The 112,217-nt window shown below is 60.9% G+C and carries 105 protein-coding genes and 7 pseudogenes (1 of these 112 cut by a window edge); 52 read left to right on the forward strand and 60 right to left on the reverse strand.

What is annotated here, in order from left to right:
* A protein-coding gene (locus I5961_RS10925) for an FAD binding domain-containing protein (protein ID WP_227235212.1) crosses the window boundary here: on the reverse strand, positions 1-193 show its start. The gene continues 764 nt to the left of window position 1, outside the view; 193 of the gene's 957 nt are visible here — the first part of the coding sequence; the start codon lies at positions 191-193; the stop codon falls past the left edge of the window.
* Positions 190-831 carry an aldehyde dehydrogenase iron-sulfur subunit PaoA gene (gene paoA, locus I5961_RS10930; protein WP_227235213.1) on the reverse strand — a complete coding sequence of 214 codons (642 nt, stop codon included), beginning with the start codon at positions 829-831 and terminating at the stop codon, positions 190-192. Before paoA ends, I5961_RS10925 begins: the two co-directional genes overlap by 4 nt.
* A 319-nt stretch (positions 832-1,150) precedes the next feature.
* Here paoA and I5961_RS10935 point away from each other — a divergent pair, with 319 nt between their 5' ends.
* Positions 1,151-1,357 carry a hypothetical protein gene (locus I5961_RS10935; RefSeq protein ID WP_064382340.1) on the forward strand — a complete coding sequence of 69 codons (207 nt, stop codon included), beginning with the start codon at positions 1,151-1,153 and terminating at the stop codon, positions 1,355-1,357.
* Positions 1,358-1,400: 43 nt separating this feature from the next.
* Here the strand turns inward: I5961_RS10935 and I5961_RS10940 are convergent, their stop codons facing one another.
* On the reverse strand, positions 1,401-1,673 hold the full coding sequence (locus I5961_RS10940; protein WP_085698720.1) for a hypothetical protein: 273 nt from the start codon (positions 1,671-1,673) through the stop codon (positions 1,401-1,403).
* Between the two features lie 222 nt (positions 1,674-1,895).
* Here I5961_RS10940 and I5961_RS10945 point away from each other — a divergent pair, with 222 nt between their 5' ends.
* Together I5961_RS10945 and I5961_RS10950 are read left to right on the forward strand one after the other, a co-directional pair.
* Positions 1,896-2,975, forward strand: a complete 1,080-nt coding sequence (locus tag I5961_RS10945; RefSeq protein ID WP_227235215.1) for a hypothetical protein — start codon at positions 1,896-1,898, stop codon at positions 2,973-2,975.
* 2 nt (positions 2,976-2,977) lie between these two features.
* Entirely contained in the window at positions 2,978-3,331 is a 354-nt protein-coding gene (locus tag I5961_RS10950) for a DUF1428 domain-containing protein (protein WP_085698724.1), read from the forward strand.
* A 15-nt stretch (positions 3,332-3,346) separates the two neighbouring features.
* Here the strand turns inward: I5961_RS10950 and I5961_RS10955 are convergent, their stop codons facing one another.
* The gene (locus I5961_RS10955; RefSeq protein WP_085698726.1) at positions 3,347-3,541 is read right to left on the reverse strand and encodes a hypothetical protein; all 195 of its coding nucleotides are present in this window, start codon (positions 3,539-3,541) and stop codon (positions 3,347-3,349) included.
* A 107-nt stretch (positions 3,542-3,648) separates the two neighbouring features.
* Here I5961_RS10955 and thpR point away from each other — a divergent pair, with 107 nt between their 5' ends.
* Positions 3,649-4,188, forward strand: a complete 540-nt coding sequence (gene thpR / locus I5961_RS10960; protein WP_227235216.1) for an RNA 2',3'-cyclic phosphodiesterase — start codon at positions 3,649-3,651, stop codon at positions 4,186-4,188.
* Between the two features lie 261 nt (positions 4,189-4,449).
* Here thpR and I5961_RS10965 read toward each other — a convergent pair whose 3' ends face one another.
* The 5 genes from I5961_RS10965 to I5961_RS10985 all read right to left on the reverse strand — a co-directional run bounded on the left by I5961_RS10965 (position 4,450) and on the right by I5961_RS10985 (position 9,716).
* A complete protein-coding gene (locus I5961_RS10965; protein ID WP_007957121.1) occupies positions 4,450-5,547 on the reverse strand; it encodes a polyamine ABC transporter substrate-binding protein in 1,098 nt (365 codons plus the stop codon).
* Positions 5,548-5,648: 101 nt separating this feature from the next.
* Complete coding sequence (locus I5961_RS10970; protein ID WP_011333555.1) at positions 5,649-6,533, reverse strand: ABC transporter permease subunit; 885 nt, start codon at positions 6,531-6,533, stop codon at positions 5,649-5,651.
* Entirely contained in the window at positions 6,530-7,411 is an 882-nt protein-coding gene (locus tag I5961_RS10975; protein ID WP_170929740.1) for an ABC transporter permease subunit, read from the reverse strand. The genes I5961_RS10970 and I5961_RS10975 overlap by 4 nt, the downstream gene beginning before the upstream one ends.
* A gap of 29 nt (positions 7,412-7,440) precedes the next feature.
* Positions 7,441-8,583 carry an ABC transporter ATP-binding protein gene (locus I5961_RS10980; protein ID WP_227235218.1) on the reverse strand — a complete coding sequence of 381 codons (1,143 nt, stop codon included), beginning with the start codon at positions 8,581-8,583 and terminating at the stop codon, positions 7,441-7,443.
* Positions 8,584-8,954: 371 nt separating this feature from the next.
* On the reverse strand, positions 8,955-9,716 hold the full coding sequence (locus I5961_RS10985) for a gamma-glutamyl-gamma-aminobutyrate hydrolase family protein (RefSeq protein WP_085704183.1): 762 nt from the start codon (positions 9,714-9,716) through the stop codon (positions 8,955-8,957).
* Between the two features lie 281 nt (positions 9,717-9,997).
* On the opposite strand from I5961_RS10985, the gene I5961_RS10990 reads away from it, so the two are divergent.
* The 4 genes from I5961_RS10990 to I5961_RS11005 all read left to right on the forward strand — a co-directional run bounded on the left by I5961_RS10990 (position 9,998) and on the right by I5961_RS11005 (position 15,273).
* Positions 9,998-11,374: a glutamine synthetase family protein gene (locus I5961_RS10990; RefSeq protein WP_227235220.1), complete on the forward strand. Its 1,377-nt coding sequence runs from the start codon at positions 9,998-10,000 to the stop codon at positions 11,372-11,374.
* A 164-nt stretch (positions 11,375-11,538) separates the two neighbouring features.
* Positions 11,539-13,029, forward strand: a complete 1,491-nt coding sequence (locus I5961_RS10995; RefSeq protein ID WP_227235221.1) for an aldehyde dehydrogenase — start codon at positions 11,539-11,541, stop codon at positions 13,027-13,029.
* Between the two features lie 52 nt (positions 13,030-13,081).
* Positions 13,082-14,365 (forward strand): NAD(P)/FAD-dependent oxidoreductase, encoded by a 1,284-nt coding sequence (locus I5961_RS11000; RefSeq protein ID WP_085698738.1) that lies wholly within the window; start codon positions 13,082-13,084, stop codon positions 14,363-14,365.
* 359 nt (positions 14,366-14,724) lie between these two features.
* Positions 14,725-15,273, forward strand: coding sequence for a cupin domain-containing protein (locus tag I5961_RS11005; protein ID WP_011333561.1), 549 nt, complete (start codon positions 14,725-14,727; stop codon positions 15,271-15,273).
* A gap of 73 nt (positions 15,274-15,346) precedes the next feature.
* On the opposite strand, the gene I5961_RS11010 is transcribed toward I5961_RS11005, so the two are convergent.
* A complete protein-coding gene (locus I5961_RS11010) occupies positions 15,347-16,057 on the reverse strand; it encodes a hypothetical protein (RefSeq protein ID WP_227235223.1) in 711 nt (236 codons plus the stop codon).
* A gap of 104 nt (positions 16,058-16,161) precedes the next feature.
* A complete protein-coding gene (locus tag I5961_RS11015) occupies positions 16,162-16,446 on the reverse strand; it encodes a fructose-bisphosphate aldolase (protein ID WP_227235224.1) in 285 nt (94 codons plus the stop codon).
* A 593-nt stretch (positions 16,447-17,039) separates the two neighbouring features.
* Here I5961_RS11015 and I5961_RS11020 point away from each other — a divergent pair.
* Positions 17,040-17,453 carry a hypothetical protein gene (locus tag I5961_RS11020; protein ID WP_227235225.1) on the forward strand — a complete coding sequence of 138 codons (414 nt, stop codon included), beginning with the start codon at positions 17,040-17,042 and terminating at the stop codon, positions 17,451-17,453.
* Positions 17,454-17,520: 67 nt separating this feature from the next.
* On the opposite strand, the gene I5961_RS11025 is transcribed toward I5961_RS11020, so the two are convergent.
* From I5961_RS11025 to I5961_RS11040, 4 genes and pseudogenes are all read right to left on the reverse strand, one after another.
* The gene (locus I5961_RS11025; protein WP_227235227.1) at positions 17,521-17,952 is read right to left on the reverse strand and encodes a hypothetical protein; all 432 of its coding nucleotides are present in this window, start codon (positions 17,950-17,952) and stop codon (positions 17,521-17,523) included.
* A gap of 125 nt (positions 17,953-18,077) precedes the next feature.
* On the reverse strand, positions 18,078-18,698 hold the full coding sequence (locus I5961_RS11030) for a hypothetical protein (protein ID WP_227235228.1): 621 nt from the start codon (positions 18,696-18,698) through the stop codon (positions 18,078-18,080).
* 7 nt (positions 18,699-18,705) lie between these two features.
* Positions 18,706-19,599 (reverse strand): glycine zipper family protein, encoded by an 894-nt coding sequence (locus tag I5961_RS11035; protein ID WP_227235229.1) that lies wholly within the window; start codon positions 19,597-19,599, stop codon positions 18,706-18,708.
* A pseudogene (locus I5961_RS11040) lies at positions 19,596-20,125 on the reverse strand (PAAR domain-containing protein). The gene I5961_RS11035 and the pseudogene I5961_RS11040 overlap by 4 nt, the downstream one beginning before the upstream one ends.
* Positions 20,126-20,291: 166 nt before the next feature.
* Between I5961_RS11040 and I5961_RS11045 the strand changes: the two are divergent.
* The 3 genes from I5961_RS11045 to I5961_RS11055 are packed head-to-tail and all read left to right on the forward strand — an operon-like array spanning position 20,292 to position 22,167.
* Positions 20,292-20,681, forward strand: a complete 390-nt coding sequence (locus I5961_RS11045; protein WP_227235231.1) for a hypothetical protein — start codon at positions 20,292-20,294, stop codon at positions 20,679-20,681.
* 15 nt (positions 20,682-20,696) lie between these two features.
* The gene (locus tag I5961_RS11050) at positions 20,697-21,119 is read left to right on the forward strand and encodes an HD domain-containing protein (protein WP_064382327.1); all 423 of its coding nucleotides are present in this window, start codon (positions 20,697-20,699) and stop codon (positions 21,117-21,119) included.
* A gap of 28 nt (positions 21,120-21,147) precedes the next feature.
* Entirely contained in the window at positions 21,148-22,167 is a 1,020-nt protein-coding gene (locus tag I5961_RS11055) for an AbrB family transcriptional regulator (protein ID WP_227235232.1), read from the forward strand.
* Positions 22,168-22,185: 18 nt separating this feature from the next.
* Here the strand turns inward: I5961_RS11055 and I5961_RS11060 are convergent, their stop codons facing one another.
* From I5961_RS11060 to I5961_RS11070, 3 genes are read right to left on the reverse strand one after another with little or no spacing between them, the layout of a single operon-like run.
* The gene (locus I5961_RS11060; protein ID WP_227235234.1) at positions 22,186-23,223 is read right to left on the reverse strand and encodes a DUF2955 domain-containing protein; all 1,038 of its coding nucleotides are present in this window, start codon (positions 23,221-23,223) and stop codon (positions 22,186-22,188) included.
* Positions 23,213-24,310 (reverse strand): HlyD family secretion protein, encoded by a 1,098-nt coding sequence (locus tag I5961_RS11065; protein WP_085704219.1) that lies wholly within the window; start codon positions 24,308-24,310, stop codon positions 23,213-23,215. The genes I5961_RS11060 and I5961_RS11065 overlap by 11 nt, the downstream gene beginning before the upstream one ends.
* A complete protein-coding gene (locus I5961_RS11070; RefSeq protein ID WP_227235236.1) occupies positions 24,303-25,856 on the reverse strand; it encodes an efflux transporter outer membrane subunit in 1,554 nt (517 codons plus the stop codon). Before I5961_RS11070 ends, I5961_RS11065 begins: the two co-directional genes overlap by 8 nt.
* A gap of 129 nt (positions 25,857-25,985) precedes the next feature.
* Here I5961_RS11070 and I5961_RS11075 point away from each other — a divergent pair, with 129 nt between their 5' ends.
* On the forward strand, positions 25,986-26,501 hold the full coding sequence (locus I5961_RS11075; RefSeq protein WP_085698766.1) for a transporter suffix domain-containing protein: 516 nt from the start codon (positions 25,986-25,988) through the stop codon (positions 26,499-26,501).
* 273 nt (positions 26,502-26,774) lie between these two features.
* Positions 26,775-27,560: a DeoR/GlpR family DNA-binding transcription regulator gene (locus I5961_RS11080; protein ID WP_227235238.1), complete on the forward strand. Its 786-nt coding sequence runs from the start codon at positions 26,775-26,777 to the stop codon at positions 27,558-27,560.
* 49 nt (positions 27,561-27,609) lie between these two features.
* On the opposite strand, the gene I5961_RS11085 is transcribed toward I5961_RS11080, so the two are convergent.
* The 8 genes and pseudogenes from I5961_RS11085 to I5961_RS11120 form a co-directional block, all read right to left on the reverse strand.
* Positions 27,610-28,893, reverse strand: coding sequence for an NAD(P)/FAD-dependent oxidoreductase (locus tag I5961_RS11085; protein WP_227235240.1), 1,284 nt, complete (start codon positions 28,891-28,893; stop codon positions 27,610-27,612).
* Positions 28,894-29,037: 144 nt separating this feature from the next.
* Complete coding sequence (locus I5961_RS11090; RefSeq protein WP_227235241.1) at positions 29,038-30,402, reverse strand: glutamine synthetase family protein; 1,365 nt, start codon at positions 30,400-30,402, stop codon at positions 29,038-29,040.
* 423 nt (positions 30,403-30,825) lie between these two features.
* Positions 30,826-32,172, reverse strand: a complete 1,347-nt coding sequence (gene chrA, locus I5961_RS11095) for a chromate efflux transporter (RefSeq protein ID WP_227235242.1) — start codon at positions 32,170-32,172, stop codon at positions 30,826-30,828.
* A gap of 71 nt (positions 32,173-32,243) precedes the next feature.
* Positions 32,244-32,387, reverse strand: a pseudogene (locus tag I5961_RS11100) (molybdenum cofactor biosynthesis protein MoaE); the annotation flags it as partial.
* Positions 32,386-32,637: a MoaD/ThiS family protein gene (locus I5961_RS11105; protein WP_085733112.1), complete on the reverse strand. Its 252-nt coding sequence runs from the start codon at positions 32,635-32,637 to the stop codon at positions 32,386-32,388. The gene I5961_RS11105 and the pseudogene I5961_RS11100, both read right to left, overlap by 2 nt.
* Positions 32,634-33,119 carry a cyclic pyranopterin monophosphate synthase MoaC gene (moaC, locus tag I5961_RS11110; protein ID WP_085698780.1) on the reverse strand — a complete coding sequence of 162 codons (486 nt, stop codon included), beginning with the start codon at positions 33,117-33,119 and terminating at the stop codon, positions 32,634-32,636. Before moaC ends, I5961_RS11105 begins: the two co-directional genes overlap by 4 nt.
* Positions 33,116-33,958 carry a formate dehydrogenase accessory sulfurtransferase FdhD gene (fdhD, locus tag I5961_RS11115; RefSeq protein WP_227235244.1) on the reverse strand — a complete coding sequence of 281 codons (843 nt, stop codon included), beginning with the start codon at positions 33,956-33,958 and terminating at the stop codon, positions 33,116-33,118. Before fdhD ends, moaC begins: the two co-directional genes overlap by 4 nt.
* Positions 33,959-34,067: 109 nt before the next feature.
* Complete coding sequence (locus tag I5961_RS11120) at positions 34,068-34,967, reverse strand: LysR family transcriptional regulator (protein WP_227235246.1); 900 nt, start codon at positions 34,965-34,967, stop codon at positions 34,068-34,070.
* A 298-nt stretch (positions 34,968-35,265) separates the two neighbouring features.
* On the opposite strand from I5961_RS11120, the gene moaB reads away from it, so the two are divergent.
* Complete coding sequence (moaB, locus tag I5961_RS11125) at positions 35,266-35,805, forward strand: molybdenum cofactor biosynthesis protein B (protein ID WP_085704240.1); 540 nt, start codon at positions 35,266-35,268, stop codon at positions 35,803-35,805.
* Positions 35,802-37,007 carry a gephyrin-like molybdotransferase Glp gene (glp, locus tag I5961_RS11130; protein ID WP_085704243.1) on the forward strand — a complete coding sequence of 402 codons (1,206 nt, stop codon included), beginning with the start codon at positions 35,802-35,804 and terminating at the stop codon, positions 37,005-37,007. The genes moaB and glp overlap by 4 nt, the downstream gene beginning before the upstream one ends.
* 33 nt (positions 37,008-37,040) lie before the next feature.
* Here glp and I5961_RS11135 read toward each other — a convergent pair whose 3' ends face one another.
* A complete protein-coding gene (locus I5961_RS11135; protein WP_085698790.1) occupies positions 37,041-37,529 on the reverse strand; it encodes a GFA family protein in 489 nt (162 codons plus the stop codon).
* Between the two features lie 162 nt (positions 37,530-37,691).
* Between I5961_RS11135 and I5961_RS11140 the strand changes: the two genes are divergently transcribed.
* From I5961_RS11140 to I5961_RS11155, 4 genes are all read left to right on the forward strand, one after another.
* A complete protein-coding gene (locus tag I5961_RS11140; RefSeq protein WP_085698792.1) occupies positions 37,692-38,576 on the forward strand; it encodes a LysR substrate-binding domain-containing protein in 885 nt (294 codons plus the stop codon).
* 99 nt (positions 38,577-38,675) lie between these two features.
* Positions 38,676-39,791 (forward strand): agmatine deiminase, encoded by a 1,116-nt coding sequence (gene aguA / locus I5961_RS11145; RefSeq protein ID WP_085698794.1) that lies wholly within the window; start codon positions 38,676-38,678, stop codon positions 39,789-39,791.
* A 2-nt stretch (positions 39,792-39,793) separates the two neighbouring features.
* Complete coding sequence (locus I5961_RS11150; RefSeq protein WP_227235248.1) at positions 39,794-40,891, forward strand: extracellular solute-binding protein; 1,098 nt, start codon at positions 39,794-39,796, stop codon at positions 40,889-40,891.
* Positions 40,892-41,048: 157 nt separating this feature from the next.
* On the forward strand, positions 41,049-42,443 hold the full coding sequence (locus I5961_RS11155) for a hypothetical protein (RefSeq protein WP_227235249.1): 1,395 nt from the start codon (positions 41,049-41,051) through the stop codon (positions 42,441-42,443).
* A 61-nt stretch (positions 42,444-42,504) separates the two neighbouring features.
* Here I5961_RS11155 and I5961_RS11160 read toward each other — a convergent pair whose 3' ends face one another.
* Positions 42,505-43,131 (reverse strand): DNA-3-methyladenine glycosylase family protein, encoded by a 627-nt coding sequence (locus I5961_RS11160; RefSeq protein WP_227235579.1) that lies wholly within the window; start codon positions 43,129-43,131, stop codon positions 42,505-42,507.
* A gap of 56 nt (positions 43,132-43,187) precedes the next feature.
* Positions 43,188-44,270: a bifunctional transcriptional activator/DNA repair enzyme AdaA gene (locus I5961_RS11165; protein WP_085704254.1), complete on the reverse strand. Its 1,083-nt coding sequence runs from the start codon at positions 44,268-44,270 to the stop codon at positions 43,188-43,190.
* 109 nt (positions 44,271-44,379) lie between these two features.
* Here I5961_RS11165 and I5961_RS11170 point away from each other — a divergent pair, with 109 nt between their 5' ends.
* Complete coding sequence (locus I5961_RS11170; RefSeq protein WP_085704255.1) at positions 44,380-44,793, forward strand: VOC family protein; 414 nt, start codon at positions 44,380-44,382, stop codon at positions 44,791-44,793.
* On the opposite strand, the gene I5961_RS11175 is transcribed toward I5961_RS11170, so the two are convergent.
* A complete protein-coding gene (locus I5961_RS11175; RefSeq protein WP_085704256.1) occupies positions 44,790-45,410 on the reverse strand; it encodes a LysE family translocator in 621 nt (206 codons plus the stop codon). The genes I5961_RS11170 and I5961_RS11175 overlap by 4 nt on opposite strands.
* Positions 45,411-45,684: 274 nt before the next feature.
* Here I5961_RS11175 and I5961_RS11180 point away from each other — a divergent pair, with 274 nt between their 5' ends.
* Positions 45,685-46,290, forward strand: coding sequence for a biliverdin-producing heme oxygenase (locus I5961_RS11180; protein ID WP_085704257.1), 606 nt, complete (start codon positions 45,685-45,687; stop codon positions 46,288-46,290).
* The gene (locus tag I5961_RS11185; protein WP_227235251.1) at positions 46,287-48,524 is read left to right on the forward strand and encodes an ATP-binding protein; all 2,238 of its coding nucleotides are present in this window, start codon (positions 46,287-46,289) and stop codon (positions 48,522-48,524) included. Before I5961_RS11180 ends, I5961_RS11185 begins: the two co-directional genes overlap by 4 nt.
* Here I5961_RS11185 and I5961_RS11190 read toward each other — a convergent pair whose 3' ends face one another.
* Entirely contained in the window at positions 48,525-49,289 is a 765-nt protein-coding gene (locus tag I5961_RS11190) for a type 1 glutamine amidotransferase domain-containing protein (RefSeq protein WP_227235253.1), read from the reverse strand.
* Positions 49,290-49,432: 143 nt separating this feature from the next.
* Here I5961_RS11190 and I5961_RS11195 point away from each other — a divergent pair, with 143 nt between their 5' ends.
* Complete coding sequence (locus I5961_RS11195; protein ID WP_085704261.1) at positions 49,433-50,020, forward strand: LysE family translocator; 588 nt, start codon at positions 49,433-49,435, stop codon at positions 50,018-50,020.
* A gap of 57 nt (positions 50,021-50,077) precedes the next feature.
* Here the strand turns inward: I5961_RS11195 and I5961_RS11200 are convergent, their stop codons facing one another.
* On the reverse strand, positions 50,078-53,734 hold the full coding sequence (locus tag I5961_RS11200; RefSeq protein WP_227235255.1) for a hypothetical protein: 3,657 nt from the start codon (positions 53,732-53,734) through the stop codon (positions 50,078-50,080).
* 727 nt (positions 53,735-54,461) lie between these two features.
* On the opposite strand from I5961_RS11200, the gene I5961_RS11205 reads away from it, so the two are divergent.
* Positions 54,462-54,833, forward strand: a complete 372-nt coding sequence (locus I5961_RS11205; RefSeq protein WP_085698812.1) for a DUF6124 family protein — start codon at positions 54,462-54,464, stop codon at positions 54,831-54,833.
* A 40-nt stretch (positions 54,834-54,873) separates the two neighbouring features.
* Here I5961_RS11205 and I5961_RS11210 read toward each other — a convergent pair whose 3' ends face one another.
* Both I5961_RS11210 and I5961_RS11215 read right to left on the reverse strand, forming a co-directional pair.
* The gene (locus tag I5961_RS11210) at positions 54,874-55,704 is read right to left on the reverse strand and encodes an AraC family transcriptional regulator (protein WP_227235256.1); all 831 of its coding nucleotides are present in this window, start codon (positions 55,702-55,704) and stop codon (positions 54,874-54,876) included.
* A 35-nt stretch (positions 55,705-55,739) separates the two neighbouring features.
* Complete coding sequence (locus tag I5961_RS11215; RefSeq protein WP_227235258.1) at positions 55,740-56,243, reverse strand: VOC family protein; 504 nt, start codon at positions 56,241-56,243, stop codon at positions 55,740-55,742.
* Positions 56,244-56,505: 262 nt separating this feature from the next.
* On the opposite strand from I5961_RS11215, the gene I5961_RS11220 reads away from it, so the two are divergent.
* The 3 genes and pseudogenes from I5961_RS11220 (at position 56,506) to I5961_RS11230 (ending at position 57,200) form a co-directional block, all read left to right on the forward strand.
* A complete protein-coding gene (locus I5961_RS11220; RefSeq protein WP_085698819.1) occupies positions 56,506-56,754 on the forward strand; it encodes a transmembrane sensor/regulator PpyR in 249 nt (82 codons plus the stop codon).
* A 1-nt stretch (position 56,755) separates the two neighbouring features.
* Positions 56,756-57,061, forward strand: a pseudogene (locus I5961_RS11225) (NnrS family protein); the annotation flags it as partial.
* Positions 57,051-57,200: a hypothetical protein gene (locus I5961_RS11230; RefSeq protein WP_170929737.1), complete on the forward strand. Its 150-nt coding sequence runs from the start codon at positions 57,051-57,053 to the stop codon at positions 57,198-57,200. The pseudogene I5961_RS11225 and the gene I5961_RS11230, both read left to right, overlap by 11 nt.
* Positions 57,201-57,216: 16 nt before the next feature.
* On the opposite strand, the gene I5961_RS11235 is transcribed toward I5961_RS11230, so the two are convergent.
* Positions 57,217-57,888, reverse strand: a complete 672-nt coding sequence (locus I5961_RS11235) for a class I SAM-dependent methyltransferase (RefSeq protein WP_227235259.1) — start codon at positions 57,886-57,888, stop codon at positions 57,217-57,219.
* 38 nt (positions 57,889-57,926) lie between these two features.
* On the reverse strand, positions 57,927-59,075 hold the full coding sequence (locus I5961_RS11240; RefSeq protein ID WP_227235261.1) for a GGDEF domain-containing protein: 1,149 nt from the start codon (positions 59,073-59,075) through the stop codon (positions 57,927-57,929).
* Between the two features lie 109 nt (positions 59,076-59,184).
* Between I5961_RS11240 and I5961_RS11245 the strand changes: the two genes are divergently transcribed.
* Positions 59,185-59,577 carry a GFA family protein gene (locus tag I5961_RS11245; protein WP_227235262.1) on the forward strand — a complete coding sequence of 131 codons (393 nt, stop codon included), beginning with the start codon at positions 59,185-59,187 and terminating at the stop codon, positions 59,575-59,577.
* 38 nt (positions 59,578-59,615) lie between these two features.
* On the opposite strand, the gene I5961_RS11250 is transcribed toward I5961_RS11245, so the two are convergent.
* Positions 59,616-60,446 (reverse strand): alpha/beta fold hydrolase, encoded by an 831-nt coding sequence (locus tag I5961_RS11250; protein WP_085698827.1) that lies wholly within the window; start codon positions 60,444-60,446, stop codon positions 59,616-59,618.
* A gap of 227 nt (positions 60,447-60,673) precedes the next feature.
* On the opposite strand from I5961_RS11250, the gene I5961_RS11255 reads away from it, so the two are divergent.
* From I5961_RS11255 to I5961_RS11280, 6 genes are all read left to right on the forward strand, one after another.
* The gene (locus tag I5961_RS11255; RefSeq protein WP_085698829.1) at positions 60,674-61,606 is read left to right on the forward strand and encodes an acetoacetate decarboxylase; all 933 of its coding nucleotides are present in this window, start codon (positions 60,674-60,676) and stop codon (positions 61,604-61,606) included.
* Positions 61,603-62,286 (forward strand): type 1 glutamine amidotransferase domain-containing protein, encoded by a 684-nt coding sequence (locus I5961_RS11260; RefSeq protein WP_085698831.1) that lies wholly within the window; start codon positions 61,603-61,605, stop codon positions 62,284-62,286. The genes I5961_RS11255 and I5961_RS11260 overlap by 4 nt, the downstream gene beginning before the upstream one ends.
* Positions 62,287-62,422: 136 nt before the next feature.
* Complete coding sequence (locus I5961_RS11265; RefSeq protein WP_007956954.1) at positions 62,423-62,878, forward strand: (2Fe-2S)-binding protein; 456 nt, start codon at positions 62,423-62,425, stop codon at positions 62,876-62,878.
* 17 nt (positions 62,879-62,895) lie between these two features.
* The gene (locus tag I5961_RS11270) at positions 62,896-65,058 is read left to right on the forward strand and encodes a xanthine dehydrogenase family protein molybdopterin-binding subunit (RefSeq protein ID WP_227235264.1); all 2,163 of its coding nucleotides are present in this window, start codon (positions 62,896-62,898) and stop codon (positions 65,056-65,058) included.
* A 1-nt stretch (position 65,059) separates the two neighbouring features.
* Positions 65,060-65,638: a hypothetical protein gene (locus I5961_RS11275; protein WP_227235265.1), complete on the forward strand. Its 579-nt coding sequence runs from the start codon at positions 65,060-65,062 to the stop codon at positions 65,636-65,638.
* A gap of 61 nt (positions 65,639-65,699) precedes the next feature.
* Entirely contained in the window at positions 65,700-66,665 is a 966-nt protein-coding gene (locus I5961_RS11280) for a sensor domain-containing diguanylate cyclase (RefSeq protein WP_085698839.1), read from the forward strand.
* Between the two features lie 81 nt (positions 66,666-66,746).
* On the opposite strand, the gene I5961_RS11285 is transcribed toward I5961_RS11280, so the two are convergent.
* Positions 66,747-67,172, reverse strand: a complete 426-nt coding sequence (locus I5961_RS11285) for a VOC family protein (RefSeq protein ID WP_227235267.1) — start codon at positions 67,170-67,172, stop codon at positions 66,747-66,749.
* 112 nt (positions 67,173-67,284) lie between these two features.
* Here I5961_RS11285 and I5961_RS11290 point away from each other — a divergent pair, with 112 nt between their 5' ends.
* Positions 67,285-68,148, forward strand: a complete 864-nt coding sequence (locus I5961_RS11290; protein ID WP_227235268.1) for a LysR family transcriptional regulator — start codon at positions 67,285-67,287, stop codon at positions 68,146-68,148.
* Positions 68,149-68,193: 45 nt separating this feature from the next.
* On the opposite strand, the gene fabI is transcribed toward I5961_RS11290, so the two are convergent.
* The 8 genes and pseudogenes from fabI to gloB all read right to left on the reverse strand — a co-directional run bounded on the left by fabI (position 68,194) and on the right by gloB (position 78,907).
* Positions 68,194-68,988 carry an enoyl-ACP reductase FabI gene (gene fabI, locus I5961_RS11295; protein ID WP_085698845.1) on the reverse strand — a complete coding sequence of 265 codons (795 nt, stop codon included), beginning with the start codon at positions 68,986-68,988 and terminating at the stop codon, positions 68,194-68,196.
* A 19-nt stretch (positions 68,989-69,007) separates the two neighbouring features.
* Positions 69,008-70,618 carry an ABC transporter ATP-binding protein gene (locus I5961_RS11300; RefSeq protein WP_085698847.1) on the reverse strand — a complete coding sequence of 537 codons (1,611 nt, stop codon included), beginning with the start codon at positions 70,616-70,618 and terminating at the stop codon, positions 69,008-69,010.
* Between the two features lies 1 nt (position 70,619).
* The gene (locus I5961_RS11305; protein ID WP_085698849.1) at positions 70,620-71,639 is read right to left on the reverse strand and encodes an ABC transporter permease; all 1,020 of its coding nucleotides are present in this window, start codon (positions 71,637-71,639) and stop codon (positions 70,620-70,622) included.
* A 1-nt stretch (position 71,640) separates the two neighbouring features.
* A complete protein-coding gene (locus tag I5961_RS11310; protein WP_085686478.1) occupies positions 71,641-72,714 on the reverse strand; it encodes a microcin C ABC transporter permease YejB in 1,074 nt (357 codons plus the stop codon).
* Positions 72,715-72,718: 4 nt separating this feature from the next.
* Entirely contained in the window at positions 72,719-74,560 is a 1,842-nt protein-coding gene (locus I5961_RS11315; RefSeq protein WP_085698851.1) for an extracellular solute-binding protein, read from the reverse strand.
* Positions 74,557-76,388 (reverse strand): annotated as a pseudogene (locus I5961_RS11320) (extracellular solute-binding protein). Before I5961_RS11320 ends, I5961_RS11315 begins: the two are co-directional and overlap by 4 nt.
* A gap of 176 nt (positions 76,389-76,564) precedes the next feature.
* Positions 76,565-78,040: a transglycosylase SLT domain-containing protein gene (locus I5961_RS11325; protein WP_227235270.1), complete on the reverse strand. Its 1,476-nt coding sequence runs from the start codon at positions 78,038-78,040 to the stop codon at positions 76,565-76,567.
* 99 nt (positions 78,041-78,139) lie between these two features.
* Positions 78,140-78,907, reverse strand: a complete 768-nt coding sequence (gene gloB / locus I5961_RS11330) for a hydroxyacylglutathione hydrolase (protein WP_085698857.1) — start codon at positions 78,905-78,907, stop codon at positions 78,140-78,142.
* 65 nt (positions 78,908-78,972) lie between these two features.
* Here gloB and I5961_RS11335 point away from each other — a divergent pair, with 65 nt between their 5' ends.
* The 5 genes from I5961_RS11335 to I5961_RS11355 all read left to right on the forward strand — a co-directional run bounded on the left by I5961_RS11335 (position 78,973) and on the right by I5961_RS11355 (position 84,164).
* Positions 78,973-79,731: a methyltransferase domain-containing protein gene (locus I5961_RS11335; protein ID WP_085698860.1), complete on the forward strand. Its 759-nt coding sequence runs from the start codon at positions 78,973-78,975 to the stop codon at positions 79,729-79,731.
* A gap of 92 nt (positions 79,732-79,823) precedes the next feature.
* The gene (rnhA, locus tag I5961_RS11340) at positions 79,824-80,285 is read left to right on the forward strand and encodes a ribonuclease HI (RefSeq protein ID WP_003224162.1); all 462 of its coding nucleotides are present in this window, start codon (positions 79,824-79,826) and stop codon (positions 80,283-80,285) included.
* An 81-nt stretch (positions 80,286-80,366) separates the two neighbouring features.
* Positions 80,367-81,125, forward strand: coding sequence for a DNA polymerase III subunit epsilon (gene dnaQ / locus I5961_RS11345; RefSeq protein WP_085698862.1), 759 nt, complete (start codon positions 80,367-80,369; stop codon positions 81,123-81,125).
* Positions 81,126-81,279: 154 nt separating this feature from the next.
* Positions 81,280-83,535, forward strand: coding sequence for an Orn/Lys/Arg decarboxylase N-terminal domain-containing protein (locus I5961_RS11350; RefSeq protein ID WP_085698864.1), 2,256 nt, complete (start codon positions 81,280-81,282; stop codon positions 83,533-83,535).
* A gap of 14 nt (positions 83,536-83,549) precedes the next feature.
* Positions 83,550-84,164, forward strand: a complete 615-nt coding sequence (locus tag I5961_RS11355) for a GNAT family N-acetyltransferase (RefSeq protein ID WP_085704304.1) — start codon at positions 83,550-83,552, stop codon at positions 84,162-84,164.
* Here the strand turns inward: I5961_RS11355 and I5961_RS11360 are convergent.
* Both I5961_RS11360 and I5961_RS11365 read right to left on the reverse strand, forming a co-directional pair.
* Complete coding sequence (locus I5961_RS11360) at positions 84,130-85,023, reverse strand: LysR family transcriptional regulator (RefSeq protein ID WP_085698868.1); 894 nt, start codon at positions 85,021-85,023, stop codon at positions 84,130-84,132. The two genes, I5961_RS11355 and I5961_RS11360, sit on opposite strands and share 35 nt — an antisense overlap.
* Positions 85,024-85,108: 85 nt before the next feature.
* Positions 85,109-85,345 (reverse strand): hypothetical protein, encoded by a 237-nt coding sequence (locus I5961_RS11365; protein WP_007956926.1) that lies wholly within the window; start codon positions 85,343-85,345, stop codon positions 85,109-85,111.
* A 185-nt stretch (positions 85,346-85,530) separates the two neighbouring features.
* Between I5961_RS11365 and I5961_RS11370 the strand changes: the two genes are divergently transcribed.
* The gene (locus tag I5961_RS11370) at positions 85,531-86,088 is read left to right on the forward strand and encodes an NADPH-dependent FMN reductase (protein ID WP_007956924.1); all 558 of its coding nucleotides are present in this window, start codon (positions 85,531-85,533) and stop codon (positions 86,086-86,088) included.
* 174 nt (positions 86,089-86,262) lie between these two features.
* Positions 86,263-87,546: an arsenic transporter gene (locus I5961_RS11375; RefSeq protein ID WP_085704308.1), complete on the forward strand. Its 1,284-nt coding sequence runs from the start codon at positions 86,263-86,265 to the stop codon at positions 87,544-87,546.
* Positions 87,547-87,657: 111 nt separating this feature from the next.
* Here I5961_RS11375 and I5961_RS11380 read toward each other — a convergent pair whose 3' ends face one another.
* Positions 87,658-88,608 (reverse strand): DUF1853 family protein, encoded by a 951-nt coding sequence (locus I5961_RS11380; protein ID WP_227235272.1) that lies wholly within the window; start codon positions 88,606-88,608, stop codon positions 87,658-87,660.
* Positions 88,609-88,723: 115 nt separating this feature from the next.
* On the opposite strand from I5961_RS11380, the gene I5961_RS11385 reads away from it, so the two are divergent.
* From I5961_RS11385 to pepN, 6 genes are read left to right on the forward strand one after another with little or no spacing between them, the layout of a single operon-like run.
* Positions 88,724-89,614, forward strand: a complete 891-nt coding sequence (locus I5961_RS11385; RefSeq protein ID WP_007956919.1) for an NAD(+) kinase — start codon at positions 88,724-88,726, stop codon at positions 89,612-89,614.
* The gene (locus tag I5961_RS11390) at positions 89,611-90,585 is read left to right on the forward strand and encodes a metallophosphoesterase (RefSeq protein WP_371918983.1); all 975 of its coding nucleotides are present in this window, start codon (positions 89,611-89,613) and stop codon (positions 90,583-90,585) included. Before I5961_RS11385 ends, I5961_RS11390 begins: the two co-directional genes overlap by 4 nt.
* Positions 90,582-91,451 carry a rhomboid family intramembrane serine protease gene (locus I5961_RS11395; protein ID WP_227235274.1) on the forward strand — a complete coding sequence of 290 codons (870 nt, stop codon included), beginning with the start codon at positions 90,582-90,584 and terminating at the stop codon, positions 91,449-91,451. Before I5961_RS11390 ends, I5961_RS11395 begins: the two co-directional genes overlap by 4 nt.
* Positions 91,452-91,481: 30 nt before the next feature.
* Positions 91,482-91,742 carry a YeaC family protein gene (locus I5961_RS11400; protein ID WP_085698878.1) on the forward strand — a complete coding sequence of 87 codons (261 nt, stop codon included), beginning with the start codon at positions 91,482-91,484 and terminating at the stop codon, positions 91,740-91,742.
* A complete protein-coding gene (locus tag I5961_RS11405) occupies positions 91,739-92,569 on the forward strand; it encodes a DUF2797 domain-containing protein (RefSeq protein WP_085698880.1) in 831 nt (276 codons plus the stop codon). The genes I5961_RS11400 and I5961_RS11405 overlap by 4 nt, the downstream gene beginning before the upstream one ends.
* 10 nt (positions 92,570-92,579) lie before the next feature.
* Complete coding sequence (gene pepN, locus I5961_RS11410) at positions 92,580-95,237, forward strand: aminopeptidase N (protein ID WP_227235276.1); 2,658 nt, start codon at positions 92,580-92,582, stop codon at positions 95,235-95,237.
* A gap of 147 nt (positions 95,238-95,384) precedes the next feature.
* Here the strand turns inward: pepN and katG are convergent, their stop codons facing one another.
* The gene (katG, locus tag I5961_RS11415) at positions 95,385-97,649 is read right to left on the reverse strand and encodes a catalase/peroxidase HPI (protein ID WP_085704318.1); all 2,265 of its coding nucleotides are present in this window, start codon (positions 97,647-97,649) and stop codon (positions 95,385-95,387) included.
* Between the two features lie 326 nt (positions 97,650-97,975).
* Between katG and I5961_RS11420 the strand changes: the two genes are divergently transcribed.
* Positions 97,976-100,012: a TonB-dependent receptor gene (locus I5961_RS11420; RefSeq protein WP_227235277.1), complete on the forward strand. Its 2,037-nt coding sequence runs from the start codon at positions 97,976-97,978 to the stop codon at positions 100,010-100,012.
* 49 nt (positions 100,013-100,061) lie between these two features.
* On the opposite strand, the gene I5961_RS11425 is transcribed toward I5961_RS11420, so the two are convergent.
* Positions 100,062-102,272: an LTA synthase family protein gene (locus I5961_RS11425; protein ID WP_227235278.1), complete on the reverse strand. Its 2,211-nt coding sequence runs from the start codon at positions 102,270-102,272 to the stop codon at positions 100,062-100,064.
* 272 nt (positions 102,273-102,544) lie between these two features.
* Between I5961_RS11425 and I5961_RS11430 the strand changes: the two genes are divergently transcribed.
* On the forward strand, positions 102,545-103,591 hold the full coding sequence (locus I5961_RS11430) for a sterol desaturase family protein (protein ID WP_413541592.1): 1,047 nt from the start codon (positions 102,545-102,547) through the stop codon (positions 103,589-103,591).
* A gap of 157 nt (positions 103,592-103,748) precedes the next feature.
* Positions 103,749-104,165, forward strand: coding sequence for an organic hydroperoxide resistance protein (locus I5961_RS11435; protein ID WP_007956881.1), 417 nt, complete (start codon positions 103,749-103,751; stop codon positions 104,163-104,165).
* An 81-nt stretch (positions 104,166-104,246) separates the two neighbouring features.
* On the opposite strand, the gene I5961_RS11440 is transcribed toward I5961_RS11435, so the two are convergent.
* The 9 genes and pseudogenes from I5961_RS11440 to I5961_RS11480 all read right to left on the reverse strand — a co-directional run bounded on the left by I5961_RS11440 (position 104,247) and on the right by I5961_RS11480 (position 112,138).
* Positions 104,247-104,723 (reverse strand): copper chaperone PCu(A)C, encoded by a 477-nt coding sequence (locus tag I5961_RS11440; protein ID WP_227235280.1) that lies wholly within the window; start codon positions 104,721-104,723, stop codon positions 104,247-104,249.
* Positions 104,723-105,328, reverse strand: a complete 606-nt coding sequence (locus I5961_RS11445) for an SCO family protein (RefSeq protein WP_039770777.1) — start codon at positions 105,326-105,328, stop codon at positions 104,723-104,725. Before I5961_RS11445 ends, I5961_RS11440 begins: the two co-directional genes overlap by 1 nt.
* A 327-nt stretch (positions 105,329-105,655) precedes the next feature.
* A pseudogene (locus tag I5961_RS11450) lies at positions 105,656-105,910 on the reverse strand (multidrug transporter); the annotation flags it as partial.
* 60 nt (positions 105,911-105,970) lie between these two features.
* Positions 105,971-106,174: pseudogene (locus I5961_RS11455) on the reverse strand (helix-turn-helix transcriptional regulator); the annotation flags it as partial.
* 75 nt (positions 106,175-106,249) lie between these two features.
* Complete coding sequence (gene glcF, locus I5961_RS11460) at positions 106,250-107,482, reverse strand: glycolate oxidase subunit GlcF (RefSeq protein WP_227235281.1); 1,233 nt, start codon at positions 107,480-107,482, stop codon at positions 106,250-106,252.
* A 3-nt stretch (positions 107,483-107,485) separates the two neighbouring features.
* Positions 107,486-108,550: pseudogene (gene glcE / locus I5961_RS11465) on the reverse strand (glycolate oxidase subunit GlcE).
* Positions 108,550-110,049: a glycolate oxidase subunit GlcD gene (gene glcD, locus I5961_RS11470; RefSeq protein WP_227235282.1), complete on the reverse strand. Its 1,500-nt coding sequence runs from the start codon at positions 110,047-110,049 to the stop codon at positions 108,550-108,552. Before glcD ends, glcE begins: the two are co-directional and overlap by 1 nt.
* A gap of 236 nt (positions 110,050-110,285) precedes the next feature.
* Positions 110,286-111,125: a glutathione-dependent disulfide-bond oxidoreductase gene (yghU, locus tag I5961_RS11475; protein WP_085704331.1), complete on the reverse strand. Its 840-nt coding sequence runs from the start codon at positions 111,123-111,125 to the stop codon at positions 110,286-110,288.
* A gap of 170 nt (positions 111,126-111,295) precedes the next feature.
* Positions 111,296-112,138, reverse strand: a complete 843-nt coding sequence (locus I5961_RS11480; protein WP_227235283.1) for a helix-turn-helix transcriptional regulator — start codon at positions 112,136-112,138, stop codon at positions 111,296-111,298.
* Positions 112,139-112,217 lie beyond the last annotated feature (79 nt).

Below are 112,217 nucleotides of genomic sequence, written 5' to 3' on the forward strand. Positions count from 1 at the left end.
CGTCGTCGGTCGCTTCGATCTGATCGAGGCCCAGGTGATTGACGTCAATCAGCTGCTGCGGTGTTTCGATGTCCAGTTTCATCAAGTCCAGCAGGTTGGTGCCGCCGGCGATGAAACGCGCACCTTCGATTTGCGCGGCCAGGGCTGCGGCTGCGGCGGGAGAGTCGGCGCGGCTGTAGTTGAACGCTCTCATGCTGGCACCTCCGCGACTTCGCTGATGGCTTCGATGATGTTCGAGTAGGCGCCGCAACGGCAGATGTTGCCGCTCATGCGTTCCTGCAATTCGCTGGCGATCAGTTGCGGTGCTTCGGTGAGGCTGGCGCTGGCGTGGCTGGGGATGCCGTTGCGGATTTCCTCAAGCACCGCCACCGCCGAACAGATCTGCCCCGGCGTGCAGTAGCCGCATTGGTAACCGTCATGCTTGATGAACGCCGCCTGCATCGGATGCAATTGGTCAGGCATCCCGAGGCCTTCGATAGTGGTGACTTTGGCGCCGTCCTGCATGACCGCCAGGCTCAGGCAGGAATTGATTCGCCGGCCATCGACGATCACCGTGCAGGCGCCGCACTGGCCGTGGTCGCAACCCTTTTTGCTGCCGGTCAGGTGCAGGTGTTCGCGCAGCGCATCGAGCAGGGTGGTGCGGGTGTCAATCTCCAGCGTCTGCGGCTTGCCGTTGACTTCAATTGTCACTTTGGCCATGGCCGGTTGCTCCAGAGTGGCCGCGTAGGCCTTGAGGCTGATGAAGGGCGGCATCGCAAACGCAGTCGCGGTCACGGCCCCGAGAATCAGGAAACGGCGTCGGGAAATCGCCGACGGCGGTTGGTCGTTCATGGCTCAGATTCCTCTTTTCAGGTCGGCAGGTTGCAAATGACCCGCTCGGGCATGCCGGCGTCGTCGCCAGTCTTGGTCTGTTCTAGGAGTGACCGCAGGGGGAGGAAAAGGTTTTGTCGGATTTCGTCTTGTGGTCGTGCCGGTCAGAGCCATCAATCGGCCACCGTGTGGAGGGGCCGTACACGGCGGGCAGGGCGATGAACGGTCGTTGATGGCCAGTGAATCTAAGCCGGTTTCCCCGGTCGTATCTGCGCCAGCGCGTACCCGCGCTGCGTTGACTGTTTCCGTCGTCAAGACCTTGGTTTTAGGGAAAATCTGAATGATGCGTGCAACAAGCCTGCTGCTGACTGTTTCCGCCGCCGTATTGCTGGGCGGCTGTGTGGCGGATTTCGATGATGACCATCGGCATGGCCGGCATTACGACCGCGATCATGGCCGTTACTACGATCATGACCGACGCTGGGACGACCGCGACGACGACCGCCGCGACGGGCGCCGTTATCACCGCGACCGGGATGATGACTGACTGAAACGAAGAGGGCGCTCCCCGACGGGAGCGCCCTCTGGCATTAAAAATGAGCGCTCGCCCGGACGCTGGATCGCGCAGGCACGGAGGCCTCGATGTCCAGCAAATGGGTGGCGAGAATGTCGCTCAGAAAACGGAACTGATCGTTGAAGCCGACCACTTCATTGCTGAAATGATTGCTGGCGGCGGGCATCAACAGATCTTCGAAGGCTTTGTCGAACACCAGCGCTTGTGTCTTGCGCGACACGGCGTGCTGATCGTAGTAGTTGCTGCCGAAGACCGGAAAACTCACGGCGAGGGTGACGGTACTGAACATGATGTGAACTCCTCGTGCTGTGTGTTTCGGATGGGTGCATCGTGCCTTCGGCGAGCGGTCGGCGGAAGGCGATCGTCGCAATGGTGAATATCGACGCCATTGATGGTTGGACTGCTCCAGTCTGGACCTGCGGATAATCGGCGCACCGCACGCACCTATACTCATTTCATCGCTCCCGGAATCTCAGGTCTTGCGACCGCAGAACAGATAAGGACCGCCACCGTGAACCTGCGCGCGCTGCTCGTCGCCGCACTGGTGTTGCTGGCCGGCTGCGCCACCACGGCGCGGGCCCCGGTGACCGCGCCTGCAGTGGTGGTCTCGCCGGCCACCTGGCAGCAGATCGATCGGGAAATCATCAGCGCCTCGAAGCAAGCCACCGAGCAGGTCAAGCTGTTCGCCCGTGGCTCGATGGAACATTGGCGCATTCGGGTCTATGAGCAAACTGAAGAAAATTTCATCCCGTGGTTCAGCAGTTACTGGACCCAGGAATGGCTGTCGATGAAGGTCAGCTGGTACACGATCAGTGCCAGCGGCGAGCAGGATGCTTCGGCCAGGCGTCTGGCGGCCTATCTGCTGGAGCAATATCAGGAACGGGTGCTGGCGCCGGTGGCGGTGGAGATTGATCCGGACGCGATTCTCGGCCAGTCCACGGCGTTCTACGCGCAACTGATGGCGCAGCAGATGCCGCTCATCGCCCAGCGCCACGGCGTGCCCATCGCCCAGCTCAACGGACGGTTGCAGAAAATCCCTGCCATCGCCCTTGGCCCGCCGCCGGCCCGCGATGCCTCGCTGTATCAGGTTGTCAGCGCTGAGCCGTTGAACACGCTGCCGGCCTACGCCGCGCTGATCGACAAGATCCACACCGACGGCGGCTCGAAAGGCGTGGCCTCGACCGATACGGCGATGGCGCCGGTGGCCAGGCGTGCCAGCCAGCGCATGGAGGCGGAAATGGCCCCGCGCGGCGCTGCCAGTGCGGTGGCGGCAGCGGCAGGCAAACTGGCCGGGGCGCTGATTTCAGTCGGGGTGGCGGGCATCCGCGCGATCATTCAGGCCAACGATCGTCCCGACAGCGAAGCGCTGATCCGCAGCAGCCTGGGTAACACCTTCGACAAGGCCTGGCTGAAACTGGTGCAAGACCCCAACACCGGCGTGATGGCCGGCACGCTGCACATGGCGGCGCAGGTCGAGGGCAATCTGCGCGGGCGGGACGAACCGTCGGTCGGGTTGGGCGTCCACCGTGTCGAATGGCGGCCGCCCGAGTCGACTACTCAGCAGATCGAACCCAACCTGCAAGGAGAATGATCATGGCTTACATCGATGTGTTCGTGGCGCCCGTGCCGAATGCCAACCGCGAACAGTACAAAAAACACTGCGAGATCGCCGCGAAGCTGTTCAAGGAGTACGGCGCCCTGGAGGTGATTCAGGGCTGGGGCGATGATGTGCCGGACGGCAAGGTCACCTCATTCCCGATGGCCGTGAAACTCAAGGAAGGTGAAACCGTATCGGCGGGCTGGCTGGTCTGGCCGGACAAGGCCACCCGCGACGCCGGCATGGGCAAAATGATGGAAGATCCGCGCATGCAGCCGGACGTCAATCCAATGCCGTTCGATGGGCAGCGGATGATTTTCGGCGGCTTCAAGGACATTCTCGAGTCCTGATGCTGCGTTGCCGGATCACTCCGCCGACGGGGTGATCCGGCAGCCTTTGCGGTTGCGGATCTGCTCGTCCGACGGCCGTTCGCGGACGAATTCGAAACGCGGCTCTCCTTCGCTGTAATGCACCAGCCAGCCCCATTCCAGTTCACTCTCATCCTGTCCGGGATCCGGCGGTCGGGCCCACCAGGGTTCTTTGCTGAGGATCTCGCGCATGACGTCCTCCGGTTGATGGCAATCGTTGAACTATAAACCTCATGCCGAGAGTCGCCAGAAACGGGCGTGTAGAATCCAGGGATTTCGACGAACGAAGGAGCGTGACCATGACGGACGAAACGCGCGGGGATCAACCCTTCAAGCGGCTGTTCTTCGCCCTGGACTGCCCGCCGGCGCAGCGCAAGGCGATTGCCCAGTGGCGCAGCGAACTGGGTTTGCGCACCGGCAAACCGGTGCCGCCGGACAATTTTCACCTGACGCTGCTGTTTCTCGGCGCGGTGCCATTGGCGCAGATCGGCGAAGTCTGCGAGGCGGTGGCGAAAGTGCGCACTCCGGGGGAAGCGCTGAGGATTTCATTGGATCGGTTGCAGGTCTGGCGACGTGCCGGAGTGTTGTCGCTGGCGCCGGAGCAGGCACCGCAGGGATTGCTGCGTCTGGTGTATGCGCTGGAGCAGGCGATGTTGCCGTTCGGGTTTGAAGAGGCGACGCGCGAGTATCGTCCGCACCTGACGCTGGCCCGGGACTATCGCGCGCCGGAACCGGAATCCGCCACGCCGCCGGAGTTCTTCCTGCGCGCCGAGCGCTTTGCGTTGTTCGAATCCCACAAGGGGCGTTATCGAATTGTTCAGGATTGGCCGCTGATCTGAGACCACAAAAAAAGGCGCCCGAGGGCGCCTGAATTCACCTGAACCGAGGAAAGCCAGGTGAGGCCGTTCAGAGCAGGGGGCAGCGGTGGTAAGGCGCTGCGTGAACGGAAACTTGTCACTCTGATCGCTGACTGGCTGATCGTTCCCACGCTCTGCGTCGGAATGCAGCCCGGGACGCTCCGCGTCCCAAAGCGGACGCAGAGCGTCCATTGAGGCATTCCCACGCAGAGCGTGGGAACGATCACCGCGAGTACTCCGGGTTTACTTGCCGAGTTTCACGCGGGTCCAGCCCCGGGTCATGATCCGTTGCGTGGCAATCGGTTGATCCGGCACCGCATACAGCGTGGCCATCACCGCTTGCGGCGGGTACGAGCCCGGGTCGTTGCGGATCGCTTCGTCCACCAGCGGCGTCGCGGCTTCGTTGGCGTTGCTGTAGCCAATGCTGTTGGTGACTTCGGCGATGATGTCCGGGCGCATCAGGAAGTTCATGAACAGGTAGGCGTTCTCGACGTTGGCGGCATCGCGAGGGATGGCGACCATGTCATAGAAACTGCCGGCGCCCTCCTTGGGAATGCTGTAGTCGATCTCGACCTTGTTGCCCGACTCCACCGCGCGGGCCTTGGCCTGCAACACGTCACCCGAATAGCCGACGGCCACGCAGATGTTGCCGTTGGCCAGGTCCGAGATGTACTTGGACGAATGGAAATAGGCCACCGACGGCCGGATCTTCATGAACAACGCTTCGGCTTCGGCGATGTGTTTCACGTCCTTGTCGTTCACCGGATAACCCAGGTAGTGCAGGGCGGCCGGGAGCATTTCGGTCGGCGAGTCGAGGAAGCTGATGCCACAAGCCTTCAGCTTCTCGGCATTCTCCGGTTTGAACAGCAGGTCCCAGGAATTGGTCGGCGCGTTCTTGCCGAGCACTTCGCGCACCTTGTCCGGGTTGAAACCGATGCCGATCGAGCCCCACATGTACGGGAACGCATGGGCGTTGTCCGGATCACTGGCGGAGGCGTTTTTCAACAGCACCGGGTTGAGGTTTTTCCAGTTCGGCAGCTTCGATTTGTCCAGGGTCTGATAGACCCCGGCCTTGATCTGCTTGGCCAGGAAACTGTTGGACGGCACCACGATGTCGTAGCCGGATTTCCCTGCGAGCAGACGTGCTTCGAGGGTTTCATTGCTGTCGAACACATCGTAGGTCACGCGGATGCCGGTCTCGTCCTCGAACTTCTTGACGGTGTCCGGGGCGATGTAATCCGACCAGTTGTAAACGCGCAGCACCTTGTCGTTGGCCTGGGCGCCCGTGGCGATTGCGCCCAATAAGGACAGTGTCAGCAGAGTCCTGCCAAACATTTTCATCGGTACAACTCCATTCTTTTTATTCAAAAGCTTTATTCAAAAACACAAAGCGGAATTTCAGTGAATCGGTGGCGGGGAGAGGCTCCCGCGCCACCCGGTACTCAGGCTGTCGCTGCCACTCGTTGAGGTTGCGGTTGCTGCCACGATTCGTTGGCGGTCTGATCCATCGCTTCCTGAATCGCACGCTTGCGGTTGGCTTCTGCCTTGCGGCCGAAGTACCAGACGAGGAAGGTCACCAGCGACACCGCCAGCAGAATAAGACTGGCCACGGCGTTGATCTCCGGTTTCACGCCCAGACGCACGGCCGAGAACACTTCCATCGGCAGGGTGGTGGAGCCCGGCCCCGATACGAAGCTCGCCAGTACCAGGTCATCCAGCGACAGGGCGAACGACATCATGCCGCCCGCCGCCAGCGACGGCGCGATCATCGGGATGGTGATCAGGAAAAACACCTTGAACGGTTTCGCGCCCAGATCCATCGCCGCTTCTTCGATCGACAGGTCCAGCTCGCGCAAGCGGGCGGAGACTACCACCGCCACATAAGCGGCACAAAACGTGGTGTGGGCGATCCAGATCGTGACGATGCCGCGCTCCTGCGGCCAGCCGATCAGTTGCGCCATCGCCACGAACAGCAGCAACAGCGACAGACCGGTAATCACCTCAGGCATCACCAGCGGCGCGGTCACCAGACCGCCGAACAGCGTACGACCCTTGAAGCGCGTCACGCGGGTCAGTACGAAAGCGGCGAGGGTGCCCAGCGCGACGGCGGCGATCGCGGTGTAGCAGGCGATTTCCAGCGAGCGCACCACCGAGCCCATCAGTTGAGTGTTGTCGAGCAAACCGACGTACCACTTCACCGACCAGCCGCCCCAGACCGTCACCAGTTTGGAGGCGTTGAACGAGTAGATCACCAGGATCAGCATCGGCAGATAAATGAACATCAGACCGAAGATCAGCATGAACTTTGAAAATCCGAAGCGTTTCATCCCCGTCCCTCCATCTCTTTGGCCTGGCTGCGGTTGAACAGCAGAATCGGCACAATCAGGATCAACAGCATCACCACTGCCAGCGCGGACGCCACCGGCCAGTCGCGGTTATTGAAGAACTCTTGCCACAGCACGCGACCGATCATCAGGGTCTCCGGGCCACCCAGCAGTTCCGGAATCACGAACTCGCCCACCACCGGGATGAACACCAGCATGCAGCCGGCGATGATGCCGTTCTTGGCCAGCGGCACGGTGATTTTCCAGAAGTTGTTGAAGTTGCTCGAACCCAGATCCTGCGCCGCTTCCAACAGGCTGCCGTCGTGCTTTACCAGGTTGGCGTAGAGCGGCAGCACCATGAAGGGCAAGTAGGCGTAGACCACGCCGATATACACGGCCGTGTTGGTGTTGAGGATCTCGATCGGGTGATCGGTGAGCCCGGTCCACATCAGGAACGCGTTGAGCAGACCGTTGTTGCTGAGGATGCCCATCCACGCGTAAACGCGGATCAGGATCGCGGTCCAGGTCGGCATCATGATCAACAGCAGCAGGACGTTTTGCGCTTCCTTGCTGGCCTTGGTGATCGCGTAAGCCATCGGGAAGCCGATCACCAGGCACATCATCGTGCTCAGCGCCGCGACCTTCAGCGAACCGAGGTACGCCGACAGATACAGCTCGTCTTCGCCGAGCATGGTGTAGTTGCCGATGTTCAGCAGCAGCTGGAATTTCTGTTCGGCGTAGGTGTAGATCTCCGAGTACGGCGGAATCGACAACGCGGCTTCCGAGAAGCTGATCTTCATCACCAGGAAGAACGGCAGCATGAAGAACAGGAACAGCCAGATGAACGGGATGCCGATGACGAACTTTCGCCCGCTGGGCACCAGGCGCAGGAATTGCTGATTGAAGGTTCTCATGAGCGCAGTACCACGCCGCTGTCGTCTTCCCACCAGACGTAGACCTTGTCATCCCAAGTCGGCCGCGCACCACGGCGTTCGGCGTTGGCCATGAACGACTGGACGATCTTGCCGCTCGGCAACTCGACGTAGAACACCGAGTGGCCGCCGAGGTAGGCGATGTCATGCACCTTGCCTTCGGACCAGTTGTAGCGGGTCTCCGGCTTGATCGTGCTGACCAGCATTTTTTCCGGGCGGATCGCGTAGATGATCGACTTGTCCTGCACCGAAGTGCTGACGCCATGACCGACGTAGATCCTTTGCTGCAAGTCCGGGCTGTGAATGATCGCGTGACCTTCAAGGTCCTCGACCACGGTGCCGTCGAAGGCGTTCACGTTGCCGATGAATTCGCAGACCATACGGTTGACCGGCGCCTCGTAAATGTCGACCGGGCTGCCGACCTGAGCGATCCAGCCCAGGTGCATGATCGCGATACGCTCGGCCATGGTCATGGCCTCTTCCTGATCGTGAGTCACCATCACGCAGGTCACGCCGACGCGTTCGATGATCTCCACCAGTTCCAACTGCATTTGCGAGCGCAGCTTTTTATCCAGTGCGCCCATTGGCTCGTCGAGCAGCAACAGCTTCGGACGCTTGGCCAGGGAGCGGGCGAGGGCCACGCGCTGACGCTGACCACCGGACAGTTGATGCGGGCGGCGCTTGGCGTATTGGGTCATGTGGACGAGACGCAGCATCTCTTCGACACGGGCGTCGATTTCGCTGGCCGGCAAACGGTCCTGCTTGAGGCCGAAGGCGATGTTCTGCGCAACCGTCATGTGCGGGAACAGGGCGTAGGACTGGAACATCATGTTGATCGGCCGCTCGTACGGCGGCATGTCGGTGATGTCGACACCGTCGAGCAGAATGCGTCCTTCAGTCGGCCGTTCGAAACCGGCGAGCATGCGCAGCAGGGTCGATTTGCCCGAGCCGGAGCCGCCGAGCAAGGCGAAGATTTCGCCCTGATGGATCTCCAGGGACACGTCGTCCACCGCAGTGGTTTCGTCGAACTTCTTGGTGACTCGATCGACTTTCACCAGAACCTTTTTCGGTTGCTGATGACCTTCAAGAGCCTTCCTGTAAGTGCTGGAGGCGTTTGCCATGTGAAACTCCCAACAGGTTTCAGTCGCCGGGCCAACGCGGCCTGGCTTAAGAGTGGATTGCAGACCCGCAAGAGCATTTCCTGTCGGACCACATCCCCTGGGGGAGCGGGCTTGCCCGCGATGGCGGCGGGTCAGTCACCTCTATGTCGAAAGTGACGGCCTCATCGCTGGCAAGCCAGCTCCCACAGGGTTTTGCATTGATCCGATTGGCACTGCTCTTGCCGATCCGTCTTGGTCGGCGCCGCCGTCCTGGCTGCCTGGGTAGTACTTGTTGTTATTACGGTTTGTTGTTTTCACGGATGACGGATGCGCAAGCGCGCAGCCGCCGTCCCCGTGGGGGCAGTAAATGGTTTTGCAATCGTTGGGTGGCGTCAGCGCTGGTTGCGTCGCGCCGCACGCTGGCGGCAAGCCTCGCCGAACGCCTGGAAAATCCGCAGATAGTTCGGGTTGTCCAGCACTTGCCATTCGGGGTGCCATTGCACGCCAAGGGCGAAGGTCGGGCTGTGCTCCACCGAGACCGCCTCGATCAGGCCGTCCGGCGCCACGGCCTCGGCGCGCAGGCCGGGAGCGAGGCGGTCGATGCCTTGGCTGTGAATCGAGTTGACCTGGAATTCGCCCGGCAGCTGCAGCGCTTCGAACACCCCGCCCGGCAGTACCGACACAGCGTGAGCCGGGGCGTACTGCACGGCGACATCCGGGCTGTCGGCTTCGCGGTGATCGAGCATGCCCGGCAGCTCATGCACTTTCTGGTGCAGGCTGCCGCCGAACGCCACGTTCATTTCCTGGAAACCCCGGCAAATGCCGAGTACCGGAACGCCCGCCGCGATGGCTGCACGCAATAGAGGAAGGGTGGTGGCATCGCGCGCCGGATCGTGATCCGTGCCGGGAGCGCTGTCCGGACCCTGATAGTGGAAAGGTTCCACGTTGGACGGCGAGCCGGTCAGCAGCAGACCGTCGAGCTGACCCAGCAGGTCGTCGATTTCAGTCAGTTTGCCAAGGGAAGGAATGACGACGGGCAACCCCAGCGCCGCAACGCTGACAGCGCGAACGTACTTGTCGCCGCTGATGTGATAGGGGTGCAGGCCAATCTGTTTGACGCACGCAGTAACGCCGATCAATGGCTTGAATGCCATTTTTATTCACCTCGAAGTTTGACACTTGAACGAGCTTTTCCGGAGCTTAGCCTCGTTGATTTTAATTAACAACTCCCATGTAAAAAATTCTAAACGCCGCTCATCAAATCTTCATGATTCCCGGGCCCCTGGTGCCTGATCTGGCACGTGAGTGTTAAAAAAGCCTGAAAAATAAACGCTGAACGGCCCTGTGTTCGCTATTGACTTCACTTTGCCGTTCGGGTTGACTGGCTCCGCGAAACAGCAGTGAACATAATAATTAACAGCTAAATAGGTGCATCATGTCGGTCCCTCTGCGTGCCGTTCAACTCAACGAAGCAAACGCATTCCTTAAGAAACATCCTGAGGTTTTGTACGTCGACCTTCTGATTGCAGACATGAACGGTGTGGTGCGCGGCAAGCGCATCGAGCGCACCAGTCTTCATAAGGTGTACGAAAAAGGCATTAATTTGCCGGCCTCGCTTTTCGCCCTCGACATCAATGGCTCAACGGTGGAAAGCACCGGCCTGGGCCTGGACATTGGCGACGCCGACCGCATCTGCTACCCGATCCCTGGCACCCTGAGCATCGAGCCCTGGCAGAAGCGTCCGACCGCACAACTGCTGATGACCATGCATGAACTGGAAGGCGAGCCGTTCTTCGCCGACCCGCGTGAAGTGCTGGCCAACGTGGTGCGCAAGTTCGACGCGCTGGGCCTGACCATCTGCGCCGCGTTTGAACTCGAGTTTTATCTGATCGACCAGGACAACGTGAACGGCCGTCCGCAATCGCCGCGTTCGCCGGTGTCGGGCAAGCGTCCGGTATCGACTCAGGTTTATCTGATCGATGATCTCGACGAGTACGTCGACTGCCTGCAAGACATCCTCGAAGGCGCAAAAGAGCAGGGCATTCCTGCCGACGCCATCGTCAAGGAAAGCGCCCCGGCGCAGTTCGAAGTCAACCTGCATCACGTGTCCGACCCGATCAAGGCGTGTGAATACGCAATCCTGCTCAAGCGTCTGGTGAAGAACATCGCCTACGATCACGAGATGGACACCACCTTCATGGCCAAGCCGTATCCAGGCCAGGCGGGTAACGGTCTGCACGTGCACATTTCGATCCTGGATAAAGAAGGCAACAACATCTTCGCCAGCGAGGATCCCGAGCAGAACGCCGCGCTACGCCACGCGATCGGCGGTGTGCTGGAGACCCTGCCTGCGCAAATGGCCTTCCTGTGCCCGAACGTCAACTCTTACCGCCGCTTCGGCGCACAGTTCTACGTGCCGAACTCGCCGAGCTGGGGCATCGACAACCGCACCGTGGCCGTCCGCGTACCGACCGGTTCGCCGGATGCCGTGCGCATCGAGCACCGTGTCGCGGGTGCCGACGCCAACCCGTACCTGCTGATGGCTTCCGTGCTGGCCGGTATCCACCACGGCCTGACCAACGAAATCGAGCCGGGCGCCCCGGTCGAAGGCAACAGCTACGAGCAGAACGAACAGAGCCTGCCGAATAACCTGCGCGACGCCTTGCGCGTGCTGGACGACAGCGAAGTTATGGCCCGCTACATCGACCCGATGTACATCGACGTGTTCGTCGCGTGCAAGGAAAGCGAGCTGGCCGAGTTCGAAAACTCGATCTCTGACCTTGAGTACAACTGGTATCTGCATACCGTCTGACGTTCAAGCGCGATCTCGCTAACACCGCAAAACCCTGTGGGAGCGGGCTTGCCCGCGAAGAGGCCATCACCTTCAACATTGAAGGTGACTGACCCACCGTATTCGCGAGCAAGCTCGCTCCCACAGGGATATCGGTCACTAATTTTCCTGTGTGAGTCACCCCCATGACCATGACCCGCAACGACTGGGAACAACGCTTCCAGTCCCTGACCCTCGAATCCCGTGCCTTCATCAACGGCGAATACCGCCCGGCCATCAGCGGCGACACCTTCGAATGTCTGAGCCCCGTCGACGGCCGTTTCCTGGCCTCCGTCGCCAGCACCGATGAAGCCGACGCCAACCTCGCCGTCGAAGTCGCGCGCCAATCCTTCAACTCCGGCGTGTGGGCCAACAAGGCCCCGGCCGAGCGCAAGCGCATCCTGATCCGCTTCGCCGATTTGATCCTGCAACACCAGGAAGAACTGGCGCTGCTCGAAACCCTCGACATGGGCAAACCGATCAGCGATTCGATGAGCATCGACATCCCGGCGACCGCCAACGCGATCCGCTGGAGCGCCGAGGCCATCGACAAGATCTACGACGAAGTTGCCGCTACCCCGCACGATCAACTGGGTCTGGTGACTCGCGAGCCGTCCGGCGTGGTCGCAGCCATCGTGCCGTGGAACTTCCCGCTGATCATGGCCAGCTGGAAATTCGCTCCGGCCCTGGCGGCAGGTAACTCGTTCATCCTCAAGCCTTCGGAAAAATCCCCGCTGACCGCGATCCGCATCGCGCAACTGGCGCTGGACGCCGGTATTCCGAAAGGCGTGTTCAACGTCCTGCCAGGCTTCGGCCACACCGTCGGCAAGGCGCTGGCGCTGCACATGGACGTCGACGTGCTGGCCTTCACCGGCTCCACGGCGATTGCCAAACAACTGATGATTTATGCCGGCCAAAGCAACATGAAACGCGTCTGGCTCGAAGCAGGGGGCAAGAGCCCGAACGTGGTGTTTGCCGACGCACCGGACTTGCGCGCGGCAGCACAAGCGGCGGCCGGCGCCATTGCGTTCAACCAGGGCGAGGTCTGCACCGCCGGCTCGCGCCTGCTGGTGGAGCGTTCGATCCGCGAGCAATTCATTCCGTTGCTGGTGGAAGCGCTGCAAGCGTGGAAACCGGGCCACGCCCTCGATCCGTCGACCAACGTCGGCGCCGTCGTCGATCAGCGTCAACTGGACAACGTGCTGCGCTACATCAGCATCGGCCGGGAGCAGGGCGCCGAGCTGATCGCCGGTGGCCGTCGCACCCTCGAAGAGACCGGCGGCACCTACGTCGAGCCGACGATTTTCGACGGTGTGACCAACGCCATGACCATCGCCAAGGAAGAAATCTTCGGCCCGGTGCTGTCGCTGATCACCTTCGACACCGTTGAAGAAGCGCTGCAGATTGCCAACGACAGCATCTTCGGCCTCGCCGCCGGGGTCTGGACCAACAACCTGAGCAAGGCCCACACCTTCGCCCGTGGCCTGCGCGCCGGCAGCGTATGGGTCAACCAGTACGACGGCGGCGACATGACCGCGCCGTTCGGTGGCTTCAAACAGTCGGGCAACGGTCGCGACAAATCGCTGCACGCGTTCGACAAGTACACCGAGCTGAAAGCGACCTGGATCAAGCTCTGACTCTTTTACAGCGGTGGTCGCCTGCAATCGGCGACCCTCGGAGAATAAAAAAATGAAACAGCAACACGTGAACAGCTACTACGCCGCCACCCGCAACGAAGTGATCGATTTTCCGACGCTTGAAGAGTCGGTGGACTGCGATGTGTGCATCATCGGCGCCGGCTACACCGGCCTGTCCTCGGCGCTGTTCCTGAGCGAAGCCGGCTATAAAGTGACGGTGCTGGAAGCGGCGAAAGTCGGCTACGGCGCCAGCGGTCGCAACGGCGGCCAACTGGTCAACTCCTACAGCCGCGACGTCGACGTGATTGAAGAGCGCTACGGCGACAAGACCGCGGAAATCCTCGGCAGCATGATCTTCGAAGGCGCCGACATCATCCGTTCGCGCATCAAGGAATACGACATCAAATGCGACTACCGCCCGGGCGGCATTTTCGCAGCGATGAACAACAAGCAACTCAAAGGCCTCGCCGAACAAAAACGCAGCTGGGAACGTTACGGCAATAAAAACCTGAAGATGCTCGACGCTGCGGACATTCGCCGCGAAGTCGGCTCCGACGCCTACGTTGGCGGTCTGCTGGACATGCAGGGCGGCCACATCCATCCGCTGAACCTGGCCCTCGGTGAAGCCGCCGCCATCGTGCGTCTGGGCGGCAAGATCTACGAGCAGTCCGCTGCGGTGGAAATCAAATACGGCGAGCCCAACGTCGTGCGCACCGCCAAAGGCCAGGTCCGCGCCAAGTACCTGCTGATCGCCGGCAACGCCTACCTGCCGCAAGGCCTCGACAACCGCGTGACCGCCAAGAGCATGCCGTGCGGCTCGCAGATCTGCGTCACCGAACCGCTGACCGAAAAACAGGCCCGCAGCCTGATCACCAACAACTACTGCGTCGAAGACTGCAACTACCTGCTCGACTACTACCGTCTCACTGCCGACAACCGTCTGCTCTACGGCGGCGGTGTGGTGTACGGCGCCCGTGAACCGGACGACATCGAAACCCTGATCCGCCCGAAAATGCTCAAGACCTTCCCGCAGCTCAAGGACGTGAAAATCGACTACCGCTGGACCGGCAACTTCCTGCTGACCATGTCACGCATGCCGCAATTCGGCCGCATCGAGAAAAACGCCTACTACATGCAGGGCTACAGCGGTCACGGCGTCACCTGCTCGCACCTGGCCGGCAAACTGATCTCGGAAATGATCCGCGGCGACGCCGAACGCTTCGACGCTTTCGCTTCGCTTCCGCACATGCCAATGATCGGCGGCCGCACTTTCTCCGCGCCGCTGACCGCCCTCGGCGCGGTGTACTACTCGCTGCGCGACCGTTTCGGCATCTGATTAACCTCCCCGGCGGTGGCCCCGCACAGGCGCCGCCGGTTTTTTACTTGGCAAGCAACACCACAAACCCTGTGGGAGCGAGCTTGCTCGCGAAAGCGGTCTATCAGCAAAAGGGATGTTGAATGTGCCGCCCAATCGCGAGCAAGCTCGCTCCCACAGGTCTTGTGCCTGACCCGCAATTACCATCAACAGGCTCTTTTCAGGTGCCGTCCATCGAACCTGCTGAGCAACACCGACAAACGTGATTTAATAGCCGCCTTTCACGGTTCCGGGACACGGGAGCAACGTGATCCGCGCGCCTTGCGCGGCACCCGCCACCCACCCCCATTACCCTTAAGTCGTTCTCACATAAGGCTGTCATGGATACGGGTTCTCGACTCAAACTAGTACGCGAAAGCTACAAACTCTCCCAGCGCGAGCTGGCCCGGCGTAGCGGCGTGACCAATGCCACCATCTCCCTGATCGAACAGAATCGTGTCAGTCCTTCCGTCAGCTCACTGAAAAAGCTGCTCGAAGGCATCCCGATGTCCCTGGCCGACTTCTTCACTTTCGACCAGCCTCCCCGCGAACACCAATACGTCTTCCGCGCCAACGAACAACCCGACCTCGGCCGCCACGGCCTGCGCCTGCTCCTGATCGGCGCCTCGGTCCCCAGCCGCCAGATGCGTTTGCTGCGCGAGCAATACGCACCGGGCGCCAGTTCCGGGGAAGAGCCGATTGTTCATGCTGAGGGTGAGGAGTGCGGATTGGTGACGCGCGGCACGGTCGAGTTGACGGTGGACGGGCAGGTGAGCGTGTTGAGTGCCGGGGACGGGTATTACTTCCCGACGACGCTGCCGCACAAGTTCCGGAATATCGGGGCGGATGAGGCAGAGATTATTAGTGCGAATACGCCGGCGAATTTTTAGCGTGCAGCAACCGGCGATTCAGTATTTTTAATGGAGGGCGTTTCTCGGGTGAAGCGCCGTCCACTTGTGAACTCTATTTTTCGACTGTGATGGAGGGAGAGGAGACTACTTTGACTTCAAGAGCTCCTAGCTGCGTCAGGTTTAAGTCGAGTATTCCAAGAAAGTTGATAATGTACTGCCCATAGATTTTAGTCGCTCTCTGTGAGTTTGTTTTTGCCTCGTTAGTTTCTTTCATGACTGAACCGAGATTATCAAATACGCTGCTTTCGTTGTTGAAGAATTTGGTTGCTTCCCCTTGTAGCATAACGGTTGACGCATTTGCTCTAAAGGCTTCACCCCAGGCTAGCATCAAACTGCTTTCTCGATCGGGATTCTCATTTGATTCGCCGTCAGTTGGGTTAAGTTTGAAATTTGCAAGTAATAAAAGTTGTTGGGCTGTGGCTTTTCCGTAATACCGACTAACTTTGAAGTAAAGAGCTATAAGGTTTTTGTGCCATTCTTGTTCAAAGGCCGAGAATTTTGCGAAATCCTCGGAGGCCAGGAAATCATCCCAGCCTTTCTCGGATTTTCTCGCAGCCTCATTAAAACGTTGAAGCTCCTCGTAGCTTTTTATAAGAAGTTGTGTCGTTTCTTGTGCAGTTTGCTGAGCACCATCTACAAACCGTTGCCGATCTGACCGTTCGTTGGCTTTCGCTGATTCTGAAGCGGTGTAATAGGCGCCTAGGGATGCTGTGACTATCGCAGTCAGTATGGAGGTTGCCAGGTTTAGGGAAATAGTATTCATAATGTTTGAACTGGAATTGTTTTTTTGGTTGGCTGCACATTGGGTTTTAATCTGTGCGGGGAAATTTGGTTTTGAACTATTTAATTGATGCCTTTCGTGATTGATTACGTGATCGCTACTCTGCGTCTTTCAATCACTCTAAATACATCACTCACGTCCTGAACCAAGATTCTGGCGATAGTGGTGACTGTGTTGATGTCTTGTTCGGCGTGATCGGGAAGGTGGACGCAGGCCATGAGGTCGAGGTATTTGAGCACTGCATTCAAGCGTTCGCTGGCGCAAGCACGTAGGTCGCGTAGAGGAGCGTCGGCATCGATGAACAGGACGGGATGATCGGTGGCGGGGTGGGACATTGGGACGTAGTTGCACAACGGTGACTTACTTGTCATGGGTAAAAATCCTTAGCTCAGAAAATGAATTACCGCCGTTCGCTGCGAAACGAGTTGGGTGGCAGTTATGCGTGGGTTCGCAGACCGAGGAGCTAAGACCCGGCAGACCCGAAGGTCTCCCACGCACAACCGCCATGAAAATGAAGCACAGGCAAGTAGCCGGGCCGCATTGTGCCGGGTGTGGACTTAGCTCGCTAGGGCTGCGAAACCCTATCGCCAAATTCGTTCAGCGACAGACCCACTCTAGGCACCGATCCCCACCGCTGCAATCAGCCTGTAGGACGCGAAACCACTACGTTTGGCCAAAGACTTGGCTTCAGTTCGGCGGCGGAACCGACGTAAATCAAGGCTTGCGATGTATCTGGAAAAAATTACCTGCCGAGTTTGGTGCAGCTTCTCAGTCCAGAAGAAATAATCTCCCTCACCACGCGCGGTCATTTCCTACGCGGTTTTCAGATCCCAAAATCCAGCACCAATTCCTGCGCCGGAACTTTCCTCAAAACCGATGTCAATTTGATGGCGTGTCGCAACGCTGATATCGAACGGGTCACCCAGTGCCAGGCTGTTTCCCGGCAAGCCCAAGGAAGTGTGAGATGAAATTGATTCTTGCAATGTTGTTGCTGTTCAGCGGTTACGTTTCCGCCAGTTGTTCCAGTATCAGTGATCACGACAAGCGCAGTTATTGCCAGGCCACGGAGGAAGGCAGCAGCTGTTCTTCCATCGGCGACCATGACTTGCGTTCGGCCTGCGAAGCGGAGAAAGGCAGTTCGTGTTCAAGTATTGGCGATCATGACCAGCGCGCTTATTGCGAAGCCAAAAAGGGCAGCAGCTGTTCCTCCATCGGCGATCACGACATGCGCGCGGCCTGCGAAGCGGAGAAGGGCAGTTCGTGTTCAAGCATTGGTGATCATGACCAGCGGGCGTTTTGTGAAGCGAAGAAGGGCAGTAGTTGTTCGTCAATCGGCGATCATGATCTGCGCAGTCAGTGTGAGGCCATGAAAAGCTGAATCCACCCGCCATTGAAACCAAAAAGGGACACCCATCGGTGTCCTTTTTTCATGCGCTTAAACGCCGCTATTTCGCCTTCCAATGCCCACCCCCGTTCTCGCAATCAATCCGCGCCTGCGCCAGATGCTCCACGTCGTAGTAATACGTGGTCACTTGCGCGGTGTCCGGAATGTTCAGGGCCTTGGCGTTTTGATCCTTACTGGTGGAGTGCGGGTTGGCCAGGGATTCCTGGGTGAGGGTGGCGATACACGAGGCCTGATAGTGGTCGGCGCAGTGTTCGACCTTGTTTTTGCTGCTGTTGAGCATGTCCTTGCTTTCGTTGCTGCATGACCAGTCGATGGCGTTGACCGGCATGCCTTCGTATTCGTAGCAGCTGTGCGTCTCGACGGCGGGCACCGAGGGGCTGGAGGAGCGGGTCTTGACGTCGCATCCCTCGGCCATGACGCAGGTGGGGATGACGCTGAAAGTGGCGATCAGGAGCAACAGTCGGATGTTCATCTTGGAACTCTCCCATGGCGCCGTGTGTGATCGTGTGCGGGGCGCTTATGGTTTCGAGGTTGGGTCGTCTCGGAAGGTTCCATCAACCATTCCGGTGAGAGTACGCGAAGATGCTCCTGTTCAACTCACTCGGTGTCGTACATTAACTCTAATCTTTCGATCCATTCATCAGTTGCGCGAAACCTCGAATAATAAGATTGCTTTTCGACGTCACTCAATTGAGTGAAAAAACTGAAAAAATAGTTGTGGTCGTAATATTCTTGAGCACCTTGCATGCTGCCTCCCCACCAAGAAGGCTCGTAGCCTTCGAACGCAAACCATGGCGGAGGAACCGCGAATTTTTTGCGGTTAAGCATCGTTAGAAAGTGAAGGCTGTTCGTTATCAAACGAATAGTGACGGAGTTGAATTCTCTAGTAGATGCGAAGAATATCAGTCGGTCTCCGCTCAAAGCGTTTTCGTATTCAAATACCGGAAGATCATTGAAGGTTCTTTCAGTATTTTTTCTGAAGTGAGATTCAACGAGTGCTTCGAATTCAACTAAATCTTTAGGTTCGATAAGGAACTGCGAAAAAAATGCGCAGATATCGGCGCTTTCCAATGAGGTAGTGGGAGGCTGAACGGGTAGGTTGGTATGAGCTAAAGGCCGAGAGAATAAGCTTTTAAGCTCCTGCTTGCTGTACCCGGCAATTTGCTCTTGTCTAGGTTCTGGCTTCAGCAGTGTAATTATTTTTTTGATAAAACTCATGCTGCTCTCACTCTTGCATATATTCAGTTAGCCAAGTAGCACCTAAATAACCGGCAGTGCCAAATATAATGCCCCCGATAGCACCGCTGACAACTGCGCCAGGGCCTGTTTCGATTCCCACTGCTGCTCCGACCACCACGCCAATCCTGGCGCCGGCTATCGCCGCACCCCAGCCACCAGCCTGTTTGACAACCTCAACGGATATAGGCTTGATGCTGTTTTGTTTAATTGACTCTTCAGTCGCGATCTTCAGATCGTATGCAGTGAATGCAATCCCGAACACCCGCACAACTCTTGCGCCTTTTATAAAGGCGTTTGTGACTTTGTGGGAGGTCGGTGTGAAAATCGCCTTCGCTGGGACTTTATCTGCTTGAACTAAAACTTCTTTGTCGATGTTCTTTACCCAGCCAGCAATTTCATCGATTTTTGCTACGTTTTTTGGTGCGTGTTTTTTGTAGTCTTCAAGGGCTTTTAGAATTTCATCAGTTGATACTAGCTTTGCGCCTGCGGCTTTAGCTTTCTCAATATCAATGTAGACAGTTTTTCCTTCAAATCTTGGTGAGCCATTCGGGAATTCGGAGCTCGTAGAAATATAGCCTGAGGGGTACTTTCGGCTACTGTAAACATGTTGGGCAACTGTGGCGCCAGAATCCGGTGCAACAGAACGCATTCCGTATTTTTCCGGCCAGATCTCGTTTTTGATCTGAAGTTCGGAAAGATTTTTTGCAATCAGGTGAGGGTTGTCGGGCGACGAGTAAATTTTCCTGACTAGGAATCCGTCCTTGCCGATCTCATCTACCACAACAAATAAATGAATATTGGCCGGCATCAAATAGCCGGGCACATTGCTAACGGAGTTTGCCTGCTTGTTTGTTGGTATTTTGCAAGAGAACTCCGTCATACGTCCTCCCATTTTTCAAGCGCGGCTACACCGGTTGTCACTTCAAGGGTTTCTTGCTTGCTAGTTGAGATGCGAGGTGTGTGACCAGATTCATCAGAAAAGCCTGTATAAACCCTGCCTGCTTCGTCTTTGATGTGGTACGGCACATTGGCGAGGGGCTGGCCGTCACTCCCGACGATGCAAAACTTTTCGTCAAATTTCATGGCCCAGAGAGGCATGGCTGACGGGGGATGAATTCTGCGGGTGTGTGCGAATTTCCGATAATTACAGTTGATGAGCCGGCGATTACTTTATTGCCGTGGCCTCCGACACTTCCCACAGTTGCGGCAGGCATGCCGTTGATGAGCACGCTAGACGCAACGTCTCCCACGATGGGGCTGCCACAGGCACTCTGATCGTTCTGTCTGGCCGCGGGTAGACCATCAAAAAAAACGTCGGGGGAGCCAGCAGCGATAGGATTGACGCCATGCCCAGGTAGCGGACAGGAAGTTGGATCAGTAACTCGGGCAGCAGGTTTTCCAGACACAGTGAACATCCTTGTAAATACGCTGTTTTGGAAATGTTACACAAAAGAAGGTGGTTTGGACCATTTCACTCGTTCCCCACATCTCATCACCAAAGGTTCCCCCATCCACACCACGTCGTAGACTGCGAAACAAGTTGTAACGCCTCTCCCACGGACGGATCCGCGCATGATTCAGATCGGCAGCCGCAACAACGCCCCCACGCCGCAGCACAAAACCCAGGACATCTACATCTTCAGCATCGACCTGTCGCGCCCGGCGACGCCGTTCTGTTTCGAGCAATCGATTGGCGGCGGGCATGTCGAGCAGGGCGGTGCGCGGTGGCTGGCGCTGGATGAGCTGGATGGCTGGCCCGGGGAGTGGCGCGAGCATTTGAATAAGGCCAATTGCGCCTGGGTGGCCGAGTTGCTGGATGCGCACCCGGGGGAGGGTCAGGCTGATCTGGTCTCGCTGATCCTCCAGCGCTACGCCGAGCCGGCGCAGCCATCCGGGCGTTTGCAGGCGATTGGGCGCTGGTTCAAGCGTCACTTCTATATTGGCGGCCGGTACGGCGTCTGACCCGAGGAAACACCCATGACCCAGACTCTGGAACGCGCCATCGCCATTGCTGCCACAGCCCACGCGGGGCAGGTAGACAAGGGCGGTGCGCCGTACATTTTGCATCCGCTGAAAGTCATGTTGCGCATGAGTAGCCTGGAAGAACGCATCGTCGCGGTGCTGCACGATGTGGTCGAGGATTGCGGCATCAGTCTGGAGGATTTGCGCAAGGAAGGTTTTAGCGAAGCCGTTTTGTCCGCCATCGAATCGGTGACCAAAGTGCCCGGTGAATCCTATGAGGACTTTGTCGAACGTGCGGCGCAGAACCCGATCGGGCGGGTGGTGAAACTGGCGGATCTGGAAGAGAACAGCGACCTGTCGCGGATTGCCTCGCCGAGTTGGGAGGATCTGGAGCGGATCGAAAAATATCGGCGGGCGATTGGACGGCTGCGCGCCTGACTCAAATTGAATAGCCAGGAAGGCGACCATGAAATCCATTCTGTGTTTGTTGATTGCTGCCGGCTTCGGCGCTCTGTTGCAGTTCGAAGGCGTGCCCCACGGTTTGCTGTTGGGCTCGATTCTTGTCACTGCACTTGTCGTTACCAAATTCGGCTTCGCACCTAAAACTCCCTACGGCCTGGGTTACATTCAGGTCACGCTGGGGATTGCCACCGGGTTGATGTTCGATGCATGGGACAGCGCGACTGTTTCGACGATGTTGCCGAGCCTTGGCGTGTTGCTGTTGTGTCTGGCGGTGCAAGTCGCGCTTTCCGCGCTGTGGCTGTCGCGCGGCGCAGGATGGAATCGCACGGACGCGCTGCTGGCGGTATATCCGGGCGCGTTGGCGGCGGTGTTCGATTTGCTGGAATCGCATCAGGCATCGAGCAAGGTGATCATCGTGCACTTGATGCGCCTGCTGCTGATCACGGTGCTGGTGAGTTTGCTGATTCCCGGATCGGCGCCGGTTGACGTGACCGAGGTCCCGCCGCTGTCGACGGGCATGGCGTTGACCGTGCTGTCGGTGATCGGTTTGAGCTTGGTGGTCGGGCGCTTGCTGCTCGCCGTCGGTGTGCCGGCGCCGTTCATGCTGACGGCAATCATCATCACCGCCGTGTTTGTGAAATCAGGGTGGCTGCAGGGCTTTCACATGCCGGACTGGAGTTTGAATCTAGCGGCGCTGATTCTCGGTGCGCGGATCGGCTCCCGTTTTCAGGGATTGGGCCTCGCGGAACTGGGACGTCATGGCCGCACGGCGCTGGTGTCGGTCGGTTTGATGATTCTGGTCGCGGCGATTTTTGCATTGGCGGCGGCGCGGTTGCTGGGCAGCGATGCGTTGTCGCTTTGGCTCGCCTACATGCCGGGGGCCATCGAAACCATCGCGATTGTTGCGTTCGCCGGCGGGCTGAACGTGGTGTTTATCCTCACTCATCATCTGGCGCGAATGGTGGTGCTGCACTTTGCACCGGCATTGTTGGTGCAGGTACGGCGGGTGCGAGAAGACGCTTGATGATTCCGCGCACGGTCGTCAGGTCACACCCTGACGACTCTCCCGGTTTGCCACCAGCAAATGCATCATCACCCCGGCATAAACCGTCACCAGAATGAACAACCCCATCCTCACCGCAAACGCGGTGTAAACATCTTTGCCCACGGCACTGTCCTCCACCGATTGCCCGAGCAGGATGATCATGGTGATCAAAGTATTGAGCCAGAACCCCGGCGTCAGTTGCGTCGAGTGCAGCCGATAGAGTTTGCGCGCTACAAGCAGCCCGAACAGCAGCATCCACAGAAAGAACATCCACAGGTGCACGAACAGGCTCAACGCGCACCAGAACAGCACCGCCAGCAGCCCGCCGAGCAAGGTCGAGCCGAGCAGTTCGCGCCCGGCGTGGTGGGTGCGGGTGGTGGTGCTTTGCTGGCCGAGGCTGACGGCTTTGAGGATGATCGGCAGGTAGCTGGCGGGGTCGATCAGCACCAGCAGGAAGGTCGGCAACACGATCAATGTCGCGCGCATCGCTACGCGGGGCACGTCTTCGGCGGGCAGGGCGGGAGCGGGTGGTGGCGCGGGGCTGTTGGCCGGTTCCGGGAACAGGACGTGGCTCAGGCCGACGATGACGACGGCCAGCAACAGGCCTTTGACCAGCGCGCCGATCACCGCCATCGCCAGCTCGAATGAGGCGAAGCCTGCGGCGGAAATCATGGTCATGCCGATCACCAGAAACGTCATGATCAGCACGTTGCCGCCGCGCAAACCGTAAGTGAACACCAGAAACAGCCCGACACCGATCAGCAGCACGCCGCATACCGGGTAATACCGCAGCAACGGCACCAGCAACAGGCCGAGACTGGTGGTGAGTGCGGCGACCAATGTCAGCACCAGCGCCATTTTCACCGGCAACGGTCGAGGCATGCTGGCCAGCAGCAACACCGCGAGCACCGGCGACAGAAACGACAGCGGCAAGGCGAGGCCGTAACTGGCGGCGGTACACAACGCCGTGCCGCAAGCCAGGCGCAAGGCCCGTTGCGCCGGGACGCTGCGCTCAATAGGCCGCTCAGTAGGCATAGCTCAGCCAACTCATCAGCCAGACAAATACTCGCCCGAGTGGATTGAGCAGATTGCCTTCGCCGGGAAACGCCATGACTTCCGCCTGCCCGCCGGCACGAATCGAGCGACTCTCGAACAGGCGCTTTTTCGCCTCTTCGCTGAACTCGATGATCACCGGAAAGCGCTGGGCCGGACGCAGCCAGTCGCGGCTGTTCTGGATCGTCGGCAGCGTGCCGGGTGGCGGCGTCTGGCCGACGCTGACGCCATAACCGACGCTGCGTACACGGCCGTCGAGCACTTCGCCGGGCAGGGCGTCGAGGATGATCGACACCGGCGTGCCGGGCTTGATCCGGCCAAGGTTGTTTTCGGTGAGGTCGGCGCTGACCCACACGTCCTGGATCGTGATCAGCGTCATCACCGGGCTGCCGGCAGCGGCAAACTGGCCGACGTCGGTGCGCAGGTCGGTGATCAGCCCCGCCGAGCGCGCGCGGATGCGGGTGTTGGCCAGATCCAGTTCGGCCTTGGCCAGTGTGGCGGCGGCGCTGAGCAGTTTGGCGTTGGTGTCGCTGTTGCCGCCTTCTTGCTCCTGCGCGCGCAGCACTTCGGCCCGGGCGGCGGCAACCTGGCTGAGCGCCGCTTCGTGGTTGGCCCGGGACACTTCCAGAAGTCTTACGGACACCGTGCCCGGATCTTCTTTATACAAGCCTTCCAGCCGTCGATTGTCCTGGCGCGCCTTGAGCTCGTTGGCCTGGGCCGCACGTAATGACGCCTGGGCTGACGCGATGCCGGCGGTGCTGGCGCCGACCGTGCGCCGGGTGTTTTCCAGATCGGCGCGGGCCCGGTCGACAGCGATTTGCAGCGGCTGCGGATCGAGTTCGAAAAGGATGTCGCCGGCCTGCACGTCCTGATTGTTGCGTACGTTGACCTTGATCACCCGGCCCGCGACTTCCGCCGCCACCGGGATCACGAATGCGCCCACCCGTGCCTGCTGGGTATACGGCGTAAAGCGGTCGGCCAGCAGATACCAGACCAGGCTCAGCACAATCACCAGCAGCACCCAGCGGATGCCTTTTTTCGCCGGATCCGGCGGTGCTTCATCACTCATGGCGGTCTACCTGCGAGGGAATCGGATAGGTCGGTGTGGGCGGCGGGGCGCTCAGCAGATCCCCCCAGTCGGTGCGTTGCTGCATTTGCTGGCGGGTCGCTGGATCGATCTGCGGCCCGGCGCTTTGCCAGCCGCCGCCGACGGCGCGGTACAGGGCGATCAGGTTGCTCACGGCGTTGCTGCGGCTGACCAGATAGTTGTCCTGTAGCTCCAGCAACGCACGTTGGGCGTCGAGCACCCGCTGAAAGTCCGAATAACCTTCACGATATTGGGTGTTGGCCAGCACCAGCGAACGTCGCGCCGCACGTTCGGCCTCGCCGAGAATGCGCTCGCGTTCCAGCGCTTTGGTCAGGCCGCTGGCGGCATCGTCGGCTTCACGGGCAGCCTGGCGGACCTTGTCGCGATAGGCTTCGATCAGTTGCTGCAAGCGCGCATCCTGCACGCGGATGTTGTTGTGGATGCGACCGTAGTCGAACAGGTTCCAGCGCAGGCTCGGGCCACCGATCAGGTCGAGGCTGCGCGGGGTGGCGCCGAGGGTGTCGCTGGACCAGACGATGCTGCCGAGCAGCGTCAGCGACGGATACAGATCGGTTTCAGCTACGCCGACCAGCGCCGATTGCGCGGCAACGTTCAGCTCTGCCGCACGCACATCGGGACGGCGCAGCAGCAGGTTGGCCGGGACATCCTGCAGCACGGCGCGATCCACCAGCGGAATCAGCCCCGATTGTTCCGCCAGAAACGCCGCGCCACCGGGCGGCTGGCCGACCAGCACCGCCAGCGCATTACGGGTGCGCAGCAACTGGTCTTCGAACGCTGGAATGCTGCTCAGGGTGCCGAGGTATTGGGTTCTGGCTTGTTGCAGGTCGAGTTCGGCGGTCTGGCCGCTGCGAAAGAGTTTTTCGGTGATTTCGAAATTGCGTTTTTGCTGGGCGGCGTTTTCTCGGGCGACTCGCAGCCGGGCTTCGGTGGTGCGCAGGGCAAAGTAGGTGTCGGCCACCTGAGCGCGTAACAGAACGAGAGCGTCTTCGTAGTTGGCCTGGGCGGCGAAGTAGCTGGCGTCGGCGGACTCGATGGCGCGGCTGAAACGGCCCCAGAAATCCAGTTCCCAGCCGACATCGAATGCGGCGCTGTGCTGCCAGAAGTGCAAGTCCTGCGGATTGTTGCCACCGGATTGGTGGCGGTCGATGTACAGGCTGTCGGCGCTTGCCTGTTGCAATTGCGGGTAGCGACCGCTGTTGGCGATGCCCAGTTGCGCGCGGGCTTCGAGCACCCGCAGACCGGCGATCTTCAGGCTGCTGTTGCGGGCTTCGGCGTCGCTGATCAAGCGGTCGAGCACCGGATCGGCAAACACCTGCCACCACTGACGCAGGTCCGGTACCGCCCCGCGTTCGCTGGCCTGTTCCAGCGCCGGACTTTGCCACTGCTTGCTCCAGGCCTCGGCCGGTGGCTGGAAATCCGGGCCCAGCCGCAGGCAGCCACCAAGGCTCAGCGCACCGAGCAGCAACAGGTGGCCGGGACGGATCAGCAGGGCTGGCGTTGCAGGCATACCGGGTGGCCCCAACGGGAATTGTCACTGGAGCATAGACCGCAGATTGCAGGTTGATCGAAGCAATCAGCTGCTACGCTTTTTCAGGCGAACTTCACTGAACCGCCCCCGACGAAAAGGTAGGAAACCATGGACACTGCTCAAGAACCGCTTGCCCCCGCCAGCGCCAATTGGCGATTCAAGGTCGGCGTGGCAATCCTCTGCCTGATGCTCGGTTCGTGGTTGATGGTGCCGCTTGCCGCCGCCCTCGATGTACCGGGCTCGAAAGTCGCGGCGCTAACCGGGGTGTTGTTCATCAGCAATAAAGTGCTGTTGCTGCTGGTGATTGCGGTGATGGGCAAGGCCGGGTTCGCTGAGCTCAAGCGCACGATTGGCCGCTATATCTCCGGCGTGATTCCGACCCCGGTGGCCGAAGTCAGCCCGATGCGCCACAAGATCGGCGTGGTGATGTTCTGCCTGCCGCTGCTGTCGTCTTTCCTGGAGCCGTATTTCGACAACTTCTTTCCAGGCGTGCGGCCCAACCTCTGGCAGATGCAGGCGCTGGGCGACTTGATGTTTGTCGGCAGCTTTTTCGTGCTGGGCGGCAATTTCTGGGACAAGGTGCACGCGTTGTTCGTGCGCAAGGCACGGGTGTTTACGGAATAAAAGTGCACTTTTCAGCAATCGCCTTCGATCAGGCATGCCCAAGCGCAATGGCAAACGATACGACGACCATGCAGGCAAAAGCGAAATTGAGGTTCATGGGGTGTTCATCCTGGTCCTTTTGAAAGTGCGGCCATTCTGCCGGGGGCAGGTCAAAAGAAAAAATTCGGCTTCGTGATTCCAATGATCGAAGCCATTGATACCGGCGTTGTGTTTGCCTGTTTGCTTGGCTAAGCTCGCAAAAACCTGCAATGACAAGCACAAACAGGCAAAACCATGCACGATCATTCCGCTTCCGAGCTTCCTTCCCTGCGCCGGCAGAAAATCCTGCTGATCCTCGAACGTGACGGCAAGGTCATGGCGTCCGAGTTGAGCCAGCATTTTGCGGTGTCGGAAGACACCATCCGCCGTGATCTGGCCGAGCTGGACAGTGCCGGGCTGGTGCAGCGGGTGCACGGCGGCGCGCTGCCGAGGCCCAAGGACACCGGCAAGGATTACTTCACCCGGCTGGACGAGATCGACGAGGTGAAGATTCGTCTGGCGCAATTGGCGGCACAGCAGATCAGGAACGGGCAAACGGTTATGTTCGACTCTGGTTCCACTGCGTTGCAGGTGGCGCGCTCGTTGCCCAGGGATATCAACCTCACGGCGGTCACGGCATCGCCGATGACGGCGATTGCGTTGTCCGAATATCCGGGCATCAAGGTGATTCTGGCGGGCGGGCAGTTGAATCCGAAAACCATGTCCGCCGGTGGTCATGAGGCGCTGCGGCTGCTGTCGGGGATCAAGGCGGATCTGGCAATCACCGGGGTCTGCGCGATTCATCCGGAGGTGGGCATCACCTCGCTGCATTTCGATGAAGTGCCGGTCAAGCAGGCGCTGCTCGACTGTGCGGCGCGGGTCATTGCCGTGACCACGGCGGACAAGCTCGGCGCGGTGGAACCGTTTGTGGTGGCGCCGTGCGAGCGCTTGCACACGCTGATCACCGAACGGCATGTGGCGTCAGGAAGTGTCGAGGATTATCAGCGGTTGGGGATTGAGGTGGAGCAGTTGCCTGACTGAGGTTTTGCGGCAAAAAAAGGCCCCATCACTGGCGATGGGGCCTGTTCGGTCAGCGCAGTTTTTCCAGCATCTGGTAGTACCACATGCCCGCCGCCAGCATCGGATTGCCCAGCAGATCGCCCATCGGCACGCGAATGTGCGAGCACGCGGCAAACGTGTCGAACTGCTGCATCTGCCCGGTGATCGCCCGGCTCATGATCTCGCCCATGATGTGGGTTGTGGCGATACCGTGGCCGGAGTAGCCCTGGCAATACCAGACGTTGTCCGAGAGCTTGCCCAGTTGCGGGATGCGGTTGATGACGATGCCCATCGCGCAACTCCACTGGTAGTCGATCTTCACCCCTTTGAGCGCCGGGAAGGTCTGTTCGATGCACGGCCGCAGTTCGCCGGCGATGTCCCGTGAGTCCTTGCCGCTGTAGTTGGCGCCGCCGCCGAACAACAGGCGACCGTCGGCGGTGAGGCGGTAGTAGTCGAGGACGAAGCGGCAGTCGTAAACGGCGAGGTCTTCGGGGTTGATCTGCTTGGCCAGATCCCCCAGCGGTTCGGTGGTGACGATGCCGCCCATGGCCGGGAAGATCTTGCCCTTGAGCTGGCCCGGTTCGAGCTTGTGGTAGACGTCGCCGGCCAGCAGGACCTGATTGGCGTCGATCTGCCCGTGAGCGGTGCGTACGCCGGGGCTGACGCCGTGGATGATCTCCAGCACTTCGCTGTTTTCGAAGATCAGCGCGCCAAGGCTTTCCGCCGCCCGCGCTTCACCGATGCACAGGTTGAGCGGGTGCAGGTGCATGTTGCGGGTGTTCTTGATTGCGCCGTGATAGAGGTCGCTTTGCAGCAGGTCACGCACCTGGCTGCGGTCGAGCAGGCTGACCTCATCACCCATGCCGCGACGCACGGCTTCGTTGTAGTCGTTGCGCAAGCCGTCCATGTGGCTCGGCTTGTACGCCGCATGCAAATGACCGTGCTTGAGGTCGCAATCGATGCCGTATTTCTCGACCCGTTGCTGGATGATTTCGTGGCCGCGCCAGCGCAGGTGCCAGATGAAGTCGTCGACCTCATCGCCCAAGGTGTTGCGCATCTGTTTGCGCATCGCGCCGTCGCCGGACAGGCTGCCGGTCACCTGACCGCCATTGCGCCCGGTGGCGCCCCAGCCGATCTTGTGGCTTTCGACGATGGCGACTTTCAGGCCTTTTTCCGCCAGCTCGACAGCCGTGGCGACGCCGGTGAAACCGCCGCCGATGATTACCACATCGACCTTGTGCCGGCCTTGCAGGGTCGGGTAGTCGGTGTCGCGATTGAGGGTGGCGGTGTAGTAGGAATTGCTGCGTTCAGTCATTTCAGTGTCCAGATTCGGGAGTCGGTGCACGGACCTTGTGGGAGCGAGCTTGCTCGCGAAAAGCGTTGTGTCAGTCACCTGAAATGTTGAATGTGACGGCGCTTTCGCGAGCAAGCTCGCCCCCACAAGGGGCGGAGTGATTAATCAGGCTTCTGTGAGGTACCAGCGCCAGTCCTGCTCACCCACTTCGGCCATGAACTGCCGGTACTCCGCCCGTTTGACTGCCAGATACACCCCGAGGAATTCCTGCCCCAGCGCATCCCGTGCCCACGCCGAATTTTCCAATGCCGTGAGCGAGGTCAGCCAGTCGGTCGGCAGCAGTTCTTTCGCCTGCGCGTAACCGTTGCCCTCCACCGGCTCACCCGGATCGATGTCTTCTTTTATCCCGCGATGAATGCCTGCCAGGATCGCGGCCGCTGCCAGATACGGGTTGGCATCGGCGCCGCAGATGCGGTGTTCGATGTGCCGGGTGTGGGCCGGGCCGCCGGGCACACGCAGGCTGACGGTGCGGTTGTCGACGCCCCAGGTCGGCGCCAGTGGCGCGTAGCTGTTGGCCTGGAAACGGCGGTAGGAGTTGGCGTTCGGGCAGAACAGCAGCAGCGAATCGAGCAGCGAGGCGAGCATCCCGCCAATCGCCGTGCGCAGCAGCGGGGTGCCGGCCGGGTCTTCGGAGGCAAACAGATTGCGTCCCTCGGCATCGGCGAGGCTGACGTGCATGTGCATGCCGGTGCCGGCCAGGTGATCGAACGGCTTGGCCATAAAGGTCGCCTGCATCCCGTGCTTGTGCGCCACGGCCTTGACCAGCCGTTTGTAGCGCACGGCCTGGTCCATCGCCTCCAGCGCATCGCCGTGTTCGAGGGTGATTTCCACCTGGCCCGGCGCGTATTCCGAGATCGCCGTGCGTGCCGGAATGCCGTGCAGCTTGCAGGCGCTGTAGAGGTCGGCGAGGAACGGTTCGATCTGCTCCAACTCACGCAAACCGTAGACCTGGGTGTGTCTCGGTCGACCACCGTCGGCATCCAGCGCCGGTTGCGGGCGACCGTTGAGATCGCGTTTGGCGTCGAGCAGGTAGAACTCCAGCTCGCAGGCCATCACCGGGTGGTAACCCTCGGCCTGCAAGCGGTCGATGACCTTGATCAACAGATGACGCGGGTCGGCGATGCTCGCCGGCATGCCTTGTTCCGGGTGCATGCTGACCTGCACTGCCGCAGTCGGTATCTGCCGCCACGGCAGGCGCACCAGACTGCCTTCCAGCGGGTAGGCGCGGCAATCGATGTCGCCGACGTCCCACACCAGACCGGAGTTCTCGACGTCTTCGCCATGGACGGTCAGACCGAGGATGGTGCTCGGCAGCGGGCGGCCGCTTTCGTACACGGCGAGCAGTTCTTCGCGGTGCAACAACTTGCCGCGCGGCACGCCGTTGGCGTCGAGGATGAACAGCTCGATCATGTCGATGTCGGGGTTCTGCTTGAGGAAGTTACGGGCGTCTTCAATGGCTGCGAATTTCATAATCAATCACTCACGATGGCGCCGCACAGGCGCGCAGATTCGGGCCGGACGCAGCGCGGCAAAAGGCTCGGGCGTCCTGGCAGGGATATCGAAAAAAGAGGGGAAGCTGTCGCGATTTTTAGCGGCGCGATCAGACGTGCAGGCAGATATCCGGCGGGCGTGCGGAGTGACGCAGCTTGGAACGGCTCAGGGCCATGGGGAGATTGACGATGCGATTCATGCGCGGCCCCTGTGAAGGAGGGCGCACAGTGCAGAGACGTTCAACGATTCTGATTGTTGTAGTGACGTGCTCATGACGCGTGTTTCCGTTGGCGGAAAACGTCGGCGGCGGGAGTGTCCCGCCATGCCGGTGTGGCTGGATAGTAAGGGGGAAGTCCGGGATAAGTAAACGCCTGATTCCGACGCGGGCGGCAAGTCGCCGGCTCAGCGCAACAGATGAAAACCCAGCCCGACGAGGGCGCAAACGATCAACACCTCGATCACGCCGCGCTTGAAAACAAACAGCGCGAGGGTGGCGCCGAGCGCAAGTAACAGCGCAAAAAAATCAGGCTGTGCGGCAAAACCCTTGGGAAAGAACACGTGGTAAGCAAAGAAACACGCCAGATTCAGGATCACCCCGACCACCGCTGCCGTGATCGCGGTCAGCGGTGCGGTGAATTTCAGTTCGTTGTGGGTCGACTCCACCAGTGGCCCGCCGGCGAGGATGAACAGGAACGAAGGCAGGAAGGTGAACCAGGTCACCAGCGTCGCGGCCAGTGCACCGGCGGCGAACGCGTGTTGCGGGCCGAACGTCGGTTGCACGTAAGCGCCGACGAACCCGACAAACGCGACCACCATGATCAGCGGCCCCGGCGTGGTTTCGCCCAGCGCCAGGCCGTCGATCATCTGCGTCGGCGTCAGCCAGCCGTAATGCCCCACCGCGCCCTGATACACGTAAGGCAGCACGGCGTAAGCGCCACCGAAGGTGAGCAGCGCCGCTTTGGTGAAGAACCAACCCATCTGCGTGAAGGTGCCGTTCCAGCCGAACAGCGCGGTCAGCAACGCCATCGGCAGGCACCACAGCAGCGCGCCGATCAGTACCAGGCGCAACAGTCGCGGCAGGCTGAACCGCACATGCTCGGGCGGGGCCGTGTCGTCATCGATCAGCGCCGGGCCGAAGGATTTTTCGCTACCACGATGACCGCCGTTGCTGAAGCGCTGCGGGGCCCAGCGTCCGCCGACATAACCGATCAACGCTGCGCCGAGCACGATCAGCGGAAACGGCACGTTGAAGGCGAAGATCGCCACGAACGCCGCTCCGGCAATCGCCCACAGCCAGCTGTTTTTCAAGGCTCGCGAACCGATGCGATGGGCCGCGTGCAGCACGATCGCGGTCACCGCCGGTTTGATCCCGTAAAACACCCCGGCCACCGCCGGCACGTCGCCAAACGCGATGTACACCCAGGACAGGGCAATCAGAATCAGCAGCGAAGGCAGCACAAACAGCGCCCCGGCCAGCACGCCGCCACGGCTTCGATGCAGCAGCCAGCCGATATAGGTCGCCAGTTGCTGGGCCTCGGGGCCGGGCAGCAACATGCAGTAATTGAGTGCGTGCAGGAAGCGCCGCTCGGAGATCCAGCGCCGGCGCTCTACCAGTTCCTGATGCATGATCGCGATCTGCCCGGCGGGGCCGCCGAAGCCGATGCAGCCGAGTTTGAGCCAGAAAGGCCAGGCCTGACGCAGGCTGACAGGCTGGGGGCGGGGCAAGTCCTCGGGGGGCGTTGTGCTCAAATGCGGCTCCACGGTCGAGTTGGCAGGAGCCGCTATCTAATCAGGCTTTTGTTGCAGCCGACAGTGACCCGTCAGGCATGCGCCAAACTCCAGCGAGCCGCCGCATTCCGATCACTCTGCCGCGCCTCGACCCAATGTGAACCCTGCGGCGTAGTCTCACGCTTCCAGAGCGGCGCACGGGTCTTCAGCACATCCATGATGAACGCCCATGCCTCAACCCCCCGTAACCGGTGGGAAAAACGCAATTTCGTCGAAATCCTCGATCGCCTGATCCGGCTGGCACAGCTCCTGATTGACCGCGCACATCAGGTTGCCGGCGCCGAGCACTTCACGCCACAGATCGCCGCGCTGCATCAGCATTTGCCGCACGTCCTCGACACAAGCGAGGGTGTCGCTGGCCGGGATTTTTTCACCGCCCAGATTGAGCCGGTCACGGTAGCTGGCGAAGTAGTTGATCAGAATCATTGCGGGTTCTCCCATTGAAAGTGGCCGGAGCGGCCGCCCTGTTTGCTCAGCAGACGGATGTCGCCGATGACCATCGCCCGGTCCACCGCTTTGCACATGTCGTAGATCGTCAGCGCGGCAACGCTGGCGGCGGTCAGGGCTTCGAGCTCGACGCCGGTCTGGCCGGTGAGGCGGCAGGTGCTGGTGATCTGCACGCGGTCCGGTTCGCAGGCCTTGAGCTCGACGTGGATCGAACTGAGCAGCAGCGCATGACACAGCGGAATCAACTCGTGAGTGCGCTTGGCCGCCTGAATCCCGGCGATCCGCGCCACGGCGAACACGTCGCCCTTGGGGTGGCCGTTGGACTGGATCATTTGCAGGGTTTCGGGGCGCATCTGCACCCAGGCTTGCGCGGTGGCTTCGCGGCGGGTCGCCGCTTTGTCGCTGACGTCGACCATGTTGGCGCGGCCCTGATCATCGAGGTGGGTGAGGGTGTCGCTCATGGGGTGAGCTCCTGGATCGGGCTGTAGATTCGCGGGGCGTTGCGGTGCGGGACGTGGATCAGGTTCAAGCGGTGCTTGAGCGCCCAGCGCACGGTCAGCGCAGTCGGGGCGGACAGGCTGACGAGGGTGCCGAGGCGAGCGCGCACGGCTTTGTGGATCAGTTCGAGGCTGCAACGGCTGGTGACCACGACGAAGCCCTGACGCGCATCGAGGCCTTCGAATTGCAGGGCGCCAATCAGCTTGTCGAGGGCGTTGTGGCGGCCGATGTCTTCGCGACACAGCAGCGCTTCGCCAGCGGCGTCGAAGTACAACGCCGCGTGCAGGGCACCGCTGCTGCGGGCCAGTTGCTGGGCCTGTTCGATGCGCTGGCGGATACCGTCGAAATGGGCCGCCGGTGGCAGCGGTGTCGGGGGCAGGATTTCCAGTTGCGGCAGCGCCTGCTCCAGGGCTTCCACGCCGCAGAGGCCGCAGCCGCTGGTGCCTGCCATCTGCCGCCGGTGATCCTTCAGGGCCCAGAATGCACGGCTGGAAATCTGCACGTCGGCCTGGCAGGCCTGGTCGAAGTGGGTCAGGCGAATGTCATGGATATCGTCGAGGCGGTCGACGATCGCATTGCTCAGGCTGAAGCCGCGAATGAAGTCCTCGATGTTGCCTGGCGAGACCATCATCACGGCTTGATTCAGGCCGTTGTAGCTGATGGCCAGTGCGATTTCGGCCGCCAGTGCCGCGTGGGACACCGACGCGTCGTCGAGGTATTCGCGGTACGCCACTTGCGCCGGTTGGGGCGCGGGGGCGTTGGCGTCGCCCGGTTCGATGGGTTGTTCAACTTGGCACAGCATCCTGAAAAGTCCCCGAAGCGCTGAAGTGGTTTCAGGCTACGGGGCAGGGAAAAAGGCGTCCAATCGCTTGTTCCGATGCAGTGATTGGATTGGTCGATCACTGGAGGCGTTAATCGGCAGGCGCCTCGATCCCGAACATCTTGCGCGCCTCGGCAAAACACTTCTCGGCAATCGCCGAACGCGGTTCGGTCTTGCGCATCACCAGCCCCAGCGGCGCGAGTACGCTGGCGTCCGGCAGATTGATGAAAGCCAGGTGTTCGATCGGCTCTTCCAGACCGCTGTCCAGCGGCATGATCGAGCAGCAGAAACCCTGGTGAATCGCCTGCAACAGCTGATAGGTCGAATCGCTTTCCATGATCGGCTGCGGATTCAGCCCGCGACTGCGAAAACTCAGGTCGATGGATTTGCGGTAGTGCATGCCGGTGGTGATCATTCCCAGCGGCAGCTCGGCGGCGTCTTCCCAGCTCATTTCCGGGCCTTCGAAATGGAAGTGGCGAGTGTCGTAGAGCAGGCCGACGCGGGTTTCGCCAATCTCGAAAAAGTCGAAATAGTTCGGGTTGACGTGGTCCAGATAACACACGCCCAAATCCAGCTGATTGTTGCCCAGGCCTTCGATGATCTCGTCCGAACTCAGCGACGACAGGCTGTACTTCAGCTCCGGATAAGTCCCGGACAAACCCTGAATGTAATTGACCGGATTGAAGTTGCTCAGCGGCACCAGACCCAGACGCAGGCTACCGACCAGTTGCCCCCGGCAGGCGGCGGCTTCGGCGAAGAGCCCGTCGTGGGCCGCCAGCAGCGTGCGGGCCCAGGCCAGTACGCGTTCGCCGGCCTGGGTGAAACCTTCGAAGCGCTGACCGCGATTGACCAGCACCAGATCCAGCTCGTCTTCCAGATTGCGCAGGCGCATCGACAGGGTCGGCTGAGTGATGTGACAGCGCGCGGCGGCCTGGCCGAAGTGGCGGGTTTCGTCCAGCGCGATCAGGAACTTGAGTTGTTTGATGTCCACGACGGCACCTGCTCGATAAGGAATTTTGATTGAGTATTGACGCAGATGCGTACGGCGCACGGAAAGCGCAGGGAGCGACGATCCCATCGACGGCTTTTTTCGTCCAATCGGCCGTGTTTAAGAGCTTATCGAGGGCTTCGATGATGCCCGGTTTCATTGGGCCGGACAGGGAATGAAGTGCTGGAAAAAATCACCGATAGAGCAGGTCGATAGCTTGGTTGGCCAGAGTGATTAGACAGTCCTCACAAGCGGCACTTAGGCTCGTCATCCATTGAATTGACGACGGTCGGAGAGTGCCATGAGTGTTAAATCGGATGCCTTGTTCGTTCCCCTGAATATTGCCGTGCTGACGGTCAGCGATACCCGCGACTACGCCAGCGACACCTCCGGCCAGTTGCTGGTCAGCCGCCTGCTGGAAGCCGGCCACACCTTGAGTGAACGCAACCTGCTCAAGGACGACCTGTACAAAATCCGCGCCCAGGTTGCGCAGTGGATCGCCGACGACACCATTCAAGTGGTGCTGATCACCGGCGGCACCGGTTTCACGGGACGTGACAGCACTCCGGAAGCCGTGGCTTGCCTGCTGGACAAGCAGATCGACGGCTTCGGCGAGCTGTTTCGCGCAATCTCGATTCTCGACATCGGCACCTCGACCGTGCAAAGCCGTGCGCTGGCCGGGCTGTCCAACGGCACGCTGGTGTGCTGTCTGCCGGGCTCCACCGGCGCGTGCCGCACCGCGTGGGAAGCCATCCTCGCCGAACAGCTGGATAACCGTCACCGCCCCTGCAACTTCGTTCCGCACCTCAAACCGGTGCAAGCCTGCGGGCCGCGCGCATGAGCAAGCCGGGATTGATGCCGGTCGAGGAGGCCCTCGACCAACTGTTGGCGATGGCCGATGAACGACGCCTGCCGGACAGCGAATCCGTGCCGCTCAATGACGCGCGCGGACGTGTGCTGGCCAGCGATCTGGTCGCCACCCTCGACCTGCCGCCATGGCCGAACAGTGCCATGGACGGCTACGCGTTGAACCTCGCCGACCTGCATCGCCAGCCGTTGAGCGTGTCGCAGCGGGTCTACGCCGGGCTGGCGCCGGACACCCTGTTGCCTGGCACCTGCGCACGAATCTTCACCGGCGCGCCCTTGCCCAATGGCGCCAATTGCGTGGAGATGCAGGAAAACGTCGAGGTGCTGGAAGACGGCCGCGTACGTTTCCTGCAACCGCTGAAGGTCGGTCAGAACATCCGCGCCCAAGGCCAGGAAAATCGCGTTGGCGACACCCTGCTGCGCGCCGGCAAACGCCTCGGCCCGTTCGAACTGGCTGTCGCCGCGGGGCAGGGCATGACTCATCTGCCGCTGGTGCGTCGCCCACGCGTGGCATTGCTGTCGACCGGTGATGAGCTGGTGGAGCCGGGGCAGCCGCTGCGTCCCGGCAGCCTCTACAACAGCAACCGCACCTTGCTCGACCACTGGTTGCGCGAACTGGGTTGCGAAGTGATCGACGCCGGCATTCTTCCCGATCGCCCGGCGCAGACCCGGCTCAAACTCGAGCAACTGCAAGTGGCGGCCGATTTGATTCTGACCACCGGCGGCGTATCTGCCGGTGACGCCGATTGCCTCGGCCAGGTGCTGCGCGACAACGGCAAACCGCTGCTGTGGAAACTGGCGATCAAACCTGGCAAACCGCTGACGGTCGGCCATTTCGGCACGGTGCCGGTGATCGGTTTGCCGGGCAATCCGACTTCAGCACTGGTTACCTTCGGCCTGCTGGCGCGCCCGTATCTGCTGCGCATTCAAGGCGTGGAGGAGGTGATGCCGCTGAGCTTCACGGTCAACGCCGGCTTCGACTGGCCGAAACCCGGCAGCCGCCGCGAATACCTGCGGGTGCGCCTGGAAGGCGGGCGGGCGGCGCTGTATCCGAACCAGAGTTCCGGGGTTTTGCTCGGCGCAACCTGGGCCGACGGACTGGTGGAAATCCCCGAAAACAGCACCTTGCAGATGGGTGATCCGTTGCGTTTCATTCCGTTCAGCGAGCTGTTCTGAGCGCGATCAACAATCTGTCGGAGACTGGGGCGGCTATCGGGTCAATTTCAGTCGTTCGTGCCACTGGGCGATGGATTCTTCCGGGTAGACCTCGAATTGCTGATCCTTCGCGCTGGCCTGCACTTCGACCCACGGCGCTTTCGAGCCGAGCATCAGATGAGTGTGTTCCGGCGGTACCGGCAATGGCGTGTCGATGGCCGAGGCGAACGGGTGGATCAGCTCCGGCCACTCCGGGCTGAACAGCCATAGACCGCTGCCGCACAGCGAGCAGAAGTGCCGTTCGGCGGTGCTGCGGTGGGCGCGGGCATCGCCTTCGTCTTTCATTTTTGCGTGGTAAATCGTGATGTGTTTGCGCCCGCGCACCTTGAGGCTGGCCGCGTCTCCGCCGAGGTTGATGGCAAAGCCGCCACCGCCCTGGGTCTTGCGGCAGATCGAGCAGTAGCAGCGTTGATAAGGGTAGGGGTGGGCGCTGTCGAGGGTGAATGAAACCGCGCCGCAGTGGCAGGAGCCTTCGAGGTGCATGAGTGGCCTCCGGATTTTTTGTCGGTGCGGTTCAGCCTAGAAGAGATGTCGCGCCTGTGCCGCCGCTATCGCGAGCTTGCTCGCGATGAACGATAAAGCGGTACAACTGGACGCCCACGAATCCGAAGGTCAGCATGTCCGCAAAAAAAGGGACCCCAACCCATGCGCCGACTACCTTCCCTGGCCGCCCTGCGGACCTTCGAATGCGCCGCCCGCCACGCGCATTTCGGCCGTGCCGCCGCCGAACTGTGCGTCACCGACAGCGCCGTCAGCCACCAGATCCGCCAGCTCGAAGAGCAACTGGGTGTGTCGCTGTTCATCCGCGAAGGCCGGCAGATTCGCCCGACCATCGCCGCCGGGCGCTTGATGCAGAGCCTGCAACAGGCCTTCGAGCTGATCGGCGATGCCTGCGATGAATTGCGCGATCCGTCCTCGCTCGCCGTATTGCGGCTGGCGGTCACGGCGGAACTGGCGCAGAAGTGGCTGATGAACCGTCTCACCGATTTCTACGCGCGTTATCCGCACATCACCTTGCACCTCTACGAACAACCGATCGACGCCACCGCGCCCGGTGAGGACATCGATCTGGCGATCACTTACGGCACCGGCCCGGTGGACAGCAGCGCGTACTTCGTCCGCCCGTTGCCGGCGTTGCAGTTCTTCCCGGTGTGCAGCCCCGGCCTGTTCAACCAGGGCACTCTGAAAACCCCGAAGGACCTGGCCCGCCATTGCCTGCTGCACGACGATCAGGACGGCAAGACCTGGACCGCGTGGCTTACCAGCCATGCTGGCGACTTGCGTCCGGAGCGTCAGTTGTATTTCGCCCACGCCGGGCTGGCGCTGGAGGCGGCGGCACAAGGGCAGGGCGTGGCGATGGGCGACAATCTCACGGCGCAGGAAGACTTGCAGAGCGGGCGTCTGGTGCGACCGTTCACCTCCAGCATGACCGCGCTGGGCCAATACGCGCTGGTTTGCGAGCGGGTGCGGCTGGAGCGTCCGGCGGTGGCGCAAATGCTGGAGTGGTTCAACGATCAGCTGGCGGATTGATGAGTTGAATTCAACTGTTCCGAAATAATCATCGTTGGCGACGTGACGGCCCACGACCGTAGCCTGAGGTCATTCCCATCCCGATGACGAGGTTTGACCATGGCACGTTTGCTCGACACCACCCCGAAACAGGACGGTTTCCGTCTGCCCGGCGAGTTTGAAGCCAAGTCCGGTTGCTGGCTCGGCTGGCCGGAGCGCACCGATGTCTGGCGCAACGGCGCCAAGCCTGCGCAGAAAGTCTGGGTGCAGATCGTGACGGCGATCTCCCACAGCGAACCGGTGACGGTGTGCGCCTCGGCGGCCCAGTTCGCCACCGCCCGCCGCCAGTTGCCGCCGCAGGTGCGGGTGGTGGAGATGACCTGCAACGACACCTGGTTCCGCGACAGTGGCCCGTGCTTTGTGGTCAATGACCAGAGCGGTGAAGTGCGTGGTGTCGACTTCGAATTCAACGCCTACGGCGGCCTCGATGGCGGGCTCTACTACCCGTGGGACAAGGACGATCAGATCGCCAGCAAGATCCTCGAGATCGAACGCTTCGATCGTTATCGCGCGCCGTTGATTGCCGAACTTGGCGGCATTCAGAGCGACGGCCAGGGCAGCCTCCTCACCACCGAGCAATGCCTGCTCAATCGCAATCGCAACCAGCACCTGGGCAAGGACGAGGTGACCCGCCGCCTGACCGACTATCTCGGCGCCGAGCAAGTGATCTGGCTGCCGCGCGGTTGCAAGTTCGACGAAACCGACGGCCATGTCGACGACCTCGCGTGCTTCGTGCGCCCCGGCGAAGTGGTGCTGCAATGGACCGACAACCGCGACGACCCACAATGGGAAATCTATCAGGAGGCCTACGACATCCTGCGCAGCACCCGCGACAGCCGGGGTCGCGAGCTGATCGTGCACAAACTGCCGCAACCGGATGTGCTGGAGTGGACCGCCGAAGAAGCCGAAGGCCTCGACCAGCAGGACAGCACCCACACCCGTCAGGCCGGCACCAGAATCTGTGCGTCGTACATCAACTATTACGCAGGCAACAGTTCGATCGTGGTGCCGCTGTTCGGTGATCGCAACGATCAGGTGGCGCTGGCAACCCTCGCCGAACTGTTCCCGCAGCACAAGATCGTCGGCATCGAAAACTCCCGGGAAATCCTGCTCGGTGGCGGTAACGTCGCGTGCATCACCATGCCGCAATACGCCGGCCAGAAAAGAGGAGCCTGAGCATGGGCCTGCACAACCTGAGTAAAGCGTTATTGCTGGTGCTTGCACCCCTGTGTGTGCAGGCCGCCGAAACGGCGAAGCCGGTGGTCAACCTGTACATCTGGGGCGAGTACCTGGCCCCGGATACCCTGAAGAATTTCGAGGCGAAAACCGGGATTCGGGTGGTCGCCGATCACTTCGATTCGCTGGAAACCGTCGAGACCAAACTGCTCACCGGCCGCAGTGGCTACGACCTGGTGCTGACCGCCGGCCAGCACTTGTCACGGGCTATCGAGAGCGGCGCGATCCAGACCTTGAACAAGCAGCAGCTCCCGCACTTTGCCGGGGTCGGCGATGAGTTCCGTCAACACATGGCGGTGTTCGATCCGGGCAACCGCTACGCCGGCATCTACGCCTGGGGCACCACCGGCGTCGGCTATCAGGAAGAGGCCGTGCAGCAGCGCCTGCCGCAGGCACCAAGGGACAGCTGGGCGATGCTGTTCGATCCGGCAGTGGTGTCGAAATTCGCCGATTGCGGAGTGAGCCTGCTCAATGATCCGAACGAAGTGTTCGCCGCGGTCATGAAGTACATGGGTCTGGACATCAACCGCCAGAGCCTGGATGACCTGAAACTCGCCGAGCAACAATTGGCGAAGATCCGCCCGTACATCCGCTACTTCGACAATGACCTGAACATCAGCGACCTGGCCAACGGCAACACCTGCGTGGCGATGTCGTGGAACGGCAACGTCGCCATCGCGGCTGGCCAGGCTGAAGCAGCGAAAAAACCGTTCAAGTTGAATTACCGGATCCCGAAGGAGGGCACGCTGATCTGGTTCGATGCCATGGTCATTCCCAAGGATGCACCGCATCCGGAGGCCGGGCTGGCACTGATGGATTACTTGATGACGCCAGAAGTGATTGCGCCGATTACTGACACCATTCACTACGCCAATGCGATCACGGCAGCGGACGGCTTGGTCGAACCGGCGATTCGCAATGATCCGGGGACTTATCCGCCGGCGGCGGTGAAGGCTTCGCTGTACAGCAAGAACGACAATGGCAAGGCGTTCAACCGGGCGTTGATCCGGGCCTTCAGCCGATTGAAGTCAGGGCTGTGAGCGGACGCCTGGAATCATCTTGAAGCGGTTTGGGCGTGGGTGTGCTGCGGGGAGCCTGATAGGTTTTTCGCCATGGATTTGAACCGGCAATGACGCCGGGCGCCCTGTCAGTTGCTGATATCAGGCTCTGAGATGGCCCTCATTCAAGGAAGAAAACATGCCAATCAAACCGCCAACCAAGGGCAACGGCCCGGGTGATGTACACCTGAAACCTTCCCTCGATGCCGCTACGCCGGGCCCGGCCATCAGGCCCGGGGTCTCTGTTACCCCGCCCGCGCCGCCTGTGCACCCCGATGTCGTTAGCACGCCGAATGTCAGTGGTGGAGGGCGAGCCAGCCCGGTGCCATCGGTCAGCTTGCGCGATGCAATGCCAGTCATCGATTCGGGCCCGGGCCCCGAGCTTGGTCAACGTTCGTTGGACGCGTATCACGTCCCGGCAGCAGGCCGGCTGACCGACATCGATGCCGAAGGCTTCAGGTCTTTCAAGGGGCGTCAGTTTGCCGAATTGCCAGGACAGGGCATTGTCCAGGTGGGCGCCGATCCGCAGACCGGTCTGTTCCGGGCCAGACTGCCCAGCGAAACCCACCCCTCCGGCCCGGTTCTGGAGCGCGACAGCGACGGCCGGGTCTGGCACCCGCTTGAGGAGTTTGCCACGGAGCGCTACCGCATCCCCGATCCGCGCACTGATGCCGACGCGACGCTGGAAAACGTTTCTCGCCCGGAGGGCGATGAAGGACGGCCGCGCCATGACTCTTCCGATGACGAGTTCGAGCTGGCTTCGGAATCCATGCCGATCAAGTCCTTCACCGAAAAGGAACTCGACACCATGCGCCAGGAGGTTTGCTATTCGTTGCGGGGAAATCGCCTCGGTACCTACGACCGCGCCAACAATGGTAAATACCCGTTGCGCGATACCTTTGGCAGGCCGGTGCGGATCCGCAAACTGGAAACCCTGGCCACCCTGACCACGGGTGAGCGATTTCGCTCGGGGCCGATCAAGCCTTACATCCAGTTTGAAGGCTATGAAAACGTGGCCAGGCTCTATGAAGAAAATCTCGAACTGCGCATTTTTACCGAGGTCGACGTGAAGGTTCCGGGCGAAAAAGCCCTCATCGGACAAAACATGGTGGTCGCCAACCGGCGCATCGCCAAAGGCGAAGCGCTGGGCCTTTATGGCGGAACACTCAGCCCGCTGCGCCTGATAAGGCGCGAAGAGCAGACATTCACCATGCTGGCGGGCGTGTACTTGCGTTACGGACCGGGCAAGTTCATTGAAGAGCCGGTAGTGGTCATCGGCGACAACATCATTTCGCGAATCAACACGAACTTTGAATACGACGCCTCGGGCAAGCCGGTTCGTCAATCGCCGGACGGCTACAACGTTCAGACCGTCGGTTTCAAGGTCGAAGCGGACATTCTGATCGGTGACCGGCTGGTCAACCGGCCATACGTCCTGAACGCGATGTTTGCCTCACAGGATATTCCGGCAGGAACCGAGTTGCGTTGGAACTACAGCTACTCGGACAAGGAGATAAAAATGATTTTCCCGTAAGAACTGGCGGGGGATTGCACCTGAAATACGCTTGCCCAGCCTTCCCGAGATTGCGGGAGGGTCAGGCTGAAACCGCTTTTGGCACCCGCCACAAATACCAGGCCGCCACTGTGCGAAACGGGCGCCACGCCAACCCGATCTCGATCATCTGCTTGCGCGTCGGCTGCACCTCCAGCCCCTTCAATCGCCGATAGCCCTCGCGCACGCCAAAGTCATCGGCCGGCAGAATATCCGGTCGCTCCAGGCTGTAGATCAACAGCATTTCTACCGTCCAGCGCCCAACCCCGCGCAGGCTGACCAAGCGCTCGATCAGCGCTTCATCCTCCATCACCAGCGCCGTGGCGTAATCCGGCACCACGCCGTCCAGGGTCGCCTGAGCAATCCCCTGAATCGTCGCAATCTTGCCCGCCGAAAACCCGCAACTGCGCAGCCGTTCGAAGTCTGTCGCCAGAATCTGCTCGGGACGTGGAAACGTCTGTTCGGGAAACAACCCCACCAGCCGACCGACAATTGCATCCCCGGCCTTGGCGTGCAGTTGCTGATAGGCGATGGCCCGTACCAGCGATTCATAGGGATCACGCGCCGGGTGCGGCCGATGCAGACATGGGCCGACCGCAGCGATATGGCGTTGCCAGTCGGCGTCGAGGCTGGCCAGAAACGCGCTGGCCGGTTGGTAGGGATCGGGTATCGGCAACGTCAGTGATCCATTGATTTGAAAGCCGGGAAGGCGTGAGTGTCGGTGTGTCAGAACGCCAAAGGTTGCGTCAGTTGCACGGCGGCATTTTCCAGCCGGAGCAGAAACGCCTTGCGCGGTTGCCCGCCACCATAACCGGTCAGCGAGCCGTCCGCACCGATCACCCGATGGCATGGCACCACGATCGACAGCCGATTGTGCCCGTTGGCCAGGCCCACGGCGCGACTGGCGCCGGGCTTGCCCAGCCGGGCGGCGATGGCACCGTAGGTACTGGTGTGGCCGTAGGGGATTAGTCGCAGTTGGGCCCAGACCTGACGGGCAAACTCGCTGCCGGGCAGGTGCAAGGGCACGCTGAATTCGTTCAGCTTGCCGGCGAAGTACAGCGCCAGTTCGTTTTCGATCTGCTGCAAATGTGCGTTGTGTCCCGGTGCGACCACGTAGCCGTAGCGGTTCTGCAACTCCTCGACTTCCCTCGTCAGCGCCGGGCGGTCGAGAAACTCCAGCAACACCAGCCCACGCCGCTCGGCCATGGCGATCATCGGGCCCAACGGCGTTGTCAGACGGGTGAACAGCAGTGGTTCGCTGGCCGCTGCACGGCCCGGCGTGATGTGGAACGACTTCTGAAACGCATCGCGAAAACCGCTGAGGGATTCATAGCCGGAATCGAACGCGGCGTGGTCGATGGACGTGCCTTGCCTGATCCCGCCCAACGCCATACCGAGCCGGCGGGTGCGCAGCCACGCATGGAAGGTCATGCCGAAATGCTGCTTGAACCAGCGCCGCAGCTTCAGCGGTTCGATGCCCTCGGCAAGCAATTGCGCATCGCTCCAGCGCAGTTCCGGATCGGCGTCGACGGCTTTCAACAGCCGTTGTACCCAGTCCGGGGCGATGGCGGCAGCGTCCAGCGGTTTGCAGCGCAAACAGGCGCGGTATCCGGCGGACAGGCATTCGTCAGCGTGGGCGAAGAACTCGACGTTTTCCGGTTTCGGCTTGCGCGCCGTGCAGGTAGGGCGGCAAAAAATCCCGGTGGTTTTCACCGCCGTGAAGAACACGCCTTCATAGGCAGTGTCGCTTGCGAGCATGGCGCGAACCATTTCGGCGTGAGGGGGCAGGGCAGCGGTCTGTATGTTCATGGGCCGAGGATAAAACCAGTTATTCGATGGCTCCACCGAAAAAACGACAGTGAATTTTCGGGCCGCTGCACTACAGTGATCGGGTCGCTACAACTCGGGAAATGAAGGTATGCCACCGTTCACGATTCAACACATCGATCACATCGTGCTGCGCGTTGCCGATCTGCAACGCAGCATTGATTTCTACGGCCGGGTCTTCGGCGCCGAAGTGGTCAAGCGCAACGAAAAGTTCGGTCTGGTGCATTTGCGCGCCGGCACGTCGATGATCGACCTGGTCGACCTCGACGGCGAAATCGGCCGCAAGGGCGGCGCCGCTGCAGGCAGCGAACGGCGCAATGTCGATCATTTCTGCCTGCGCATCGAACCGTTCGATGAAGCGGCGCTGGTCAGCCATCTGCAGTCCTGTGGCTTGAGCGTCGACAAGGCCGCCACCCGTTTTGGCGCCGAGGGCAACGGCCTGTCGCTGTACTGCTTCGACCCGGACGGCAATCAGGTCGAACTCAAAGGCCCGTCCGAAGCTTAGGCCCGTTTGGCCATCAGCAACACCGAAGCCGCCGCCGACAACAGCCCCGCGCAGCAGCGATTGAAAATCCGCTTGCCGCGCGGCTCGGCGAACCAGCGGCGCATGTGCAGGCCCATGTAGGCGTAGGCGCTGATGGCGATCCATTCCAGCAGCAGGAACAGCACGCCAAGCAGCGTGAACTGCGGAGTGATGGCGCGGGTCGGGTCGACGAATTGCGGCAGGAATGCGGTGAAGATGAGGATTGCCTTGGGATTGCCCGCTGCCACCAAAAACTCCTGACGTGCCAGGGCCAGAAGCCCGTTCGCCGGCGCCGCAATGGCGTCTTCGGCGGCAGGCATGGCCCGCCACAACTGCCACGCCAGATACAGCAGATACCCCGCGCCAACAATCTTGATCCCGTAGAACAACAGTTCCGACGTTTGCAGCACCACCGCCAGCCCCGCCGCCGCGAGGGCGATCATCCCGGCGAACGCCAGCAACCGGCCGATACCGGCAACGCAGGCGCGACGATAGCCGTAGCGAGTGGCGTTGCTGACCGACAACAGGTTGTTCGGCCCCGGCGCCATGTTCAAGGCGAAACAGGCGGGCAGAAACAGGGAGAGGGTGGCGAGATCCATGGGGCGGGCTCCGGTGACGGGAGCGCTATTTTTATCATGTGCGCGAGTGAGGCCGAACCGTACAGTCAGGCAGCAGAGTCGCGGTACAGCGATGGACGGGCGTGAATCCATTCGAACTTTCTACCGTACCGTCAACTCTGAAACCGTTACAGGGTGATAAATCTGCCAGAAAAAACCATCTGATGGGTCAGAAAGGACAATTGCCGTGTAAGCTTTCACGCCAAGCTTTTCCATTCCCCCATGGCCGCAGGCGGCCCACTGTACGAGCGACTACATGCAAGCAAAGGCTCGCGAGGTTCATGTGCCACCGGTGTTGCAAGATCTGCGCGCTGGCACGGCCGAACTGCACATTGCGCTGGAAAAACGCCTTCCTTTTTTCTCCGACACCCTTGATCTGCAAGCTTTCGAGCGACTGATGCGCGCCTATTACGGCTTCTACCAGCCACTGGAAAGCGCATTGCAGGACAGTGGCCAACTCCCCGCCGATTTCGATCTGGTTTCGCGCCTCAAAACGCCGACGCTGAAACGCGATCTGCACGCGCTGGGCGCAAGTGACGGGGACTTTTCGCTGTGCCGCCAGTTGCCCGTCATCGACTCCACCGCCGCCTGCCTGGGCGTGCTGTACGTGCTGGAAGGCGCGACGCTCGGCGGTCAGATTCTGCGCCGGGAAATCGCCACACGGCTTAATCTGGGCGCGAACAACGGCGCGGCGTTTCTGGATATCTACGGCGCTGCCACCGGCCGACGCTGGCGCAACTTCATCGAATACCTGGGCAGCCGCCCGATGGACGCCGACGAGCGTGAAGCCGTTGTAGCGGCTGCCCACACGACATTCAGCTGTTTCGAGCGCTGGCTCGAAAGCCAGGAGGTTCTGGTATGACCCCGCAAGACAAAGAAGCCTTTGAAGAGTTGCTGGCCAACTGCGCCGACGAGCCGATCCGCTTTCCCGGCGCGATCCAGCCGCACGGTCTGCTGCTGACCCTGAGCGAGCCGGAGCTTTCGATTATCCAGATCAGCGCCAACGTCGAGACCTTGCTCGCGCGCCCGGCGCAAGAGCTGATCGGCCAGCCATTGCAAAGCCTGATCGGTGATGCCCACGCCGCGCAGGTTCGCGAAGCGTTGCAGCAACCGGCCTGGGCCGATGCGCCGCCGCTGCACTTTTGCCTTAATGGCACGGCGTTCGAAGGTTTGCTTCACCGGCATCAGGATGTGCTGATCCTGGAGCTGGAAATCCACGTCGAAAACTTCCAGCCGCGCAACGTCGCCGGTACTGAAACCCACCTGGGGCGGATGCTCGCACGTTTGCAAAAAGCCCAGAGCCTGCAGGCGCTGTACGACATCAGCGTCAAGGAAATCCAGGCCATGACCGGTTACGACCGGGTGCTGATCTATCGCTTCGAAGAGGAGGGCCACGGCCAGGTCATCGCCGAAGCGTCCGATCCGTCGATGGAAGTTTTCAACGGGTTGTTCTTCCCGGCCTCGGACATCCCCGAGCAGGCTCGGGAGCTGTATCGCACCAACTGGTTGCGGATCATCCCGAACGCTGATTACCAACCCGTGCCGCTGGTCCCCAAGCTGCGCCCGGACACCCAGACCCCGCTGGACCTGAGCTTCGCCACCTTGCGCAGCGTGTCGCCGATCCACTGCCAGTACATGAAGAACATGGGCGTGCTGTCGTCGATGAGCATTTCCCTGCTCAAGGGCGACAAGCTCTGGGGCCTGATCAGTTGCGGCAATCGCCAGCCGCTGCATGTGCCGCACGAGTTGCGCACCGCGTGCCAGACCATCGGTCAGGTGCTGTCGTTGCAGATCAGTGCGATGGAAGCGCTGGAAGTCAGCCGGCAGCGCGAGGAAAAGGTCGAAGCGCTGGCGCTGCTCAATCAGGCGATGATCGACTCGCCACAAAATGTCTTCGATGGCCTGGCCAACCAGCCGCAGGTCCTGATGGCGCTGGCCAATGCCGGCGGCATCGCGATCATCGAAGACAAGCAATTGCACCGTTACGGCAATTGCCCGGAGCCGGAAGAGATTCGCGCGCTGCACAAATGGTTGCAGGAGCGCGGCGAGCCGGTGTTTGCCAGTCATCACCTGGCCAGTGTCTATCCGCCGGCCGCGCACTATCAGCAGGTCGCCAGCGGCGTGCTGGCCATGAGCCTGCCCAAACCGGTGGACAACGGCGTGCTGTGGTTCCGTCCGGAAGTCAAAGAGAACATCAACTGGAGCGGTGATCCACGCAAGCCGCTGGACCTGGAAAACTCCGACGCCGGCCTGCGCCTGCGGCCGCGTACCTCGTTCGAAATCTGGAAGGTCGAGATGGCCGGAATCTCCACCAAGTGGAGCCATGGCGATTTGTTTGCGGCCAACGACCTGCGTCGCTCGGCACTGGAAAACGACCTGGCCCGCCAGGTGTGCCGCGAGCAGGAGGCGGTGCGTGCGCGCGACGAGCTGGTGGCGGTGGTGTCCCACGATCTGCGCAACCCGATGACGGTCATTTCGATGCTGTGCGGCATGATGCAAAAGGCCTTCAGCTCCGACGGGCCGCACACTTCGCGGCGCATCTCGACCGCGATCGACACCATGCAGCAAGCCGCCGGGCGTATGAACACGCTGCTGGAAGACTTGCTCGACACCTCGAAAATCGACGCCGGGCGCTACACCATCGCGCCGCAGAAACTCGATGTCGCGCAGATGTTTGAAGAGGCTCAATCACTGCTTGCGCCGCTGGCGCTGGACAAAGACATCAGCATCTCGTTCGAGGCTGATCCCGACCTGAGCATTCATGCCGACCCCGAGCGGCTGTTTCAGGTGTTGTCGAATCTGGTCGGCAACGCGATCAAATTCACCCCGCGCCTGGGCACTGTCGATGTGTATGCCAAATCGGTCGGCGACGACATCGTCTTCACGGTACGCGACAGCGGCGAAGGCATTCCCAAGGATCACTTGCCGCACGTGTTCGACCGTTACTGGACGGTAAAGGAAGGCAATCCGACCGGCACCGGACTGGGGCTGTACATCACGCAGGGCATCGTCGAGGCCCATGGCGGGCAGATCGTTGCCGAGAGCGAGCCGGGGCAGGGCAGTGAGTTCCGTTTCACTGTGCCGCGTCTGGACTAATCAAGCGGATCGGCGTTTGGGGGCCTGCAACAGGGCCACCCACTCGGCGGCGAATCGATGGCAATCGCCGGGCCAGCGCGCCGTCAGCAGTTGCCCGTCGCGCACCACAAATCCCGTTTGTGGTGCCTGCGCGCAATCTCGTTTGGCGACCCGCGGCCCGCGTATAAAGTCGGATTTGCTGGCCAGCGCGGTTTTCACTTCCGCTTCGACGGTCTGCTTGTAGGTGCGGTAGTAGCGCCCCAGCCAGGCAGCGGTCATCAGCCACGCCGGCAACTCCATGGTTGCCGCGAGCAATGCCGTCACCTTGCGCCCGAACAGCACCGAACGTCCGGTATCGGGGTCGAGCGTGCGCGCCAGCAACAGCACGCCATGACACACCGCCGCCACGGGTTTTTCGGCTTTGGAAAATTGCAGTGTGATTTGCTGGGCCTGTTTGGATTCCAGCAGTGTGCGCATCCCTTTGGCATGTCCGCCGGGAATCAGCAGACCATCGAACCGGCTCGTGTCGACATCGGCATACGCCAGCGGCTGCCTGAACGCTTCGGATTCGATCATTTTTGCGTAACTGTCCAGATCGGCCTTGCGCGTCATCAGCAGCGAACTCAACGGGCCGAAGCCGACATCCACCAACCGTGGGTCGGCGTGGGCAGGCAAGCCTTGGGGCGTGGCAAAACGCACCTCAATGCCTGCATCACGCATCACCTGCCAGGGCACGCTGCTTTCGGTGGGGTCGTAATCGGCGCAGGGCAACAGAATCAGAATCATCGAGGACAGACTTCCAGGTCGTGAGTAATCGCATAGCCAGAGCGTAGTGGGTCTGCGCGAGCGGGGGGTAATTTCCTTCAATACCGCCTGCTGTGCGCCGGCTACCGTGAGCGCCTTGTTCCCCGATTTGAAGCAGGTGTGCGATGAGTCTGATTGTGTCGATGGCGGCGTTTGCCCTGGCCGCGTCCATTACTCCGGGGCCGGTGAATATCGTGGCGTTGAGCTCGGGGGCGCAGTTCGGCTTTCGCGCCAGCCAGCGGCATGTGGCCGGGGCAACGCTGGGGTTTGTGCTGTTGCTGGTATTGATGGGGCTTGGGCTGCATGAAGTGCTTGCGCTGTGGCCGTCGCTGACCCGCGTGGTGCAACTGGCCGGGGTGGCGTTTCTGCTGTTCATGGCGTGGAAACTGGCCACCGATGACGGGCAGTTGAATGCCGGGGAATCGGGCAGGGCCCCGTCGATGCTCTACGGCGCAGTGATGCAATGGCTCAATCCCAAGGCCTGGCTGGCCTGCGTGGCGGGAATGGGCGCGTTTGTCGCCGATGGCGAGGCGCGGCTGGTGTGGCAGTTTGCGGCGGTGTATCTGGTGATCTGCTATCTGTCGGTGGGTTGCTGGGTGTACGCCGGGACGTTTTTGCGCGGCTATCTGCACAACCCGGCGGGGATGCGCTTGTTCAACCGGGTGATGGCGTTGCTGTTGGCTGTAAGTGCGGGGTATTTGCTGCTGCCCTGATCCGTACTCCGGCAAGTGGAGTACGGATCAGCTTGTAGTCAGATCAATCAGGCATCGTCAGAAAATGCCGTTGAGTTCCCGGAAAACGTGGGGCGGCATGGCCGTAAATCGGTTATTTCGCAGTTGGCTGATCGAATACAGCGCGCTGGCCGTACGACCGTTGCCGTCACCGAAGCCCTGAAAGCCGACTACCGCGCCCAATACCTGTTTATCAAAGTGCGGATGGCTTGGGTCCAGGGTTTTCAGATGTTGTTCGAGCAGCGCGAATCCGGTAGGGCTGCTGCCGTATTTGGTAGGGGCACCGGCATCGCGCACTTTGCCGAAAGCTTCCGGTACCAGTTTTCGATGAACCTCCCTGATCACGTTCGGGTCGTTCAGGGGGGCCTTGTTCGCGGTGTAATCGCGCAATACCCCAAGGACATTGTCGAAGTCGTTACCACTGGAGCTCGAGCCGTTCAACATCCACGCGGTGGCTCGTTGTGAAGGATCGGTATAGCCAAGGGGATTGAAGCTCGCTTCCGGCATCACGTCGTTGTACGGCGATTTGCCCAGATCCAGTTTCAGAATGTCTTGCTGATAGCCCTTCATGTATCGGGCTTTTCTGCTCTCGAGTTCGTAGAGGACAGCCAGTGTTTCGGTGTAACCCTGCACCGTGCTGCGCGCATCGTTGAGCTGGACGGGGTGGCCCTTGATGAATGCTTCTGTCAGTTCTTCCAAAGCCCCTCGACCGATCAGCGACTCCAGATCGCCTGCCTGTTTCGACTGGTAAGCGGATTCCTTCACGGCGTTGTTCGCGAGGTGGCGCCATTCTGTTTCAGTTGCCCCTTTGGGCAGCTTGAAATTCTTGTCGCTCAAACGCGTAACGACGTGTTGTACCGTTTCGATGGCATCGCTTTTGAGCAGTGCCCGAGCATGAGAAACCGTGTCCAGCGACATCCGCGCGTGCGCTGCCGAGCCGCTGTGATCAATGACTTTGAGCAGGTCATAACTGTTGGCGCCGGTCAGGTATCTCAGTTGCTGTTTCGCCTGGTGCGCAAGTGAGCGGGCACTTCCGCTCAATTTCGCAACACCTCGGCCGAGCAGTTTGCCACCGACCTTAAGCAGTTGCGGCAAACCGGATAACGGGTTGAACAGACTGAGGGCCGTGCTGGCCAGAACCCGCGAAGCCGACAGTAGTTTGCCGGCGATGCTCGCGGCTTTACTGGCGGCGGCAGCGATTGCCGCTGGCGCAGCGAAGAGGGTCATTGCGAGAACGGCGGCATCGACAATGCAGTCGAAAATTGCACCACCCTGTTTCTTCGGATCCCCTGACGTCAGTCCTTCGACGCAGCTCTTGAAGGGGATGATCAGGTTAAGAATCATGTTGAAGATGGCCTCGGTCTTCTCGATCGCCTTCTCCCGTACCGTTTGTTGCAGACCCAGTTGGTGGATTTCCTGCTCGGTGATATACGGATTTTTTCTGGCGATCAGTGAACCCAGGTCTTTCACGCGTGCGGATCGGTACAGGGGTGTTTGATCGTCCCGGTTTTTATACGGGTCGGGGGCTTCAAACGCACCAATCTTGCGCACCTGGATTCTGGATTTGACGTTGGCCCTGGGGGTGACGTTTTGCAGGTAGGCCTGTAGATCAACGGGGGCTCTTTCGAGTTGCTTCTGATCGGTGAATCGAGTGTCGAGCTGGAAGACGCTTCCGGAAACCAGCGGATTGAAGAGTGTTTCCAGATCAGGGTTGTGCCGACACTCCATCCGCAGAGGAAACAGCTCAAAACACTTGATGGCGTAGCCATGCTGTACACAGAGAATGACGCCATAACGGCCGGTTTCTCCCGGGATGTAAGTGGCAGGGCTGAAGCCATAACGACCGGTGACTCTCGCCGGTTTGTAGTTCATCTGCTGAACGCAATAGATACCGATCGCTCCATCTTCAATAGACGCTGCATCTTCCGGAAACAGCTGTGAAATGGCGATCTGGATGTTGCGCGTCAGACCTTCGAGGACGGCGTCGAAATGACTGGCGGTCGCCGTTTCGTAAAGCTCGGCAACGGGAAACAGATCGGGCAGCCTCGCAAAGGATTTGTAGATACTGGTGCCTCTGATGCGATCCCAGTCCCGGGTGTGCAGTTCGTCACTCATGTAGAGATCCAGCACCGACACTTTGCGACCGGCGCCACCGCCACTGCCACGGTGTTTGACCAGCAGTTCATCGGGGTCGCATTCCGGTTCCCGGGACTTGAGTTCTTGCAGTGCGAGCTGTCTGCGATCAGGAAATGGCCTGGAAAAACGTTCGGTGGCTTCCAGCATTATGGCGACGTACTGGTCGTACTCGCGTATGGCGTGCTCGATGTCATCGGGCTTGAGATTGCCTTGCGCATCGCGTGTGATGAGGCCGTTCATCCAGGCCCAGGTCACCACCGGGTCCACCGATCCCTCGGCCTGCAATGACGCCAGTGGCGCGAGTGATTTAGTCGACTGGCTGAACCCCATCAAATGTTGATAGGTCATTTTGCGGCTGGCGCCGGGAACCAGCGCTTCAACCAGATGTATAGCCTGCGTAGCGATCACGCAGGCCGGTGTCCCCATCTGCAGGCTGGGCGGCCAGTCTGGAAAAAGGTACTCGGGGGCCATGCCTGCCAAAATCATTTGTGCCACCAGCGGCGCGAGTGGGGGGGCGACGTGCAGGTTCTTGATCAGATGCGCTTCCAGGTCGACCCGAATCCGGGAGGGGTGCTGTTTGAAGTAGCTTTTTGAATACAGATCGAAGCCGGCGAAGTGGGTATTGGCGATATTGAGCCCCGGGTCGAGGTCCAGCAAGATCACGGCAGCCGCCAGTTGTTCTGCCAGCTCAGTCGTTTGGTTTGTTGCTGCTGGTTCATCAAGCCAGCCCAATTTCGACAAGTAATATTGCCCGTGCCGGGACGCCGCACTTTCGAGCACTTGCTGCAGGCGATAGTCCGTGCTGGTTGTAGCGCCGTCGCCCGGTACGCTTTCAATCAGCACACGTCTGCCGAGGCCATTGATGATGGCTTCAAAACCCTGCCTGCAACTTTGTGTCAGATCAAGAATCATGACCCGCTTGTTTCCCACAAGTTTGAACGGCGACTCGTCGGGCGCGTCCAGAAGTTGCCAATAGTTTCCGAACTTCGGAGGCTCAGCCAATGTCGAGAAGTTCAACAGATCGAGCAAGTTGCGGGTGTCTTGTTCGGTATCCGGCACTTGCAGCCCGTTGAATTGCAGCCACTGGCCGACCGTGACTTCGTTTCCCGTAATGATCCACCCGCCAGTGAGTTCCGCGACCTTGGCCAGAAGTTCGAGGCTGTCGTCAAAGCTCGCCAGCCCTGCGACATCCGCGGTGATATCACGGGGAAAAACAAAGACGGTCGCGGGCCGGTTGTTGCTGGCGACCATGTTTCGGTAACTGAAGTAGAGTCGCCCATGCTTATCCAGCAGAAAAACCGCGTTGTCCGGAATCTGGCGCCGAGCGCGGACAAAGTGAAAATCCTCGTGGCGCAGAAGTATGGAAAGCGACACTTTACCGTTGCGATGAACTCGGTCGAGTGCGCTGTTTTCTATACACGTAACCAGGATTTCGTTGCATTTCCAGTCGAGGCGTTCAGCGGCGTATTCATCGCTGATAAAGTTTGTAATGGTCTGGGTTACGTTTTTTTTCTGAAGTGAGTCTGTGGAATCGTAAGCGTAGTTGTCTGTTGGTTTCATGATTCGGAATCCATTCTCTAATAGTGAAATAAACAGAAATAGATGATCGTTTTCTGATTGTCGTGTTTGTGAAAGTGGCTTTTTAGAGTACGGCGACAAAACGTAAAGTTAGTGGGGATTGCTGTTCCAGGTATTTCTTTACGGTGTCCGGATTGGAGGGGAAGGTTGATTTAAAAGGCCTGGGATGTTGGGGGCGATAAATATGTATATTTTTCCGGGTGTGTAGAGTCAGGAAGGCAGCTGGGCAAAACAGTTGAGTAGAGAAAAAGGAGAGAAAAAGGAGGAAAAAGGGGACGCATTTATTTACCAGTCCCACTATGTAAACCCGCAGCTCCTTGCAACGGGGAGCGCGGGTTTTGTCGTTTCCGGGCCTTCGGAAACCCTCGTTGAAGAGTGTTTAAGTTTATGTCCGTAAAGCCACGCAACCTTGCGCCTTTGCCTACGCATCCGCCAGAATCCGCCGGCTTGTGGGCCTTGGGGTCGGGTTCTATTGTGGGTCGGTCGCTGACGAATCAGCGATCGGGTTTCGCAGCCCGGATCAATCAAGGCGCCCAGCGCGCCGTTTCCGTTCAGCTTGATTTGGCTGATCGCGTAATGGCGGTTGTGCGCGGGATACCTTCGGGTATGCCGGGTTCCTTGATTCCCGGTCTGCGAACCCGCGTACAGCTGCCACCTTTCTTCGTTTCGCAGCGAACCCTGGCAGCTCCATTAATCAAGGAGTTTTACCATGATCAAACCAACGCCAAACCCGCCTGAAACCGACCCGACCTCGCCCTACGAAACCCTCGACTCCAAGAAATTCCACGAAGCCGCCGAGCGCGCCCTCGATCATTACCTCAATCCGCTGCTCCCCCGAAAACCACTCCTCAAACCCAATACTCGCTACCTCATCGCCCCCGGCATCCCGAGCGAAGAACTGCTGGCCGATGCCTGCGAAACCCTGACCTCGGCCAAAACCATGGCCAGCGATTTCGCGGGGATGATCGAGGCGCCGCAGCGGCATGTGCTGTTGGGCATCGGGCAGCTGATCATGCTGGCGGAACTGGCGGTGAATCGGGTGCTGGATAATCTGGATGTGGCGGCTGAGCCGCGTGTCTGAGTGCTGAAACCGAAACGGCCCATCGCGGGCCGTTTTGTTGTTATCCCCGATACTGCCCCGGCGTCGCCGCCAGATGCTGTTTGAACGCCCGTTGAAAGTGCGCCTGATCGGCAAACCCGGCCTCCAGCGCCACATCCGCAATCAACTGCCCGCGACGCAGACACTCACGCGCAAACTGAATGCGCTGGTTGACCAAAAACGCATGGGGCGTCATGCCGAAGTGCTGTTTGAAGGCGCGGATCAGATAGGACGGTGAGAGTTCTGCGGCGACGCAAATGTCGTCAAGGCTGAGCAGATCGGTGCAGTGCTGGCGGATGAAGTCGGCGGCGCGTTCAAGTTTGAAATTCGGTTCTCGCAACGGTGGCTCGATAGGGTTCAGACACAGTTGCAGGTCGCTGAAAAACTCCACCGCTGCACTCTGTTTGCGCAGTACGTCTTGCTGTTCGTCGACCAACACGGCGTACAACCCGTTCAAGTCGCGAAACAGGCGGGCGTCATTCAAATGGGTATCGGAAAACCGCCGAAACTCAAGCTCCGCACTGAACCCCAACTGATGCTGCAGATCCGTCAGCCACGGTGTTTCCACATACAACATCAAATACGACCACGGCTGATCGTCGATCGGGTTGCAGGCGTGCACGTCCCCGGGATTCATCAGCACCACGGTGCCGGCCGTCACTTCGAACGAGGATTGCTCATGCACGTAAGTGCTGCGCCCGGCGGTGATCGCGCCGATGGAAAAGTGCGCGTGGGAGTGCCGTGAATAGCAGACCTCACGCCCGTCGGCGATGGCCCGCGCTTCGATAAAGGGCAGGGCGTCGTCGCGCCAGAAGCGCGGGGCTTGTTCGGGGTTCTTGGTGGCAGCTTTCATTGTTGGGATTCTCGGCAGACCAGTGCCCGAGTGTATTAGCTCTGGCCGGCGAAGGCTCGCTCCAGTTCGGCGATGTCGAGTTTTTTCATTCCGAGCATGGCCTGCATCGCCCGTTGCGCCTTGGTCTGATCGGGATCGGTCATCATGTGCGTCAACGCTACCGGCACGATCTGCCACGACACGCCGAACTTGTCCTTGAGCCAGCCGCACTGTTGCGCTTCCACCGGCCCGCCGGCGCTGAGGTTGCCCCAGAAGTGGTCGACCTCTTCCTGGGACTGGCAATTGACTTGAAACGAAATCGCTTCATTGAACTTGAACATCGGCCCGCCATTGAGCCCGGTGAAGGTCTGGCCGTCGAGTTCGAAACTGACGGTCATCACCGAGCCTTCCGGGCGGCCGTGAAACTCCTGGCCGGCCTTGCCGTAGTGGGTGACGGTGGTGATTTTCGAGTGGTCGAAGATCGAGCAGTAAAACTTCGCCGCCGCTTCGGCCTGATCGTCGAACCACAGGCAGGGTGTGAGTTTTTGAAAGCGTTGCATGGCAGTCTTCCTCGGCAGGTTGGACACGCTGGATTAATAGCGTAGCCAGTCTGTGCTCGGCTGGCTGTGCCCCGGATCGATGGTTGGATGCAAGGAGGACGGGATGTAGTCGTATTGACCTTGTTGTTTGTCAAAACGACTGTTTTCGTCTGTGTCAAATTGACTCGTGTTTGCGCAACTGACTGATATTGCTGGGCGAATAATCTGGCACGCAAGTTGAAGTGTCTTGAGTACAAACCGATCCGCTCAGGAGTACGACAACATGTTCGCTTTCTTCGAGAATCCGCTGAACGTTCTGCACCTGTCGAGCAAAGTGCTCGTCGCCGGTCTGGTCATGTTGCTGGCGGGAATCTACGGCGCTTATCTGTATCAGGGCCACATGCCCATTGCGTTGCTGGTGGCGATGCATGCGATGACCATCGTCGGCCCGACGTTGATCAAGATTGGCTATGTGATGCGCCTGCTGTCGCAGTATCGGTTGGGCCAGTCACCCGCACTGGCGGTGGCCTGAGATGCGCAGACTCGCGGCGGTGCCAGTGTTCAGCCTTGGCTTTCGGCCGCTGTTTCTGGCCGGGACCGGATTCGCCGCTCTGACGGTGCTGATCTGGGGTCTGTGGCTTTACGGCCATTGGTTCGATCTGCAACCGACGGGCGGCATGCTCGCCTGGCATCGGCATGAAATGCCGTTTGGTTTTGCGGCGGCGATTGTTGGCGGATTCCTGTTGACTGCGGTGCCCAACTGGACCGGCATTCCCGGCGTACGCGGCGGGGCATTGATCGCGTTGGTGTCGGTCTGGCTGCTCGGGCGTGGTGCTTGGGTTTGCACTGGTGTTGATCGCGGCGGGTTGCCGGGTGTTGGTGGTGCCGTTTTCCAGCCTTGGCCTCGGCTTGTCCGTGGTGCTCTGGGGCGCGGGGTTCGGGCTGTTTTTACGGCATTACACCGGGATCCTGCTCTAGCCAAGGCTCTAGCGTTTTACCCGCGACGCTCGGCAATCATCAGCAATGACTGCGGCACCGGGCTTTGCGGATGCTGCGGCTCGCGCAGGTCGGTCAATTGCAGGCCGGCCATGTCCAGCGCATTCAGCCAACTGGACAAGGTGCGGAAATACCACGGCATCGGCGACCACTCGCCCTGAAACCCGTCGAAGGTTTCTTCCCGCCAGCCATCCTGATAATCACCGGCGGCCACCGCCCATGGATGCAGCGTCTGGATCACCAGCGCACCGCCCGGCGCGAGCAGGCCATTCATCGCCGCGAGCAGCGGGATGATGTCCTGATGCAGCAGGGAAAAGTTGGCGCAGATCAGGTCGTAGTCGCGGCCAATCTCGACTTTCGCCTCAACCAGATCTTCGTAACTGGCGACATGCACGGGTGATGAACCGGCCAACTGCGCAGCCTCGACCAGTGTCGCATCACCGTCCACGCCGACCGCCTCTAATCCTCGCTCGACCAGCGCCCGCAACAGCCAGCCTTCGCCGCATCCCAGATCGAGCACGCGCTCGGGCTGGCGTCCCATCACCGCCAGCAGAATGGCCTGATCGGTCACTTGCCGGCGACTCTCGATGGCGCCGCTGCGCACGGCTTCGGTCCAGGCCCGGGCGTTGTGGTGCCAGCTCTGGAGGAGGGTGGATTCAGGCGAGGACATGACAAACTCCGGGATCGCGGGATGCAGGCAAGGATAGGTCAGGTGTAGTCAACCAGTTGAATGCGGTTGCGCCCGGCGCGCTTGGATTCGTAGAGCGCGCTGTCACCTTGCTCGATCAACGCTGCGAGGCTGGCCGGCGGCTGATTGAACACCTTGGCGCCGATGCTCAGGGTGACGGCCTGCGGGGTGGTGTAGGTCTGGGTCGTCATCTGCTGAAACTGCTCACGCAGCGCACTGTCCAGCAGCATGATCTGTGCGTGGGATACATCGCCCAGCAGCATCACGAATTCGTCACCGCCCAGCCGTGCCGCCAGCGCGCCTTTGGGCAGCACCGCGCGGATCATTTCGCTGAGGGCAATGAGCAACCGGTCGCCGGCGGTATGGCCATACAGGTCGTTGATCAGTTTGAAGTTGTCGATGTCGATCAGCAGCAGGGCGCCGGGGCGGGCGTTGGAGACTTCATCGAGCAGGCGCGGTGCACGGACTTCCAGGGCGCGACGGTTGTACAGCGCGGTCAGCGGATCCCGGGCGGCCAGTTCGGCGATCTGTTTTTCCCGACGATAGCGCTCGGTGCCGGTCATCGACAGCGCGATCAGCATGATCGCCATTGCGCCCTCGACCAGGGAAATCTGAATGATCTCGCCGCGCAGCGACGCCAGATCGATCAGCGTGCCGGGAATCACCGCGATGATCGCCTTGGTGAAATAAAACGTGCCGTGGATCAGCAGCACATAACGCAATTGCACCGCGCCGACGCTCAGCGAACTGCCATGCGGGCGCAGTAACAGGCTGGCCCGCAGCATCAACGCGGCCACCAGCAGCGAGTTGGCCATCAGCATGATCTTTGACCACGATGGACTTTCAGGTAACAGCAGCAACGCCAGCCACAGCAGGAACATCAAGTACCAGGCTCGCGACAACCGGCGCTGGGTAAACCGCGCGACCCCCAGCAGAAACAGCCAGTGCGCGACCACCAGCAAGCCGTTGGCGAACCAGATGCCGATCAGCGGATAACCGTTGGCGCGCAACAGGGCCAGGCTCGAACCGACGGTGATGGTGGCGAAACCGGCGCTCCAGAACAGCAGGGAGGGTTCGCGGATGCTGCGCCATTCGACCGCCAGATACAGGGCGGCCGCCGCGGCCAGGGCGGTGGAAATGGTGAGCATCGTGAGAGGATCGAGCGCCATGAAAGAACAGGTCTGCCTGAGTAGTATTAATGGGCCACGATTGTAAGCGTTCCCCCATTGGGCTGCTATTTTCACTCACCGGATATTCCATTTTCAGACGAGGTGTCCCATGGACCGAGTGACCGGCGGTTGTCTGTGCGGCGAAGTGCGGATCGAGGCATCGGGGCGCCCCTACAGGGTTGGCGTTTGTCATTGTCTGGATTGCCGCAAACACCATGGCGCGCTGTTTGCCGTGTCGGCGATCTTTCCCGAGGACGCGGTGGCGATCAGCGGCGAAACCCGTGACTTTGCGGGGCGACATTTCTGTCCGCGCTGTGGCTCCTCGGTGTTCGGCCGCAGTGGCGATGAAGTCGAGGTCAATCTGGGTGTGCTGGATGCGCCGGATCAATTCCAGCCTGCCTATGAGCTGTGGACGGTGCGTCGCGAGTCGTGGCTGCCGGCGTTTCCATTGGCCAGACACTACGCGCGTGATCGCGAGGGAACGGGGCGAACCGAAGAGTAAGCGGGGTCAGGCTGGGCGCCTGACCCCGGCCAATAAAATCAGCCGCGAATAAAGGCCAGCAAATCCGCGTTGATCGTCGGCGCCTCGGTGGTCGGCATGCCGTGGGGGAAGCCCGGGTAGATCTTCAGCGTGCTGTTCTTCAGCAGCTTCGCCGAGAGTACGCCGGCGTTTTCGTACGGCACGATCTGGTCGTCATCGCCGTGCATCACCAGCACCGGGATCGAGATGCCTTTCAGGTCTTCGGTGAAGTCGGTCTGCGAGAACGCGACGATACCGTCGTAGTGAGCCTTGGCGCCGCCCATCATGCCCTGACGCCACCAGTTGAGAACCACCGCTTCCGAAGCCTTGGCCCCGGGCCGGTTGTAGCCATAGAACGGGCCGGCCGGCACGTCGTGGTAGAACTGCGAGCGATTGGCTGCCAGTTGCGCCTGAAGATCGTCGAATACCGACTTCGGCAAGCCGCCGGGATTGCTTTCGGTTTTCACCATCAGCGGCGGCACTGCGCTGATGATCGCGGCTTTGGATACCCGATCCTCGCCATGCCGGGCGATGTAATGAATGACTTCGCCACCACCGGTGGAGTGGCCGACGTGCACGGCTTTCTGCGTCCCCAGATGGTTGACCACCGCCGCCACGTCGTCGGCGTAATGATCCATGTCGTGGCCGTCCCAGACCTGGCTCGAACGCCCGTGGCCCCGTCGATCATGGGCCACGACCCGGAAGCCCTGAGCAAGGAAGAACAGCATCTGCGCATCCCAGTCATCCGCGCTCAGCGGCCAGCCGTGGTGGAAGTGGATTACCGGAGCGTCTTTCGGGCCCCAGTCCTTGTAGAAGATTTCGACGCCGTCTTTCGTTGTGACAAATCCCATGTTTGCGACTCCTGGAAATGCGGAACGTGACCCCGAAGGGAGTGATGACAAGCGTTATCAACTCTAGGATTGAAGTGCACTTCAAGGTCAAGCAAGTTCCGAACGGTCATTGCTGGAGTGAATGGTGGGTCATAGGCGTTGTGCGCTTGACCTTAAAGTTTGGTTGAACCTTAGAGTTCTTGCTCACCGGCCATTCGCCGGGTCAATCAGCGAGAGGGTCAGCGAACATGAACAAGCGCTTTACAGAGGTGGAATTCGGAACGCACAAGGTTGAAGTGCTGGAGGGCGGCTACTACGACCGATTCCGGATGAACCCCAACCTCGACGAAGTGGCCCGGGACAATGCAGCCGGCAACATCGACTTCTTCCGGCGCATTCCCAAGCTACAGGTCGCGTCGAGAGTCGGGCCGACCTGGGCGCCGAACTTCTATTACCGTTCCGGCAGCGTGCAGTTGCTGTTCCTGGCGCCGCTGGACCGTCTGCGCGCCACCTTGCCTGCGCCGCTTGAACCGCTGCGGGCGTTTCCCGGTTACGGACTGGTGGCGCTGACGTTTTTCTCCTATTCGGTTTGCGACAACGACCCGTACGACGAAGTCTCCGTGGCGATTGTCGTGCGTCGCCCCGGCGCCCGCGGCTCCCATGCGCGGGAACTGATGGACGCCATGCGCCGACGCAGTTTCACCGCCCATGTGCTGGCGCTGCCGGTGAACACCGAAATCGCCCGGGTGCGCGGCGTGCACGGCTATCAATTGCCCAAGTGGCGCGCCGACATCAACGTGAACATCGGCACCAGCGTCAGTGCCCACATCGACGGGCCCAAGGGCTTGCCGGACCTGGTGCTGAAAGCGCCGCTGCCAACCCTGAAAAACGTCACGCCGCAATCGCGCATGAGCACCGCCACCATGATTCATCAGGTCGATGGCCTGTGGCACCAGAGCGTGGTGCAGAGCAACACACTATCCTTTGCCCAACGCCTGTTTCCCCGCGATGTGCAGCTGGATCGCAACGGCGGCCCGCTGAGCCAGTTGCTCGATGGCCTCGGGGCTACGCGGATCCTGCGGCTGGACGTGATCAAGGACGCGCAGATCGTGCTGAACCTGCCGGTGCCGCTGACGGCGTTCGGTCAGGCCGGTGTTACCCAGAGAGAGGCTGCCAAATGACCCACCGTATCCTGCATGTCGTGACCAATGTCGCTCACTATGCCGATCCGACCGAACCCACCGGGCTGTGGTTGGGGGAGTTGACCCATGCCTGGCAGGTGTTCGCGGAAAAAGGCTTTGAGCAGCAACTGGTCAGCCCCAAGGGCGGGCAAAGTCCGTTGGAGCCACGGGCGCTGAAGTGGCCGATGCTCGACCGCTCGGCGAAGGCCTGGCTGAACGACCCCGCCAGCATGGCGCTACTGGCGAATACCGCCAGCCCGGAACAGATCGACAGCGCGGATTTCGACGCCATCTACTTCACCGGTGGCCATGCGGTGATGTGGGACTTTCCCGATGACCCCGGTCTGCAACGGCTGACCCGGGAGATCTTCGAGCGCGGCGGGATCGTTTCGTCGGTCTGCCATGGTTATTGCGGGTTGCTCAACACGCGACTATCGGACGGCAGCCTGCTGGTGGCGGGGCGCAAGGTCACCGGTTACTCGTGGATGGAAGAAGTGTTGGCTGGTGTCGCGAAAAAAGTACCGTACGACTCGGAACAACAGATGAAAGATCGCGGGGCACGCTACGAAAAGGCGTTTCTGCCGTTCACGTCGAATGTGGTGACCGACGGCAAACTGGTAACCGGGCAGAACCCGCAATCGGCCAAGGCTACGGCGCAACGTGTTGCCGCGATGCTGTAGATCCATGACCGGTGGTCGCGGCAACTGGTCGTCGAGTCAAAATGCGCTTAGCTGAAAGGGATAAGCCGAGGCGCGCGCAGCCATCGAAAGCTGTAGCCGCGCCCTTCAGAACACCGTGAGTCTGAGGAAATCCCCGATGCTGACCTTGAACATCAATGGCAAGGATCAGGAGCTCGATGTCCCTGCGGACATGCCGTTGCTCTGGGTTCTGCGCGATGTCGCGCACCTGACCGGTACCAAATTCGGTTGCGGCATGGCCCAGTGCGGTGCTTGCACCGTGCATGTCGATGGCGCACCGCTGCGCTCGTGCATCACGCCGGCCACCGCCGTGGCCCACGGCCAGAAAATCCTCACCATCGAAGGTTTGTCCAGTGACGGTTCGCACCCGGTGCAGCAGGCCTGGGCCGAGCTGGACGTGGTGCAGTGCGGCTATTGCCAGTCCGGGCAGATCATGTCCGCCGCCGCGTTGCTGGCGAAAATCCCCAAACCCACCGACAGCGATATCGATCAGGCGCTCTCCGGCAACATCTGCCGCTGCGGCACGTATCCAAGAATCCGTGCGGCGGTCAAACGCGCCGCCGACATTGGTTGAGCGAGGGGAAGTGAGTGATGAACAGTCCTGTATCCCGTCGCGGATTTCTCAAGGGCAGCGCCGTGCTTGGCGGTGGTCTGGTGGTGGCGTTCGTGGTGCCCGGCGGCAACCGCTTTGCCACGGCAGCGGAAAATGAAGGCGAGGCCTTTGCGCCGAACGCATTCCTGCGGATTGCCCCGGACAACAGCGTCACGGTGCTGCTCGGCCATTCGGAAATGGGGCAGGGTATCTGGACCGGCCTGACCATGTTGATCGCCGAAGAACTGGACGCCGATTGGTCGAAGATTCGTGTCGAGCACTCTCCGGCGTCGGCAGCCGATTACGGCATGCCCGCGTTTGGCGGGATGCAGATCACCGGTGGGTCGACCTCGACCTGGATGGAGTTCGACCGCTACCGACTCGCGGGCGCTACGGCGCGGCAGATGTTGATCGAGGCCGCGGCCAAGCGTTTCAACGTGGCACCCTCGACGATCCGCACCGAGTCCGGCGTGGTGATTGCCGGTGACAACCGCGCCACCTACGGCGAACTGGCGGACGCCGCCGGGCAACTGCCGGTGCCGGATCCGAAGTCGATCACGTTCAAGGAAGCCAAGGACTGGAAGGTCATCGGCAAACCCACCAAACGCCTCGACACCCCGGAGAAAATCACTGGCCGCGCGAAGTTCGGCATGGACGTGCAGTTTGAGGGATTGATGACGGCGATGGTCGCGCGTGCCCCGGCGTTTGGCGCCACGGTGAAATCCTTTGAAGGCGCTGGGGCGCTGGCGATCCCCGGCGTGCATAAAGTGGTGCAGGTGCCGACCGGCGTGGCGGTAGTCGCCGAGCATTACTGGGCGGCGAAACTCGGGCGCGATGCGCTAAAGGTCGATTGGGACCTTGGGCCTGACGCTGACCTGAGCAGTGAAAAGCTGTTGGCGAGTTTCCGCAAACTGGCGGCCACGCCGGGCACCTCGGCGGCGCAGGCTGGCGATGCCAAGGGCAACTTCGGCAAGGCTGCGAAGAAAATCGACGTCGAATACAGCGTGCCGTACCTGGCCCATGCACCGATGGAACCGCTGAACTGCACGGTGAAGATCAGTGCCGACAAGTGCGAGATCTGGACCGGCACCCAGTTCCAGACGCTGGATCAGATGGTCGCCGGCAAAATTACCGGGCTTAAACCGGAGCAGGTCGAGATCCACACCGAGTTCCTCGGTGGCGGTTTCGGTCGCCGGGCCAACCCGACCTCGGACTTTGTCGCCGAAGCGGTGCAAGTGGCCAAGGCTGCCGCGATGCCGGTGAAAACCGTGTGGTCGCGTGAGGATGATATTCGTGGCGGTTATTACCGCTCGATGTTCCTGCATCAGGCGAAGATCGGCCTCGGCCCCGACGGCATGCCGCTGGCCTGGCAGCATGTGCTGGTCGGGCAGTCGATCATGGCCGGCACCATGCTCGAGAAAACCATGGTCAAGAATGGCGTCGACCAGACGTCGGTCGAAGGCGTTTCGGACAGCCCGTACATCAAGGGCCTGGCCCATCATCAGGTCGATCTGCATTCGCCGACCACCGGGATCAACGTGCTGTGGCTGCGTTCGGTGGGCCACAGCCACACCGCGTTTGTCGTGGAATCGCTGATCGATGAAATGGCCACGGCGGCGGGCAAGGATCCGGTGGAGTACCGACGAACGCTGCTCAAGGACCACGCCCGGCATCTCGGCGTGCTGAACCTGGCGGTGGAGAAGGCCAACTGGAAAGCGCCGCTGCCGGACGGTCATGCGCTGGGCGTGGCGGTGCATGAGTCGTTCGGCAGCTATGTGGCGCAAGTCGCCGAGGTGTCCCAGGACAATCTGGCGATCCGCGTGCATCGCGTGGTCTGCGCGGTGGACTGCGGAGTCGCGGTCAACCCGCAGAGCATCGCGGCGCAGATGGAGTCGTGCATCACCTTCGGCCTGGGCATGGCGCTGCACAGCAAACTGACGCTCAAGGACGGCCAGGTCGTGCAGTCCAACTATCACGACTATCAAGTGTTGCGGCTCAATGAAATGCCGGTGGTCGAGGTGCACATCGTGCCGAGCACCGACAAACCCGGCGGCATCGGCGAGGCCGGTGTGCCGCCGACCGCGCCGGCGGTGGCCAACGCGGTGTTCGCCCTGACCGGGCAGCGTTTGCGGGAACTGCCGCTGCAACTGTCGGGGGTGTGAGATGAAACGACATCTGTTGTTGGGCACGGTGATGCTGGTCGGGCTGGGCGGTTACGCGTCGGACCTGTTTGCCGACGATCAGGAAGCCTTGAAAGCCTTCGGCACGGTGCAGAAAGTCTTCCAGAGCCCGCGTTGCCAGAACTGCCACATTCCCGGCGATTCACCGTTGCAGTTCGACGCCGGCATTCCCCACGCCATGAGCGTGGTGCGCGGCATGGACGGCAAGGGCGCGGCTGGTTTGCCTTGCGCCACCTGCCACGCCGAGAGCAATCCGCCGGCCAGTTACGGTCCTCACGCGCCACCCGGCGCGCCGCACTGGAGCCTGCCGCCCGCCGCCCACAAAATGGCCTGGATCGGTCTGCCGCCGGACCGCTTGTGCGCAATGATCAAGGACCGCGCCAGCAACGGCGACCGGGATTTCGCCGCACTGATCAAACACGTCAGCGAGGACAAACTGGTGCTCTGGGGCTGGAATCCCGGAGCAGGGCGCGCGCCGGTTCCGGTGCCGCACGATATCTTCGTGTCCCAGTTCAAACTGTGGGCCGATGCGGGCGGGCCGTGTCCGGTGGTCGGCGGGTGAGAGGTTGAGTGATCGCTGATTCGGGCTACTCTCAACTGCATCGACGTCAAAGGAGTGTGTGATGCTGGTACCCGGCAAACCCGCCAATGAAGCTGTCCGTATTCAAGCGTTGCAGGACCTGAAACTGCTCGACACCGCACCGGAAGAGCGCTTCGACCGGCTGACGCGACTGGCCAAGCGCCTGTTCAACGTGCCGATCGCACTGGTCACGCTGGTGGATAAGGAGCGGCAATGGTTCAAGTCTTGCGTGGGTCTGGACACGACCGAAACGCCGCGCTCGGTTTCATTCTGCGGTCATGCGATTCTCAGGGACGAGCTCATGCTGGTGCCTGACGCCCGAGAGGACGACCGTTTCCACGACAACCCGTTGGTTACCGGGGAGCCAAACATCCGGTTCTACGCCGGTTATCCGCTGACCGTGCCCAACGGCAACAAGATGGGCACCTTGTGCCTGATCGACACCAAACCCCGCGATCTTGACGATGAGGAACGCGCCTTGTTGCGCGATCTGGCCGGCATGGCCGAACAGGAACTGATGGCCGTGCAGATGGCGAGCATGGATGAGCTGACGCTGCTGTCCAACCGTCGTGGCTTCAAGATGCTGGCCCAGCATGCGCTCGACGCCTGCGCACGCCTGGAAAAACCGGCGACGCTGCTGTTTTTCGATCTCAATGACTTCAAACAGATCAACGATCTTTATGGGCATGCCGAGGGCGACAGCGCGCTGAAGAACTTCGCCGATGTGCTGCGCATCGCCTTTCGCGAGAGTGATGTGGTCGGGCGCCTGGGTGGCGATGAATTCGTGGCGCTGCTGACTGGCTCAAGTCACGTGGAAACCACCCGGATCATGGCGCGGCTCAAGGACATTCTCGAAGAGCGCAATGCCACATTGCACCGGGGTTACGCGATTCGCTTCAGTGTCGGCCAGATCGAATACGACCCGCGACGGCATGAAACGGTAGACAAGTTGCTGGCGGATGCGGATGCAGCGATGTATGAGCACAAGCAGGCATTGAAGCGTTGTTAGTGCGGGCCTCTTCGCCAGCCGGCTCGCTGCCACCCGGATTGTGGGAGAGAGTCTTCTGGCGAGGCGTCTTTGAAGACGCTGCTATTTGCCAAACAACTGCCCGATATCCTTGAACGCCTTGAACTCCAGCGCATTGCCGCATGGGTCAAACAGAAACATCGTCGCCTGTTCTCCCACCTGACCCTGAAAGCGAATGCCGGGCTCAATCACGAACCGCGTGCCCAGTGATTTCAGACGCTCGGCCAGGGCGTGCCATTCCTCCATGCCCAGCACCACACCGAAATGCGGCACCGGCACGTCATGCCCGTCCACGGCGTTGGTGTGGGCGGCTTCCTGTGAGGCGTTTTTCGGCGCCAGGTGAATCACCAGTTGATGACCGAAGAAATTGAAGTCGACCCAGTGATCGCTGGAACGACCTTCCTCCAGGCCGAACACTTCACTGTAAAAGTGCCGGGCGGCTTCGAGGTCGTATACGGGAATGGCCAGATGGAAGGGGCTGAGTGGCATGGGCTGGTCTCGATCAGCGATTGGGATGGGTTGAGTCTAACGCTGTGCATTTCGATTGAAAGACGATAGTTTTTGCGCCGAGCTCAAATTATTTCGATCAATCGAGGTGTCCATGCTGCGTGAATTAAGAACCTTTCTGGCAGTGGCGCAGCACGGCACCTTTGTCTCGGCGGGCCTGCATGTCGGCCTGACCCAATCGGCGGTCAGTGCGCAGATTCGCAATCTGGAACAGGCGCTGGGGGTAAAACTGTTCGATCGCACCGGGCGGCAGGCGATCCTCAATCCGGCTGGACAGCGCGCGGTGCCGATGGCGAAGGAAATGCTCGCCACTTTCAGCCGCATGGCGATCAGTGAAGACGCCAGCGAGTTTCGCGGCGAGCTGAGAATCGGTGCCGTGGCCACCGCACAGACCGGGTTGTTGCCTCAGGCCTTGCTGCGTTTACGCCAGCAGGCGCCGGGCGTGGAGCCGAAGCTGGTGCCGGGTGTGTCGTTGAACCTGTTGAGCCAGGTGGATGCCGGGGAAGTCGATCTGGCGATCATGATCAAGCCGCCGTTCGAATTGCCCAAGGAGTTGTCGGCGCAGGTGATCCGGCGCGAGCCGTTTGTGCTGATCGTGCCGCCCGACGTCGAGGGCGACGATCCGCTGCAATTGCTCGCAGAACAGCCGCACGTCCGCTATGACCGTAATTCGTTTGGCGGAAGGCTGGTGACGCGATTTCTGCGAGAGCAGCGGATAGACGTTCACGTAGCGCTGGAGCTGGATGAGCTGGAAGCGATCGTGAAGATGGTCGAGTGCGGGCTCGGGGTTTCGTTGCTGCCCAGAGCCGGGCTATGGCTGGAGCATCCGCTGAAGGTGAGGGTGATCGAACTGGGAGAACTGACGTTTCATCGGGAGATGGTGGTTTTGCAGCGCTACAGTCAGCGTTCTCAACCGATTCAACAGATGTTTGCCCGTTGCCTGGAATCGCAGGCATGAAAAAGCCCGCCTGAACAGGCGGGCTTTTTATCGGCAGCGCGAAGATTACTCTTCGATGTTGCCCATGGCGGTGGTGTTGAAGCCGCCGTCCACGTAGGTGATTTCACCGCTGATGCCGGACGCCAGGTCCGAGCACAGGAAGGCGCCGACGTTGCCGACTTCTTCGATGGTGACGTTGCGACGCAGCGGGGTCTGCGCTTCGTTGGCGGCCAGCATCTTGCGGAAGCTCTTGATGCCGGAAGCGGCCAGGGTGCGGATCGGACCGGCCGATACGCAGTTGACGCGAGTGCCTTCCGGGCCCAGAGAGCCGGCCAGGTAGCGTACGCCGGCTTCCAGCGAAGCCTTGGCCATGCCCATGACGTTGTAGTTCGGCATGGTGCGCTCGGCGCCCAGGTAGGACAGGGTCAACAGGCTGCCGTTGCGGCCCTTCATCATTTCGCGACCAGCCTTGGCCAGCGCGACGAAGCTGTAGGCGCTGATGTCGTGGGAGATGCGATAGCCTTCACGGGTGGTGACTTCGGTGAAGTCGCCGTCCAGTTGGTCGCCCGGGGCGAAGCCGACGGAGTGCACGATGCAGTCCAGGCCGTCCCACTTTTTGCTCAGCTCTTCGAAGACCTTGGCGATTTCTTCATCGCTGGCCACGTCGCACGGGAAGCACAGCTCAGGGCTCGAACCCCAGCCCTGTGCGAACTCTTCGACGCGACCTTTCAGTTTTTCGTTCTGATAAGTGAAGGCAAGCTCAGCGCCCTCGCGATGCATGGCGGCAGCGATGCCGGATGCGATGGACAGCTTGCTGGCGACACCGACGATCAGTACGCGCTTACCGGCGAGAAAACCCATGTGTTGCTCCTCTTTCAGGTTATTGCGCAGTGGCTGGTGCCAGGAAAGCGGCCTCCAGCAACTGCTGTGTATACGGATGTTGGGGGGCGGCAAAGATACTTTGCGCGTCTCCCTGTTCGACCACTTGGCCATGCTTGACCACCATCAGCTGGTGGCTCAGCGCTTTCACAACAGCCAGGTCATGGCTGATGAACAAATACGTCAGGTTGTACTTGGCTTGCAGTGAACGCAACAACTCCACCACTTGCCGCTGCACCGTCCGGTCGAGGGCCGAAGTCGGCTCGTCCAGCAGGATCAGCGCCGGTTTGAGCACCAAGGCCCGGGCTATGGCAATTCGCTGCCGTTGCCCACCGGAAAATTCGTGGGGGTAGCGGTGCCGGGTTTCCGGATCCAGACCTACCTCCTTCAATGCCGCAATAATTGCCGCTTCCTGCTCGGCGGCGGTGCCCATCCTGTGGATCCGCAAACCCTCGCCAACGATGTCGCTTACGCACATCCGCGGGCTCAGGCTGCCAAACGGGTCCTGAAACACCACCTGCATCTCCCGGCGCAACGGCCGGACTTCGCTTTGCGTCAGGCAATCCAGCTGTTTGCCCTCAAAACGGATCGCACCCTGGCTGCCGATCAACCGCAGGATCGCCAGACCCAGGGTGGATTTACCGGAACCGCTTTCTCCCACAATCCCCAGGGTCTGACCCTGAGGCAAGCTGAAATTGATGCCGTCCACTGCCTTGACGTGATCCACCGTGCGCTTGAGCAGGCCTTTCCTGATCGGGAACCAGACTTTCAAGTCCTCGACCTCAAGCAGCGGCGCCCCGATTTTATTGCTTGCCGGGCCTCCGCTGGGCTCCGCGCCAAGCAGTTCCCGAGTGTACGGATGCTGCGGCGAACGGAACAGCTCTTCGCACGATGCCTGTTCGACGATGCAACCGCGCTGCATGACACATACACGATGCGCAATTCTTCGCACGAGGTTCAAATCGTGACTGATCAGTAACAGCGCCATGCCCAATCGGGCCTGCAATTGCTTGAGCAGGTCGAGGATTTTCAGCTGAACGGTCACGTCCAGCGCGGTGGTCGGTTCGTCGGCGATCAGCAGTTCCGGCTCGTTGGCCAGGGCCATGGCGATCATCACCCGCTGGCGCTGGCCGCCGGACAATTCGTGGGGCAGGGCCTTGAGACGCTTGTGTGGCTCGGGGATGCCGACCATTTCCAGCAGCTCGAGCGTGCGCTTGGTCGCGACCTTGCCGGTCAGGCCCTTGTGGATGCCCAGCACCTCGTTGATCTGCTTTTCGATCGAGTGCAGCGGGTTGAGCGAGGTCATCGGCTCCTGAAAGATCATTGCGATCCGGTTGCCGCGAATGTGACGGATGGTCTTTTCGCTCAGCCCCAACAGGTTTTGCCCGGAATAGTTGATGCTGCCGGACGGATGTCGCGCCAGCGGGTAGGGCAGCAGGCGCAGGATCGAATGCGCCGTCACCGACTTGCCCGAGCCAGACTCGCCGACCAGCGCCAGGGTTTCGCCGCGCTTGATGTCGAAACTCACGCCCTCGACCACCCGTTGCACGCGATCGCCGAGGCCGAATTCGACGGCGAGGTCGCGGATTTCGATCAGATTGTCCTGATTCATGTCACTTCCTCGGGTCGAAGGCATCGCGAGCGGACTCGCCGATGAACACCAGCAAACTCAACATCAGCGCCAGCACCGCAAACGCACTCATGCCCAGCCATGGCGCCTGCAGGTTGGATTTGCCCTGGGCTACCAGTTCACCCAGCGACGGACTGCCGGCCGGCAAGCCGAAACCGAGGAAGTCCAGGGCGGTGAGGGTGCCGATGGCGCCGGTCAGGATGAACGGCATGAAAGTCATGGTCGAGACCATGGCGTTGGGCAGGATGTGGCGGAACATGATCGCGCCGTTCTGCATGCCCAGCGCTCGGGCCGCGCGCACGTACTCGAGGTTGCGCCCGCGCAGGAACTCGGCGCGCACCACGTCCACCAGGCTCATCCACGAGAACAACAGCATGATCCCCAGCAGCCACCAGAAGTTCGGCTGGACGAAACTGGCGAGAATGATCAGCAGATACAGCACCGGCAAGCCCGACCAGATCTCCAGGAAGCGCTGGCCGGCCAGATCGACCCAGCCACCATAGAAACCCTGCAAGGCGCCGGCAATGACGCCGATGATCGAGCTGAGCACGGTCAGGGTCAGGGCGAACAGCACGGAGATACGGAAGCCGTAGATCACCCGCGCCAGCACATCGCGGCCCTGATCGTCGGTGCCCAGCAGGTTGTCCGCCGATGGCGGGGCGGGGGCCGGGACTTTCAGGTCGTAGTTGATGCTCTGGTAGCTGAACGGAATCGGCGCCCACAGCACCCACGCGTCCTTGGCCTTGAGCAGTTCGCGGATGTACGGGCTCTTGTAGTTGGCCTCCAGCGGGAACTCGCCGCCGAAGGTGGTTTCCGGGTAACGCTTGATCGCCGGGAAGTACCAGTTGTTGTCGTAGTGCACCACCAGCGGCTTGTCGTTGGCGATCAGTTCGGCACCGAGGCTCAGGCCGAACAGGATCAGAAACAGCCACAGCGACCACCAGCCACGCTTGTTGGCCTTGAACAGTTCGAAGCGCCGGCGGTTGAGAGGGGACAGGTTCATCTCAATGCTCCCGGCTGGCAAAGTCGATGCGCGGATCGACGAGGGTGTAGGTGAGGTCGCCGATCAGTTTCACCACCAGCCCCAGCAGGGTGAATATGAACAGGGTGCCGAACACCACCGGGTAATCGCGGTTGATCGCCGCTTCGAAACTCATCAGGCCGAGGCCGTCGAGGGAGAAGATCACTTCCACCAGCAGGGAACCTGTGAAGAAGATGCCGATGAATGCCGACGGGAACCCGGCGATCACCAGCAGCATCGCGTTGCGAAATACGTGGCCGTAGAGCACGCGATTGCGGGTCAGGCCTTTGGCCTTGGCGGTGACCACGTACTGTTTGTTGATTTCGTCGAGGAAGCTGTTTTTGGTCAGCAGGGTCATGGTCGCGAAGTTGCCGATCACCAGTGCCGTCACCGGCAGCGCCAGGTGCCAGAAGTAATCAAGAATCTTGCCGCCCAGGCTCAGTTCATCGAAGTTGTTCGACGTCAGGCCGCGCAAGGGAAACCAGTCCAGATAACTGCCGCCGGCAAACACCACGATCAGCAGGATCGCAAACAGGAACGCCGGGATCGCGTAACCGACGATGATCGCCGAACTGGTCCAGACGTCGAAATGACTGCCGTGCCGCGTGGCCTTGGCGATCCCCAGCGGGATCGACACCAGGTACATGATCAGCGTGCTCCACAATCCGAGCGAGATCGACACCGGCATCTTTTCCTTGATCAGGTCGATGACCTTGGCGTCGCGGAAGAAGCTGTCGCCGAAATCCAGCCGGGCGTAGTTCTTGACCATGATCCACAGACGCTCCGGGGCCGACTTGTCGAACCCGTACATCTTTTCGATTTCCTTGATCAGCGCCGGGTCCAGACCCTGCGCACCGCGATAGGAGGAACCGGCCACCGACACTTCGGCACCACCGCCGGCAATGCGGCTGGTGGCGCCTTCGAAGCCTTCGAGCTTGGCGATCATCTGCTCCACCGGCCCGCCGGGCGCGGCCTGGATGATCACGAAGTTGATCAGCAAAATGCCGAACAGGGTCGGGATGATCAGCAGCAGTCGCCGAAAAATGTACGCCAGCATCTGATTACTCCGTGCCCGCAGGGTCGGCTTGCAGTTGGGTTTCGACTTCTACCGCCGGTTTCGCATCGGGTTTGACCCACCAGGTGTTAATGCCGATGTCGTACTTGGGGGAGACTTTCGGGTGGCCGATGTGGTTCCAGTACGCCACGCGCCAGGTCTTGATGTGCCAGTTCGGAATCACGTAGTAACCCCATTGCAGCACGCGGTCGAGGGCGCGGGCGTGGGCCACCAGGCTTTTGCGCGAATCGGCGTTGATCAGGCTTTCCACCAGATGATCGACCACCGGATCCTTGAGGCCCATCGAGTTGCGGCTGCTGGCCTTGTCGGCGGCCGCGCTCATCCAGAATTCGCGTTGTTCGTTACCCGGCGAGTTGGACTGCGGAAAGCTGCCGACGATCATGTCGAAATCCCGCGATCGCACGCGATTGACGTATTGCGAGACGTCGACACGGCGGATCACCAGATCGATGCCGAGGTCACTGAGGTTGCGCTTGAACGGCAACAGCACGCGTTCGAACTCGGTCTGCGCCAGCAGGAATTCGATGACCACCGGTTTGCCGGTGGCGTCGACCATTTTGTCGTCGACGATTTTCCAGCCGGCCTCTTGCAGCAACTGATACGCCTCGCGCTGTTGCGCGCGGATCATGCCACTGGCGTCGGTTTTCGGATTTTCGAAGGCTTCGCTGAACACCTGCGCCGGCAGCTTGCTGCGAAACGGATCAAGGATCGCCACCTGCTCGGCATCAGGCAGGCCGGTGGCGGCCATTTCCGAGTTTTCAAAATAACTGCGGGTGCGCGCATAAGCACCGTTGAACAGTTGCTTGTTGGTCCATTCGAAGTCGAACAACAAGCCCAGAGCCTGTCGTACCCGAACGTCCTGAAACACCGGGCGGCGCAGATTGAAGACGAAACCCTGCATCCCGGTCGGGTTGCTGTTGGCAATCTGTTCCTTGATCAGCCGCCCTTCGTTCACTGCCGGCACGTTGTAGGCGTTGGCCCAGTTTTTTGCGGCCATTTCCAGCCAGTAATCGAACTGCCCGGCCTTCAACGCCTCCAGCGCGACGGTATTGTCACGGTAATAGTCGGTGGTCATCACATCGAAGTTGTAGAAACCGCGGTTGGCCGGCAGATCCTTGCCCCAGTAGTCCTTGACCCGCTCATAGCGCACCGAGCGTCCGGCCTTAACTTCTGTGACCTTGTAAGGACCGCTGCCCAACGGGATTTCCAGGTTGCCCTTGTTGAAATCACGATCGGCCCACCAGTGCTTCGGCAGCACCGGCAACTGACCGAGGATCAGCGGCAGCTCGCGGTTGTTGGTGTGCTTGAACTTGAACAACACCTTGAGCGGGTCTTCGGCGATCACTTCTTCAACGTCGGCGTAGTAGCCGCGGTACATCGGCGCGCCTTCCTTGGTCAGGGTCTGGAAGCTGAACACCACGTCGTCGGCGCGTACCGGGTGGCCGTCGTGAAACTTCGCTTCGGGGCGCAGGTAGAAGCGCACCCAGCTGTTGTCCGGGGCCTTTTCGATCTTGGCGGCGATCAGGCCGTATTCGGTAAACGGCTCGTCCAGACCCTGTTTGGCCAGAGTGTCGTAGATCAGGCCGATATCGTCCGCCGGCACACCCTTGCTGATGAAAGGGTTGAGGCTGTCAAACCCGCCGAAGCCGGCCTGGCGGAAGATCCCGCCCTTGGGCGCGTCGGGGTTCACGTAATCGAAGTGCTTGAAGTCGGCGGGGTATTTCGGCGGCTCGTTGTACAGGGTCACGGCGTGTTGCGGGGCGGCAAAGGCCAGCCCGGCGAACAGCAGACCGCTGGCCTGCACGAGCAGGGCGCGGATAGGCTTCATCGATCTTTCTCCGAAGATTTCAGCCACCACGCGCTCAGGCCCAAGGTGTAGGGCGGCGTAGTGACAAAGGCGAACCGGTTGCGGTACGCCAGACGGTGATAATTGAGGTACCAGTTGGGAATGCTGTAGTGCTGCCAGAGCAGCACGCGGTCCAGCGCCTTGCCGGCGGCGACCTGTTCATCGCGGGTACGGGCGGCGAGCAGTTGCTCGAGCAAGTGGTCGACCACCGGGTTGGCGATGCCCGCGTAATTCTTGCTGCCCTTGACCCCGACCTGGCTGGAGTGGAAGTACTGCCACTGTTCCAGCCCTGGGCTGAGGGTCTGGTTGAGGGTCATCAGGATCATGTCGAAATCGAACTGGTCCAGACGCTGTTTGTACTGGGCGCGGTCCACCGTGCGCAGGCGCGCGTCGATGCCGATGCTGTTGAGGTTTTCAATGTACGGCTGGAGGATTCGCTCCAGGTTCGGATTGACCAGCAGCAGCTCGAAACGCAGCGGCTGGCCGGCGGCGTTCTGCAGACGCTGGCCGTTGAGCTTCCAGCCGGCCTCGGCCAGCAGGGCCAACGCTTTGCGCATGGTTTCCCGGGGATGCCGCGGCCGTCGGTCTGCGGCAGCGTGAATGGCTCAGTGAAGAGGCGCGCCGGCAGTTGATCCTTGTAGGGTTTGAGCATCAGCCATTCATGGCCGACCGGCAGGCCGACGGCGCTGAACTCGCTGTTGGGGTAGTAGCTGGTGGTGCGTTTGTAAGCGTCGCTGAACAGTGCGCGATTGGTCCACTCGAAGTCGAACATCAGGCCCAACGCTTCGCGCACCTTGATATCGGCAAAGGCCGGGCGCCGGGTGTTCATGAACAGGCCCTGACTCTGGGTCGGGATCTGGTGGGGGATTTGTGCCTTGATCACGTCGCCGCGACGGATCGCCGGAAAGTTGTAACCGTTGGCCCAGTTCTTGGCCTGATGCTCGATATAGATGTCGAACTCGCCGGCCTTGAACGCCTCGAAGGCCACATCGCTGTCGCGATAAAACTCGACTTCCATGCGATCGACGTTGTATTTGCCGCGATTGACCGGCAGATCCTTGCCCCAGTAGTCCTTGACCCGCTCGAAAATCAACTGCCGCCCCGGCGTGACCGAGGTGATGCGGTACGGCCCGCTGCCCAGCGGTGGCTCGAAGGTGGTGGCCTTGAAGTCGCGACCCTTCCAGTAATGCTGGGGCAGCACCGGTAATTCGCCCAGGCGCAGGATCAGCAACGGATTGCCGCTGCGCTTGAGCACAAAACGGATACGTTGCGGGTTGAGGATATCGACGCGCAGCACTTCCTGAAGGGCGGTGCGGTACAGCGGATGACCTTCCTTGAGCAGCAGGCGATAGGAAAACGCCACGTCGTACGCGGTGATCGGCGTGCCGTCGTGGAAGCGCGCCTGCGGGCGCAGATTGAACACCACCCAGCTGCGATCTTCGCTGTACTCCACCGATTGGGCGATCAGACCGTAACTGGACGCTGGTTCGTCCCCCGACGGTGCGTATTGCCCGGTGCCGACCATCAGCGGCTCGTTCAGCTCGTTGATGCCGTATTGGAGGAAGTTCGCCGTGGTGACCGGGCTGGTGCCCTTGAAGGTGTAGGGATTGAGCGTATCGAAGGTGCCAAACGCCATCACCCGCAAGGTGCCGCCCTTGGGCGCTTGCGGGTTGACCCAGTCGAAGTGGGTAAATCTGGCCGGGTACTTGAGCGTGCCGAACAGCGCATAACCGTGGCTTTCGGTGATCGTCGCGCTGACGGGGGAGCTCAAGGCCAGGCTGATCAGGAGCAGGAGGAGGGGACGCTTCAAGTCAGATCCGATCCAGGCGGCTTGGGCTTTGTGGGCCGTACAGTAACAGCTTGTATGGACAGGAAAAAGACAGGGGCTTAATGCGCGGTTAATTGTGGGAGCCGTCTGCGCCGATCTACGCAAATATCAAAAAAATGACAGACGAAAAAAAGCCCCTGAAAAGCAGGGGCTCCTTGTCAGTGCGGCTGGTAGACCGTGAGCATTTGCCCAGGCTTGAGCGCCTTGCCAGCGCCCGGATTCCAGCGCTTGAGGTGCTGCATCTCGACGTTGAAACGCTTGGCCACCACGTACAGGGTGTCGCCGCGCTTGACCTTGTACTGGGTCTGCTTGCCGTCGTCGTTGTCTTTGGTCTTGCTGCTGGTCTTGCTGTTGGCGGCGATGACCGTATTGATGCGCCCGCCACTCTTGCGTACCGGCGTACGTTTGGTGGTGTCCTGCATGACCAGGGTCTGGCCGACCTTGAGGTTCTTGCCGGTCAGCTTGTTCCAGCGTTGCAGGTCCTTGACCTCGACCTTGTTGGCCTTGGCGATGGAGCCAAGGTTGTCGCCACGCTTGACCCGATAGGCGCGCTTGGCCTGGGCGATTTCGCTCGGATCGGCACCTTCGAACACTGGTTTCAGCGAACGCGGGCTGATCAGCTCTTCAGGGCGCATGGTTTGCAGGCTGGCGGTCAGCAGTTGCGCCTTCGAGGTCGGCACCAGCAGGTGCTGCGGGCCATCGATGGTGGTGCGCTGCTTGAACGCCGGGTTGAGCTGGAACAGTTCGTCTTCGTCTATGTTGGCCACCGCCGCGACCTTGGAGAGGTCCATGCGCTGGTTGATTTCGACGACCTGGAAATACGGTTCGTTGGCGATCGGGTTGAGGTTCACGCCATAGGCTTCAGGGGTCAGAACCACTTGCGAGAGTGCCAGCAGTTTCGGCACGTAAGCCTGGGTTTCCGCCGGCAGGGGCAGGTTCCAGTAATCGGTCGGCAGGCCGAGCTTCTCGTTGCGCTCGATGGCGCGGCTCACTGTGCCTTCACCGGCGTTGTACGCGGCCAGTGCCAGCAGCCAGTCACCGTTGAACATGTCGTGCAGACGGGTCAGGTAGTCTATCGCTGCGGTGGTCGAAGCCGTAATGTCGCGACGGCCATCGTAGAAACGGGTCTGACGCAGGTTGAAGTAGCGCCCGGTGGAAGGGATGAACTGCCAGAGGCCCACCGCATCGGCCCGGGAATAGGCCATCGGGTTGTAGGCGCTTTCGATGACCGGCAGCAGCGCCAGTTCCAGCGGCATGTTGCGTTCTTCGAGGCGCTCGACGATGTAATGAATGTAGAGGCTGCCGCGTTCGCCGGCGTTCTCGAGGAAGGAAGGGTTACTGGCGAACCACAGGCGCTGTTGCTCGATGCGCGGGTTCACGCCCAGGCCTTCCTGCAGCTGGAAACCGCTGCGCATGCGCTCCCAGATGTCCTGGGGCACCTGCGGGCTGGGCTTTTCCGACAACCAGATAGGCTTCTGCTTGGCTCGCGCAGCAATGTTCGGCGTATGCGTCGCTTCAGTCTGCGGAGCATGGCTGGAACAACCCGCCAGTGTGGCGGACACAGCCACCGCGATGGCTTGCGCCAGGCGGGTCAATGCATCTGAATTGACGGACTTACGTATGGATGACGACATTGGCTGGAAGTAAGTTCCGGGCAAAAATGTCGGGCGATTCTAGAAAGCGCACCCCCTGCGGTCAACCATTCAGAACTTTTGAACCAAGCGGTGCGCTGCTTAGAACGTATCTTTCCATGCCCGCAGAGCCGCAAAAACCTCACTCGGCGCCCGGTTTTGAGGGCCGTTCCGTTCGTCCACTTTTTGTGTAACTAATATTTCACTGGTGCGCAGAAAGGGGTTTGTGAGCTTTTCCAGTGCAAGGGTCGAGGGCAGGGTCATGACGCCGTTCGCACGTTGCTGGGTGACTTTTTCCAGACGGGCGGCGATGTCCCGGTTGCCCGGCTCGACGGCGGCGGCAAATTTCAGGTTGCTCAGGGTGTATTCGTGGGTGCAGTAGACCAGCGTGTCTTCCGGCAACGCTGCCAGACGGCTCAGTGACTGGTGCATCTGTTGCGGCGTGCCTTCAAAGAGACGGCCGCAACCGGCGGCGAACAGGGTGTCGCCACAGAACAGCAGGCCGTGATGGTAGTAGGCGATATGTCCCAGGGTGTGGCCGGGCACGGCATGGACGTCGAAGTCCCAGCCGAGCACGCGCACCGTGTCGTTGTCCTTGAGTGCCACGTCCCGCCCCGGAATGCTCTCGCTGGCCGGTCCGTAGACCGTGGCGCCGGTGGCCTTTTTCAGCGTCTCGACGCCGCCGACATGGTCGTGGTGATGGTGAGTGATAAGGATATCGCCGAGCACCCAGCCCGGATGTGCGTCGAGCCACGCCTGTACGGGGGCGGCATCTCCCGGATCGACCACTGCGCAACGCCGGGTGGAATGATCCTGTAACAACCAGATGTAGTTGTCGGTGAAGGCGGGCAGGGCACTGATCTGTATCATCGTCGAATTCGCCAAGCGGGTAACATTGGCGCATCTTAGAGGTTCCTGGCGTGTTGGAGAATGCAATGATCGATAAAGCGTTCGCTCAGGCCGATCCTGACTGGCTCGCGCTGATCGGTGCAGCCCGTGAATGGCTGTCCGGCCCCCTCGGGCAATTTCTGCTGGACGAAGAACGGCGCATGCTCGAAGACGAACTGGGCCGGTTCTTCGGCGGCTATCTGGTGCATTACGGTCCGTCCGCCGAGACGCCGCCGTCGGCGCCGCAAGTGCAGCGCAATGTGCGGCTGGGCGCGCCGTTGCCGGGCGTGGAGATCGTCTGCGAAGAACAGGCCTGGCCATTGAGCGAGCACGCCGCCGACGTGGTGGTGTTGCAGCATGGTCTGGATTTCTGTCTGTCGCCCCACGGACTTTTGCGCGAAGCGGCCAGCAGCGTGCGCCCCGGCGGGCATCTGCTGATCGTCGGCATCAACCCCTGGAGCACTTGGGGACTGCGCCATGTGTTCGCCCATGATGCCTTGCGCAAGGCGCGCTGCATCTCGCCGTCACGTGTGGCGGACTGGCTCAATCTGCTGGGCTTCGCGCTGGAGAAACGCCGCTTCGGGTGCTATCGTCCGCCGCTCGCGTCACCCAAGTGGCAGGCCCGTCTGGCCGGCTGGGAACGCAAGGCCGGTGACTGGCAATTGTCGGGCGGCGGCTTCTATTTACTGGTCGCACGCAAGATCGTGGTCGGCCTGCGTCCGGTGCGGCAGGAACGCCGCGAGCCGATGGGCAAGCTGATTCCGCTGCCGATGGCCAAGGTCAACCGCCGGCGCATCGAACCGTAAAACCTTCTTTTATTTACGGCCGGGTCAATCCCGGCCTCGGCCATCGTCGATTCGTGATCGGCGAGGCCACGCATTTTTCTGGATAGACTGGCATGAGCGAAAGCGTCGATAGCGTAGAACTGTTCACTGACGGCGCCTGCAAGGGCAACCCCGGCCCGGGTGGCTGGGGCGCCTTGCTGGTGTGCAAGGGCGTCGAAAAGGAGCTGTGGGGCGGCGAAGCCAATACCACCAACAACCGCATGGAGCTGCTCGGCGCTATTCGCGGCCTGGAAGCCCTCAAGCGTCCGTGCGAAGTGCTGCTGGTGACCGACTCGCAATACGTGATGAAAGGCATCAACGAGTGGATGGCCAACTGGAAAAAGCGCGGCTGGAAAACCGCGGCCAAGGAGCCGGTGAAAAACGCCGACCTGTGGAAGGAGCTCGACGAGCAGGTCAACCGCCACAAGGTCACCTGGAAATGGGTCCGCGGCCACATCGGCCACCACGGCAACGAACGGGCCGACCAGTTGGCCAACCGTGGAGTGGATGAGGTTCGCGGTTACAAGCAGAGCTGAGCCCTTGGCACTGAAACCCTTCCGGCGAGCGTGTTAACATCGCCGCTTTTGCACGATTGACCCGTTGAGAGCTGAACACTGATGGCCACCAGATCCGTTGTACTCGATACCGAAACCACCGGCATGCCGGTGACCGACGGCCACCGGATTATTGAAATCGGTTGTGTCGAGCTGATCGGTCGACGCCTGACGGGCCGGCACTTTCACGTTTACCTGCAACCGGACCGCGAGAGTGACGAAGGCGCGATCGGCGTCCACGGCATCACCAATGAATTCCTGGTCGGCAAGCCGCGTTTCGCCGAAGTGGCCGACGAGTTCTTCGAGTTCATCAACGGTGCGCAGCTGATCATCCATAACGCGGCGTTCGACGTTGGCTTCATCAACAACGAATTCGCCTTGATGGGGCAGCACGATCGTGCCGATATCACGCAGCACTGCACGATCCTCGATACCCTGATAATGGCCCGGGAGCGTCACCCGGGTCAGCGCAACAGCCTCGATGCCTTGTGCAAACGCTACGGCGTCGACAACTCCGGCCGTGAGCTGCACGGCGCACTGCTCGACTCGGAGATTCTCGCCGACGTCTACCTGACCATGACCGGCGGCCAGACCAGCCTGTCGCTGGCCGGCAATGCCTCCGACGGCAATGGCACGGGCGAGGGCGCGGACAATTCCGCCACCGAAATCCGTCGTCTGCCGGCAGATCGTCAGCCGGGGCGAATCATTCGCGCCACCGAAGCCGAACTGGCCGAACACCAGGTGCGCCTGGAAATCATCGCCAAGTCGGCCGGCGCCCCGGCGTTGTGGACTCAACTGCTGGAAGCCGAAGCTCAGGCGTAAGGCAAAGAGGATCGCCCGAACATACCAGCCGTGTTCGGGCGATCCTTTGTTTTTGGCAGTACTGACAACTGGCCACCCTCGCCACATCCGCTCCGACCCTCTACCCTGAGGACATTGGCAGATCACTCTCCGCCGCCTCAGGACACTGAGCCCCATGTACAAAGATCTGAAGTTCCCGGTATTGATCGTTCACCGCGACATCAAGGCCGATACGGTTGCTGGCGAACGCATTCGCGGCATCGCCCATGAATTGGAGCAGGAAGGTTTCAGTATCGTTTCGGCCACGGACTACACCGAGGGCCGGCTGGTTGCGTCGACCCACCATGGTCTGGCGTGCATGCTGATCGCTGCCGAAGATGCCAGCACCAATTCCCATCTGTTGCAGAACATGGCCGAACTGATCGGTCTGGCCCGGGTGCGGGCGCCGGATCTGCCGATCTTTGCCCTCGGCGAGCAAGTCACCCTGGAAAACGCCCCGGCCGATGCCATGGCCGAGCTCAACCAGTTGCGCGGCATTCTCTACCTGTTTGAAGACACGGTGCCGTTTCTCGCCCGGCAGGTGGCGCGGGCGGCGCGCAAATATCTGGACGGCCTGTTGCCGCCATTCTTCAAGGCGCTGGTGCAGCACACCGCCGATTCCAACTACTCCTGGCACACCCCCGGCCATGGCGGCGGGGTTGCGTATCACAAGAGTCCGGTGGGGCAGGCGTTTCATCAGTTTTTTGGTGAAAACACTCTGCGCTCGGACTTGTCGGTCTCGGTGCCGGAGCTGGGGTCGCTGCTCGATCACACCGGTCCATTGGCCGAGGCAGAAGCACGGGCTGCACGCAATTTCGGCGCCGATCACACCTTTTTCGTGATCAACGGCACCTCGACCGCCAACAAGATTGTCTGGCACTCGATGGTCGGGCGCGATGATCTGGTGCTGGTGGATCGCAACTGTCACAAGTCGGTGTTGCACGCGATCATCATGACCGGCGCGATTCCGCTGTACCTGTGCCCGGAGCGTAATGAGCTGGGCATTATCGGCCCGATTCCGCTCAGTGAATTCAGCCGCGAATCGATCCAGGCCAAGATCGATGCCAGCCCGCTGACCAAGGGCCGCGAACCGAAAGTCAAACTGGCGGTAATCACCAACTCGACCTACGACGGCCTCTGCTATAACGCCGAGCTGATCAAGCAGAGTCTGGGCAACAGCGTCGAAGTCCTGCATTTCGATGAAGCCTGGTATGCCTACGCGGCGTTTCACGAATTCTTTGCCGGCCGTTACGGCATGGCCACCTCGCGCAGCGATGACAGTCCGCTGGTGTTCACCACCCACTCCACCCACAAACTGCTGGCGGCGTTCAGCCAGGCCTCGATGATCCATGTGCAGGACGGCGGCGCGCGGCAGCTGGATCGCGACCGGTTCAACGAAGCGTTCATGATGCACATCTCGACTTCGCCGCAGTACAGCATCATCGCCTCGCTGGACGTGGCGTCGGCAATGATGGAAGGGCCGGCCGGCCGCTCGCTGCTACAGGAAACCTTCGATGAAGCCTTGAGTTTTCGCCGGGCCCTGGCCAATTTGCGCCAGCACATCGCGGCTGACGATTGGTGGTTCTCGATCTGGCAGCCGCCGGGCGTCGAGGGGATTGACCGGGTACAGACCGAGGACTGGCTGCTGAAGCCCGAGGCGGACTGGCACGGTTTCGGCGAAGTCAGCGACGACTACGTCCTGCTCGACCCGATCAAGGTCACCCTGGTCATGCCGGGCCTGACCGCCGGCGGCGCGTTAAGCGACAAGGGCATTCCGGCGGCGGTGGTCAGCCGTTTCCTCTGGGAGCGCGGACTGGTAGTGGAGAAAACCGGGCTCTATTCGTTTCTGGTGCTGTTCTCCATGGGCATCACCAAGGGCAAGTGGAGCACGCTGTTGACCGAACTGCTGGAGTTCAAGCGCAGTTACGACGCCAACGTCAGCCTCGTCACCTGCCTGAAATGCGTTGCCCAGGAAGATCCTGTGCGCTATCGGGGCATGGGTCTGCGCGATCTGTGCGATCAGCTCCACACCTGCTATCGCAGCAATGCCACCGCCAAACACCTCAAGCGCATGTACACGGTGCTGCCGGAAATCGCCATGAAACCGGCCCACGCCTACGACCAGTTGGTGCGCGGCGAAGTCGAGGCGGTGCCGATCGATGAACTGGAAGGCCGGGTAGCGGCGGTGATGCTGGTGCCGTACCCGCCGGGCATTCCGCTGATCATGCCCGGCGAGCGTTTTACCGAATCCACGCGCTCGATCATCGAATACCTCAGGTTTGCTCGCACGTTCGACGCAATGTTTCCGGGGTTCGTGGTCGATGTGCACGGTCTGCAACACGAAGATGAGGGCAATGGACGGCATTACACCGTCGATTGCGTCAAGGAATGAGGGCTTTTCCGAGTATGCAACCGGTCATGAATCCGAAATACCCAGGGCTGTCAGTGCGGGTCGCCGACGAGGGTTTTGCTGAATATATCTGGGGCAGCGATTTCAGTTTCGAGGTGGCCGCCTACGGCGTGGCCGAAATCGGCAAACCCGTGGCGCAATGGGGCGTGACACCTATCGTGCCGTACCGCAAGTGCTACGGCATCGATCCGGAGGAATTCAGCAGCTTTCGCGATGCCGCCGACAGTGCAATTTTCATGGCGTATCTGGAGGACGAGCCGGTCGGTCATCTGGTGATCAGTACCAACTGGAACGGTTTCGCCCATATCGATGAACTGGCGGTGCACGCGCCGGCGCGGCGCCATGGCGTGGCCAAGGCCTTGCTCGACGTGGCGCAGTTCTGGAGCCGCAAGAAAAAGCTGCCGGGGATCATGCTCGAAACCCAGAACAACAACCTTGGCGCCTGTCGCCTGTATGAGCGTTGCGGTTATGTGATTGGCGGCATCGACCACTTGCGTTATCGCGGTATCGATCCGAATACCGCCGAAGTGGCGCTGTTCTGGTATCGATTGTTCGATAACCCGCTGGAGCACCCGATCAGCTCGCCAGCATCGCCTCGGCTTGTTCCGTGACGATTGCGAGCAGCGTCTGAATAGCCGCCGACGGCGTGGCGTGTTTGAAGGTCAGGGCATAGAGGCTGATCGGCACCGCCGGCGACAGAGGGCAGACATCAAGACCGCCTGCCCGCGCGCCGAGGGCGGTGAACGGGTCGACGATCGCCAGACCTTCGCCGGCCTCGACCATGCCGCGCATCATCTGGTGGGTTTGCACCCGGGTCTGGATGGTCGGCGCCGGGCGCAGGGCCTGAAGCTTGTTTTCCAGGGCCGGGCTCAGCGGGTCCTGGCCTTCGAGGCCGACCATCGCCTGGCCGGCCAGATCCTGCAGGGAAATGTACTTCTGCTTCGGTTGCAGCCAGCCGTGGGGCGCGAGCAATTGCAGCTTGCCCTGGGCCAGCGTCTGGCAATGAATATCGGGGTGCTGTGGATCGTGCAGGCTCAGGCCCAGATCACTGTCGCGCAGCAGAAGGTGACGGACGATGTCGCGGGTCGGTTCGCTGAGCAGGGTGCAGGGCACGTCGGGCAGACGCCGACGCAGGGCAGCGAGACTTTGCGGCAGCAGTTGTTGGGCCAGCGGCGGGGTGCCGATGATCCGCAGGGGCGGGGCAAGGTATTGCTTGAGACTGCTGGCCAGCCGTTGCACCGGTTCCAGCGCTTCATAGATGTGACCGATCTCGACTTGCAGCGCCCGGGCCTCCGGGGTCGGCTGAAGTCGTCCGCGTACGCTGGCGAACAGCATGAAACCGAGCTGGCTCTCGGCTTCGCGCAAACGCTCCTCGACCTCGGGCGCCGCCAGTTGCAGCCATTCGGCGGCGGTGCCCACGTGACCGGTCTGCAAAAGCGCCTGAATCACTTCGATATGACGTAAACGCATGCGTGAAGTCCATGTCCGGCCGTTGGGGTCAGTGGCTGAATCCTACCCCAACTCGGCGCGGATGACTTCTGCTCATAACGATCGGTTATGAAGCGACCGATGGCTCGGGTTCGCGGATCAGGGTGATGCCCGACTGAACCAGCAAAAACTCGTTGTCGTCGATCTTGTTGACGCGGTCGCCAATCGCCAGTTTGTAGGTGGTAACGGGCTCCGTGCCGGTGAAACCGTCTGCCGACGGGTTGGATTCCTGGAACTCATGCACGGAATAAACGCGGCCTTCCGCATCTCTTGCATGGAACTGACCGACGAGTACTGCTGCCATCTGCTTAGAACCTCTGGAGATAAAACGCCTGATTTGCGGCTTGGTAGACCGTCATCAAGCTTGGTAAGTTTTCCTACAGGAAAAAAATATTCCAGACGCAGGAAATTACCTTCAGCGTCTGGTGGAATCGTCGCCGGATCATCTATAACTACTGGCTCCTCCCACGGACAGTCGAGAGTCCTCCAATGAGCAATGTCTATAACGTCGCAGTAGTGGTCGGCAGCCTGCGCAAAGCGTCCATCAACCGCAAGGTTGCCCTGGCGCTGGCGGAACTGGCACCGGCCAATCTCAAGCTGAACATTGTCGAAATTGGCGATTTGCCACTCTACAACGAAGACATCGACGGCGATTCACCGCCGGCAGCCTACAGCACTTTCCGGCAAAAAGTGGGTTCGTCCGACGCTCTGCTGTTTGTCACTCCGGAGTACAACCGCTCGGTGCCGGCGCCGTTGAAGAATGCGATCGACGTCGGTTCGCGGCCATATGGCAAGAGTGTCTGGAGTGGCAAACCGGGGGCGGTGATCAGCGTTTCGCCGGGCGCCATCGGCGGTTTCGGCGCCAACCAGCATCTGCGCCAGTCCTTCGTTTTCCTCAACGTGCCATGCATGCAGCAGCCGGAAGCCTATCTGGGCGGCGCGGGCACCGCGTTCGACGAGGCGGGCAAGCTGAACGAATCGGTGAAACCTTTCCTGCAAAGTTTCATCAATGCCTTTGGAGAGTGGGTGGCACAGCACAAGAAGTGATCCACCGTTTTTTCTGACAAGATATCGACCTTGTGGGAGCGAGCTTGCTCGCGATAGCGGTGTATCAGCTGACACATCAGTTGAATGACACATTGCAATCGCGAGCAAGCTCGCTCCCACAGGTTTTTTTGTGTGGTTTGATTTCCCCCAAAACTTTATTGAAGGCTGTCGCGAATGCTCGCTGCGTCACTGATTTTCCTGCTGACCATTACCCTGGTGATCTGGCAACCCAAAGGCCTCGGGGTCGGCTGGAGTGCAACGTTCGGCGCCATCGTTGCGCTGATTTTTGGTGTGGTGCACCTGGGCGACATCCCGTTGGTGTGGCAAATCATCTGGAACGCCACCGGCACGTTTGTGGCGCTGATCATCATCAGCCTGCTGCTCGACGAGGCCGGGTTCTTCGCCTGGGCCGCGTTGCACGTAGCGCGTTGGGGGCGGGGCAGTGGGCGCAGGCTGTTTGCTTTCATGGTGCTGCTCGGCGCACTGGTGTCGGCGCTGTTCGCCAATGACGGCGCGGCGCTGATCCTCACGCCGATCGTGATTTCCATGCTGCTGGCCCTGCGTTTTTCCCCGGCGGCGACCCTGGCGTTCGTCATGGGCGCGGGGTTCATTGCCGACACCGCCAGCCTGCCGCTGGTGGTGTCGAACCTGGTGAACATCGTTTCGGCCGACTTTTTCCACATCGGTTTCAACCGCTATGCAGCGGTGATGGTGCCGGTCAACTTCGTCAGCGTCGCGGCCACGCTGGGCATGTTGCTGTGGTTCTTCCGCCGAGACATTCCCAAGAGTTACGACCCGGAACAGCTTGAGCACCCGGAAACCGCCATCCACGACAAAGCCACGTTCTACGCCGGTTGGGCGGTGTTGCTGATTCTGTTGATCGGCTGCTTCGCGCTGGAGCCGCTGGGAATTCCGATCAGCGCGATCTCGGCAGTATGTGCGGCGCTGCTGCTGGCGATTGCCGCGCGCGGACACAAGATTTCCACGCGCAAAGTCATGAAAGAGGCGCCGTGGCAGATCGTGATTTTCTCGCTGGGCATGTACCTGGTGGTCTACGGCCTGCGCAACGCCGGGCTCACCGATTATCTGGCCGGCTGGCTCGATGTGTTCGCCGGCTACGGCGTATGGGGCGCGGCGATGGGCACCGGGGTGCTGACGGCGTTGTTGTCATCGATCATGAACAACCTGCCGACGGTGCTGGTCGGGTTGCTGTCGATCGATGCCAGCCAGGCCAGCGGCGTGGTGAAGGAAGCGATGATCTACGCCAACGTGATCGGCAGCGACCTGGGGCCGAAAATCACCCCGATCGGCAGTCTTGCGACCCTGCTCTGGCTGCATGTGCTGGAGCGCAAGAACATCAAGATCGGCTGGGGTTATTACTTCAAGGTCGGGATCGTGCTGACCGTGCCGGTTCTGTTGGTTACCCTGGCGGCACTCGCCGTGCGGTTATCCCTTTAGAACAGGTTGGCTTCAATCGCGAGCAAGCTCGCTCCCACGGGTGATGCGGTGAACACTGAACCTGTGGGAGCGAGCTTGCTCGCGAAGGGGCCAGATCAGACACCACAGAAATCAGGATTGGCCGGGCACATTCGGCCACAGATCCGACACCAGAAACAGCCGCTCGGCTTCTTCCCACTCGCCCCGGGCATTTTCGGTCAGGCGCACCATCAGTTGCGCCGGGGCCAGCGGTTCGAGTTCGTCGAGCCAGGCCTGCAAGTGGCCGTTGCTCCAGGTCTGGTCTGCCGGGTAGTGCGCCGGCGCCAGCCAGGCGTGGCGGGGCAGGGGTTGCCAGCGTCCGTCCGGGCGCTGGGCGACGAAGGCCGGCCAGTCTTTCTGATGCAGCCAGCTGCCACGCAAATGTTGCGGGTGGGCGCCGTTGGGAGGTGCGGACTGACCGGGCCACGGGTACAGCAAGTACCCGCCAAGCCACAATTGCGCACTCAAAGACCCCACATCCAGCGCCGCCAGCACTTCGCGGCTCTCCGGGCGCGCGGAGATCGGCAGCTGATGTTCGTTCAAATGCGCCAGTTTGCGGTCCAGTCGATCATGGCAACCCGGCCCCAGCCACGACGCCGGATCATGGCCGTCGCCGTTCTGCGGGCCGAGGTAGAGCTTGATCGCCAGTTCCAGGTGATGCACGCCGTCGCGGTCGCGCAGCAGCATGTCCAATTCGCCAAGGGTGTGGCCTTCGCGGCGGATCGGCAGGTTGGCGGCGATCAGCTCAATGCCCGGCGCGTGTTCCACCGCAAATTGCCACAACCGCTCGTAATACAGACCCAGGCGCCGGGTGCGAGCCTGGGACAGCCAGTGCAGCAGGCCGTAACTGTCGCGGTCGAGCTGGCGCAACCAGTGTTCCAGACGCTCGGGGTCGCTGACCCAGTCGCTGCCCGCCAGCGGATGGCGCTGCGGCCACGGGGTAGCGGCGAGCATCGGCGGGGCGAGGATCACCCACGCCAGATCACGCACCTCGGGGTGGCGCAACTGGTGGGGCAACTGCAACAAATCGGGAAATAGGATCATCTTGCGAGCATAGCCTCAAACACCGCGGCCTCCTCGGGGCTGAAAGGATTTTGTCTATCCGGCGCTTTCGCCCATAATCGTGCTTTTCGCCGTCTCAGTCCCCCGCAGGAGTCCCATGGAGCAATTTCGTAATATCGGCATCATCGGTCGCCTGGGCAGTTCCCAGGTGCTGGATACCGTCCGCCGACTGAAACGCTTCCTGCTCGATCGTCACCTGCATGTGATTCTCGAAGACACCATCGCCGAAGTCCTGCCGGGCCATGGCCTGCAAACCTCGTCGCGCAAGATGCTTGGCGAGGTCTGTGACATGGTCATCGTGGTCGGCGGTGACGGCAGCCTGCTCGGCGCAGCACGGGCACTGGCCAAGCACAATATTCCGGTGCTCGGGATCAACCGTGGCAGCCTCGGCTTTCTCACCGATATCCGCCCCGACGAGCTGGAAATCAAGGTCGCCGAAGTGCTCGACGGCCACTATCTGGTGGAAAACCGCTTCCTGCTGCAAGCCGAAGTCCGTCGCCACGCCGAAGCCATCGGCCAGGGCGATGCACTGAACGACGTGGTGCTGCACCCCGGCAAATCGACGCGGATGATCGAGTTCGAACTGTACATCGACGGCCAGTTCGTCTGCAGCCAGAAGGCCGACGGCCTGATCGTGTCGACCCCGACCGGCTCCACCGCGTACGCACTGTCTGCCGGCGGCCCGATCATGCATCCCAAGCTTGACGCTATTGTGATTGTGCCGATGTACCCCCATACCTTGTCGGGCAGACCGATCGTGGTCGATGGCAACAGTGAGCTGAAAATCGTCGTGTCCAAAGATATGCAGATCTACCCGCAGGTCTCCTGCGACGGGCAGAACCACTTCACCTGCGCGCCGGGCGACACCATCACCGTCAGCAAGAAAGCGCAGAAGCTGCGGCTGATCCATCCGCTCGACCACAACTACTACGAAGTCTGCCGGACCAAGCTCGGCTGGGGCAGCAAGTTGGGTGGTGGAGGCGACTGATGCTCGATCCCGCGCGCAGTTATGACCTGATTGGTGACGTGCACGGATGCGCCCTGACCCTGGAACACCTGCTGGACCGTCTTGGTTACCACAAGCAGGGCGGGGTCTGGCGGCATCCATCGCGCATGGCCGTGTTTGTCGGCGACATCATCGACCGCGGCCCGCGGATTCGCGAGGCGCTGCACATCGTCCACGACATGGTCGAGGCCGGTCAGGCGTTGTGCATCATGGGTAACCACGAGTTCAATGCCTTGGGCTGGAGCACGCCGGCGCCTCCGGGCAGCGGCAAGCAGTTCGTGCGCGAGCACACGCCGCGCCATGCCCGTCTGCTGCACGAAACCCTGACCCAGTTCGAACAGCATCCCGGCGACTGGCACGATTTCCAGCAATGGTTCTATGAGCTGCCGCTGTTCGTCGATGCCGGTCGCTTCCGGGTGGTGCATGCCTGTTGGGACGCCGGCCTGATCGAGCCGTTGCGCGCATTGTTCCCTGATGGCTGCGTCGATGAACACTTCCTCCAGGCCTCGGCGGTACCGGGCAGTTTCGCCTGCACCGTGTTCGACCGCCTGCTGCGCGGCACCGACATGCGCCTGCCGGATGGCCTGACCATGACCAGTGGCGACGGCCTGGTGCGTTCATTCTTCCGCACCAAATTCTGGGAAGACGATCCGCAGACTTACGGCGACATCGTGTTCCAGCCCGACGCACTGCCGGAACCGGTGGCGCAAAAGCCGTTGACCTCCAGCGAAAAGAATTCCCTGCTGCGCTATGGCATCGATGAGCCATTGCTGTTCGTCGGTCATTACTGGCGCAGCGGCAAACCGGCGCCCATCCGGCCGAACCTCGCCTGCCTGGATTACAGCGCGGTGCTGTACGGCAAACTGGTGGCCTATCGTCTGGATCAGGAAACCCGCCTCGATCCGCATAAATTTGTCTGGGTCGACGTCGAGCGGCCGGAGGTGCTGCGATGAGCGTGGTAGCGGTATTGCGTCTGCCACTGGCGGTGGACCTGAGCGGTTTCGTCAAACTGCTGCAACGCATGCAGGTGCCTCACCGCGTCAGCGAAGAGTCGGGCGAGCAGGTGTTGTGGGTGCCGTCGGAAATCAGCGAAGACGTACGCTCGCTGTACGAGCGTTTCCCGGCGGGCGACCCCGATCAGCAACTGGACATTCCGACGGCGCCGACGTTCAAGCGACCAAGCTTCGCCGAGCAACTGAAACATGCCAGGGCCACCGGCTTCATCCTGTTGCTCAGCCTGCTGGTAGCGGGGCTGACGTATCTGGGCGACAACCTCGACACGATGCGCTGGCTGACCTTCCTCGATTTTCGCGTGGTCGGCGACTACATCCACTTCACACCGTTGGCCGACAGCCTGGCGGCGGGGCAATGGTGGCGCCTGTTCACCCCCATGCTGATCCACTTCGGCATCCTGCACCTGGCCATGAACGGCATGTGGTACTGGGAGCTTGGGCGGCGCATCGAGTCGCGCCAGGGCAGCGTCAACCTGATCGGCCTGACGCTGCTGTTCAGCCTGGTGTCCAACTACGCGCAATTCGCCTGGAGCGGCCCGAGCCTGTTCGGCGGTCTGTCCGGCGTACTTTACGGGTTGCTCGGTCACTGCTGGATCTTCCAGCTGCTGGCGCCGAACCCGGCCTATCGCCTGCCGCGCGGTGTGCTGGTGATGATGCTGGTGTGGTTGCTGGTGTGCATGTCGGGGCTGATCTCGATGATCGGTTTCGGCGAAATCGCCAATGCCGCCCACGTCGGCGGGTTACTCATCGGATGCTTCACCGGTTTGTTGGGCGGTTTGTACAACCGCCGTAAACTGGCCGCCTGAATTTTTTGAATAAAGAGCACGGAGACCCTGATGTCCTCTTTTAACGATTTGATCAAGAACATCACCCCGGACATCTACCAGAGCCTGAAACTGGCCGTAGAGATCGGCAAATGGTCGGACGGTGGCAAGCTCACCGCCGAACAGCGTGAGCTGTCGCTGCAGGCGATGATCGCCTGGGAAATCCAGAACCTGCCCGAGGAAGAGCGCACCGGTTACATGGGCCCGCAGGAATGTGCGTCGAAGTCGATCGAAGTGCCGAACATCCTGTTCAAGTCGGACGCCATCCATTGATCGAGATCGGCCGCGGTGCAATCAGCAAAATGTCGGCGCGCCTGGACGGGCCGAACGTGCAGTACGCGTTTCGTCTGGATGACGTCGAGGTGCCGGTCAATCCGTTGATCGGCAGCACGGTGCGTCTGGAATACCTGGGGGCGATTCACTGCACCCATTGCGGGCGCAAGACCAAGACCAGTTTCAGTCAGGGTTATTGCTACCCGTGCATGACCAGACTGGCCCAATGCGATGTATGCATCATGAGCCCGGAGCGCTGCCACTTCGAGGCCGGCACCTGCCGGGAGCCTGAGTGGGGCGAGAAGTTCTGCATGACCGACCACATCGTCTACCTGGCCAATTCGTCGGGGATCAAGGTCGGCATCACCCGCGCCACCCAGTTGCCGACCCGCTGGCTCGATCAGGGCGCCAGTCAAGCGTTGCCGATCATGCGCGTTTCCACGCGCCAGCAATCGGGCTTCGTCGAAGACCTGTTCCGCAGTCAGGTGGCGGACAAGACCAACTGGCGCGCCTTGCTCAAGGGCGACGCGGCGGCGGTGGATCTGGCGCAGGTGCGCGATCAGCTGTTCGAAAGCTGCGCCCCGGGTTTGCAAGGTTTGCAGGAGCGATTCGGTCTGCAGGCCATTCAGACCATCGCCGACGTCGAGCCGCTGGAAATCCGCTACCCGGTCGAGCAATACCCGGCCAAGATCGTCAGCTTCAACCTGGACAAGAACCCGATTGCCGAAGGCACGCTGCTGGGGATCAAGGGCCAGTACCTGATCTTCGACACCGGCGTGATCAACATTCGCAAGTACACGGCCTATCAGCTCGCCGTGCATCAATAAGGACTTCAGCATGCGCACCGAACAACCGAAGATGATTTACCTGAAGGACTATCAGGCGCCCGAGTACCTGATCGATGAAACACACCTGACCTTCGAGTTGTTCGAGGACCACAGTCTGGTCCACGCGCAACTGGTGATGCGCCGCAACCCGGCCCGTGGCCCGGGCCTGCCGCCGTTGGTGCTCGACGGCCAACAGCTGGAACTGCTGTCGGTGACCCTGGCAGACCAGGAACTGAGCGCCGCCGACTACCAGCTGACGGAAAACCACCTGACCCTGCAACCGGCCAGCGAAACATTCACGGTCGACACCAGCGTCAGGATCCACCCGGAAACCAACACCGCACTGGAAGGCCTGTACAAGTCCGGCACGATGTTCTGCACCCAGTGCGAGGCCGAAGGGTTCCGCAAGATCACCTATTACCTCGACCGCCCGGACGTGATGAGCAAGTTCACCACCACTGTGGTGGCCGAGCAGCACAGCTATCCGGTGCTGCTGTCCAACGGCAACCCGATTGCCAGCGGCCCCGGCGAAGACGGCCGTCATTGGGCAACCTGGGAAGACCCGTTCATGAAGCCGGCGTACCTGTTTGCGCTGGTGGCCGGTGACTTGTGGTGCGTTGAAGACTCTTTCACCACCATGACCAACCGCAACGTGGCGCTGCGCATTTATGTCGAGCCGGAAAACATCGACAAGTGCCAGCACGCCATGAACAGCCTGAAGAAGTCGATGCGCTGGGATGAAGAGGTTTACGGTCGCGAGTACGATCTGGACATCTTCATGATCGTCGCCGTGAACGACTTCAACATGGGCGCCATGGAGAACAAGGGCCTCAACATCTTCAACTCCAGTGCCGTACTGGCCCGTGCCGAAACCGCCACCGACGCTGCGCACCAGCGGGTCGAGGCGATCGTCGCCCACGAATACTTCCACAACTGGTCGGGCAACCGCGTGACCTGCCGCGACTGGTTCCAGCTGTCGCTGAAAGAAGGCTTCACGGTATTCCGCGACGCCGGGTTCTCCTCCGACATGAACTCGGCCACGGTCAAGCGCATTCAGGACGTGGCGTACCTGCGTACCCACCAGTTCGCCGAAGATGCCGGCCCGATGGCCCACGCGGTGCGCCCGGACAGCTTCATCGAGATTTCCAACTTCTACACCCTGACCGTGTACGAAAAGGGCTCGGAAGTGGTCGGCATGATCCACACCCTGCTCGGCGCCGAAGGCTTCCGCAAGGGCAGCGACCTGTACTTTGAACGCCACGACGGTCAGGCCGTGACCTGCGATGACTTCATCAAGGCCATGGAAGATGCCAACGGCGTCGACCTGACCCAGTTCAAGCGCTGGTACAGCCAGGCCGGTACACCGCGACTGGCGGTCAGCGAGTCTTATGACGCCGCCGCGAAAACCTACAGCCTGACCTTCCGCCAGAGCTGCCCGGAAACCCCGGACAAGGTTGAAAAACTGCCGTTCGTGATCCCGGTGGAACTCGGCCTGCTCGACAGCCAAGGTAACGAAATCGCCCTGCGTCTGGCCGGCGAAAGCGCTGCTCAAGGCACCACTCGTGTGATCTCGGTGACCGAAGCCGAGCAGACCTTCACCTTCATCGACATCGCCGAACAGCCGCTGCCGTCGTTGCTGCGTGGCTTCTCGGCGCCGGTGAAACTGAGCTTCCCGTACAACCGCGATCAGTTGATGTTCCTGATGCAGCACGACACCGACGGTTTCAACCGTTGGGATGCCAGCCAGCAATTGTCGGTGCAGGTGTTGCAAGAGTTGATCGGTCAGCAGCAGAAGGGCGAAAGCCTGGTGCTTGACCCGCGTCTTGTTTCCGCGCTGCGTACCGTGCTGTCGGACGAGTCGCTGGATCAGGCGATGGTCGCGGAAATGCTCTCGCTGCCAAGCGAAGCCTACCTGACCGAAATCAGCGAAATCGCCGACGTGGAGGCGATCCACACCGCCCGCGAATTCGCCCGTCAGCAACTGGCGGACAACCTGTTCGAGGCGCTGTGGCTGCGTTATCAGGCCAACCGCGACCTGTCGAAGCAAACCCCGTACGTGGCCGAAGCCGAGCACTTCGCCCGTCGCGCGTTGCAGAACATCGCGCTGTCGTACCTGATGCTCAGCGGCAAGCCGGAAGTGCTGGCGGCGACGCTCGAACAGTTCGACAGCTGCGACAACATGACCGAGCGCCTGACCGCGCTGGCCGTGCTGGTCAACTCGCCGTTCGACGAGCAGAAAGCCAAGGCGCTGGCCAGTTTCGCCGAGCACTTCAAGGACAACCCGCTGGTCATGGATCAGTGGTTCAGCGTGCAGGCCGGCAGCACCTTGCCGGGCGGTCTGGAACGTGTGAAGGCGCTGATGCAGCACCCGGCGTTCAACATCAAGAACCCGAACAAGGTGCGTGCGCTGGTCGGCGCCTTTGCCGGGCAGAACCTGATCAACTTCCACGCGGTGGACGGTTCGGGCTATCGCTTCCTTGCGGATCTGGTGATCGAGCTGAACGGCTTCAACCCGCAGATCGCTTCGCGTCAACTGGCGCCGCTGACTCGCTGGCGCAAGTATGACGGTGCTCGTCAGGCGCTGATGAAGGCGGAGCTGGAGCGGATTCTGGCGTCGGGTCAGCTGTCCAGTGATGTGTATGAAGTGGTCAGCAAAAGCCTGGCGTAAGCTGGGATAGCACCGCTTAAAACTGTGGGGGCGACGGTGCGACGATTCGACTTGCTCGCGAATGCGGTAGTTCAGACGACATCTGCGTGTCTGATACTCCCTCTTCGCGAGCAAGCTCGCTCCCACAGTTGTTTTGCGTTTCCTCAGTTACTTCAGATCAAACCGGTCCAGGTCCATCACCTTCGCCCACGCGGCAACGAAGTCGTTGACGAACTGTTCCTTCGCATCGGAACTGGCATACACCTCGGCCAGCGCCCGCAGTACCGAGTTGGAACCGAACACCAGATCGACCCGGGTCGCCGTCCATTTCACGCTGCCGGTTTTACGGTCACGACCTTCGAACTCGGTTTTGGACGTCGGTTTCCATTCCACGCCCATGTCTAGCAGGTTGCGGAAAAAGTCGTTGGTCAGGGTGCCGGGTTTGTCGGTGAACACCCCGTGTCTGGTTTTACCGACGTTGGTGTCCAGTACGCGCAGGCCGCCAATCAGCACGGTCATTTCCGGTGCCGAAAGGGTCAGCAGTTGCGCCTTGTCGATCAGCAACGCTTCGGCCGGCACGCGATAGGTGGTGGCAGCGTAGTTGCGGAAGCCATCGGTGTGCGGCTCAAGGAAACCGAACGATTCGACGTCGGTCTGCTCCTGACTCGCATCGGTGCGCCCCGGATTGAACGGCACGGTCACCGTGTGCCCGGCATTTTTCGCCGCTTGCTCGACCCCGGCATTACCAGCCAGCACGATCAGATCCGCCAGCGAGACTTGCTTGCCGGATGCCCCGGCGTTGAACTCGTTCTGAATGCCTTCGTAGACTTTCAGCACCTTGTCCAGTTGCTCCGGCTGATTGGCCTGCCAGAACTTTTGCGGCGCCAGACGCAGACGCCCGCCATTGGCGCCGCCACGTTTGTCCGAGCCCCGGAAGGTCGATGCGGCCGCCCAGGCAGTGGAGACCAGTTCCGAAACGGACAGCCCCGATGCCAGCACTTTGTCTTTGAGCGCCCTGATATCGCTGTCATCCACCAGTGGATGTCTGGCCTCGGGAATCGGGTCTTGCCACAGCAGTTCTTCCTGAGGCAATTCCGGGCCGAGGTAGCGCGACAGTGGGCCCATGTCACGGTGGATCAGCTTGTACCAGGCGCGGGCGAAGGCGTCGGCCAGTTGATCGGGATTGGCCAGAAAACGTCGCGAAATCTTCTCGTAGGCCGGGTCGAAACGCAGGGCCAGGTCGGAAGTAAGCATGGTCGGGTCGATGCGTTTGTTCGGGTCGTGGGCGTGGGGAATGGTGCCGGCCCCGGCGCCGTTTTTCGGTTTCCACTGATGGGCGCCGGCCGGGCTTTTGGTCAGTTCCCACTCGAAGCCGAACAGGTTTTCCAGATAGTTGTTGCTCCACTTTGTCGGGGTGGTGGTCCAGGTCACTTCCAGGCCGCTGGTGATGGTGTCGGCGCCCTTGCCGGTGCCGAAGGTGCTTTTCCAGCCCAGGCCTTGTTCTTCAAGGCCGGCGGCTTCCGGTTCCGGGCCGACGTTATCGGCCGGGCCCGCGCCGTGTGTCTTGCCGAAAGCGTGGCCGCCGGCGATCAGGGCGACGGTTTCCTCGTCGTTCATGGCCATGCGGCCGAAGGTTTCGCGGATGTCCTTGGCCGAGGCCACCGGGTCCGGATTGCCTTCCGGACCTTCCGGGTTCACGTAGATCAGGCCCATCTGCACGGCGGCGAGCGGGTTCTCGAGGTTGCGTTCGCCCTGATTGGTGCGGCTTTCTTCATTGCCGTGTTCGGCGGGCTCGGCCACCAGCGTGCCTTCGCCCGGCGGCTGCATGGATTGCGGATCCTTGCCGTAGCGGTTGTCGCCGCCCAGCCATTTGTTTTCCGAGCCCCAGTACACGTCTTCATCCGGTTCCCAGACGTCGGGCCTGCCGCCGGAGAAACCGAAGGTCTTGAAGCCCATGGACTCCAGCGCGACGTTGCCGGTGAGAACGATCAGGTCGGCCCAGGAAATGTTGCGGCCGTATTTCTGCTTGATCGGCCACAGCAGGCGGCGGGCCTTGTCGAGGCTGACGTTGTCCGGCCAGCTGTTGAGCGGGGCGAAGCGTTGCTGGCCGGAGCCGGCGCCACCACGGCCGTCAGCGGTGCGATAGGTGCCGGCGCTGTGCCAGGCCATGCGGATGAAGAGCGGTCCGTAGTGGCCGAAGTCCGCTGGCCACCACTCCTGCGAGTCGGTCATCAGCGCCGTCAGATCGCGTTTGAGGGCCTGGAAATCCAGGCTTTTGAAAGCCTTGGCGTAGTCGAAGTCCTTGCCCAGCGGATCGGACGCGGGCGAGTGCTGACTCAGGATTTTCAGGTTCAGTTGATTCGGCCACCAATCGCGGTTCGTCGTGCCACCGCCGGCGGCGTGATTGAACGGGCATTTCGATTCATTTGCCATGTTCGGGTCCTTATCAGGTCATCTGCGGCCGGCTCGTGCCGACTTCGGAGTAGTAAGGCTAGACCCGACTCGGAGAGTCAGCTAATAGGCCGACTATTGGTGCCTGATAGGCGCAGTCTCTTACGTGAACTGTCGGGCGCCGGCGCCGGGCAGGGCGCTGAAATGCCCGTGCTTGAGCGATGGTTTGCCAATGTGTGGAAGAAACGTGATGGTCATTGGAAATGTTATTGTATAACATAAAAATGATTTCATCTGATTGATGCCGGTCACACGCACTCTGTCTCGCCGGCATTGATCCTCACTTTTCTGCCTGACGGATTCCTGAAATGCCTTCCCGTTTCCACTCCTTCCAACCCCGCCTGACGCTCATGGCCTCTGCGCTGCTGATCGCTTCCCCGACATTCGCCGCCGACCCGCTGGAGCTGCAACCGCAAGTCATCACCGGCAATCCGCTGGGCAGTCAGACCCTGGCCTCGCCCTCGACCGTGTTGAGCGGCGACAGCCTGACGCTGCAGCAAAAAGGCAGCCTCGGCGAAACCCTGAACAAGCAGCCGGGCGTGTCCTCGTCCTACTTCGGCCCCGGTGCCAGTCGCCCGATCATTCGCGGGCAGGACGGCGATCGCATTCGCATCCTGCGTAACGGCGTCGGCGCGCTGGACGCCTCGTCGCTGTCCTACGATCACGCGGTGCCGCTGGACCCCGTCAACGTCGAGCGCATCGAAATCGTCCGTGGCCCCGCGGCCTTGCTGTACGGCGGCAGTGCCATCGGCGGGGTGGTCAACACCTTCGACAACCGCATCCCGACCGAAGCCATCGAAGGCATTCACGGTGCCGGCGAGTTGCGCTACGGCGGCGCCGACACCACCCGCAGCAGCGCTGGCAAGCTCGAAGCCGGTAACGGTCAGTTCGCCTTGCACCTGGACGCCAGCGCCCGCGAGTTCAATGACCTGAAGATTCCCGGCTACGCCAAGACTCGTCGTGAACGGGCGAACGACGATGGCGACTCGAAGAAGCATCGGCTGGCCAACAGCGACGGTCGTCAGGACGGCGGTGCGGTGGGCGGGTCGTACACCTGGGATGACGGTTACGCGGGGCTGTCGTACAGCAATTACGATTCGAACTACGGCTCGCCGGCCGAAGACGATGTGCGCATCCGCATGGAGCAGGAGCACTACGCCTTCGCCTCGGAAATCCGCAACCTCGACGGCCCGTTCAGCTCGGTGAAGCTCGACGCTGGCTACACCGATTACCAGCACCGTGAAATCGAGGGCGGCGAGGTCGGCACCACGTTCAAGAACAAGGGCTACGAGGCGCGGGTCGAAGCCCGGCATCAGCCGCTGGGGCCGTTCAACGGGGTGATTGGCGCGCAAGTCAGTCGCAACGAGTTCTCGGCGTTGGGCGAAGAAGCGTTCGTGCCGCACACTGATACCGATGTCGGCGCGCTATTCATTCTCGAAGAGCTGCAAGCCACGGATCGCCTGCTGTTCACCCTCGGCGGACGCCTTGAACACACCACGGTCGAGCCCGACGCCAAAGGCAAAGAGCGCTTCGCCAATGCCGATCGCTCCAGCAGTTTCACCGCCGGCAGCCTGTCATCCGGTGCGGTGTACACGCTGACGCCGGTCTGGTCGGTGGCTGCCACGCTCGGCTACACCGAACGCGCTCCGACGTTCTATGAGCTTTACGCCAACGGCGCTCACGTCGCCACCGGCACCTATGAAGTCGGCGACGCGGGGCTGTCGAAAGAGAAAGCCGTCTCCAGCGACCTGGCCCTGCGTTTCGACAACGGTACGCACAAGGGCAGCGTCGGCGTCTTCTATAGCCATTTCTCCAACTACATCGGCCTGCTCGGGACGGGCCGCACACTCAACGACGAAGGCGAGGAGGACGCCGACGGCATTCCTGAATACACCTACTCCGGCGTTCGGGCCCGTTTCAGCGGCATCGAAGCGCAGGATCGCTGGACCCTCGGCGAAAACGCCTACGGCAAGTTTGCACTGGAGCTGTCGGGCGACTACACCCGGGCCAAGAACCTCGACAACGGTCAGGACCTGCCGCGCATCGCACCGCTTAGATTGAACACCGGTTTGTTGTGGGAGCTGGATCGCTGGCAGGCGCGGATCGATGTGGAGCACGCCAGTTCCCAGCACCGGGTGCCGGACAACGAAAGCAGCACCGACGGCTACACCACGCTGGGGGCGAATGTGGGTTATCACTTTGATGTCGGCCAGAGCAAATGGCTGGCCTTCGTCAATGCCGAGAACCTGACCAACCAGACCGTGCGTTACGCCAGCTCGATCCTGCGCGATATTGCGCCGGCAGAAGGGCGCAGCATTCAGGTCGGGCTGCGTACCACGTTCTGATCGTTCACACCGGACAGGCGCCAGCGTCGTTGCGACGCTGGCGTTGATCTCAACTCGATTGAGCGGTGTCTTCTTCCGGGATCTCGTCCAGCAGATCCTGTTGCCCCGGCAGTTCTGTGATCACGCTGAAATCACTGACCTCCACGGCGCCCAGCCCATACCCCAACAAGTGGAACGAGAACGCCTTGCGCGGTTGCGGGTTGTCGAAGCTGAAATCCATCTCCAGCGGCTGATCTGCCGTGGCGACCATCTCGGTCGGCAGTCCCAGTTGCACGTCCTGTTCGAACTCCTTGGCCTTGAGCTGAATGTACGCTGCCTGCTGCGGGTCGACCGAACGCACGGTCAGGCGCACGCGGGTGTGGGAGCCCTTGGGCATTTCCAGGTATTGCGCGCCGATCAGGTTGTCGGCCCAGTCGTCCTTGATATGCGCTTGCAGCGGGATGACGTTGGTACTGCCGAACTGATAGCGCTGGTTCAGCGGGGTGCGCAACAGCGACAGGTCCAGGGCCGAGGCGCGGGCGGCGATGTCCCGGGCGTTCTGGCCGCTGGCGTTGCCTTTGAACGTGGCGCTTTCGGCGATGAATCCTTCGCTGGCGTAATTGCGGCAACGGCGTGGCATGTCGCATTCGGTCAGGAGGCCGCGACCGTCGTGATAGCGCAGCTTGCCGTTGGTGAACGACATGATTTCGCGGCCCGAATCGTAATCGCGAAACAGCGAGCGGCCGCTGAGGGCGGAAGGCACAGGAAAGTCGAAGTAATCCAGGATCGACGCGCTCAGATCGACGTGACCGTAGACCCCGGCGTTCAGGCGGGGCAATTGCGCCTGCTCCGGCGCGAGGGTCAGGTTGAAGCCCCAGGACGACGCGAGGCGGACGCCGTCGATGCCGTGGGATTCGTCAGAAGTGATAACCACCAGCGTGTCTTTCAGCACGCCCTGGCGTTCCAGGCCACTGAGAAACTGTTCCAGCGCATCGTCCAGATAACCGACGGCGGCATGCTTGGGCGTGTCGTAGCGTTGCAGGTATTGCTCGGGCGCGGAGTAGGGCTGGTGCGTGCCGACGGTCAGCAAGGTCAGCATCCACGGCTGTTTCTGTTTTTTCAGTTCGCCGACGTATTTCAGCGCGCCTTCGAAAAACGCCTTGTCGTCCTTGCCCCACGGGAACTCGAGATAGTTGGCGTTGGTGAACCACTCCAGACCATGGGTCGCGTCGAAACCGATGTGCGGCATGATCTTGTCTTTGGCCATGAACCGCAGCCCTGCGCCTTGCAGGTAATGCGTGGCAAAACCGTGCTGGCGCAGCTGTGCCGGCAGGCAGGCTTGATTGCGTTCGTGCTGGGTCAGCATTTCCACGCCTTTGGGCGTGCCGTTGTCGAGTTTGTCGTAGTCGCCGCAGAGCATGGCGTACAGACCGCGAATGGTCTGGTGGGTGTGCAGCACGTAATCCGGAGTGTTCATGCCGCGCTCGGCCCAGCGGCTGAGGTTGGGCATCAGGTCTTCCTGATAATGACTGCCGATGGCCCGGCGATTGGCGCCGATGTAAGCGCCGGGAATGCCTTCGAGGGCAACGATCAGCACATTGCGCGCCTTGCCCTTGGCCGCCAGCAACGGGTGACCATTCAGATCAACATCGGTGAGCCCGGCCATGGGCGGAGGAGCGACCTGAGTGTCGCCGTCCAGCCACTCTTCGGTCTGCATCTGAAGATCGGCGACCTGCGCGGCCAGCAACTGGTGCGGCAGGTTGTACAGGCGCCACGGGTCGTCATCGCTCGGGGCCAGGTGTTGCGCGCCCCAGTACGCTGAGAACAGCAGCACCGGCATCGCCCAGATTGCGCGGGGCAGAGCGCGAACCGGTGTTGCACGTCGATTCCAATGACTGAGCAGCCACAGGGCGAGAGCCACCAGCAGTGCAAACGCCACACCGGGATGGGCGAAGCCACCGCCGGTGGAGTTTTCCACGAACTGCGGGTCGATCAGGTAATGCAGGTCTGCCACGGTCGGCAGGCGACCGACCGCGCTGACCAGTTCCGCGGTCGCTACCGCCAGCAATCCCCAGAACAGCAGCACCGGCAGCGCCAGCCACCAGGGACGGCGGTGTAACAAAACCATCAACAGACTGCCGATGGCCAGATCTGACAGATAACCGAACAGGCTCGACCAGCCGAGTGCCGCCCGCAGGCACACCGGCACGATCAGTACCAGGAAAACCAGAGAAAGAAGACGGGCATCCAGGCGCCGCAACCGTTGACAAAGAGCGCTCACAAAAAAGACCTTCCAGCCATCAAATCGTCACAAAAGTGTGGGCGATCATACCAAGGGTGGGCTGTCTGATCGCCTTTTTAAACGGCCGGGTGATCTGATCTTGAAAGCCACGGTGAGCCACCCGGACGAGGCTGGGCCTTGATCGGCGTCAGTCCTGGCGATTTTTCGGCCTGAGCGAGGCAGCGGTTTTATTGTTTCAGGCTGTTTAACCGGCTTTTGATCCATTGCTGCTGCATTTGCGAACCAGTCCGATTTACAATGCGCGCCCCCTGATGGAGTCGGTCGTCGTGGATTTACTCACGCAACTTCATGCGCAGCTCAGCCGCTGGGTGATCGATCCGGTCACCCAGCGGTTCCTTGGCCTGTTCGATTTGAACGGCCGTCTTGGTGTGGCGTTTCTGCTCACGTCCTACGGCGTGGCGTACGGCCTTTATCGCTACCGAAAATCCCGACACCTGACACAGGCCCGCTCCTTCTGGCAATTTGTCGGCGGCGGTCGTGTCCACGGGCATCGTTCGGCCTGGCTGGATTACCGTTATTACTTCATCAAGGCGATTCTGAAGGTGGCCCTGGTATTGCCGGTTGTTGGTCTCGTCGACCCGTACATCCTTCGTTCGGGCGACTATGCGCGGTTTTTCACCCAACTCTGGGGCGCTCGCGAGCAGGTTCCGGATCACCCGCTGATTGCGTTGTTCTACGGTCTGGGCGTTTTCCTGTTCAGGGATTTTCTGCATTACTGGATTCACCGCGCTTTCCACTCCCGCTATCTATGGGAGTTTCACAAGGTTCACCATTCGGCGCCGGTGCTGGTGCCGGCCACCGCCAGCCGGATTCACATCGTCGAATCGATCGTTGAACGAATCGTCATCACCGCCGGCCTCGGCGCGTTTGCGGGTGTGGTCTGGTACGCCTGCGGTGGCGAGGTCAGCCGCTATACGCTGTTCGGCGTGACCTGGCTGGCGCTGATCATCAACAGCCTGGCCTCCAATCTACGGCACAGCCATGTCTGGCTGTCGTTCGGGCCAGTGGTCGAACATGTGCTCAACAGCCCGGCCCAGCACCAGATCCACCACAGCGACGCCCCACGACATTTCAACAAGAACTTCGCGATCAATCTTTCACTGTGGGACTGGCTGTTCGGCACGCTGTACGTCACCACTTCAAAGCCCGAAGACTTGCGCTTCGGAACGGGCGAGCAGGACCACGCCCGCTACCTGACGCTGTACAGCCTGATCGTCACCCCGTTCGTGGACACCGCCAAACGCTTGTCGTCGAACGCCGACGGTCTCAAAACCCGGTTCAACCAGCGTACGCCTTGAATACTGGTCATTGTTGAACAACCCGCACGTCCGCTTGCCGGATGGGCGTTAAACCCGCGTCTATAGTGAGAGGGCTGTGTGAGACGGGTGGCGCACCTCAAGCTGCGACGGGAGGCGCCGAGTGAACAATCTGCTGTTTTTCATTCAGGAGATCGCCATGAGTCAGATTGAAAAAGTCCTCTATACCGCGAAAACCCACACCACCGGCGGACGTGACGGCGCATCGCGCAGTTCCGACGGGATCCTTGATGTAAAACTGTCGTCGCCCGGTTCCAGTGGCGGCGGGACCAATCCGGAACAATTGTTCGCCGCAGGCTGGTCGGCGTGTTTCATCGGCGCGATGAAAGCGGTGGCGGGGCAGCAGAAAATAAGCCTGCCGGCAGACCTGGCGGTGGATGCCGAAGTGGACCTGGGCACTAATTCGGGAGGGTATCTCCTGCAGGCGCGACTCAATGTAAGCCTGCCGGGCATGGAGCGCGGTGCGGCGCAGCAGTTGGTGGATGCGGCGCATCAGGTGTGCCCGTATTCCAAGGCCACGCGCAACAACATCGAGGTCGAATTGAAACTGGTCTGACCTCCAGACGCAAAAGGGGCGGCATGATCATCGATCATGCCGCCCCTTTTGTTTTTTTAAGCCGTATCTGTCAATCAGCGATCAATGCATCTTGCTGTGATCGTGGCCTTCCATGGTCAGCGCCTTGACCGGCGCTTTCACTTCAACGGTTTCCTTTTCACCCTTGGCGTTTTCGACGGTCAGGGTCAGCGGCACGCTGTCGCCTTCTTTCAACTGAGCGGTCAGGCCCATCAGCATCACGTGGTATCCATTCGGATCGAAATTGACGGCTTTGCCGGCCGGCAGGTCGACCGAGTTGACCGGGCCCATGCTCATCACGTCGTTCTTCATGGTCATCTCATGAATCTGCACGTTCTTGGCCGCGGGCGATGCAACACTGAGCAGCTTGCTGTCGCTGTCGGCGGTGACGGTCATGAACGCACCGCTGGCCGACTGGTTCGGCACGGTTGCCCGCACCCACGCGTCGTCGACCCTGGTCTGCGCCGAGACCTGGAAAGCCAGGCCCAGCAGCGACAGGCCCAATACGGCACGTTTGATGTTGTTCAGAAAAGGATTCATCAGCAGACCTCCATGACGGTAAGCAAATCTTCCGTGCACTCTTGTGCCGAAAGCGATTGAGACAGGCCCACACGCAACGTGCCCCGGGTGTCGTAGACATAACTGGTGGCGGTGTGGGAAAGGGTATAGGTGTCGCCGGCCGGGACTTTTTCGTAGAACACGTCGAATTCCTTGGCGGTGGCCTTGGTTTCTTCGAGGGTGCCGTACAGCGCGACGAAGCTTGGATCGAAGGTCTTGACGTAAGCGTCGAGGATTTCCGGGGTGTCGCGTTCTGGGTCGAGGGTGATGAACACCACTTGCAGGATGTCGCCGTCCTTGCCCATCAATTTCTTGATTTTCGCGGCGCGGGCCAGCGTCGTCGGACAGATCGCCGGGCACTGGGTGAAACCGAAGAAGATCATTGGCATCAGGCCGCGAAAGCTCGACAGCGTCACGGTGTTGCCTTCGGTGTCCTTGAGCTTGAAGGTGCGTCCGAGGATCTTGTCGCTCAGATCCTTGCCGTACTTGTACGACAGTTCGCCGCGGGTGTCGCAGCCGGCGAGCAGGCCGAGACCGAGTACGCCCATTCCCGCAAGCACCTTGCGGCGAGTCAACAAAGCCGTCATTTCATACCGCCCTTTGGAGCCCGCCAGTCGGCAGGACAGGCGGGCGGGTTAACCGTAAAAGCGGCGCATGATACCAAAATGATCCGGCAGGTCGGTTTTTGATCACCCGTCAATGTCGGAGCGGGCGACAAAAGGTGTAAGAAAAAATGACTCAAGGTGATGGCGAAGGCGGCTCGGGCGGGCTCCAGCCACCGCCCAGCGCGGTGTACAGGTTCACTTGCGCGACCAGTTGCGCCAACCCTTGCCGGCCTCGCGGTTGCGGATGGTCAGGTGCAGGCTTCGCTCGTCGGCGGCCAGCGTTTCCCGGGCCAGCGTCAGCAACTCCTGATCGACGTTCAGCGCGGCTACCCGCAGATCACGATTGTTGATCAGCGCGCTTTCGATCAATTGCTGCAACGCCGGGTCATTGAACAGCGCGCGCCAGTCTTCGACCCGGGGTGTGCGCGGGGATTGCGCGGCATACGCCGGACCTTGTGGATACTGCGCAGCGCTCGGCGATGCCGGTCGCTGGTAGTCGGGAGTCAACGAGCAACCGCCCAGCAGCAGTGCCACGGACAGGAGGGAGATCGGGAGCCTGGACATCAAACAGCCTTGTTCACGAATAAGAGCGGAGGCCGGGCGTCCGATAAAAGGAAGCGTGGATCAGGCGCCGGCCATCCATCTGGCCAGACCGTGTCGTCCGCTGACACCGAGCTTGGCGGCCGCATGCTTGAGGTAGGTATCGATCGAGCTGTTTTTGACCCTCAGCTTCTCGGCCATCTGCGGTACGGTGCCGCCGGTCAGCAAGCCCAGGCAGACTTCTTTTTTTCGTACCGACAACGTGATGTCGCCCAGTGCCATACCCTCCGCACACTGAGTCTTGCCGAAAAAAAGCCCCGCAAAGGCGATTTTTTCCGCCTGTCGTTTGCGTCGTCGCCGTGTCTATGCCTCGTTGAGCGAAGGTAATGCGGCATCCACCAGCTCGATCCAGTGCCTGACTGGCGTACGCCTCGCGCCGTCGAGGTGAGCCTGACAACCGATATTGGCGGTGGCGATGACATCAGGATGGCCGCTCTCCAGGGCGTTGAGCTTTTGGTCGCGCAGTTGCCGGGCCAGTGTTGGCTGGGTCAGCGAGTAGGTGCCTGCCGAGCCACAGCACAGATGTGCGTCCGGTACGGTCGTGAGGTTGAAGCCCAGCCGGTTCAGCACCGATTCCACCGCGCCGCCGAGTTTTTGTGCGTGCTGCAGGGTGCAAGGGCAGTGGAAAGCCAGACGCTGATCAGCGTGGATGCCCAGGGATTCGAGCGGTTCTTCGCGCAGCACCTCAACGAGATCCCGAGCCAGCGTGCTGACACGTCTTGCCTTCTCGGCGTATACCGGATCGGCGCCGAGCAAATGCCCGTAATCCTTGATGAACGCACCGCAACCGCTGGCGGTCTGCACGATCGCCTCGGCCCCCCGTTCGATGGCCGGCCACCACGCATCAATGTTGTGGCGGGCGCGGTCAAGGCCGGTGACCTGGGCGTCGAGGTGATAATCCACGGCACCGCAACAGCCAGCCTCACGGACGGGAATCACGCTGACGCCCAGACGATCCAGCACCCGTGCCGCTGCTGCATTGGTATTGGGTGACAAACCCGGTTGCACGCAACCCTCCAGCATCAACACTTGCCGTGCATGGCGGATGACTGGACGTGATGCAGGCGTCAACGCATTGCGTGGCAGTTTGTCTTGCAAGGTATCGGGCAGTAGCGACCGGAACATCTGCCCGCCATTGACCAATCCTTTGAACAACCGTGGATTGGGTACGACACTTCGAAGTCCTTCTCGCAGAAGGCGCTGTCCGGGCGGTCGCGGGAAGGCGGCGTCGACTACCGCCCGCCCTATGTCGAGCAGGTTGTGATAATCCACGCCGGAAGGGCAGGTGGTTTCACAGTTGCGACACGACAGGCAACGGTCCAGGTGTTGCTGGGTTTTGGCCGTGACTTCGTTGCCTTCGAGCACCTGCTTGATCAAGTAGATGCGCCCGCGCGGGCCGTCCAGTTCATCGCCGAGCAATTGATAAGTCGGGCAGGTCGCGTTGCAGAATCCGCAATGAACGCACGTGCGCAGGATGCTTTCGGCCTCTTCTGCGCGGGGCAGTTGTCGGGCTTGCGGGCTGAGGGTGGTCTGCATGGCTCAAAGCTCCGCGTACAGAAGGCCGGGGTTGAAAATGCCCCGGGGGTCGAGTTGTCGTTTGAGTTGACGGTGATAGTGAAGCAAGGCGGGCGCCAGGGGATGGAACGGTTCGTCGATCAAACCGTGGCTATAACAGGTCGCATGGCCGCCGACGTCGCCGACCGCTTTGCGAATGACCGACGCTTCGGCCGTCGATTTGAGCCAGCGTTGCGCTCCGCCCCAGTCGAGCCACTGCTTGCCGGGCAGGTCCAGCGGCGGTGTGTTGAGTGGTACGGACAGGCGCCAGAGCGGTTGGTCTTCATCGAAGAAGTCCAGGCGTTGTTCGTTGAGGTCGGCCCAGAACGAATTGTCGATCAGCTCGCCGCCAAGGCGATCACGGGCGGCCGCCACTGAACCTTCACCACCCTCCAGGCGCAAGTGCAATTGCCGGCCATCGTGACACGCGGCGCTGATCGGCAACGGCTGCTGGCCCCATTCGGCCAGGCGCAGCAGGGCATGTTCGCTGGTCATTTCCAGACGCAGGCTAAGGCACGCGCGCGGTTTGGGCAGCACTTTGAGCGACACTTCAGTGATGACACCCAGCGACCCGTAACTGCCAGCCATCAGGCGCGACAGATCGTAGCCGGCGACGTTCTTCATTACTTCGCCACCGAAACGCAGGTGTTTGCCATGACCGGTGATGATTCGCGTGCCCAGCACGAAATCGCGCACCGATCCCGACTAGGGACGACGCGGCCCGGACAGCCCAGTGGCGATCATGCCGCCGACCGTTGCGTCGTCGGCGAAGGCGGGGGGCTCGCACGCCAGCATTTGTTGCGAGGCGTCCAGCACGGCCAGCAACTTTGCCAGCGGAGTGCCGCAGCGCGCGGTGATCACCAATTCGGTCGGGTCGTAGCTGACGATGCCGCGATGGGCGCGGGTATCGAGAATTTCCCCTCCGACGATGCGTCCGAGAAACGCTTTGCTGTTGGCTCCCTGAATGCGCAGCGGCGTAGCGTTTACCAGTGCCCGGTTGACCTGTTCGAGCAGTGCGGCGCTGTCATCGAAATCTTTGGTGTCACCCATCAGAACCGCTCCAGTTCGGGGAAGGGTAATTGCCCGTGGTGTACGTGCAGGGCACCGAATTCGGCGCAGCGATGCAGGGTCGGAATATTTTTGCCGGGATTGAGCAGTCCACCGGGGTCGAAGGCTGCTTTCACGGCATGGAAAAGGGTCAACTCATCGCGGTTGAACTGCGCGCACATCTGATTGATTTTTTCCCGGCCCACGCCATGTTCGCCGGTGATGCTGCCGCCGACCTTCACGCACAATTCGAGGATCTTGCCACCCAGCGCTTCGGCTCGTTCCAGTTCGCCGGGCTGATTGGCATCGAACAGAATCAATGGATGCATGTTGCCGTCGCCGGCGTGGAATACGTTGGCGACCCGCAAGCCATATTCGGCTGAAAGCTGCGCTATCGCGTGCAGTACGCCGGGCAACTCGCGGCGCGGGATGGTGCCGTCCATGCAGTAATAGTCCGGCGACAACCGACCTACGGCGGGGAAGGCATTCTTGCGTCCGGCCCAGAACCGTACGCGCTCGGCTTCGTCCCGGGCCTGGCGCAGTTCGGTGGCGCCGGCCTGTTCGAGCACTTGGCGAACCCGCGCGCAATCATCGTGGACATCCGCTTCAACACCATCGAGTTCACAGAGCAGAATCGCCTCGGCGTCTACTGGATAACCGGCGTGTATGAAGTCTTCGGCGGCGCGGATCGCCAGGTTGTCCATCATCTCCAGGCCGCCGGGAATGATGCCGGCCGCGATGATGTCGGCTACTGCGCGGCCGGCTTTTTCCACGGAGTCGAACGCCGCCAGCAGCACTTTGGCGGTTTGCGGTTTGGGCAAGAGTTTGACCGTGACTTCGGTGATCACCCCGAGCAGTCCTTCGGAGCCGGTGAACAGCGCCAACAGGTCGAAGCCGGGAGAATCCAGCGCATCGGACCCCAGCGTCAGGCGTTCGCCATCCACGGTAAGAATCTCGATCTTGAGCAGGTTGTGAACGGTCAGGCCGTACTTGAGGCAATGCACGCCACCGGCGTTTTCCGCCACATTGCCACCGATGGAGCAGGCGATTTGCGAGGAAGGATCAGGCGCGTAATACAGCCCGAACGGCGCAGCGGCCTGGGAAATCGCCAGGTTGCGCACGCCGGGTTGAACCCGTGCGGTACGTGCTTCGGGGTCGATCCGCAGAATATTGTTGAAGCGCGTCATCACCAGCAGCACGCCTTTTTCCAGTGGCAGGGCACCGCCGGACAAACCGGTCCCGGCGCCCCGTGCCACCACCGGTACCCGCCGTTCGTGGCAGATTCGCAACACGCCCTGAACTTCATCGATGTGCCGTGGCAGCACCACCAGCAGCGGCGTGGTGCGATAGGCCGAGAGGCCATCGCATTCATACGGCTTCAGTTCTTCAAGCTGATGCAGGACTTCAAGATCCGGCCATTGGTGGTGCAGGGCTTGCAACAGCGCGGCTTTGTCGACATCGGGCAAAACGCCGTCGACCTGTTCGTCATAGAGAATGTTCATGATCGCTGGACGACCCTCCGTTGTCGTTATTCGAGGTCGGTGCCGTTTTCCATCATTGGGCTGCTGATACCGAGAAGTAAAGCGTAGCGGCCGGAGGTCCGTTGTCTCGCGCTTCTGTATGCCGCTACTTCAGGACTGCGACTGCGACTGCGACGATGCGTCGGCAGACGGCCTGAGAAGAGTGGGACACCACCCAACGCCCGAGCAGTGCGGGCGTTGGGTGGTGTCAGCGAACTTCAGTCCAGATCGCTTGCTTGATGCCGCTCCGGAACCTGGCCGGCTTCATCGCCCCACGTCCGGTTGACGCGCTGGCCGCGAATTACCGCAGGCCGGTCAGCAATCACTTGCGCCCAGCGTTGCACGTGGGTGTATTCGTGAGCGGAAAGAAACTCGGCGGCGGAGTACACGTTGTTGCGCACCAATTGCCCGTACCACGGCCAGACCGCGATGTCGGCGATGGTGTAGTCGTTGCCGGCGAGGAAGGCGCTTTCGCTCAGGCGGCGGTCGAGAACATCCAGCTGCCGCTTGGTTTCCATGGTGAATCGGTTGATCGGGTATTCGAGCTTTTCCGGCGCATACGCATAGAAATGACCGAAACCGCCGCCCAGGTAAGGTGCTGATCCCATCTGCCAGAACAGCCAGTTCAGGGTTTCGGTGCGTGCCGCCAGGTCGGTGGGCAGGAAGGCGCCAAATTTTTCTGCCAGATAGAGCAGGATCGAACCGGATTCGAATACGCGAATGGCCGGTTCTACGCTGCGATCCAGCAGCGCCGGGATTTTCGAATTGGGGTTGATCTCGACAAAGCCGCTGGAAAACTGGTCGCCCTCGTTGATGCGGATCAGCCAGGCGTCGTACTCGGCGCCGGAATGTCCGAGCGCCAGCAACTCCTCAAGCAGAATGGTCACTTTCACGCCGTTGGGCGTGGCCAGTGAATACAACTGCAACGGATGTTGGCCGATCGGCAGCGTCTTTTCATGCGTCGGCCCGGCAATCGGGCGATTGATGCTGGCGAACTGGCCGCCGGACGGAGCGATGTGTTTCCAGACCTTGGGTGGAGCGTAGGGCGCCTTGCTCATGAAACGGACCTCATCGGTTGTATGCCGCAATGACTTGAGCCGGACAGCGAGCGTGCCAGACTCTTGTCGAACAGAACACCATGCAAGGGCGTTTGAATGCCACTGGTGGTTCGCTGAAAAACGTTGATCGGCTGCAGACGCATTGCCGGGCTTTTGTCATTCAAGACGTCTCAGGTGGCCGCTTCTTCTTTAATAGAAGAGCGGGCAGGGCTTTTGCGCGAATCTGTACGCAGTTGCGCCGGACTCACGCCGAGACGCTGCCTGAAGGCTGTGGTCATATGCGCCTGTGAGTTAAAGCCACAGGCGAGGGCAATCTGCGAAAGACTGTCGGTTGTATCGCGCATCGACGCTCGGGCTTTGGCCAGTCGTCTGTCGATCAGGTAACTGTGGGGACTTTTGCCGGTCGCCTGTTTGAAAGCGCGCATGAAATAGCCCTCGGACAACTCCAGCAGTTGCGCCATAGCCGGAACGCCGAGAGGGTTGCCTAGGCCGGCGTCGATGAATTCATCCAGCAGGCGCATGCGGCTGCCGGTGATTGAACCTTGCTGCGTTGCGGTCGCATGACCTTCAACCCGTTCTGCCAGGTTGAGCGCCCAGCTTTCCCAGTCATCTTCCAGAGAGGTTTTCAGCAGTGCGCTGCGCATTCGCGACGCGAGGTAGATCGCTTGCGGGTCGATGCGATTATTGAACGCCTCGTCGCCGGCCAATGCTGTGCCGTCGGTGCGTATCACCCGCAGATATTCGCCGCCCATGGGCGACTCGGAGAACACGTCACAGCCAGCCGGAACAAACGCCAGGCCATTGGGCATTGCATCGAAGGGGCGTATCCGGTCACTACCGATGGCGTGCACGCCGCGCTGGCTGTCGAAGGCAAAGCCGATCGCTGACTGGGTCGCCACGTACCGCGCCGAGTAGGCTGCGCCCGGCAGCAACTCGATCACCCACGGGCCGGCTTCGATACGACGTATCGGCTCGGCGACGGTTATGGAGGGGCGACGGTTTCGATGGCTCATGAACGCCATAGTAGTGAAGGGCGTGCATAAAAGTCAGGTCTGTTTTTTGAAAGCCGATGTGAAGCGTCCGTGCCTAGAC

It is taken from the genome of Pseudomonas sp. IAC-BECa141 (genome assembly GCF_020544405.1).
Taxonomy (GTDB): Bacteria; Pseudomonadota; Gammaproteobacteria; order Pseudomonadales; family Pseudomonadaceae; genus Aquipseudomonas.

Excerpts from the sequence above, each read along its gene's own strand:
- I5961_RS11165 (WP_085704254.1), bottom strand. The coding sequence starts at position 44,270 with ATGAACATACAGACCGCTGCCCTGCCCCCTCACGCCGAAATGGTTCGC.
- I5961_RS11260 (WP_085698831.1), top strand. The coding sequence starts at position 61,603 with ATGACCCACCGTATCCTGCATGTCGTGACCAATGTCGCTCACTATGCC.
- I5961_RS11000 (WP_085698738.1), top strand. The coding sequence starts at position 13,082 with ATGAAACAGCAACACGTGAACAGCTACTACGCCGCCACCCGCAACGAA.
- I5961_RS10965 (WP_007957121.1), bottom strand. The coding sequence starts at position 5,547 with ATGAAAATGTTTGGCAGGACTCTGCTGACACTGTCCTTATTGGGCGCA.
- I5961_RS11010 (WP_227235223.1), bottom strand. The coding sequence starts at position 16,057 with ATGAATACTATTTCCCTAAACCTGGCAACCTCCATACTGACTGCGATA.
- I5961_RS10935 (WP_064382340.1), top strand. The coding sequence starts at position 1,151 with ATGATGCGTGCAACAAGCCTGCTGCTGACTGTTTCCGCCGCCGTATTG.
- I5961_RS10980 (WP_227235218.1), bottom strand. The coding sequence starts at position 8,583 with ATGGCAAACGCCTCCAGCACTTACAGGAAGGCTCTTGAAGGTCATCAG.
- I5961_RS11180 (WP_085704257.1), top strand. The coding sequence starts at position 45,685 with ATGCAAGCAAAGGCTCGCGAGGTTCATGTGCCACCGGTGTTGCAAGAT.
- I5961_RS11070 (WP_227235236.1), bottom strand. The coding sequence starts at position 25,856 with ATGCCTGCAACGCCAGCCCTGCTGATCCGTCCCGGCCACCTGTTGCTG.
- I5961_RS11035 (WP_227235229.1), bottom strand. The coding sequence starts at position 19,599 with ATGACGGAGTTCTCTTGCAAAATACCAACAAACAAGCAGGCAAACTCC.
- yghU (WP_085704331.1), bottom strand. The coding sequence starts at position 111,125 with ATGAGCAAGGCGCCCTACGCTCCACCCAAGGTCTGGAAACACATCGCT.
- I5961_RS10970 (WP_011333555.1), bottom strand. The coding sequence starts at position 6,533 with ATGAAACGCTTCGGATTTTCAAAGTTCATGCTGATCTTCGGTCTGATG.
- I5961_RS11200 (WP_227235255.1), bottom strand. The coding sequence starts at position 53,734 with ATGAAACCAACAGACAACTACGCTTACGATTCCACAGACTCACTTCAG.
- aguA (WP_085698794.1), top strand. The coding sequence starts at position 38,676 with ATGGCACGTTTGCTCGACACCACCCCGAAACAGGACGGTTTCCGTCTG.
- I5961_RS11385 (WP_007956919.1), top strand. The coding sequence starts at position 88,724 with ATGGAGCAATTTCGTAATATCGGCATCATCGGTCGCCTGGGCAGTTCC.
- I5961_RS11440 (WP_227235280.1), bottom strand. The coding sequence starts at position 104,723 with ATGAATCCTTTTCTGAACAACATCAAACGTGCCGTATTGGGCCTGTCG.
- I5961_RS11210 (WP_227235256.1), bottom strand. The coding sequence starts at position 55,704 with ATGAAAGCTGCCACCAAGAACCCCGAACAAGCCCCGCGCTTCTGGCGC.
- I5961_RS11020 (WP_227235225.1), top strand. The coding sequence starts at position 17,040 with ATGAAATTGATTCTTGCAATGTTGTTGCTGTTCAGCGGTTACGTTTCC.
- I5961_RS11275 (WP_227235265.1), top strand. The coding sequence starts at position 65,060 with ATGAAACGACATCTGTTGTTGGGCACGGTGATGCTGGTCGGGCTGGGC.
- I5961_RS11150 (WP_227235248.1), top strand. The coding sequence starts at position 39,794 with ATGGGCCTGCACAACCTGAGTAAAGCGTTATTGCTGGTGCTTGCACCC.
- I5961_RS10985 (WP_085704183.1), bottom strand. The coding sequence starts at position 9,716 with ATGGCATTCAAGCCATTGATCGGCGTTACTGCGTGCGTCAAACAGATT.
- I5961_RS11015 (WP_227235224.1), bottom strand. The coding sequence starts at position 16,446 with ATGACAAGTAAGTCACCGTTGTGCAACTACGTCCCAATGTCCCACCCC.
- I5961_RS11030 (WP_227235228.1), bottom strand. The coding sequence starts at position 18,698 with ATGAGTTTTATCAAAAAAATAATTACACTGCTGAAGCCAGAACCTAGA.
- I5961_RS11090 (WP_227235241.1), bottom strand. The coding sequence starts at position 30,402 with ATGAAATTCGCAGCCATTGAAGACGCCCGTAACTTCCTCAAGCAGAAC.
- I5961_RS11065 (WP_085704219.1), bottom strand. The coding sequence starts at position 24,310 with ATGAGTGATGAAGCACCGCCGGATCCGGCGAAAAAAGGCATCCGCTGG.
- I5961_RS11380 (WP_227235272.1), bottom strand. The coding sequence starts at position 88,608 with ATGATCCTATTTCCCGATTTGTTGCAGTTGCCCCACCAGTTGCGCCAC.
- fabI (WP_085698845.1), bottom strand. The coding sequence starts at position 68,988 with ATGGGTTTTCTCGCCGGTAAGCGCGTACTGATCGTCGGTGTCGCCAGC.
- rnhA (WP_003224162.1), top strand. The coding sequence starts at position 79,824 with ATGAGCGAAAGCGTCGATAGCGTAGAACTGTTCACTGACGGCGCCTGC.
- I5961_RS10990 (WP_227235220.1), top strand. The coding sequence starts at position 9,998 with ATGTCGGTCCCTCTGCGTGCCGTTCAACTCAACGAAGCAAACGCATTC.
- I5961_RS11155 (WP_227235249.1), top strand. The coding sequence starts at position 41,049 with ATGCCAATCAAACCGCCAACCAAGGGCAACGGCCCGGGTGATGTACAC.
- I5961_RS11265 (WP_007956954.1), top strand. The coding sequence starts at position 62,423 with ATGCTGACCTTGAACATCAATGGCAAGGATCAGGAGCTCGATGTCCCT.
- I5961_RS11170 (WP_085704255.1), top strand. The coding sequence starts at position 44,380 with ATGCCACCGTTCACGATTCAACACATCGATCACATCGTGCTGCGCGTT.
- I5961_RS11300 (WP_085698847.1), bottom strand. The coding sequence starts at position 70,618 with ATGAATCAGGACAATCTGATCGAAATCCGCGACCTCGCCGTCGAATTC.
- pepN (WP_227235276.1), top strand. The coding sequence starts at position 92,580 with ATGCGCACCGAACAACCGAAGATGATTTACCTGAAGGACTATCAGGCG.
- I5961_RS11005 (WP_011333561.1), top strand. The coding sequence starts at position 14,725 with ATGGATACGGGTTCTCGACTCAAACTAGTACGCGAAAGCTACAAACTC.
- I5961_RS11400 (WP_085698878.1), top strand. The coding sequence starts at position 91,482 with ATGTCCTCTTTTAACGATTTGATCAAGAACATCACCCCGGACATCTAC.
- I5961_RS11480 (WP_227235283.1), bottom strand. The coding sequence starts at position 112,138 with ATGAGCCATCGAAACCGTCGCCCCTCCATAACCGTCGCCGAGCCGATA.
- I5961_RS11305 (WP_085698849.1), bottom strand. The coding sequence starts at position 71,639 with ATGAACCTGTCCCCTCTCAACCGCCGGCGCTTCGAACTGTTCAAGGCC.
- I5961_RS11105 (WP_085733112.1), bottom strand. The coding sequence starts at position 32,637 with ATGATTCTGATCAACTACTTCGCCAGCTACCGTGACCGGCTCAATCTG.
- thpR (WP_227235216.1), top strand. The coding sequence starts at position 3,649 with ATGACGGACGAAACGCGCGGGGATCAACCCTTCAAGCGGCTGTTCTTC.
- I5961_RS11255 (WP_085698829.1), top strand. The coding sequence starts at position 60,674 with ATGAACAAGCGCTTTACAGAGGTGGAATTCGGAACGCACAAGGTTGAA.
- I5961_RS11195 (WP_085704261.1), top strand. The coding sequence starts at position 49,433 with ATGAGTCTGATTGTGTCGATGGCGGCGTTTGCCCTGGCCGCGTCCATT.
- katG (WP_085704318.1), bottom strand. The coding sequence starts at position 97,649 with ATGGCAAATGAATCGAAATGCCCGTTCAATCACGCCGCCGGCGGTGGC.
- I5961_RS10995 (WP_227235221.1), top strand. The coding sequence starts at position 11,539 with ATGACCATGACCCGCAACGACTGGGAACAACGCTTCCAGTCCCTGACC.
- I5961_RS10950 (WP_085698724.1), top strand. The coding sequence starts at position 2,978 with ATGGCTTACATCGATGTGTTCGTGGCGCCCGTGCCGAATGCCAACCGC.
- I5961_RS11430 (WP_413541592.1), top strand. The coding sequence starts at position 102,545 with ATGGAGTCGGTCGTCGTGGATTTACTCACGCAACTTCATGCGCAGCTC.
- glcD (WP_227235282.1), bottom strand. The coding sequence starts at position 110,049 with ATGAACATTCTCTATGACGAACAGGTCGACGGCGTTTTGCCCGATGTC.
- I5961_RS11135 (WP_085698790.1), bottom strand. The coding sequence starts at position 37,529 with ATGCACCTCGAAGGCTCCTGCCACTGCGGCGCGGTTTCATTCACCCTC.
- I5961_RS11370 (WP_007956924.1), top strand. The coding sequence starts at position 85,531 with ATGAGCAATGTCTATAACGTCGCAGTAGTGGTCGGCAGCCTGCGCAAA.
- I5961_RS11215 (WP_227235258.1), bottom strand. The coding sequence starts at position 56,243 with ATGCAACGCTTTCAAAAACTCACACCCTGCCTGTGGTTCGACGATCAG.
- I5961_RS11360 (WP_085698868.1), bottom strand. The coding sequence starts at position 85,023 with ATGCGTTTACGTCATATCGAAGTGATTCAGGCGCTTTTGCAGACCGGT.
- I5961_RS11045 (WP_227235231.1), top strand. The coding sequence starts at position 20,292 with ATGATTCAGATCGGCAGCCGCAACAACGCCCCCACGCCGCAGCACAAA.
- I5961_RS11250 (WP_085698827.1), bottom strand. The coding sequence starts at position 60,446 with ATGGGATTTGTCACAACGAAAGACGGCGTCGAAATCTTCTACAAGGAC.
- paoA (WP_227235213.1), bottom strand. The coding sequence starts at position 831 with ATGAACGACCAACCGCCGTCGGCGATTTCCCGACGCCGTTTCCTGATT.
- I5961_RS11220 (WP_085698819.1), top strand. The coding sequence starts at position 56,506 with ATGTTCGCTTTCTTCGAGAATCCGCTGAACGTTCTGCACCTGTCGAGC.
- moaC (WP_085698780.1), bottom strand. The coding sequence starts at position 33,119 with ATGAGCGACACCCTCACCCACCTCGATGATCAGGGCCGCGCCAACATG.
- I5961_RS11245 (WP_227235262.1), top strand. The coding sequence starts at position 59,185 with ATGGACCGAGTGACCGGCGGTTGTCTGTGCGGCGAAGTGCGGATCGAG.
- I5961_RS11270 (WP_227235264.1), top strand. The coding sequence starts at position 62,896 with ATGAACAGTCCTGTATCCCGTCGCGGATTTCTCAAGGGCAGCGCCGTG.
- I5961_RS11420 (WP_227235277.1), top strand. The coding sequence starts at position 97,976 with ATGCCTTCCCGTTTCCACTCCTTCCAACCCCGCCTGACGCTCATGGCC.
- I5961_RS11185 (WP_227235251.1), top strand. The coding sequence starts at position 46,287 with ATGACCCCGCAAGACAAAGAAGCCTTTGAAGAGTTGCTGGCCAACTGC.
- I5961_RS11335 (WP_085698860.1), top strand. The coding sequence starts at position 78,973 with ATGATCGATAAAGCGTTCGCTCAGGCCGATCCTGACTGGCTCGCGCTG.
- I5961_RS11280 (WP_085698839.1), top strand. The coding sequence starts at position 65,700 with ATGCTGGTACCCGGCAAACCCGCCAATGAAGCTGTCCGTATTCAAGCG.
- I5961_RS11075 (WP_085698766.1), top strand. The coding sequence starts at position 25,986 with ATGGACACTGCTCAAGAACCGCTTGCCCCCGCCAGCGCCAATTGGCGA.
- I5961_RS11055 (WP_227235232.1), top strand. The coding sequence starts at position 21,148 with ATGAAATCCATTCTGTGTTTGTTGATTGCTGCCGGCTTCGGCGCTCTG.
- I5961_RS11350 (WP_085698864.1), top strand. The coding sequence starts at position 81,280 with ATGTACAAAGATCTGAAGTTCCCGGTATTGATCGTTCACCGCGACATC.
- fdhD (WP_227235244.1), bottom strand. The coding sequence starts at position 33,958 with ATGCTGTGCCAAGTTGAACAACCCATCGAACCGGGCGACGCCAACGCC.
- I5961_RS11240 (WP_227235261.1), bottom strand. The coding sequence starts at position 59,075 with ATGGCGCTCGATCCTCTCACGATGCTCACCATTTCCACCGCCCTGGCC.
- I5961_RS11355 (WP_085704304.1), top strand. The coding sequence starts at position 83,550 with ATGCAACCGGTCATGAATCCGAAATACCCAGGGCTGTCAGTGCGGGTC.
- glp (WP_085704243.1), top strand. The coding sequence starts at position 35,802 with ATGAGCAAGCCGGGATTGATGCCGGTCGAGGAGGCCCTCGACCAACTG.
- I5961_RS11060 (WP_227235234.1), bottom strand. The coding sequence starts at position 23,223 with ATGCCTACTGAGCGGCCTATTGAGCGCAGCGTCCCGGCGCAACGGGCC.
- I5961_RS11365 (WP_007956926.1), bottom strand. The coding sequence starts at position 85,345 with ATGGCAGCAGTACTCGTCGGTCAGTTCCATGCAAGAGATGCGGAAGGC.
- I5961_RS11315 (WP_085698851.1), bottom strand. The coding sequence starts at position 74,560 with ATGAAGCCTATCCGCGCCCTGCTCGTGCAGGCCAGCGGTCTGCTGTTC.
- dnaQ (WP_085698862.1), top strand. The coding sequence starts at position 80,367 with ATGGCCACCAGATCCGTTGTACTCGATACCGAAACCACCGGCATGCCG.
- I5961_RS11395 (WP_227235274.1), top strand. The coding sequence starts at position 90,582 with ATGAGCGTGGTAGCGGTATTGCGTCTGCCACTGGCGGTGGACCTGAGC.
- I5961_RS11085 (WP_227235240.1), bottom strand. The coding sequence starts at position 28,893 with ATGACTGAACGCAGCAATTCCTACTACACCGCCACCCTCAATCGCGAC.
- I5961_RS11375 (WP_085704308.1), top strand. The coding sequence starts at position 86,263 with ATGCTCGCTGCGTCACTGATTTTCCTGCTGACCATTACCCTGGTGATC.
- I5961_RS11025 (WP_227235227.1), bottom strand. The coding sequence starts at position 17,952 with ATGAACATCCGACTGTTGCTCCTGATCGCCACTTTCAGCGTCATCCCC.
- I5961_RS10955 (WP_085698726.1), bottom strand. The coding sequence starts at position 3,541 with ATGCGCGAGATCCTCAGCAAAGAACCCTGGTGGGCCCGACCGCCGGAT.
- gloB (WP_085698857.1), bottom strand. The coding sequence starts at position 78,907 with ATGATACAGATCAGTGCCCTGCCCGCCTTCACCGACAACTACATCTGG.
- I5961_RS11050 (WP_064382327.1), top strand. The coding sequence starts at position 20,697 with ATGACCCAGACTCTGGAACGCGCCATCGCCATTGCTGCCACAGCCCAC.
- I5961_RS11325 (WP_227235270.1), bottom strand. The coding sequence starts at position 78,040 with ATGTCGTCATCCATACGTAAGTCCGTCAATTCAGATGCATTGACCCGC.
- I5961_RS11445 (WP_039770777.1), bottom strand. The coding sequence starts at position 105,328 with ATGACGGCTTTGTTGACTCGCCGCAAGGTGCTTGCGGGAATGGGCGTA.
- I5961_RS11205 (WP_085698812.1), top strand. The coding sequence starts at position 54,462 with ATGATCAAACCAACGCCAAACCCGCCTGAAACCGACCCGACCTCGCCC.
- I5961_RS11285 (WP_227235267.1), bottom strand. The coding sequence starts at position 67,172 with ATGCCACTCAGCCCCTTCCATCTGGCCATTCCCGTATACGACCTCGAA.
- I5961_RS11310 (WP_085686478.1), bottom strand. The coding sequence starts at position 72,714 with ATGCTGGCGTACATTTTTCGGCGACTGCTGCTGATCATCCCGACCCTG.
- I5961_RS11080 (WP_227235238.1), top strand. The coding sequence starts at position 26,775 with ATGCACGATCATTCCGCTTCCGAGCTTCCTTCCCTGCGCCGGCAGAAA.
- I5961_RS11140 (WP_085698792.1), top strand. The coding sequence starts at position 37,692 with ATGCGCCGACTACCTTCCCTGGCCGCCCTGCGGACCTTCGAATGCGCC.
- glcF (WP_227235281.1), bottom strand. The coding sequence starts at position 107,482 with ATGCAGACCACCCTCAGCCCGCAAGCCCGACAACTGCCCCGCGCAGAA.
- I5961_RS11175 (WP_085704256.1), bottom strand. The coding sequence starts at position 45,410 with ATGGATCTCGCCACCCTCTCCCTGTTTCTGCCCGCCTGTTTCGCCTTG.
- I5961_RS10940 (WP_085698720.1), bottom strand. The coding sequence starts at position 1,673 with ATGTTCAGTACCGTCACCCTCGCCGTGAGTTTTCCGGTCTTCGGCAGC.
- I5961_RS11435 (WP_007956881.1), top strand. The coding sequence starts at position 103,749 with ATGAGTCAGATTGAAAAAGTCCTCTATACCGCGAAAACCCACACCACC.
- I5961_RS11290 (WP_227235268.1), top strand. The coding sequence starts at position 67,285 with ATGCTGCGTGAATTAAGAACCTTTCTGGCAGTGGCGCAGCACGGCACC.
- moaB (WP_085704240.1), top strand. The coding sequence starts at position 35,266 with ATGAGTGTTAAATCGGATGCCTTGTTCGTTCCCCTGAATATTGCCGTG.
- I5961_RS11190 (WP_227235253.1), bottom strand. The coding sequence starts at position 49,289 with ATGATTCTGATTCTGTTGCCCTGCGCCGATTACGACCCCACCGAAAGC.
- I5961_RS11235 (WP_227235259.1), bottom strand. The coding sequence starts at position 57,888 with ATGTCCTCGCCTGAATCCACCCTCCTCCAGAGCTGGCACCACAACGCC.